The 115,343-nt window shown below is 60.8% G+C and carries 80 protein-coding genes and 1 pseudogene (1 of these 81 running past the window's edge); 48 read left to right on the top strand and 33 right to left on the bottom strand.

Features of this window, described 5'->3' with window-relative positions:
- Positions 1–996 carry the 3' portion of a HEAT repeat domain-containing protein gene (locus P5205_07960; protein HSA10293.1) on the top strand. It extends 828 nt beyond the left edge of the window, so only the last 996 of its 1,824 coding nucleotides appear in the window; its start codon lies off the left edge, out of view; its stop codon occupies positions 994–996.
- A gap of 6 nt (positions 997–1,002) precedes the next feature.
- On the opposite strand, the gene hisG is transcribed toward P5205_07960, so the two are convergent.
- Complete coding sequence (hisG, locus tag P5205_07955; GenBank protein HSA10292.1) at positions 1,003–1,884, bottom strand: ATP phosphoribosyltransferase; 882 nt, start codon at positions 1,882–1,884, stop codon at positions 1,003–1,005.
- Between the two features lie 129 nt (positions 1,885–2,013).
- Complete coding sequence (gene purN / locus P5205_07950; GenBank protein ID HSA10291.1) at positions 2,014–2,640, bottom strand: phosphoribosylglycinamide formyltransferase; 627 nt, start codon at positions 2,638–2,640, stop codon at positions 2,014–2,016.
- A gap of 936 nt (positions 2,641–3,576) precedes the next feature.
- Here purN and P5205_07945 point away from each other — a divergent pair.
- On the top strand, positions 3,577–5,430 hold the full coding sequence (locus P5205_07945; GenBank protein ID HSA10290.1) for a glutamine--tRNA ligase/YqeY domain fusion protein: 1,854 nt from the start codon (positions 3,577–3,579) through the stop codon (positions 5,428–5,430).
- A gap of 173 nt (positions 5,431–5,603) precedes the next feature.
- Here the strand turns inward: P5205_07945 and P5205_07940 are convergent, their stop codons facing one another.
- Positions 5,604–6,506 carry a sugar phosphate isomerase/epimerase gene (locus P5205_07940; GenBank protein HSA10289.1) on the bottom strand — a complete coding sequence of 301 codons (903 nt, stop codon included), beginning with the start codon at positions 6,504–6,506 and terminating at the stop codon, positions 5,604–5,606.
- A gap of 244 nt (positions 6,507–6,750) precedes the next feature.
- On the opposite strand from P5205_07940, the gene P5205_07935 reads away from it, so the two are divergent.
- From P5205_07935 to hisS, 7 genes are all read left to right on the top strand, one after another.
- Positions 6,751–7,662 carry a sugar phosphate isomerase/epimerase gene (locus P5205_07935; GenBank protein ID HSA10288.1) on the top strand — a complete coding sequence of 304 codons (912 nt, stop codon included), beginning with the start codon at positions 6,751–6,753 and terminating at the stop codon, positions 7,660–7,662.
- 212 nt (positions 7,663–7,874) lie between these two features.
- On the top strand, positions 7,875–10,838 hold the full coding sequence (locus tag P5205_07930; protein HSA10287.1) for a DUF5107 domain-containing protein: 2,964 nt from the start codon (positions 7,875–7,877) through the stop codon (positions 10,836–10,838).
- Positions 10,839–11,019: 181 nt separating this feature from the next.
- A complete protein-coding gene (gene shc / locus P5205_07925) occupies positions 11,020–13,137 on the top strand; it encodes a squalene--hopene cyclase (GenBank protein ID HSA10286.1) in 2,118 nt (705 codons plus the stop codon).
- A gap of 81 nt (positions 13,138–13,218) precedes the next feature.
- Positions 13,219–14,004 (top strand): dihydroorotate dehydrogenase electron transfer subunit, encoded by a 786-nt coding sequence (locus P5205_07920; protein HSA10285.1) that lies wholly within the window; start codon positions 13,219–13,221, stop codon positions 14,002–14,004.
- Positions 14,001–14,915, top strand: coding sequence for a dihydroorotate dehydrogenase (locus P5205_07915; GenBank protein ID HSA10284.1), 915 nt, complete (start codon positions 14,001–14,003; stop codon positions 14,913–14,915). The genes P5205_07920 and P5205_07915 overlap by 4 nt, the downstream gene beginning before the upstream one ends.
- Positions 14,916–15,074: 159 nt before the next feature.
- A complete protein-coding gene (locus P5205_07910; GenBank protein HSA10283.1) occupies positions 15,075–15,407 on the top strand; it encodes an HU family DNA-binding protein in 333 nt (110 codons plus the stop codon).
- A 98-nt stretch (positions 15,408–15,505) separates the two neighbouring features.
- Positions 15,506–16,771, top strand: coding sequence for a histidine--tRNA ligase (hisS, locus tag P5205_07905; protein ID HSA10282.1), 1,266 nt, complete (start codon positions 15,506–15,508; stop codon positions 16,769–16,771).
- 112 nt (positions 16,772–16,883) lie between these two features.
- Here the strand turns inward: hisS and rplS are convergent, their stop codons facing one another.
- The 4 genes from rplS to rpsP form a co-directional block, all read right to left on the bottom strand.
- A complete protein-coding gene (gene rplS, locus P5205_07900; protein ID HSA10281.1) occupies positions 16,884–17,276 on the bottom strand; it encodes a 50S ribosomal protein L19 in 393 nt (130 codons plus the stop codon).
- On the bottom strand, positions 17,273–17,956 hold the full coding sequence (trmD, locus tag P5205_07895; protein ID HSA10280.1) for a tRNA (guanosine(37)-N1)-methyltransferase TrmD: 684 nt from the start codon (positions 17,954–17,956) through the stop codon (positions 17,273–17,275). The genes rplS and trmD overlap by 4 nt, the downstream gene beginning before the upstream one ends.
- Positions 17,957–18,044: 88 nt before the next feature.
- Positions 18,045–18,290, bottom strand: a complete 246-nt coding sequence (locus tag P5205_07890) for a KH domain-containing protein (protein ID HSA10279.1) — start codon at positions 18,288–18,290, stop codon at positions 18,045–18,047.
- A 16-nt stretch (positions 18,291–18,306) separates the two neighbouring features.
- Positions 18,307–18,567 carry a 30S ribosomal protein S16 gene (rpsP, locus tag P5205_07885; protein HSA10278.1) on the bottom strand — a complete coding sequence of 87 codons (261 nt, stop codon included), beginning with the start codon at positions 18,565–18,567 and terminating at the stop codon, positions 18,307–18,309.
- Between the two features lie 208 nt (positions 18,568–18,775).
- Here rpsP and P5205_07880 point away from each other — a divergent pair, with 208 nt between their 5' ends.
- The 3 genes from P5205_07880 to P5205_07870 all read left to right on the top strand — a co-directional run bounded on the left by P5205_07880 (position 18,776) and on the right by P5205_07870 (position 21,666).
- A complete protein-coding gene (locus P5205_07880) occupies positions 18,776–20,095 on the top strand; it encodes a DNA methyltransferase (protein HSA10277.1) in 1,320 nt (439 codons plus the stop codon).
- 277 nt (positions 20,096–20,372) lie between these two features.
- Positions 20,373–20,750: a hypothetical protein gene (locus P5205_07875; protein HSA10276.1), complete on the top strand. Its 378-nt coding sequence runs from the start codon at positions 20,373–20,375 to the stop codon at positions 20,748–20,750.
- 259 nt (positions 20,751–21,009) lie between these two features.
- Entirely contained in the window at positions 21,010–21,666 is a 657-nt protein-coding gene (locus tag P5205_07870) for a hypothetical protein (GenBank protein HSA10275.1), read from the top strand.
- A 35-nt stretch (positions 21,667–21,701) separates the two neighbouring features.
- Here P5205_07870 and P5205_07865 read toward each other — a convergent pair whose 3' ends face one another.
- From P5205_07865 to P5205_07855, 3 genes are read right to left on the bottom strand one after another with little or no spacing between them, the layout of a single operon-like run.
- A complete protein-coding gene (locus P5205_07865; GenBank protein ID HSA10274.1) occupies positions 21,702–23,984 on the bottom strand; it encodes a hypothetical protein in 2,283 nt (760 codons plus the stop codon).
- A 13-nt stretch (positions 23,985–23,997) separates the two neighbouring features.
- On the bottom strand, positions 23,998–24,645 hold the full coding sequence (locus P5205_07860) for a response regulator (GenBank protein HSA10273.1): 648 nt from the start codon (positions 24,643–24,645) through the stop codon (positions 23,998–24,000).
- 33 nt (positions 24,646–24,678) lie between these two features.
- Positions 24,679–27,795: an ATP-binding protein gene (locus P5205_07855; protein HSA10272.1), complete on the bottom strand. Its 3,117-nt coding sequence runs from the start codon at positions 27,793–27,795 to the stop codon at positions 24,679–24,681.
- A gap of 224 nt (positions 27,796–28,019) precedes the next feature.
- Between P5205_07855 and P5205_07850 the strand changes: the two genes are divergently transcribed.
- Positions 28,020–28,754, top strand: a complete 735-nt coding sequence (locus P5205_07850; protein ID HSA10271.1) for a prepilin-type N-terminal cleavage/methylation domain-containing protein — start codon at positions 28,020–28,022, stop codon at positions 28,752–28,754.
- Positions 28,755–28,770: 16 nt separating this feature from the next.
- Positions 28,771–28,980, top strand: coding sequence for a hypothetical protein (locus P5205_07845; protein HSA10270.1), 210 nt, complete (start codon positions 28,771–28,773; stop codon positions 28,978–28,980).
- Between the two features lie 25 nt (positions 28,981–29,005).
- On the opposite strand, the gene P5205_07840 is transcribed toward P5205_07845, so the two are convergent.
- Positions 29,006–30,340 (bottom strand): Gfo/Idh/MocA family oxidoreductase, encoded by a 1,335-nt coding sequence (locus tag P5205_07840; GenBank protein ID HSA10269.1) that lies wholly within the window; start codon positions 30,338–30,340, stop codon positions 29,006–29,008.
- 241 nt (positions 30,341–30,581) lie between these two features.
- Here P5205_07840 and P5205_07835 point away from each other — a divergent pair, with 241 nt between their 5' ends.
- Positions 30,582–31,601: a BMP family ABC transporter substrate-binding protein gene (locus P5205_07835; protein ID HSA10268.1), complete on the top strand. Its 1,020-nt coding sequence runs from the start codon at positions 30,582–30,584 to the stop codon at positions 31,599–31,601.
- A gap of 120 nt (positions 31,602–31,721) precedes the next feature.
- Here the strand turns inward: P5205_07835 and def are convergent, their stop codons facing one another.
- From def to P5205_07820, 3 genes are read right to left on the bottom strand one after another with little or no spacing between them, the layout of a single operon-like run.
- Entirely contained in the window at positions 31,722–32,288 is a 567-nt protein-coding gene (gene def, locus P5205_07830; GenBank protein HSA10267.1) for a peptide deformylase, read from the bottom strand.
- A gap of 2 nt (positions 32,289–32,290) precedes the next feature.
- Positions 32,291–33,418 (bottom strand): hypothetical protein, encoded by a 1,128-nt coding sequence (locus tag P5205_07825; GenBank protein HSA10266.1) that lies wholly within the window; start codon positions 33,416–33,418, stop codon positions 32,291–32,293.
- Between the two features lie 46 nt (positions 33,419–33,464).
- Entirely contained in the window at positions 33,465–34,283 is an 819-nt protein-coding gene (locus P5205_07820) for a ParB/RepB/Spo0J family partition protein (GenBank protein ID HSA10265.1), read from the bottom strand.
- 1,140 nt (positions 34,284–35,423) lie between these two features.
- On the opposite strand from P5205_07820, the gene P5205_07815 reads away from it, so the two are divergent.
- The 5 genes from P5205_07815 (at position 35,424) to pgl (ending at position 43,605) form a co-directional block, all read left to right on the top strand.
- On the top strand, positions 35,424–38,309 hold the full coding sequence (locus tag P5205_07815) for a glycosyl hydrolase family 2 (GenBank protein ID HSA10264.1): 2,886 nt from the start codon (positions 35,424–35,426) through the stop codon (positions 38,307–38,309).
- A complete protein-coding gene (pgm, locus tag P5205_07810) occupies positions 38,306–39,973 on the top strand; it encodes a phosphoglucomutase (alpha-D-glucose-1,6-bisphosphate-dependent) (GenBank protein HSA10263.1) in 1,668 nt (555 codons plus the stop codon). The genes P5205_07815 and pgm overlap by 4 nt, the downstream gene beginning before the upstream one ends.
- A 186-nt stretch (positions 39,974–40,159) precedes the next feature.
- The gene (tal, locus tag P5205_07805) at positions 40,160–41,245 is read left to right on the top strand and encodes a transaldolase (protein HSA10262.1); all 1,086 of its coding nucleotides are present in this window, start codon (positions 40,160–40,162) and stop codon (positions 41,243–41,245) included.
- An 8-nt stretch (positions 41,246–41,253) separates the two neighbouring features.
- The gene (gene pgi / locus P5205_07800) at positions 41,254–42,894 is read left to right on the top strand and encodes a glucose-6-phosphate isomerase (protein ID HSA10261.1); all 1,641 of its coding nucleotides are present in this window, start codon (positions 41,254–41,256) and stop codon (positions 42,892–42,894) included.
- A 21-nt stretch (positions 42,895–42,915) separates the two neighbouring features.
- Positions 42,916–43,605, top strand: coding sequence for a 6-phosphogluconolactonase (gene pgl / locus P5205_07795; GenBank protein HSA10260.1), 690 nt, complete (start codon positions 42,916–42,918; stop codon positions 43,603–43,605).
- Between the two features lie 23 nt (positions 43,606–43,628).
- Here pgl and P5205_07790 read toward each other — a convergent pair whose 3' ends face one another.
- Complete coding sequence (locus tag P5205_07790; protein HSA10259.1) at positions 43,629–45,911, bottom strand: adenylyltransferase/cytidyltransferase family protein; 2,283 nt, start codon at positions 45,909–45,911, stop codon at positions 43,629–43,631.
- Between the two features lie 313 nt (positions 45,912–46,224).
- Here P5205_07790 and P5205_07785 point away from each other — a divergent pair, with 313 nt between their 5' ends.
- Complete coding sequence (locus P5205_07785) at positions 46,225–46,821, top strand: hypothetical protein (protein HSA10258.1); 597 nt, start codon at positions 46,225–46,227, stop codon at positions 46,819–46,821.
- 82 nt (positions 46,822–46,903) lie between these two features.
- Here P5205_07785 and P5205_07780 read toward each other — a convergent pair whose 3' ends face one another.
- Genes P5205_07780 through P5205_07765 form a run of 4 tightly spaced genes read right to left on the bottom strand, consistent with a single transcriptional unit; the run spans position 46,904 to position 53,126 of the window.
- A complete protein-coding gene (locus P5205_07780; GenBank protein ID HSA10257.1) occupies positions 46,904–47,830 on the bottom strand; it encodes a sugar phosphate isomerase/epimerase family protein in 927 nt (308 codons plus the stop codon).
- Between the two features lie 32 nt (positions 47,831–47,862).
- Positions 47,863–49,902, bottom strand: coding sequence for a DUF2961 domain-containing protein (locus P5205_07775; GenBank protein HSA10256.1), 2,040 nt, complete (start codon positions 49,900–49,902; stop codon positions 47,863–47,865).
- A 10-nt stretch (positions 49,903–49,912) separates the two neighbouring features.
- Complete coding sequence (locus P5205_07770) at positions 49,913–51,937, bottom strand: MFS transporter (GenBank protein HSA10255.1); 2,025 nt, start codon at positions 51,935–51,937, stop codon at positions 49,913–49,915.
- Position 51,938: 1 nt separating this feature from the next.
- Complete coding sequence (locus P5205_07765) at positions 51,939–53,126, bottom strand: hypothetical protein (GenBank protein HSA10254.1); 1,188 nt, start codon at positions 53,124–53,126, stop codon at positions 51,939–51,941.
- Between the two features lie 245 nt (positions 53,127–53,371).
- Between P5205_07765 and P5205_07760 the strand changes: the two genes are divergently transcribed.
- The gene (locus P5205_07760) at positions 53,372–55,141 is read left to right on the top strand and encodes a hypothetical protein (protein HSA10253.1); all 1,770 of its coding nucleotides are present in this window, start codon (positions 53,372–53,374) and stop codon (positions 55,139–55,141) included.
- A 75-nt stretch (positions 55,142–55,216) separates the two neighbouring features.
- Here P5205_07760 and P5205_07755 read toward each other — a convergent pair whose 3' ends face one another.
- A complete protein-coding gene (locus P5205_07755; protein ID HSA10252.1) occupies positions 55,217–56,080 on the bottom strand; it encodes a prepilin-type N-terminal cleavage/methylation domain-containing protein in 864 nt (287 codons plus the stop codon).
- Positions 56,081–56,222: 142 nt separating this feature from the next.
- Between P5205_07755 and P5205_07750 the strand changes: the two genes are divergently transcribed.
- The 4 genes from P5205_07750 to P5205_07735 all read left to right on the top strand — a co-directional run bounded on the left by P5205_07750 (position 56,223) and on the right by P5205_07735 (position 59,484).
- Positions 56,223–56,519 (top strand): hypothetical protein, encoded by a 297-nt coding sequence (locus tag P5205_07750; protein ID HSA10251.1) that lies wholly within the window; start codon positions 56,223–56,225, stop codon positions 56,517–56,519.
- Positions 56,520–56,944: 425 nt separating this feature from the next.
- Positions 56,945–57,991, top strand: coding sequence for an ABC transporter permease (locus P5205_07745; GenBank protein HSA10250.1), 1,047 nt, complete (start codon positions 56,945–56,947; stop codon positions 57,989–57,991).
- A 42-nt stretch (positions 57,992–58,033) separates the two neighbouring features.
- Positions 58,034–58,906, top strand: a complete 873-nt coding sequence (locus P5205_07740) for an ABC transporter permease (GenBank protein ID HSA10249.1) — start codon at positions 58,034–58,036, stop codon at positions 58,904–58,906.
- A gap of 59 nt (positions 58,907–58,965) precedes the next feature.
- Positions 58,966–59,484 (top strand): DUF6125 family protein, encoded by a 519-nt coding sequence (locus P5205_07735; protein ID HSA10248.1) that lies wholly within the window; start codon positions 58,966–58,968, stop codon positions 59,482–59,484.
- Positions 59,485–59,662: 178 nt separating this feature from the next.
- Here P5205_07735 and P5205_07730 read toward each other — a convergent pair whose 3' ends face one another.
- Both P5205_07730 and P5205_07725 read right to left on the bottom strand, forming a co-directional pair.
- Positions 59,663–60,994, bottom strand: coding sequence for a LysM domain-containing protein (locus P5205_07730; GenBank protein HSA10247.1), 1,332 nt, complete (start codon positions 60,992–60,994; stop codon positions 59,663–59,665).
- 85 nt (positions 60,995–61,079) lie between these two features.
- Entirely contained in the window at positions 61,080–61,226 is a 147-nt protein-coding gene (locus P5205_07725) for a hypothetical protein (protein HSA10246.1), read from the bottom strand.
- Between the two features lie 433 nt (positions 61,227–61,659).
- On the opposite strand from P5205_07725, the gene P5205_07720 reads away from it, so the two are divergent.
- Together P5205_07720 and purM are read left to right on the top strand one after the other, a co-directional pair.
- Positions 61,660–62,934: an MFS transporter gene (locus P5205_07720; GenBank protein ID HSA10245.1), complete on the top strand. Its 1,275-nt coding sequence runs from the start codon at positions 61,660–61,662 to the stop codon at positions 62,932–62,934.
- A gap of 155 nt (positions 62,935–63,089) precedes the next feature.
- Positions 63,090–64,133, top strand: coding sequence for a phosphoribosylformylglycinamidine cyclo-ligase (purM, locus tag P5205_07715; protein HSA10244.1), 1,044 nt, complete (start codon positions 63,090–63,092; stop codon positions 64,131–64,133).
- A gap of 5 nt (positions 64,134–64,138) precedes the next feature.
- Here the strand turns inward: purM and P5205_07710 are convergent, their stop codons facing one another.
- Positions 64,139–65,062, bottom strand: a complete 924-nt coding sequence (locus P5205_07710; GenBank protein ID HSA10243.1) for an FKBP-type peptidyl-prolyl cis-trans isomerase — start codon at positions 65,060–65,062, stop codon at positions 64,139–64,141.
- A 121-nt stretch (positions 65,063–65,183) separates the two neighbouring features.
- Between P5205_07710 and purD the strand changes: the two genes are divergently transcribed.
- The 3 genes from purD (at position 65,184) to P5205_07695 (ending at position 71,985) form a co-directional block, all read left to right on the top strand.
- Positions 65,184–66,476 carry a phosphoribosylamine--glycine ligase gene (purD, locus tag P5205_07705; protein ID HSA10242.1) on the top strand — a complete coding sequence of 431 codons (1,293 nt, stop codon included), beginning with the start codon at positions 65,184–65,186 and terminating at the stop codon, positions 66,474–66,476.
- A gap of 445 nt (positions 66,477–66,921) precedes the next feature.
- Entirely contained in the window at positions 66,922–68,259 is a 1,338-nt protein-coding gene (locus tag P5205_07700) for an Ig-like domain-containing protein (protein HSA10241.1), read from the top strand.
- A 69-nt stretch (positions 68,260–68,328) separates the two neighbouring features.
- Positions 68,329–71,985: a LamG domain-containing protein gene (locus P5205_07695; GenBank protein ID HSA10240.1), complete on the top strand. Its 3,657-nt coding sequence runs from the start codon at positions 68,329–68,331 to the stop codon at positions 71,983–71,985.
- A 197-nt stretch (positions 71,986–72,182) separates the two neighbouring features.
- On the opposite strand, the gene P5205_07690 is transcribed toward P5205_07695, so the two are convergent.
- Positions 72,183–72,491, bottom strand: coding sequence for a hypothetical protein (locus P5205_07690; GenBank protein HSA10239.1), 309 nt, complete (start codon positions 72,489–72,491; stop codon positions 72,183–72,185).
- Here P5205_07690 and P5205_07685 point away from each other — a divergent pair.
- From P5205_07685 to P5205_07655, 7 genes are all read left to right on the top strand, one after another.
- Positions 72,480–75,050, top strand: a complete 2,571-nt coding sequence (locus tag P5205_07685; protein HSA10238.1) for an autotransporter-associated beta strand repeat-containing protein — start codon at positions 72,480–72,482, stop codon at positions 75,048–75,050. The two genes, P5205_07690 and P5205_07685, sit on opposite strands and share 12 nt — an antisense overlap.
- 26 nt (positions 75,051–75,076) lie before the next feature.
- Positions 75,077–75,760 (top strand): hypothetical protein, encoded by a 684-nt coding sequence (locus P5205_07680; protein HSA10237.1) that lies wholly within the window; start codon positions 75,077–75,079, stop codon positions 75,758–75,760.
- 2,492 nt (positions 75,761–78,252) lie between these two features.
- Positions 78,253–81,240 (top strand): autotransporter-associated beta strand repeat-containing protein, encoded by a 2,988-nt coding sequence (locus P5205_07675; protein ID HSA10236.1) that lies wholly within the window; start codon positions 78,253–78,255, stop codon positions 81,238–81,240.
- Between the two features lie 1,962 nt (positions 81,241–83,202).
- Positions 83,203–84,414 carry a hypothetical protein gene (locus tag P5205_07670; GenBank protein ID HSA10235.1) on the top strand — a complete coding sequence of 404 codons (1,212 nt, stop codon included), beginning with the start codon at positions 83,203–83,205 and terminating at the stop codon, positions 84,412–84,414.
- Positions 84,415–84,449: 35 nt separating this feature from the next.
- Positions 84,450–88,082, top strand: coding sequence for an autotransporter-associated beta strand repeat-containing protein (locus tag P5205_07665; GenBank protein HSA10234.1), 3,633 nt, complete (start codon positions 84,450–84,452; stop codon positions 88,080–88,082).
- Between the two features lie 353 nt (positions 88,083–88,435).
- Complete coding sequence (locus P5205_07660; protein HSA10233.1) at positions 88,436–89,686, top strand: glycosyltransferase family 9 protein; 1,251 nt, start codon at positions 88,436–88,438, stop codon at positions 89,684–89,686.
- A gap of 392 nt (positions 89,687–90,078) precedes the next feature.
- Positions 90,079–93,573 (top strand): autotransporter-associated beta strand repeat-containing protein, encoded by a 3,495-nt coding sequence (locus P5205_07655; GenBank protein HSA10232.1) that lies wholly within the window; start codon positions 90,079–90,081, stop codon positions 93,571–93,573.
- Positions 93,574–93,628: 55 nt separating this feature from the next.
- On the opposite strand, the gene P5205_07650 is transcribed toward P5205_07655, so the two are convergent.
- Complete coding sequence (locus P5205_07650) at positions 93,629–94,984, bottom strand: hypothetical protein (GenBank protein HSA10231.1); 1,356 nt, start codon at positions 94,982–94,984, stop codon at positions 93,629–93,631.
- A gap of 856 nt (positions 94,985–95,840) precedes the next feature.
- Between P5205_07650 and P5205_07645 the strand changes: the two genes are divergently transcribed.
- Complete coding sequence (locus P5205_07645) at positions 95,841–96,734, top strand: UTP--glucose-1-phosphate uridylyltransferase (GenBank protein ID HSA10230.1); 894 nt, start codon at positions 95,841–95,843, stop codon at positions 96,732–96,734.
- Positions 96,718–97,728 carry a GHMP kinase gene (locus P5205_07640; GenBank protein HSA10229.1) on the top strand — a complete coding sequence of 337 codons (1,011 nt, stop codon included), beginning with the start codon at positions 96,718–96,720 and terminating at the stop codon, positions 97,726–97,728. The genes P5205_07645 and P5205_07640 overlap by 17 nt, the downstream gene beginning before the upstream one ends.
- 64 nt (positions 97,729–97,792) lie before the next feature.
- Here P5205_07640 and P5205_07635 read toward each other — a convergent pair.
- From P5205_07635 to P5205_07615, 5 genes and pseudogenes are all read right to left on the bottom strand, one after another.
- Positions 97,793–97,933: pseudogene (locus tag P5205_07635) on the bottom strand (L-seryl-tRNA(Sec) selenium transferase).
- A gap of 252 nt (positions 97,934–98,185) precedes the next feature.
- A complete protein-coding gene (locus P5205_07630; GenBank protein ID HSA10228.1) occupies positions 98,186–99,226 on the bottom strand; it encodes a DUF4922 domain-containing protein in 1,041 nt (346 codons plus the stop codon).
- A gap of 27 nt (positions 99,227–99,253) precedes the next feature.
- On the bottom strand, positions 99,254–100,774 hold the full coding sequence (locus P5205_07625) for a glycosyltransferase family A protein (GenBank protein HSA10227.1): 1,521 nt from the start codon (positions 100,772–100,774) through the stop codon (positions 99,254–99,256).
- A 641-nt stretch (positions 100,775–101,415) separates the two neighbouring features.
- Positions 101,416–102,198 (bottom strand): SPFH domain-containing protein, encoded by a 783-nt coding sequence (locus P5205_07620; GenBank protein ID HSA10226.1) that lies wholly within the window; start codon positions 102,196–102,198, stop codon positions 101,416–101,418.
- A 25-nt stretch (positions 102,199–102,223) separates the two neighbouring features.
- Entirely contained in the window at positions 102,224–103,489 is a 1,266-nt protein-coding gene (locus P5205_07615; protein HSA10225.1) for a nodulation protein NfeD, read from the bottom strand.
- Between the two features lie 205 nt (positions 103,490–103,694).
- Between P5205_07615 and P5205_07610 the strand changes: the two genes are divergently transcribed.
- Positions 103,695–104,456 carry a glycosyltransferase family 2 protein gene (locus tag P5205_07610; protein HSA10224.1) on the top strand — a complete coding sequence of 254 codons (762 nt, stop codon included), beginning with the start codon at positions 103,695–103,697 and terminating at the stop codon, positions 104,454–104,456.
- Between the two features lie 101 nt (positions 104,457–104,557).
- Here the strand turns inward: P5205_07610 and rpsT are convergent, their stop codons facing one another.
- Entirely contained in the window at positions 104,558–104,821 is a 264-nt protein-coding gene (gene rpsT, locus P5205_07605) for a 30S ribosomal protein S20 (protein HSA10223.1), read from the bottom strand.
- Positions 104,822–105,203: 382 nt separating this feature from the next.
- Between rpsT and P5205_07600 the strand changes: the two genes are divergently transcribed.
- The 6 genes from P5205_07600 to P5205_07575 all read left to right on the top strand — a co-directional run bounded on the left by P5205_07600 (position 105,204) and on the right by P5205_07575 (position 113,546).
- Positions 105,204–105,542: a P-II family nitrogen regulator gene (locus P5205_07600; protein HSA10222.1), complete on the top strand. Its 339-nt coding sequence runs from the start codon at positions 105,204–105,206 to the stop codon at positions 105,540–105,542.
- Positions 105,543–105,577: 35 nt separating this feature from the next.
- Entirely contained in the window at positions 105,578–107,119 is a 1,542-nt protein-coding gene (locus P5205_07595) for an ammonium transporter (GenBank protein ID HSA10221.1), read from the top strand.
- A gap of 88 nt (positions 107,120–107,207) precedes the next feature.
- Positions 107,208–108,620 (top strand): type I glutamate--ammonia ligase, encoded by a 1,413-nt coding sequence (glnA, locus tag P5205_07590; protein HSA10220.1) that lies wholly within the window; start codon positions 107,208–107,210, stop codon positions 108,618–108,620.
- Between the two features lie 463 nt (positions 108,621–109,083).
- Positions 109,084–110,052, top strand: coding sequence for a dienelactone hydrolase family protein (locus tag P5205_07585; protein ID HSA10219.1), 969 nt, complete (start codon positions 109,084–109,086; stop codon positions 110,050–110,052).
- Between the two features lie 135 nt (positions 110,053–110,187).
- A complete protein-coding gene (gene metG, locus P5205_07580) occupies positions 110,188–111,744 on the top strand; it encodes a methionine--tRNA ligase (protein ID HSA10218.1) in 1,557 nt (518 codons plus the stop codon).
- A 155-nt stretch (positions 111,745–111,899) separates the two neighbouring features.
- On the top strand, positions 111,900–113,546 hold the full coding sequence (locus P5205_07575) for a hypothetical protein (GenBank protein HSA10217.1): 1,647 nt from the start codon (positions 111,900–111,902) through the stop codon (positions 113,544–113,546).
- Between the two features lie 344 nt (positions 113,547–113,890).
- Here the strand turns inward: P5205_07575 and P5205_07570 are convergent, their stop codons facing one another.
- Together P5205_07570 and P5205_07565 are read right to left on the bottom strand one after the other, a co-directional pair.
- A complete protein-coding gene (locus P5205_07570) occupies positions 113,891–114,091 on the bottom strand; it encodes a hypothetical protein (protein ID HSA10216.1) in 201 nt (66 codons plus the stop codon).
- Positions 114,092–114,139: 48 nt separating this feature from the next.
- Positions 114,140–114,856 (bottom strand): hypothetical protein, encoded by a 717-nt coding sequence (locus tag P5205_07565; GenBank protein ID HSA10215.1) that lies wholly within the window; start codon positions 114,854–114,856, stop codon positions 114,140–114,142.
- Between the two features lie 131 nt (positions 114,857–114,987).
- On the opposite strand from P5205_07565, the gene P5205_07560 reads away from it, so the two are divergent.
- Positions 114,988–115,194 carry a hypothetical protein gene (locus P5205_07560; protein ID HSA10214.1) on the top strand — a complete coding sequence of 69 codons (207 nt, stop codon included), beginning with the start codon at positions 114,988–114,990 and terminating at the stop codon, positions 115,192–115,194.
- Positions 115,195–115,343: the final 149 nt, after the last annotated feature.

The raw sequence follows: 115,343 nt of genomic DNA, 5'->3' as shown, positions 1-115,343 counted from the left end.
GATTCACGGGTTCGTGCCGCCGCCATTCGCGCACTTTGTGATTCCTGTGATCCTGAGCTGTTGCCTGACGCCCTCAGGGTCGCTTGCGAGGCGCCAGAAGAGAATCTCCGCACCTTGGCTATTCGCACCTGTGTGCGCCTTACCACCCAGGAGGAATCGATCAAGCTGCCGGCGAGGGAGCAGATAGAGCCCCTCAGGACTATCCTCGCCACGGACTTGAGCGCGGACCAGAAGCGCGTCGTGCTGGCTGGCCTCGCCGAGATTCCCGACCCTCAAGCGCTTGCACTTGCCGAACCGATGTTGAGAGAATCGTCCATTCAGCTCGAGGCCGGCCAGACCATTACCAGGATCGCCACTGCTCTGCCTTATGCGCAGGCGGAGGCGGCGACCAATGCCTTGGCGAGGGTGCTGGTGGCCATCTCGGACTCCGGCGCGCGGAAGGCCACCGAGGAGGCCTTGAAGGTTATCCAGGACGGCGCTGACCACATCATGACATGGCAAATTGCCGGGCCCTATCATCAGAACGGGAAGGAGTACAACGAACTGTTCGACATCGCTTTCCCGCCCGAAAACCCCGCTGCCCAAGACGTCGAGTGGAAGGCGATGCCGCCTGGCCCCGACGCGAAGCGCCCGTGGATCATGGATTTGCTACAAGCCTTGGGGGGCAATCAGCGCGTTGCTTACGCGCGCCATTGGGTTTATTCCAACCGGCAACAGCCCGCGCTGCTTGAGTTGGGCACCGACGACGGAGTGAAAGTCTGGTTGAACGACCAGGTTGTCCACACCAACAACACCTTCCGCGGCTTGCAGCCCGCGTCGGACAAAGCGCAGGTCAGTCTGACCGAGGGTTGGAACCGAGTTCTGCTGAAAGTGACACAGCTTAACCAGGGTTGGGCCTTCTGCGCGCGCCTGCGCACGCCCAACGGCTCGCATATGGACGGCCTGCGGTTCAGCGCCGAACCGCCCAAAACCGCATCGGCCGGCGCGCAACCCTGACCAGCCTCAGTAAACCACCTTGTTGAGGGGATACTCGATTATCCCCTCCGCCCCGGCGGCCTTCAGCGCGGGAATCATCTCGCGCACGATATGCTCGTCAATGATCGTCTCTACCGCCACCCAGCCTTCCTGGCTGAGACTGGAAATGGTCGGATTGCGCAGCGCGGGCAGAGCCTTCAGGAGTTTTGGGAGACTCTTTTGCGCCACGTTCATCTTCAGGCCAACCTTGGTTTCTGCTTCGAGCGCGCCCTGAAGTAACAGCGCCAGCCTCTGGATCTTCTGCCGCTTCCAGGTGTCCTGCCAGGAGGAGTGGTTCGCTATCAGCCGTGGGGTTGAAGTCAACAGTGTGTCCACGATGCGCAGCTTGTTTGCCCGCAGAGACGAGCCGGTCTCCGTGATATCCACGATTGCGTCCACAAGCTCGTGCGCCTTCATTTCGGTTGCGCCCCAGGAAAACTCCACCTCGGCTTTGACCTTGTGCCGGCGCAGATATTTCTTTGTCAGGTTGACAACCTCAGTTGCGATGCGCTTGCCCCGCAGGTCTTTCACGGACTGAATTGGCGAGTGCTCCGGCACCGCCAGCACCCAGCGGGCGGCTTGGCGCGTCGCCTTGCTAAACTGGAATTCACCCACCTCGTGCACTTTCGAGCCGTTCTCCTGAATCCAGTCGTGGCCGGTGATGCCGCAATCCAGGTAACCGTGCTCAACATAGCGGCTTATCTCCTGCGCCCGAATCAGCCGGATTTCCAGCTCCTCGTCATCCACATAGGGAATATACGAGCGGCTGCCGACTGAAATGTTAAATCCGGCCTTGCCCATCTTCTCAATGGTGGCCTCCTGCAAGCTGCCCTTGGGCAGCCCAAACCGCAGTGCGTGCTTCTTCTTCATGCTGTTAATTGGCTCTCTGGCACGAGGACGCGAAGAGCACTTCGCTGATTCGCCCGCTCGTGTGAACGGTCCTATTTGCCACAACCCCCCCGCCAAAGCGACCTTTTTCTTGGCGCCGCCTCAAGCCGGTCAGGCCGTGCGCCACAGCACGCGCCTGCCTCGGACGGTGATGTCGTCGCGCGCAATTGCTGCGACGCATCGCGGATACAAGACGTGTTCCGCCGCATGAATGCGCTGGTGCAGCGTCTCGGGCGTATCTTCATCCAAAACCGGCACGGTCTGCTGGCCGATGATGGGGCCGGAATCAACCCCCGCATCCACGAAATGCACCGTGCATCCTGTCACCTTCACCCCATGCGCCAAAGCCTGCTTCCAGGCTTCCAGCCCGGGAAAAGCAGGCAGCAGGGACGGGTGAATATTGATGATGCGCCTCGCGTAGGCGCCCAGCAGCGCTTCCTTGAGCACCCGCATGAACCCAGCCAGCACAACCAAATCCACCTCGGCGGCGCGCAGCGCCTCGATGTACGCTCGTTCCGTCTCCTCTTCCAGCCTGGTGCGATACTTGCCGGGTGGAATGTATCGCGCTGGAATTCCTCGATCGTTCGCGTGCTCAAGGATGCCCGCCTCTGCCACGTCGCTCAACACCAGTGCCACTTCCGCCGCCACTGTGCCCATCCGGCAGGCGTCGGCAATAGCCACGAAGTTCGAGCCCTTGCCCGAGCCCAGCACCCCGATGCGGAATTTGCGTTCAACCATCACGCCGCTTTCTTACAGCCACACCGGCAGACTCCACAAGCCCCAAGTCGTGTCAAACCACCAATTCCTTTCTCGCATCCTGAGCGGCACGCCATTACGCGGGACGTTCACGGCAGCGGCCGGAGAGCAGGAGTATGAGCGGAATATCAGCGGAATACGAGCTAAGCACGAGCGGATATCACGCCATACGAACGCCAATGGCAGGTGGTGCGCCCACTGAGCGCACGTAAGCGCATCCGGTGGGGCGTGGATAGTGAACACTCCCTTAGATACCGCAATCCATTCATACAATTCCCCATTCCTGAACCGAACAGGCGCCCGGGTGGAAATCGGCGCCGTGTCCATTTTTGAGACAGTGAGGCCTCCCGAGCACATCCGCCCTCACAGCCTCCCACAGCCAGAAGTGACCGGGCGACCACGTCGTGAAGCCTGTTACATCCCGGTGTGTATCCCATGTGGGTCGACCCTCATGGGATACACACCGTAGTCCCACTGGATGGTCGCCGTCGCAGCGCCGTAGCTGGCTTTGGGGTTGGCGTGCCTCGCGCCCAGGAGGAGGACGGGTGGATCCAGTGGTTGGGGCGGCGCTCGGCGGGCGTGGCCAGAATCACCCGGCTTGCGGCGCAGGTCTTGAGCTTCTTACCCGCTCGGTGAGACAATTCCAACAGATGCCGGCCAAGCTGGGATTCTGCGCAATGGGTAGGCAATAAGTTAGTGGATTCGCGAAATCACGCACTTAGGCTCAATCCTGCGAGGTTTGGAAGGGCGTCGAAGCAGTGGAAAAAGCCATGGGCGACCATGTGGCGGACAATGACGGATGCAAGAGACATGACAACGCCCGGACCGAGCGCGACAACACCCGAGGGCTTTGCGGAAGGAAAGCAAATTGGACATTGCCCGAACCTCCTGTTACCCTCCGCCCCACATTCAATGACTATGGCTAATAAAGCTTCTGAACCTGCCACCGCGGCCGGCGCCGCTGCGGCTCCCTCGGACTTCATCCGCGACATCGTCGCCGCCCACGTGGCCGAGAAGAAATACCCGCAAATCCACACCCGCTTCCCTCCGGAACCGAACGGCTACCTGCACATCGGGCACGCCAAATCCATCTGCCTCAACTTCGGCATCGCCCGCGAGTTCGGCGGCATCTGCAACCTGCGCATGGACGACACCAACCCAACCAAGGAAGACGTCGAGTATGTGGACTCCATCACCGAAGATGTGAAATGGCTCATCAGCGCCTGGGCGGATGACCGGCTCGGGTTCAAGCCCAAGGGCAAACTGGCCGAAGCCCAGACCGTCAGCGGCAAAACTGATTTCTACCTGGCGCCGATAACAGGAACGTCCAACATCCCGCTGGAGCCCTTCTACGCCAGCGACTATTTCGACCAAACCTACGAATACGCCTTGCAGCTTATCAAGAAGGGTGTCGCCTACGTGGACGACCTTTCCGCCGAAGACACTGACAAGTATCGCGGTTCGCCGGAGCGCCCCGGCAAGGAGAGCCCTTTCCGAACCCGTTCCGTCGAGGAAAACATGGACCTCTTCATCCGGATGAAGGATGGCGAGTTCCCGGATGGCACGCGCACGCTGCGCGCGAAGATTGACATGGCGTCGCCGAATATCTGGATGCGCGACCCGGTCCTGTACCGCATTCGCCACACCGAGCATCACCATACGGGCGCCAAATGGTGCATTTACCCGATGTACGATTTTGCCCACTGCCTTAGCGATTACATCGAGGGTATCACCCACTCGATTTGCACGCTGGAGTTCGAGGTGCACCGCCCGCTCTACGATTGGATACTCGAACAGCTAGACTTGCCTCGGCCCCTGCCGCACCAGTATGAATTCGCCCGCCTGAGCCTGGGTTACACCGTGATGAGCAAGCGCAAGCTGATGCAGCTCGTCAACGAGAACCTCGTTTCCGGCTGGGACGATCCCCGCATGCCGACCATCAGCGGTCTGCGGCGGCGCGGCGTCACTCCGGAGGCGCTGCGCGACTTCGCCTACAATATCGGCATCACCAAGTACAACGGCATCACCGACGTGTCCGTCCTGGAGTTTTGCATGCGAGAGGACCTCAACCGCCGCGCCCTCCGCCGCCTCGCCGTGCTCCGCCCGATCAAGGTCGTCATCACCAATTGCCCCGCCGGCCAGGTCGAAGAAGTGGAAGCCGTCAACAACCCCGAGGACCTGGGCGCCGGCAAGCGCAAGGTCCCCTTCGGCCGCGAGTTGTACATTGAGCGCGACGACTTTATGGAGACACCGCCGCCTAAATACTTCCGCCTGCGTCCGGGCGGCGAAGTGCGCCTCAAGTACGCCTACATCATCAAGTGCGACGAAGTGGTCAAGGACGCTGCCGGGCAGGTGGTGGAACTCCGCTGCACCGCCGACCTCGGCAGCAAGACCGGCGGTCCCACCGCCGCCCGCAAAGTCAAAGGCACAGTCCACTGGGTTAGCGCCGCGCATGCCATCGACGCTGAGGTGCGGCTCTATGACCGTCTATTCACCGTCGCCGAGCCTGATGCCAGCGGCGACTTCAAGCAGCATCTCAACCCGCACTCTTTGGAGGTTGTGACTGCCAAATGCGAGCCGAGCCTCAAGGATGCCAAACCAGAGCTTCGCTACCAGTTTGAGCGTCTGGGTTACTTCACGCTTGATAAGGACAGCACGGCAGGGTCATCTAGCCGGGAGGACCGGCCGAGTGGTCCGACCGTCCCCACCTTGGTGTTTAACCGGACCATACCCTTGAAGGACACTTGGGCCAAGGAAGCCAAGAAAGCGTAATCCAGCTTCCGCGTGGCTGAGCCTGCCGATCGCAGCCGGTCCTGCAACGCAGCCCTGCGAGTCTGCGGTATCGCCGACTATTAAGCGGGTCAGGACGTCGGTTTGCCCCCCCGGGGTCGCAGGCTTGGAAGCCTGCGCCAGAGGACGGGGGTGAAATCCGCGCGTTAAAACGGTTATCGCCGCTTGGCCAGCTCGGCGCAAGTGGCGTTGAAGAACTGCACGCACTTCGCGATCTCGGGCATCGAGTTGTCCCAGTTGTATTCGTACTCCACGCAGTAGGCACCTCGGAAGCCTTGACGCTTCAGTTCGGCCATTTGCGCCTTCACGTTGCCCACGCCGGTGCCCCAGGGTACGTCGTGCATCGCTTTGGATTCGCTCTTCTTCTTTTTCTTGGCTGGGGTTTGCGCGTTGGGGTCTTCCGACACCAAGTCTTTGAAGTGGAGGCAGATGACGCGCCCTTCGAGCTTCTTCAAGCACTCCACCGGGTCGAGCCCGGAGCGAAGCCAATGGCCCGTGTCGGCGCAGGCGCCCATGAGGGGGCTGCGACCTTTGACGGCTTCGAGGACGGTGTCGGGGTTCCAATACCGCGATGGCTTGGGATGGTTGTGGATGGCCACCTTGATGTTGTACTCCTTGCACAGCTTCTCGACGAGGTCGAGTGCCGCCGGTTCGGGCTCTGGCACCAGTGTATCAATGCCCATCTTCCTGGCGAACTCGAAGACCTTCCGGCTCTCGGCCTCGTCGGGCGGCAGCTTCACCACGCCGATGTTGACCAGCTTGATCCCCTTGTCTGCCGCCGCCTTCTTGATCGCCTCGGCGTCCTTGTCGGAGAGGGTTACTGTGGGAACGCTGTTCTTGCCATCGAGGCTGACGCTGCCGGACAGGCTCATACACTTCAAACCGAGCGCGGCAGTCTTGTCTATGCACTCGAAGATGGAGAACTTGCGGAACGTGTAGGCATGAATAGCCATCTGCCAGCCCAGCTTGTCAGCCGCGCTGGAAGCCTTGGCGGCGTCCTGGCCCAGCAGAGACGTACAAGTGAGGATGGTTAAGCTCAATAATGCTAGTTTTCTCATAATAGTAGTTCGCTACCATTGGACTATGGACTCTGGACTCTATTCAAACCCCCGGCAGCAGAGTGGGTGCGTTGCAGGAAATTCCGCTGGTGAATCGAGTCATGCATAGACGTTCCACGTAGTGATGCCGGTTGCCCGGCGCCTTTCAAGCTGAAAATGCGCTCCGCATCCCGGCATTTTTGCATGGCACTCCGATTGATGATTCGGCACATTCACCGAAAATCAACCATCAAACTATCGCCATATGAAACTCGGATTCGTCACCGCCATCCTTCCTGAACTCAACCTGAACCAGGTTCTCGAATTTGCCGCCGCCGAACGATTTGCTTGCGTCGAGGTCATGTGCTGGCCTGTCGGCAAGGCCGAACGGAGATTCGCTGGCGTAACACACATTGACGTTAGCGGCTTCACTCGCGTGCGGGCGGATGACGTCAACGCCCTGTGCGCGAAGCACGGCGTCAGCATTTCCGCCCTGGGATATTATCCCAACCCGCTGGACCCGGACCCCGTGGTTTCCCGGACTGCGGTGAGCCATTTCAGAAAGGTCATTCTCGCCGCCGAGGCGCTCGGTCTCAAATGCGCCAACACCTTCGTGGGCCGTGACTGTAACAGGACGGTGGACGAGAACTGGCCCCGGTTCCTTAAGGTTTGGAAGCCGATCATCGCCTTCGCCGAGGACCATGGCGTCAAGGTCGGCATCGAGAACTGCCCGATGTCCTTCTCCCGCGACGAGTGGCCCGGCGGCAAGAACCTCGCGATCAGCCCCTTCATTTGGCGGCGCATGTTTAGCGATATTCCCTCCCGGAACTTCGGTCTCAACTACGACCCGTCGCATCTGGTGTTGCAGCACATGGACCCGCTTAGCCCGCTGCGCGAGTTTAAGTCCAGGTTCTTCCACCTGCACGCCAAGGACATGATCGTACATCCTGAGCGCCTAAACGAGGTGGGCGTCTTCGCGTTTCCCAAAGAATGGCATACGCCGCGCATTCCGGGGCTGGGCGACATCAACTGGGCCAAGTACATGGCCGCACTCTATGAGATCGGCTACGACGGCCCCGTGTGTATTGAGGTCGAAGATGACACCTTCGGCAAGACGCTTGCCGGGCGGAAGCAGGCGCTCCGGGTCGCCAGGAATGTACTGGAGCCTTACTTTTGAACAACTAAGACAGGAAGGCGCGGACGATGGAACGGAATTCTAGCTTATGCGCTGGGCTCCTCCGTAAGCTTCGCTCGGGGTTTCCCGTCTTCGTGGCTTCGCTGTTGATTCTATGTGTGCCTTTCGTGGCAGCGGGTGCCAAAGCGACAATCAGAGAATACGATTGTGTCTTCACGACCTACCCTTATTCCGACCCGGACCCCGTTCCGTCTATGTCCCGGTACTACCCCTACTTCCGTTACGATGGCTTCACCGACAAGCCGATCCAGAAGAAGTGGAAGGTTGTGGAACTTTCCAATCAATACCTGCAAATCCTTATCCTGCCCGAGGTTGGTGGGAAGGTCTGGACCGCGATTGACAAGACAACCGGCAAGCCCTTCATCTACTTCAACCACGTTGTAAAATTCCGCGACATCTCAATGCGCGGACCTTGGACCAGCGGCGGTATCGAAGCCAATTACGGCATCATCGGCCACACCCCCAACTGCTTCTCGCCGGTGGATTACCTCGCCCGCCGTAACCCCGACGGCAGCGCCAGTTGTATTATCGGTGTGCTGGATCTGCTTACGCGCACGACGTGGCGATTGGAAATCAACCTGCCGCCGGGTCAAGCCTGCTTTTCCACACGCTCGTTGTGGCACAACTCCTCGGGCGCCGAGCAGCCGTATTACACCTGGATGAACGTCGGCATCAGAGCGGCCGGCAAACTCGAATTCATCCATCCCGGCACGCACTACATTGGTCACGACGGTAGCGTACATGAATGGCCCATTGAACCAAAGCGCCAACGCAACCTCTCTTGGTATGAGCGGAATGACTTCGGCAGCTACAAATCCTACCATGTCCTGGGCCGGCTTGCCGACTTCTTTGGCGGTTACTGGCACGACGAGGACTTCGGTATGGCACATTGCGCGGCTTACGGTGACAAGCCAGGCCGCAAGATTTGGATTTGGGGCCTGTCCCGCGAGGGGATGATCTGGGAGGACCTCCTGACCGATACCAGCGGCCAATATGTCGAAGTCCAGTCTGGCCGCCTGTTCAACCAAGCCGATAGCTCCAGCACGCTGACCCCCTTCAAGCATGCCGAATTCCCGCCTTACGCCACGGATACCTGGACCGAGCACTGGCTGCCGGTGAAAGGCACCAAGGGCTTCGTCACCGCCAGTAGCTGGGGTGCGCTAAATGTTACTGCCCAGGACGACCACCTCACTATCCGCATCTCGCCTGCCCGGCCGCTGCGCGACAAACTCGAAGTGTTCGATGGCGAGCGCCTGCTCGCGGCGCGAGAACTGTCCCTCAAGCCCATGCGGCCGGTGGAGGAAATTGTACCGCTTGCCGCGCCGCCCAGGGCGCTGCGAGTGCGCGTGGGCGGCGATAGGCTGCAATACACCGCAGGTGATGGGGACGTTCTCCACCGACCTATCGCCACGCCGCCCGGCTTCGACTGGAACTCCGTCTACGGCCTTTATCTCAAGGGCAAGGAAGAGGTGCGTCAGCGCGGCTATGCCAAGGCCGCCGAGTCATTTCAGGCCTGCTTGAAGCAAGATGCCAATTATGCGCCCGCACTCGTGGAAATGGCCGCCCTGGCCAATCGCCGTGCCGACTCGGCTGCGGCGCTCGGTTTCGCACGGCATGCGCTGAGCATTGATACCTATGATCCCTGTGCGAATTACCAGATCGGCCTTGCCAGCGCCGCTCTGGGATGCTGCGCTGATGCTAAAGCAGCTTTCAGCCTTGCCGCGCTCTCGCCCGCCTGGCGCAGCGCCGCCAACTCTGAGCTGGCCAGGGAATACCTTCGTGAGCGCCTCTATGACCGCGCGCTCGCGAGTGCCAGGGAGAGTCTATATAGCAACGTCCGCAACCTCGAAGCTCTGCAACTATGCGCCTGCGTCCAGCGATTGCGAGGCGACCACGCCGGGGCGGATGCCGCATTGGCCGCCCTGCTTGGATTCGACCCCATCAACCACTGCGCGCGTTTCGAGCAATACCTGCGCGGCAAGAAGACCGCCAGCGATTTCACCGCGCTCATCCTCAACGAACTGCCGCACGAAACCTTCCTCGAACTGGCCGTTTGGTATCATGGCGTGGGACTCGATAACGACGCCGCCAACGTTCTCGACCTCGCGCCACGGACGCCTGAGGTGCTTTACTGGCTGGCGTACTTGCGGCGCGACACCAACCTGCTCGTCCGCGCCGGGGTGGCATCCTTCGAACTGGCCTTCCCGTTCCGGCCCGAGTCCATTCCTGTTTTCGAGTGGGCCGCGCAGCAGCGCCCCTCCTGGCAGGCCAACTATTTCCTTGCTCTGATCAGGTGGCACCTGGGCCAACAGCCTCAGGCCCGCAAACTACTTGCGGCCTGCGGCGACGAACCGCGTTTTGCCCCTTTCTATGCCGCCCGCGCGCAACTCATCGCGGAAAGTGCTGTGTCGGATTTTGAGCGGGCCGCCCAGCTCGACCCGGCTCAATGGCGCTATGGTGCAATGCTGGCGCGCAACTACCTCAGACATAGTGACCCGGCTGCCGCCTTAAGTGTCGCCTCCGATTACGCCCGGCGCTTCCCAACGAACGACTCACTGGCCCTGCTGCGCGCCAAGGGCCTGCTTCGTACCGGCCAATATCAAGCCGCAGCGGAGTTCCTTAAATCGCTTCATCTCCTGCCTGCTGAAGGCACTACTGAGGCCCGAGCCCTCTTTCACGAAGCCCACTTGATGCTTGCCGTCGAACGCCTCCAGGCAGGTGCGATCGAAGATGCGCTCCGCCTAGTCAACACTGCCCGCCAGTGGCCGGAGTCGCTCGGCGCGGGCAAGCCGTACCCCGAGGACCTTGACGAGCGGCTCGAGGATTGGTTTGACGCACAGTGTCAAGTTGCGCTGAAGAATCCAGCCGCCGCTCGTCAGGTCCTTGACAGGATCCTGGCTATCCCGGCGCGCAAGGAAGGGCAGGGGACTGGTGACTTGATCCGCGCCTTGGCCCTTAAACTATCCGGCCGTATCGCCGATGCCGAACAGGTTATTGAGAATTGGCAGGCGCAAGACTCCGGCTCCGAGTTGGCCGGATTTGGCGCTGAACTCTTCGCTGGCCGCCTGGCCAATTTGCCGCCGCGCCTCGATGCCCTGGCTTGTCGAGTTCTTGCGGGCATCGCGCGCGCCGGTTTTCATCCTGAACCTCTGCCGTGACAAGCCGCTAGCAAGGAAGCACCCTTGGCACAATAGAGCTGCAGGCAGTCCCCTGCCCGACGATCCGACCCGCGCGTTGGGCTGCGGTGTGCAGAGGACTGCCCGGCCTGCCTTTGCCAGGGATCCAGGCAGGACTTAGTAATCGCTTTACAGCACGGGCTTAACTGCACAGGATATAGGCGTGGATGTAGCATCGTTCCGCGAAAGCAGTGCTGAGGGAATCCCGAGGCAGCAAGATTTCGGGTTTCAGCCTCAGATCGAATTGGATGCCGCGATCGAGCGGTCGCAGGAGCATTTGCTGGGCTTGCAGAAACCTGAGGGCTACTGGCACGGGGAGTTGATTGTGGATGCGACGCTGCCTGCGGACATGGTCGCCTATCACCATTGGAACGGCAAGGTGGACCCCCAATGGCAACGCAAAGCGGTCAATCATATTCTGTCCATGCAGTTGCCTGACGGCGGGTGGAACATCTACTACGGCGGTCCGGCGGAGGTTAATGCGACCATCAAAGCCTACCTGGCATTGAAGCTGGCCGGGGTGCCCGTTACCGACCCGCGCATGCTGCGGGCGCGCGAGGTCGCGCTTAACCTCGGCGGCGTCCCGCGCATGAACACTTTTTCGAAGCTCTACTTGGCGCTACTGGGGTTGTTCCCGTGGGATTACGTGCCAACGATTCCCTGCGAGGTAATCCTCATCGGGAAGTGGTTCTACGTGAACATCAATGAAATGAGTTCGTGGAGCCGCTCAATGCTGGTGCCGCTGGCGATTATCAATCATTTCAAACCGACCCGCGACCTCAAGAAGAAGATCAACTTGAATGAGCTTTACCCGGAGGGCATCCATGAGCGCGACTTGGCGCTTGCGCCCGATCCTGAGCGAATTACGTGGCGCAATTTTTTCCTCTGGCTGGATCGGGTGCACAAGTTCGCCGAGTGGTTCGCAGAACACAACATCCATCCCTTCCGCAAACGCGCGCTGCGCAAGGCCGAGCAATGGATGCTTGAGCGGTTTGAAGGGTCGGATGGTTTAGCGGCCATCTTCCCCGCAATCCTGAACTCGCTCATCGCCCTGAAAGCGCTGGGTTACCCGGATGACCACCCCAAAGTCCAGCAAGCTGAGCATGAGTTGAAGAAGCTGGAGCATGAGACGGAGCAGACCATCCGAATCGAGCCCTGCTTATCGCCGGTTTGGGACACGGCCATCGTCAGTATGTGTTTGAGTGAATCCGGTGTGCCCGCCAGCCATCCGGCGCTCAAGAGGGCGGCGGAGTGGTTGATGGATAAGGAAATCCGGTTCCGCGGTGACTGGCAATACAAGAACCCCGCCAAAGTCGAGCCGAGTGGTTGGGTATTTGAGTTCGCGAACAAGTGGAACCCGGATGTGGATGACACCGCGATGGTGCTCCTGGCGCTGCGCAAAGTTCCGACGGACGACCGACAAAGGCGCGATGAGTGTTTCCAGCGCGGCCTGAAATGGATGCTGACCTTCCAATGCAAGGATGGCGGTTGGGCTGCCTTCGACAAAGACTGTACAAAAGGTGTGCTGGAGAAGGTTCCCTTTGCCGACCATAATGCGATGCTGGACCCCGAGTGCGCCGACATCACGGCGCGGATACTGGAGTTGCTCGGTTACGAAGGCTGGAACGTGGAACATCCCCAAGTGCAGAAGGCGCTGCGGTTTATCCGCGAGCACCAGGAAGAAGACGGCTCGTGGTACGGTCGCTGGGGGGTGAATTACATCTATGGCACATGGCAGGTCCTGCGCGGTCTGCGCGCCCTCAATCTCGAAATGGCTGAGCCGTGGCTAGTCAAAGCTCGGGATTGGCTCGAAAGCGTTCAGCACGAGGACGGCGGGTGGGGCGAGCGTTGTAATACTTACGACGATCCGGTCTTCAAGGGTCAGGGCCCCAGCACGGCTACCCAGACAGCCTGGGCGACCATGGGTCTATGCGCATTTGATGACCCGACCCGCCCCAGTCTCCAGCGCGGGATCGAGTATCTTTTGCGCCACCAGAATCCAGATGGCTCCTGGACGGAGCACGAAACCACCGGCACGGGCTTTCCGAAGGTGTACTATCTTAAGTACGACATGTACCGGAATGCGTGGCCACTGTTGGCGCTCACCACATACCGCAACCTGTTGTCCCGGGCTGGGTCAAATGGCAGCGCGAAGCTGGCAGTTGAATCCGCTCGCGCGTCAATCCAGCCGACGGACACGAGTTTAGATCGCGTGACGCAGGCCGAAATGGAATCCGCGCGGCCTGCCAGCAAGAAAGGGCTGCAAAGAATCGGGACGTGACCAGTTGAAGGGTAACGCGATCCGTAACCCGGCTGTTCGCAACGTTGACACGTCCTGCTGGCCCGCCCATGCTCCTTGCGAATGGTTGAAGAAACGGCGCAAATAGTCTCTAACGAGCGCGACAGCGACCTGTACCTCAGGATGGTCCTGTGCGCCCCGCAGATTGCGCCGCTGGTCCAGCCCGGGCAGTTCGTGCACGTCCGCATCCTGCCGTTGAAGGACGCACTGTTGCGCCGGCCGTTTAGTGTCTTCCAAGTATCCACCGGCAACCTGTCAATTCTCTACAAAACTATCGGCCGTGGGACCGAGGTTCTGTCGCGGATGCGCCCCGGCGAGGAACTTAGCCTGATCGGGCCCCTTGGCCGCGGGTTCACCGTGCCATTGCCAGCCGGCGAGATTCCGCTGCTCATCGCCGGTGGGTACGGCATGGCCGCGCTGTACTTGCTGGCCCAGCGTTCCCCGCAACGGGGGATTGTATTCGTCGGCGGCCGTCGGCGGGTGGACATTCTATGCGAGGCGGAATTTCGCGCGCTTGGATGGGAGGTGCGTGTCACCACCGAGGACGGCAGCCAGGGAGAAACAGGCCTTGTGACTCAAGCATTGCTGAAGGAGTTGAGGCGCGGCATGCCGGGCCGAAAATTATTCGCCTGCGGCCCAACCCCAATGCTGAAGGCAGTCGGTCGGCTCGCGGCAGAGTTCAACTTACCGGCAGAGCTTTCGCTCGACGAGCACATGGGCTGCGGCATCGGTGTATGCCTGACTTGCGTGGTTCCAATCAAGACTGCCGAGGGTTGGGAATACCAGCGCACCTGTACCGAGGGACCAGTCTTTGATTGCCGGCAAATCGCCTGGGAGGAGGGCCTATGAACTTGGCGGTCAAGATCGGCCCGCTGACGCTGCAAAATCCGGTGACCGTGGCCTCGGGCACCTTTGGATACGGCATTGAATACTCCCGGCTCATTGATCTGAACCAACTCGGCGCGGTGGTCGTCAAGGGCATCCGTCTTCATGCCGTTCGAGGTAACCCGACACCTCGCACAGCCGAGGTTGCCAGCGGTCTGATCAATGCCATCGGCCTGCAGGGACCGGGCGTGGAAGGCTTCAGCCAGAAGTACTGGCCATTCCTGAAGGGGCTTAAGGTCCCCACCATCATCAACATCTGGGGCACGACGGTCGACGAATACGCGGAAGTAGCCCGCTACTTTGGCGCCCTCGGTGGCGTTGGCGCTCTCGAGCTGAATGTCTCCTGTCCTAATATCAAGGAAGGAGGCGCGCAATTCGGGACGGACTTGAAACTGCTCAGCCAAGTGGTGGCCGCGTGCCGAAAGGCGACGAAACTCCCCTTGATCACCAAGATGAGTCCTAATGTGGTTAGTATCGTTCCTTACGCCCGTGCGGCGGAGGCTGCTGGGAGCGACGCCCTTTCCATCATGAACAGCTTTCCAGCCATGGCGATTGACATCGAGACACGTCGGCCCAGGCTGGCCAATGTTACCGGTGGCTTGACCGGACCTTGCATCAAGCCCATCGCCATCAAGTTGGTCTGGGAGGCGGCGAATGCTGTGAAGATCCCAATCATCGGTATGGGCGGCATCCAAACCGCCGCCGACGCCATCGAATTCATCCTTGCCGGCGCAACCGCAGTAGCAGTCGGCACGGCAAACTTCTATGAACCCCAGACGGCGTTGCAGGTTATCGCCGGGCTTCGCCAGTTCATGGACGACAACCGGATTGGAGACGTCCACCAGCTCATAGGCGGGGTCAAGACGCACACATGAGGTGTCGCGGTGATTGGGGGTTGTCCAAGGAGCCAGATTCCGCTTCCGATTTGGACGTGTCCGCACCCCTTGTTTTCCTGCTTTCTTGGCTTGACCCCGGTCCACGCCGGAGCTATAAACACAACAATTGACGGGACTTAACAACGAACTTCATTTCTTATGACTCTGACGAAGCGTGACTTGGTTCTTCGTATTTGCGAGGACACGGGGCAGGCGCAGCAGCATGTGTTTGATATGGTGCAGCGGACGTTTGATCACATCATCAAAGCACTAGCCAAGGGGGAGAAGGTGGAGTTGCGCAACTTCGGCATATTCGATGTTCGGGTGCGCAAGGCGCGACTCGGGCGCAATCCGGCCGCGCCGGAGACCAAAGTACCGATACCCGAACGTTGCGCGGTCAAGTTCAAGGCCGGCAGAGAAATGCGCCTGGCGGTCCGCAAGCTCGCCCCCAAGTTCGCAGCCAAACCCCCGACGCAGCCGCACAAAACCTGATCCGGGGCGGAGGTTGGTTTCTACGCGCTGGGCCGTGCCTGTAACCTGCGCGCGGTGTTGCTCTCGGACGGGCACACGTCAACGTCCGCCTCATTTTTATGGAACGACTACCCGGATTTCGCGACTTCTATCCCGAGCCATTGCCACAGCCTGACGTGTGGAGTGCCGATGCGCGCCAATACATCTTCGACAAGTGGCGGAGCATGGCGCGGCGCTACAGTTTCCGCGAATACGATGGCCCACCGCTCGAACCGCTGGAGCTCTTTACGACCAAGAGCGGCGAAGAAATCGTCGGCCAGCTCTACAGCTTTAGCGATAAAGGCGAACGGCTGGTGTCCCTGCGCCCTGAAATGACTCCCACGCTCGCGCGGATGGTTGCAGCGTCGGAGCGGGCTTACAAGAAGCCATTGAAGTGGTTTGCACTGCCCCAGCTCTTCCGCTATGAACGCCAGCAGAAGGGCCGTTTGCGCGAGCACTTCCAGTTCAATGCCGACATCATCGGCGAAAACGACCCAGCCGGCGATGCCGAGTTAATTGCGCTCTTGATCGATACTCTCCGCTCATTCGGCCTGACCGAGCGGGATTTCGTGATCCGCCTGAGCAGCCGAAACGCGTGGCAGGACTTCTTCCGGCGGCACCACGGAGACGCGGCACAGGAGTATGCATTCTATCAGATTATTGACAAGCTGGAGCGCGAGGCGCCGGAGCGTAGCGATGAGAAGCTCAGGAGCGCGGGCCTTAGCCTGAGCGAGGTGTCGTCCTTCATCGAGCGGGGCGAAGCGGTCGGCGAACTGGATGCCATTCTAGAGAACCTCGCTGCGCGCGGCCTTAAGGACTACGTGAAAGTTGATTACCATGTCATACGCGGATTGGCCTACTACACGGGGGTAGTGTTCGAGGCGTTTGACCGCACCGGGGAATTTCGCGCCATCGCCGGCGGTGGCCGCTACGACAAGCTGGTTAAGCTTATCAGCGGGGGCAAAGTGGACCTCCCCGCCCTGGGCTTTGGAATGGGCGACGTAGTGCTGTTGGAATTCCTTAAGGCCCGCGGCTTGCTGCCGAAGTTTGACGCGTCTATTGCCGCATTCTGCCTGATTGAAGATGAAACCTTGCGCGCCGTTTCTCTGAAGTTCATTCACGATCTGCGTGCGGCTGGATTAACGGTGGACTACTCGCTGACGTCAGCGAAGCCAGACAAGCAGTTCAAGCGCGCGCAGGAACTCAAGGCCGCGCACACCGTGAGGGTCGAACGGAATCAGGCCGGTGAACCAGTGGCAAGAATCAAGAACCTGGCGACGCGCCAGGAAGCCATCGTTCCGCTGGCGGAGGCTGCAGCGCTCATGCAGCGGGCAAGCAAAATATGATCCTGGGGGGCTGAGGGGTAGAGCCAATCGCGCTGTGCCCACCAGAACTACCCTGCGGCAATGATGGGGCGAGGCTGCAGCCTCCCGCGGGCAGATGTGATTTTTCCGCAGGCTATGCCTGGGCGGATTTGGGCGCGGCGTCAGCCGCTGCGCGGCCTTCCTTTTCTTTGACGAGCGTTGCGCCCTTGCCGAGGCGCTTGCGCAGGTAGGTGAGCTTGGCGCGCCGGACTGAGCCTTTGCGCTCAACTTCTACTTTCTCGACCCGGGGAGAATGCAGGGGGAAGACGCGTTCCACGCCCTCGCCGTAGCTGATGCGCCGAACAGAGAAGGTCGCATTTAGTCCATGACCGCGGCGACCAATCACCACACCGGAGAAGATCTGGATCCGCTCCTTGTCGCCTTCGACCACCTTCGTATGCACGCGCACCGAATCGCCGACCGCGAAATCTGCGGCGTCTTTGCGAAACTGTTCCGATTCTATTTTGTCAAGTAATGCCTGGTTCATAAATTGTCTGCCTCTGATAGCAGGTCTGGCCGGCGCTCTCTTGTTCGCAGCCGCGCCTGCTCGGCTCGCCACCGGGCGATTTCCGCATGGTTGCCCGAAAGCAACACTTCCGGGACCTTCATCCCGCGAAACTCGGCCGGCCGCGTAAATTGCGGGTGCTCGAGCAGGCCCTGGCTGAACGAGTCTTCCCGGGCACTGCCTTCGTCGCCCAGCACGCCGGGCAACAACCGGGTGACCGCGTCAATGATCACCATTACCGGCAACGCGCCGTTCGTCAAAACGTAATCGCCAATGGACAACTCATCGTCCGCCAAATGCTCGCGCACTCGCTCATCAAACCCTTCATAGTGGCCGCAAACCATCAGCAAATGGTCGAGTGCCGCCAGTTCGCGCGCAATGACCTGATTAAACCGCCGGCCCGCGGGCGAGAGCAAGATGACGCGCGTGTTCTCGCGCGCCAGACCTTCCACTGCTTCAAAGATCGGTTCGGGCTTCAACAGCATGCCCGGTCCACCGCCAAAAGGCCGGTCATCCACGGTCCTATGGCGGTCATGCGCATAATCGCGCAAATTGTAAATCGTCAAATCCAGCCGGCCCGCTTCTCGCGCGCGCTTGATGATGCTTTCGTCCAGCGGCCCCGCGAACATCGCGGGGAACAGCGTCAGCACGTCAATTCTCATCTTCCGGTTAGGGTCTGGGTTTGCGCCATTATTGCCGCCGGATCGCGTCGCGCGGAACAACGCGCCGAACCCCCAGATCCGGTCCCGCTCAGTTGGCCGGTTTGTCCTCGACGATTTCCAGCGTGCAGCGCAGCCCCTTCTTGGCGCTGCCGGCCAGCAACAAGGACCGGATCGCGTTAATCGTCATGCCCTGCCGGCCAATGATCTTTCCCACATCCTGCGGGTGCAATCGCAACTCATAAACCGTCGTGCCCTCGCGCTCCACCGGAGTGATCGTCACCGTGTCCGGATTCTGCACCAACCCTTTGACGACGTATTCGAGGAACGCTTGCATGGTCCAGACGTTGTCCCTACGCCTTGGCGGCTGCGGCAGTTTTGGTTGCTTTCTTAATGAAACTGGCGACAGTATCGCTCGGCTGCGCGCCTTTGCTGAGCCAGTATTTGGCCCGTTCCAGGTCCAGCGTGAAGTTATCACCCTTCTTCCGGGGTAAATACGTGCCCAGCTCCTCGATGAACTTCCCATCTCGAGGGCTGCGGCTATCCGCCACGACAATGCGGAACGCAGGCGTGTTCTTAGCCCCGATCCGCTTCAAACGAAGTTTAACTGCCATAAGTAATCAATTTCTCTGGCGTCGGCCACATTCAGGCCGCCCGCCTTTTAGGGTTTTCCCAAAAAGAGGGGAAAGCCTAGACTTGGTGCGGAGACTTAGCAAGCCCTGAATTTGAGCTTTTTTCTTTAATTCCGCCCTCCGAACCACCCCAACTCGCAAACTCCGCTTGCCGAACACCGCCGCTGATGGTCTCATGTTACTCAAGCAAATGCAGCCTCTGGCTCACAAGACCTGCTCCGCGGTCGGCGCCGATACTCCCGAGCTGCCCTTGGATTACGCTCCCGTCCGCAAGCGGGGCCCGGGCCGACCACTTGCGGACGAACTGGCTGACTTCCGCGAATTCGGCCAAGAGACCCGCACGCTGGTTAGCAGGATCCCCGGTGCCGCCGGCGGCCTCCTGGAGGTCCCCGTCTTCATCAACGAATTCTGGACCGCCAAGCAGCGCCAGGCCAGTTCACTTCACGAGATTTCCTATCGCGCCTGTTTCAAGCCGCAATTACCGCGCTTCTTTATCGAGCGCCTCACGCAACCGGGTGAGACTGTGTATGACCCGTTCATGGGGCGTGGCACCACGGTTCTGGAAGCAGCGTTGCTGGGGCGCTTGCCGTGCGGTTGCGACATTAATCCTCTTAGCCTCGTCCTAACCCGCCCGCGCTTGTGCCCACCGAGCCTTGTGGATGTCGCACAGCGCCTACGGCAGATTGACTTTGCCTCGGCCGACGAATTTCCGGAAGAACTTCTCGTTTTCTTCCATCCCGATACCCTCCTCGCCATTGCCTCGCTCAAGCAATACCTGCTCGCGCGGCGGGCCGCGAACGCGCTCGATGCCGTGGATGACTGGATTTGCCTGATCGCGCTGAACCGACTCACCGGTCATTCGCCGGGATTCTTCTCCGTCTATACCCTGCCGCCCAACCAGGCCGTCTCGGTCAAATCGCAGCGCAAAATCAACGCCGACCGCAAGCAAACCCCGCCTCTTCGCGACGTTCCCGGCCTCATTCTCAAAAAGACCCGCAAGCTGCTGCGCGACTGCGACGCGGCGACCCGCAGCGTGCTCGCGGAGTTGGCCCCCCACGCAGTCCTGCTCTCCCAAACTGCGGCGCAAACGCCTCAAATCGCCGCTCAATCCGTCTCACTGGTAGTTACCTCGCCCCCTTTCCTCAACGTCGTGGACTACGCTACCGACAATTGGTTGCGCTGCTGGTTCCTCGGCCTTGACGCCCGTTCCGTGAGACTCACCGTCCTCAGCAAACTCGAACTATGGCAGGCCGCCATGACCGAGGTTTTCCAGGAGTTGCATCGTGTTCTGAAGCCCGGCGGTCACGTCGCTTTCGAAGTGGGCGAGGTCCATGCCGGCAAGACCCGGCTCGAAGAAGCCGTACTGCCATGCGGTGTTGCTGTCGGCCTGGACCCGGTGCTGGTGCTCATTAACGACCAGCAATTCACCAAGACCGCCAACTGCTGGGGCGTGGACAACATGACAAAGGGCACCAACAGCAACCGGATCGTCCTGTTCCGCCGCTCGTAGACTTGGAGGGAGGGGGGGCGACAATTTCCCTTCCTCACCGCGGGAGCAGGGGAGTTCTAAAGCAGACAGATAAACAAGGCTCTTCGCAAGTTTGCGGGAGACAACGATGGCGATTCGTCTTCCCGGACTCCCCTTTTAATATCCAGCATCCCCGTCAGACGGACGGCGATGCCGTGCCGGTGGTCGCACGCTGGCATTGGCCTGCAAATGGCTGGGAGATCCCTTGTAAGTGCGGTCGGGTTGCGGTGTGTATCCCATGGGGAGCGCTCCCCATGGGATGCACACCGTAGCACCGCCGTGCCGCCACTGTATCGCCGAGCCAAGGGCGCGGGGGGGCGTGCTGGAGAGGGCAGTCAGCCAGCATCACTGTCCCAATATTGAGAGCCCCGCCGATTGTCCCCAACGCGATGAGCGCATGGGTTGGACCGGCGACGCCCAAGTCTATGTCCCCGCCTCCACTTTGAACGCGGATATCCAGAGGTTCTTCGAAATGCCGAACGAGATCATCTACACCGCTAAGGCTGCACCGCCCCTGTCCTTGCCGGGCGTCTGCATCCGGGCACGGCGCTTGAGGCGGCAGATGTCGGGCAGTGTCTTCCGTAGTTTTCCGGATGGCCTATCCGTAATAGTTCGGGTTGCTGCCTCCACAATCTAATTGGAAGGTCTTGTCAGAGGCTGCAATCGGGCAGCGTGCAGCCTCTGAGGTTAAAGGCATGAAACGGATGACGTTAGGCAGGACATTGTTTCTTTTGCGGCTGTTGGCGTTGGGATTCTCAGTTGCATGGACTCCAGTCTATTCGCGTGCCGACACAGATTTGCGGGGAAGTTCGGGCACTGGCGGTCCGCAAGTCGCAGTGTCAACCCGGGCACTGGATTTCGGTGCGGTAAGGGTGCAGGGCTCCAAGGATCTCACTGTGAGGATTTGGAATGTGGGAGGAGGTGTGCTCAATGGAACGGCCAGTGTGACTGGTCCGTTTGCCATCAAGGATGCCACATACTCGCTAAAGAGCGGCCAAGGCAAAACCTTGAGTGTGCGTTACCAACCCGCGGCACCAGGCACAAACACCAGCGCAATTGTCCTGAGTGGGGCTGACAAGGCGCAAGTATTGTTGACGGGCAGGGCTGGAGTGCCTCCGCAGCCTCCGCAGAGCTTTCGCGTCATTACCCCGGAGGAAGTTAGCCGGGCCGATTTCATCGTTCGTTACAGCGACGACCGCACGAGTTACGTGGTGAAGCCGGCCGAAAAGGAAGTATTGCCCAGGCATGCATTTTATACACCTCTCACGAGCGCGGAAGTGCTCAACGCGGCGGCAAAGCAGCCTCGGCGAGAGCTGATGATTATAGTGCTCCCCAGGTTTCACTATCACAGCACCGATGCCAGCGCTGGGTCCGCGCTCGATGAGACGAAAAGACTCAATTGGTTGAAGAACCTTGGAGACCTGATAAAGGGCCTCCGCTTGGCGGGCTACCAGAGCTTAATCTTCTGCGAGGGGCGCGGCTCGGTCAACAAGATAGCAGGTTTGAGAGTTGTGGAAGGCCCCGAGAAGGCGTTGGCGACTTCGGGTGGGTGACAACCGGCCCAAGCCGCATTGAAGAGCCGGCTCGCCTATTCAAGCTCGTACACACGTACAGCAAAGGCGCTGAAAACGTCTGCAAGCGAATCGGCTTGAACGGCGGCCGGATGAGTCTCGTAAAGGACCGTTGCCTGCCGCGACGCCAGAACATCACCGCGGAATTGCACCTTATGCACGCGGCTGGCTTTGTTGGCAGCGATGAGATAGAGCTTGCCGTTGGACTCACGAAGGGCGAACTCCACCGGCGCATCGGCGGGTGAAATGGTCAATTTGTATTTGGACGCGGGAGACATAACGATGGGGCTGACCTCGCGCAGTTCGCGGACCAGCTTCTGAACGTAATCCCAATGGGCTTCATTCGGCTTGTTCAGCAGTCCTGCGGGTTTTCCATAGTAATCTCGCTGGCCGGAGCCGGTGTAGAACCACAGACCCTTGACGCCGTTAATGATGCTCAGGTAGGCCATGCAGCGGTATTCGGCAGGGGTCGGGAAGCGGGCGTCGAGACGCGGGTGCTGGTAGGATTGAATGGCGATCCAAAGCGGCTTTTTGGAGTGCGTGGTGGTGAGCCAGGAAGGCGGCTGCAGCACTCCCGCCGGTTTGTTGCGCTCTTCGAGGCCGTTGCCGTCAGGCCCCTTCAGCGGGATTGGATACCACCACCAAATACCAATGTCCATGCAGGCATCGGGAAAGAAGTCGCGACGGTCCTCCTGCAGTTTCTGGATCGCGTCCCGCGTATCGCCCAGGACCAACGGATGGTTGGGGTCTAACTTATGAACCAGGCGGTAGAGGGCGGCGATGTGGGAGAGCGGCGCCACGCCGCGCGCTACGCGTTCTTCGGAGCCCCAACAGAGCAGGCCGGGGTGATGCCGAAACGTCTCAATGCGGCGACGGATCTGCTGCCACTCGCCTATCTCGATGGCCTTGCGTGGCAGTTCGACCATCATCCGCATGCCGTTGGACCACGATCGGTCGAGGAGTTGCTTGACCTGAGATTCATTGGGGTTGATTGGGTCCGTGGCTTCACCGGTGGTGATGCCGTAGTTGTGAGTCGCGGTGAACCCAGCCTGGCCGAGCTCTTCATAGCGGCCGCTACTATAGAGGCCGATCGGGAAGTGCGGTTTGCCTTCGATGCGGAGAAACCCGTCTGAGCCAATGGTGACAACGGATGCAGCCCGCGGGCTGACATGGACATCGGTGGATGCCCGGGCGATTTCCTTTCCTGCGCCGTCTCGCAGACGCGCGACAATCTCGAACACGCCGGATGCCTGGATGGGCAGCTGAACATTCAGTCCCACGTCATCGCCTTGGGAAGCATCCGCGGTTGCCGTTTGGATCTGCTTGCCACCGGCGTCCGTGACCTCAACGACCAGAAATAGGCCGGACCGTTTGGCGGGATTCAGATTAACGCGGGCTTCGACGCGCGTGTCGCCCTTACCGTTGCCCACCGTGTGATAACATGGGCAAGCTGGATAGAGCGCGAGGGGCGCCTTGGTTTGGAACTTGCCCTTCAGCTCGCGCAGGGGGGTGCCGGTCGAGTCGAGCAGACACAAGGCATAATTGTGGGCGCCAACACCATTGAGTGTGACAGGCACTGTAACCTGTCGGCTTGTTTCTGGCTCCAATGTCACCGGCAAGTTCTGATGCTGCTTTCCCACCACAACATGAATGCTGCCCTCAAAGCGGCTGGTCTGCCGATTGGCTGCCAGCACAGTAATGTCCTGCTGTCCCGCCCACGGCTCAGGGCCTTTGGCAAGTGAAAATGATACGGGGCTGGTGATGGTCGCCACGATGTCATCGAACCACAACATGCCTGGGGAGTTGGTGTAACCCAAATGCACTTCGGCGGCGGATACACCATGTGGGGACTGCGCAGTCCCGGTAATCTTCGACCAGGCGTTACCGACAGCTTCCACCGCAAAGTAGTCACGTTTGAAGACCCCGCCTTCGCGGTTACGAAATGCGATTCCGGCGAATGCCCGGTTCGAACTGGGCTGGGTGCACTCAGCACGTACCCACGTTTCGAATCGGAGTTCATCACCCGGGGCAACCGGGAAGGGCGCGCTCACCAACACAGATTTAGCGCGAGCGTGGGCCTGGAGGGCAACCGAGTATTTGCCTTTGCGTGGACCGGCCTGGTCCGACTTGACCTGCGTGTCGGCTTGTGCCGAATACAGCCACCAGCCGCCGGAAGGCAAGCCATCCGGATTAGCGGGTTGCTCGAAACCCGGGTTTGCGACGAGGTTTGTCTCCGGCACCGCAGCGTCCGCGCTGCTGCAACGAAGAACAGTTAGAACGGCAAGAACAACTCCATACATACTGGCTGCGAATCTATTCCTCCGCGGAAGGGTTCTCCCAGTCCGGGTACACTTCGGGTTTGATCTGTCCGCGGCGAATCAACTCCTGAAGATCGCGAATGATCGTGCGCCGGGCAACGCCGAATTCGCGGGCAAGGGCCGATATGTTGGGCCGCTGACGGGATTTGCCTACCAGTTCGAGCATGCGGTGCTGGCGGCTGAGCCGGTCGGTCGAGCGGCTGAACAGATCGAGAGCGTCAACGCGGTGCGAGCGTTCCAGGGCTTCGAGTTGGCGCACCGCTTCATACTCGCCACATTCCTTTAGGGCGGTTTCGACCGTGCGCTTGAGCGTGTGGATGTCCACAGGCTTGGTCAGGCAGTAATGGGCGCGACGTGGCCCTTGCAGCGCCTGCAGTTGCTGGTGCACTTCCAACGCGCCCGAGACGATGATGACGGGCACGAATGGCAGCAGTTCTTTTAGAGCTGGCAGGAATTCCAATCCCAGCTCGCCCTCGGAGAGGACATGGTCAAGAATCAGGAGGTCAGGCCGATTGCCCGGGATTTGGGCCAGGGCTTCGCTGCCGTTCCTGACCCGGGTCAGTTCGTACTTGCTGAGCGCCTCCTCGTATATCTCGTATTGAAGGTCGTCGTCTTCAACAATCAGGATTGTTGGTGTTTGCATAGGCGGTAGCCTGGCCAGCAGAGTCTATGATCGTCAGGGCTTAGCTGTGGCTTTATTCCTCACCGGCAGGATCAACGTAAAGGTGCTGCCTTGGCCCACGGTTGACTCTACCGCGAGGCCGGCTTCCATCTTCCTGGCCAGTTCATAGACCATCGAGAGGCCGAGCCCCGTCCCGCGCCGCGCAGAAAAGGCCTTTGTGGTAAAGAAAGGCTCGAAGATGCGCGGCAGGTTCTCGGGAGTAATGCCAGAGCCAGCGTCCTGGACCGACACCGCAACATACTCTGCTGCGGGCGCGGGTGCCAAAACCGGATTCGCTGCCGGCTTTTCCATCCGCCGCGTGGCCAGGCGGATTTGCTTGCGTTGGGTCATGGATTCCGCGGCGTTGAAGATGAAGTTCAGTAACACTTGCTGGACCAGGTCCCTGGAGCAAGTTACCTCGGGCAGGGCGGAAGCGTGTTCGAGAGTAATCTGCACCTCGCGCAAGAACCGGTCGCCCAACAGCTTGACGGAGTCCTCCAGGACCGCATTCAAGTCGCACGGGGCTGGCTGTTCGGCGGCTTGGCGGCTGAAGCCGAGCATGGCTTTGACAATACCGGCTCCCTGCTCGACGACCGTCTTGATGCGGTCCACGCGGGTGCTCACCTTCTGCGGATCGCCCGGATTGTCTTCAATGATTTGGGCGGACCCTTTGATAATGGACAGGATGTTGTTGAAGTCGTGAGCAATACCCGCGGCGAGGGTGCCCAGTGCGTTCATTTTCTGGCTGTGCAGCAATTGGCGGTTGGCGAGCTCGAGTTCCCGTGTGCGTTGCGCCACCTCCCGTTCCACTTCCGCGTAACTCCGGAGCAGTTGGCGATGGCTGTTGAAGGCCAAGCTGGCGAAGAAGAGCGCCACTACCAATCCGAGAATGGCAAAAATCACCGCACGGGACTCCTTGTACCACGGCAGGATGACCAGAAAGTCCAGCCGGGCGGGAGTTGGATCCACGTTACAGTTGCGGTCCATGGCGCGCACTTGGAAGTAGTGCTTGCCGCCCGCCAAATCCACAAAGGAAACGTTCCTCTCCTCCTGAAATGTCGACCATTCGTGTTCGTCCAGACGGTAAGAGTAGAGCAGACGTTGGCGGGATGTATGATTCCATTTGTCCTTTCCGCTGAACGACAGCGTGATACTGCCCCCCTCGGGAATTCTCTGCGCGTTGCCCGTTACTACTTGTACCTCAGTGTCAGGCGGAGCGGGGTCTGCCTCCGGATAGTACAAGCTCAATCCACGCGTGGTGGCGGCCCAGATTCGGCCGCGCGGATCTTCGAGGATGTCCCGTACCGCGGCGCTGGGCAAACCGTCCTCAATCCCATTCTCAACCCATGCGCCTCGGAAGTTGCGAGACAACCCGCTTTCGGTGGCCACCCACAAGCATCCGTCGCGTGCACTGACAAATGCGTTGATACGGTCGAATCCTACTCGCACGGCGGACCACGTCCGGCCATCAAACACCCACACTTTGTCGGATGTGGCACACCAGATCTTCCCGTCTGCCAGTTCGGCGAAACCAACGACCGATTCTGGACTGCTTTGGTCGGTGGAGACGATTGTTCGCCATTTCTGCTCGTGAAACCACGCCGTGCCGCGGTCGCCGCCCAACCAAAGGTCGCCGTTCTGCGCGGTGAAGAAACTCGACAGATTGCTGCCCGGCAACAGCTCGTGCAATGGCACGGCCATCGCTTCAAACCGGGCCCCATCGTACGCCTCCAACCGGTGACTCTGCACAGGCGCGCCAGCGGTGAGGGTTTGGACGCATAATCTTCCGTCTCTCAGCAACCCCAGCGGCTTGAGTGACGTTGCGGGAGGTTCATGGACGACGGTATCAAACGTGCGGGTGTCAGGTGGAAATTGAAGGCACTGTTCCCCCGCTTGCAGGAGCAGACTACCATTCTTCAACGGGTACAGGGCGCGGAGGTTTGGAAGATTGGTCAGAGCCTCAGCCGGCAAAGGAAACTCCTGATGATGACCATTTTGCACGAGGTGTAGCCCGGTGCCCACGACAAACCAAAACCTGTCGGCTTCGCCCCCCGTCAGGTGGTGGACGGGAGAATCGAGCCGCTCAGCGAAAGCAGGGGTTCTCCATGTATGCGGAGCATAGCGGAACAGTCCATCAGAGGTTGCCAGCCAAAACGCGCCGCCAGGCTCGATTGCAAGGTCGTAGTATCGGCGACCGGGCGCTCTTTCGGCCGGAATCGCTTCCCGAGTGCCTGCTTCCCATTTGAACAGTGAATCAGTCGTTACGGCCCAACAGGTCTTGTTCGCGCTGCACCAGGCGTGCCGCGCGCCTTCAACCGGGATGGCCTGCGCACTCCAATGCTGGCCGTCCCACTGGACCAGGCGCTTCAGCTGGCTTGCCGAGGACTCGGCCAGCATGGTCACACCCCCCGCTTCATTCTCGTGCGGTTCCTGCAGATTCATGCCCTGCAATGCCTCAGGCAGCAGGTATTGGTGCCACGCGGTTCCCGCTTTCAAATTCCTAACTGGGCCCGGCATTTTGAGCAGCCCGCGCGTTCCGGTGATCCACAGGCCACCATCGCGCGCCAGTGTCATTGTCGAGAATTCCCCGAGCTGCGTTTGCGCCGCTGCGAGCAGGACTTGGGTCCGGGGATGCTCTGGGTCCTCGGTGTTGAATTCGAGCAGGTGGTCCGGAAGGAGAATCAGCACGAAACCTTGGCGGGCTGGGCACAGCGGTATCGGATTATTGACTCGCAGGATGCGTTCACGGAACGCGGCGGCGATTTCCGACGTGGGATGCAGCACCCACTTACCACTTCGGAACTCTTGCAGGCCGTGGGAGGCGACCGTCCAGAGTTGGCCGCCGGGGCTCTGGTAAACGCGGCTGCTACCCTGCCCAGGGGAGGGGATGATATGGGTTGCATAGCCATCGAGTTCACTTACAGATCCGGACCTGGGGTGGCGGGCCAGGATTCTCCCTTGCGGTGAAAGAGCAACTGAAATGCAGGCGGATTCAGGCAAACCATCGGTCATCCTGCAAACACGCCATTGAGTTGCCCAGCTCGAGGGTTCCTGGGCCAAGTTCGCTTCCGGCAGCGTCACCAGTGCCGTGCCGAGGAGGAGAATCAACCCTCTGGGCGTCATTGATGCCATGACAATCTTAATCGCGTCCGGATTATCTATTGCCGGGCCTGATGGTGCAATGAAAACGACGTGCGCGTGGTAGAAGCGACGGGGTGTGCTCCCAGACGCACACTTCCCAATGAATACCAGCCGGAGGTAGGTTATGACCGAAGCAGTTTATGGCGTTATTTGCACGAGCAGATGGTGTGGGAACAGCGATTCGGCGGGATTGGTGCAGCAGCGAAGGATATTGCATGCGACGGGCGTTTACTTTGGCCGAACTGCTGCTGGTCATCGCTATCATTGCAATCCTGGCGGCATTACTCCTTCCGGCGCTCGCTGCGGTGCAGTCGAAGAGCCGGCGAACCGTTTGCCTGGACAATCTCAAGCAAGCTTCGCTCTCATTCCAAATGTACACCGCCGACAACGACGGCAAGCTGGCCCAGAATCAACCCTTGGGCGAGGTTGGCAGCAATTCCTGGGTGCTCGGGGACATGAAGGTCACGAGCGATTCGACGAACAAGCTGATCATCCGCCAAGGGAAGTTGTTTCCCTACGCCAGTCAGGTGCCCCTTTACCGGTGTCCCGGCGATCCATCTCGCACAGGCGATGCGCCCCGCGTCCGCAGCTACTCCATGAACGGATGGATCGGCAGTCGTTACATGGAAAGTTATCGCCGCACCAACGGCTTCCGCACGTATGTCCGGGAAGGGGAGCTTGCTGCCGCGGCGCCAGCCAGAATATGGGTGATGACTGACGAACACGAAGCCAGCATTGACGATGCCTGGTTCCTGGTGACGATGGATGACACCCGGCCATTCGCCAGTTTTCCCGCGACAAGGCACGAGCGCAGCTATGGGCTGAACTTTGCCGATGGCCATGCCGAGTTCTTCAGGCTGCAGGAACCCGAGTCGCGGGTTGCTGGGCGGGGTGTAAATGCAAGCAATCCCGACTGGCAGAGACTGAAGCAAGTCACAACTGTTCGGTAGAAGTAACTTCCCCTTGATGAAAAAGAAGACCATCACCGCAGTTTGTGCGGTTCTCGGGGCAATCGGATTGATTGCGCTGGCGTGGATTCCGGCAATTCCCGCCGGTGCATCCAAGGGCACCGTGCGAGCGTCGCGCATTACGGCCATTAACACTGTGCGCAGTGTCTCGTTCGCCCTCACGAACAGCAGCGGGCTCCCTGGTGCGCGGCCCGGGGGTGGCAATTAGACGGCCGTCTTGGCAATCGCGCGCGTTACGCCCGCTGGGCGTAAGGCAGACTCCATGGCCGGCGGTACTTCACGCCGACCAACTTGTCTGCTTGCGAGTCGCCGACGACCTTCTCGCGCGCAGCGTCCCACACAACCTTGCGGCCGGTGCGGTAGGAGATATTGCCGAGGTGCGCCACGGTGGAGACATGGTGGCCAATGTTCAGGTTCAGCACGGGCTGCTGGCGTGACTTCACGCAATCCAGGAAGTTGCGGACATGGGCAGGACGGGGATCGGGGCTGCCAGGCTTGCGTTGGTTGTCGAGGTTGGCCTGCTTCTTCTCGGTGCGGATTTCCCAACCCTCGTCATTCAGGATGATGTTACCTTCGGTGCCGCTCCATTCGACGCCCCACGAGCGGTTATACAGGCCGTTGTTCAAGCCGGCCTTGTGCTCCCAAATCAGCGTGTAGCTCGGGAACTCATACACGGTCACCTGCGAGTCCGGGGTTTCGGAGTTGTCGTCCAGCACGAATTTGCCGCCGCAGGAATATGCGCTTTTGGGCGAGTCGGGGCCCATTCCCATGAGCATCATGTTGATAAGGTGTACTCCCCAGTCGGTCATGAGCCCGCCAGCGTAATCCCAGAACCACCGGAAGTTGAAATGGAAGCGGTTAGGGTTAAAGGGTCGCTTGGGCGCGGGACCAAGCCACAAATCGTAATCCACTCCGGGAGGCGGCGGACAGTCGGCGGGTTTACCGATGCTGGGCAGCCAGTCCAGATAGGCCCAACCGCGCACAATGCTGACTTTGCCTAGCTTGCCAGAGCGAATGAACTCGCCCGCTTCCACAATGTGCTTGCAACTCCGCCACTGCGAGCCCATCTGCACGACGCGCTGGTGTCGCTTCACCGCTTCTAACATGGCGCGGCCTTCGTCAATAGTCGTGGCTAGCGGCTTTTCCACGTAGACGTCCTTCCCTGCCTGGCAAGCGAGGACTGTCGGCAACGCGTGCCAATGGTCAGGTGTGGCGACGAGTACTACGTCCACGTCCTTGCGGTCGAGCATCTGGCGGAAGTCCTTTACCGTAGCGGGCTTGCTGCCGCGCTGCTTCTCGCATAGTGCTACGCCCTTGGCGATCTTCGCATCGTCCACGTCGCAGACCACTGGGCAATCCACCTCCGGATTGAGGAAGAAACATTGCAGGTCGCCCAGCCCCATGCCGCCGCAGCCAATCAGGCCGATGCGGACCTTGTCGCTTGGCCCTGGCTCGGCGGCGCGGACAGAGCGCACAAATGGTAAAGTTAGAGTATCAATGGCCAGTGGGGCGAGTCCGGCGGCCAGGGCGGATTTGCCCAGGAATTGGCGGCGAGAGAGCGGTGTCATAATTCGAGCTTTCAATAGGATTCTGTGCTAAACGATGGTGTCAAAACGGGCCTGAGTTTGCCATGTTGGCTTGCCCGCGTCCAGTCCTGACCACCGATTTCCAAGTCGGTTTGAAGCATCGGGACACGGCTTCGGGTGTTCGGAGATGGTCTTGGTTAAACCCGGGGAGGATTGCAGCGCCCTGAATTGCGGTTCGTCGGGAAGGTTGACCGGGCCGAGGTTTGTGCCTAGAAAGATGGAAATGAAGCACTGTTTTTTTCGGGAACACAATAGGGCATTCTGCGGGCCGGAATGGATGCTGTCTGCCGCGCTTGCGATTTCACTCTTGTCGGCACAGGCAGAATTCAAGGTCGCACTGGTGTTGGACCGGGGTGGCAAGGACGATAAGTCCTTCAACTCATCGGCCTATGCTGGAGCCACCCGCGCCAAAGACAAGTTAAGCATCCTGCTAAAGTATGTCGAGGTGCCCGATGACAATGCGTTCGAGCCGATGCTGCGGGCATTTGCGTCACGCGACTTCGACCTTATTCTTGGGATTGGCTTCGCCCAGAGGGAAGCGATTCAGAAGGTCGCCGCGCAGTTTCCCAAGCGTCATTTCGCGATTGTGGACGCGCAGGTCGAAGCGCGGAACGTCCGGTCGCTCATGTTTCAGGAGCACGAAGGGGCGTATGTGGTCGGCGCCATTGCGGCGATGACCAGCAAGACCGGCAAGATCGGCTTTGTCGGGGGAATGGATATTCCCCTAATCCGCCGGTTCGAGCTGGGTTACCAGGCGGGCGCGAAGAAGATCAATCCGCGGATCGGGGTGCTGGCGAACTTTGTCGGGATGACGAGCGAGGCATGGAATAATCCTCCCAAAGGCAAGGAACTAGCCATCTCGCAGTATGACGCAGGGGCCGATGTGATTTTCGCAGCGGCGGGAGCTTCGGGGCTGGGGGTGTTCGACGCGGCGGAGGAGAAGCAACGGTTTGCCATCGGCGTGGACGCCAACCAGAACTGGACCAAGCCGGGCTGGATTCTGACGAGCATGTTGAAGCGGGTGGACGAAGCGGTGTTCACCACCATTGCCGAGGCCAAAGCGGGCAAGTTCACCGGCGAGGTAAAGTGGTTTGGACTGGCCAACCAAGGCGTGGACTATGCCTTTGACCAATACAACGCGAAGGTCCTGACGGAGCCGGTTCGCAGTCGGGCCGACGAGTTGAAAGCCGCAATCATCGCCGGGAAGATCGTGGTGCCGGATTACTACAAGAGAGAACCATAAAGCCGTGGAGGTAGGCAAAGCGCCCGCGCGAGCCAGAACAACCCGGGGACAACATAGAAGTCAGGGTTCGCGCGAAGGCTGGCCCTCTACAGTCGGGTTCTTGAGACAGACCGGGGGAATCTATCTCCTCAGCGCCGCTTTGGTTTCGGCCATGAGCTGATCCAGTTCGGGTTGGAGCTTCGCTTTCGTCGCCTTGTTCATGCGGTCAATGAAGAGTATGCCGTGAAGATGGTCAACTTCGTGCTGGACGACGCGGGCCAGCAGCCCACCGCAGCGGAACTCAATTGGCTGACCTTCCAGGTTCAGCGCCTGCACGTCCACAACGTCAGGACGGGTGATGTCAGCGTAGATCTCGGGGAAGCTGAGGCAGCCTTCCGGCCCGGTCACCGGCTCGCCCACGGGTTTGACCTCCGGGTTTATCAGGACCAGCGGCATGAACCCCTTCACATCGGCAGGCTTGCCTCGCAACTCCAGCGTGGATGGCCGGTCTGTCACCTCGCGCACATCAATAACGGTCAGTTGCACCGCGAAGCCAACCTGCTGCGCGGCCAGGCCGACACCCTTGTAGCTGTACATGGTTTCAAGCATGTCAGCGGCGAGCTGCCTGATGGCGGGTGTGATGCTCTCGATGCGCACGCCTTTCTGGCGGAGCACCGGCATGCCGTATTGTACGACGACGAGCGGCATGGTCAGGCAGGCCAGCTCCGCAGCAGTTTCGCCAGGTCGGGCATGGCGGGGCTTTGGCCTGTGCGCACGTAGAAGCCGCTGGTGGTAACGCCGGTTAGCAGACAACGGTCGGTAGGGAAGCCGAGCAACTTGCCGAGGCAGAAGCCGGAGTTAAAGTGATCGCCCGCGCCGGTCGTGATCTTGGGCTTGGGAGTGAAGGGCCCCTGGACGAGAGCGGAGCCATCCGGCCCGGAGGCGAGCGCGTAGGCGGTCGGGTGAATAATGATGGTGTCCACTCGGACGCGCTGGTGGATTTCCTGACAGAGCTTTTGCAGCCCTGTGGGCGAGTGGTCCGTGGTGTTCAAGCCGAGGTTCCCTCCAATCTCGATGCTCTCCTTCTCGTTGAGGCCGAGGACCACGTCGAAGTATTGCTGGAATGCAGCGAGCAGCTCCAGTGCGCGTGAGATGTCAGCCCTGGTGCGTTTCTCCGGATCAGCGAGGTCAAGGAACAGCTTTCGGCGCGGGCCCTTCATGCCGGGGCAGATTTCTTTGAGCACAGCCGCCCAGATGTCGCTCATGTGGGTGAGCATGGTCCAGTTGACGAACCCGACCAGGTCCGCATGGCCGAACTTGGCGGTGAACTTGTCCAAGCCGAAGCGGACCTTGATGTTCTCCCAGTTCATCTGCTTTAGGGACTGGTGCTTGCCAAGCATGATCTTGCCGTCGTCGAACTCCAGCGCGTCGGTGTAGCCGGGCTCGGCGATGGAATGCACCTCGGCGCGTTTGGCGAAGTCCGCAAACACCGGATGCAGGTTTGGGTAGCCGAGGATGCCAAGGTAGCTGACCTTGAGGCCGAAACTGGCGAGGGCGTTGGCCATGATAGGACCGTTGCCGCCGAGTTTGTTCAGCTGACTGACCAGCTCGACATTGGTGCTGCGGCCGGCTGCGGCCGCCAGCCGTTCGGCCAGTTGGGCAATCGTTGGCAGGCGCACATACTTGTCCGCGCTTTCGCGCTTGTCCACGACATGGAGGATGTCATCCACAAAGCCATCCAGGCCGACAAAGGCGGTCATCTGCCCAGCGCGGTTCACGGCAGCCAGAAGTTGGGTGGCGGTTTGTTCGCGTTGGTCGCGTTGTTCGGGTGTAGTCATACGGTTCACTAAAGGTGATGCGGCAAATTGATGTGAGGAGACCGGGTCAATCCGGGCCTACGCCAAGAACTTGCAGAATGCGTTCGAGTTCGGCGTCGCTAAAGAACGTGATTTCCAGGGCGCCCTTGCCTTGGGCGTAACGCAAGTTAATCTTGGTCCCAAGCCGCTCGCGCAACTTGCTTTCGAGGCTGGCGATGTGGGCATCCCGGGTCAGCGGCGTCACAGGGACGGTCCTGCCGGAGGATCCGGATTCACGAGCCTGAAGACGCGCGACCAAGGCCTCGGTCTGACGAACGTTGAGGCTCTCCTTGAGAATGCGCTCGGTGGCCAGCTTCTGGTGCTTCTCCGTGGCCAGCCCCAGGATGACTTTGGCGTGGCCGACGGAAAGGCGGCCTTCGCGGAGGCTGGCCTGGATCTGGGCCGGAAGTCTCAAGAGGCGCAAGGCGTTGGCCACGACGGCGCGGCTCTTGCCAACCTTGGTCGCCACCTCGTCCTGCTTGAGCTGAAATTGCTCGATGAGCTGCGCATAGCCGTGGGCTTCCTCAATCGGGTTGAGGTTCTCACGCTGCAGGTTCTCGATGAGCGCCAATTCGAGCATGGCACGGTCATCGGCTTGTCGCAGGATTACCGGGACCTCCGCCAGGCCAAGCAATTGGGCGGCGCGCCAGCGGCGCTCGCCGGCAATGAGTTCAAGAGCTCCATCGCGCTCGCGGACAATGAGCGGTTGGACGATGCCTTGTTCCTTGATGGAATCGGCCAGCTCGCGCAGGCCCTCGGGCGAAAAGTCCTTCCGCGGCTGGAGCGGGCAGGGGCGGATACGGTCCAGCGGGACGCGCCGCACGCGTTCGCGGTCGTCGGCTGTCACTGCAGCACCCGGAGTTGTATCTAGAGCTGGCGCCGCAACTGGTGGTTTGGCGATCGGGGTGTTGCCCAACAACGCCCCCAAGCCGCGGCCCAAAGCTGGCTTTGCCATGAGCCGAGAGTGTCGCAGGGCAGGGAAGTTGTCAATTCTGCTGCGCGAGTCGGAAGAAGCGCACGGTGTTGGTGGCGTGGAGTATGAAGATGTAATTAGCCAAGTCCACAGCCCTGCTACGGAACCCTGAAAATGCGGTACACCATAGATTTACGTGGCTGGCCAAAGGTGACTATCATCCGTACCATCCGGATGGCTCAGGCATAGGGACGGCAAGGGTAACACTGCTCCCGAGCCAAGACGGGATAGGCACTATGACTTCCAAATCCGCGCACTGTCCATTTGTTGGACAGTGATGCTACCCACCTGCCTGTTCCAGTCCCCGCCGACCCCGGCACCTCTGGCTTGGGGTTACTGTGGCGGCACGGTGGTGCTATGGTGTGTATCCCATGGGGAGCGCTCCCCATGGGATACACACCGTCGCCGGACCGCATTGGCATGCCATCCGCAAGCCAACGCCTGCGCACGACCACCATAACGACGCCATCGCCCGTCGGGCGAGGGCGCTGGAGATAGGAAGAGGGGTGCGAGACGGTGAATTGCCAGCGGGGTTCCCGGGAATTCCAATGAGGACCGTATTTGTGGAAGTGGGCGCACGATTTCACACGGGTCTTTACGATCCTGTGTGCGGGGTGGTGGCTGAAACCAATCGTGATGAAGTTGCTCGACCGCAATGAGACAGTTTGTGGCGTCATTCACAGGTTGGCTCGGCCAGAACAGGCGTTTCCCCAAGGATTTTGATGAATTGTGTAACAGCACGGCGCCAGCGACGAACCGCTCAATGCCAGCGCAGGGGGTCCTGACATAATCGCCTCGGAACCTGACTTCGAGCCGACAAGCGAGATTCCTTCGGGACCACCCTTTTTGACGGGGGACGGCAGCCGTTACCGGCGCTACGCCGCCGCTGGTATTTGGCGACCCGGCCAGGTTGTGCCGTGGCTGACTTTCTGGCAATCACTGCCGCGCAGGCTGGCGAAAGCCAATCGAAGCGCGTAACCTGTCCGGATGGCACAAATGAATGATGCTCCATTTATGCAACGAAACGGATGGCTTGTGCGTTTGCTGGCGTTGACCGCCGCGGTGCTGGCCTGTCGCGGTGCCCGGGCGCTGGAGTTTGAGAAGTTGCTGGCCATCACCACGGCGGACAGCGTGCGGATCGAGGTCGCTCCGAAGCATGGGGCGGCTTCGGGCGGTTTGGAATTTCGGGCGGCCATTACGCAAGCCGGCAACGGCCGGCTTCTCTGGGAGGGGCCGCTAGGGCAAATCGCTCCAGGCGCCGCAGAGGGGGCCTCATTCACCAAGACGATCGCCGACCTCAAGCCCGTGCTGTGGAGTCCTGAGTCGCCGGTGCTCTATAATCTTGAGGTGAGCGCGACCAAAGGCAGCAATACGGTGGCCTCCAGGACGGTGCGCATCGGCTTCCGTTCCTTCGAAATTCGGGATGGCCAATTCCATTTAAACGGCCGTCCGGTGTTCCTGCGCGGCATCGCGATCAACCCGCCCGGCCGCACCATCCCGCCGGAGGTCGGCGAGTCGCGGGCGTTCGCCGAGGCCTACGTGCGGTACCTGAAGTCTCAGAATGTGAACATCTTCCGTCTGACAATTGATGAGTCGCAGGTTTGGTTCGATGTCGGCGACGAACTGGGCATGATGATGTATGCCGGGCGCTATGGCTCACCGCCGGAGACTGGCGAGGGCAAGCGCGTTGCGCCGAAGGAGTTTGACCGGTGCATTGCTGGATATCGGAAGCTCTTCGAGGGCTGCGCCTCGCACCCGTGCATCGTAATGTATCTGCTGGCGAACGAGCTGCCGGTCTCCGGCGAGCGGGGGAAGGCGTTCAGCGATCTGCTGGTCCGCGCGCATGCGGCGTTGAAGGAGTGGGACCCGACCCGCCCGTATATCGGCAACGCGGGCTACGGCGAGGGCCGGGAGGGCGATGTGTGCGACGTGCACCGGTACTGGGGCTGGTATTACAACTCGTTTCTCACCTATTACAACTTGCGGGACAAGCTCTACCCCCGGCCACTCTTTGGCGATCCGGCGAAGAACCAGCCGCTGACATTCACCGAGTGCGTGGGGTCGTTCACCGGCTGGAGAGGCGAGTTTAACATTGTGCGCAGCAAGCAGCTCGCGCCGCAATTGGGGTGGGTCGGCCACTCGGCGAACCTGCGCGAAGACTCGCTGGAGTATCAAGCGTTCATGGTCAAACAGGCAACCGAGTCCTTCCGCCGGATGCGCCCGTTGAATCCGCGCCTGGCGGGGCTCATGCCGTTCACGATCCTCTTCCACAACTGGTCGGGCATTTCGGCCTTCGAGCAGATGAAGCCCAAGCCGGCGATGGAGCAGCTTGGCGTTTCCTATCAGCCCGTGCTGCTGAGCTGGGAGGTGTGGACGCCGCAGGTGTATGCCGGCACGAGGCTCCGGGCATTCGCGCACGTGATCAACGACGCCGAGGATGGCGCCGCGCTGACAAATGCCAAACTGGTATATCGTTTGCAGGCGAAGGGCGGCGGCGAATTCTGCCGGGGGAGTGTGAACTTGGGTGCGCTTCCCTACTTCGGGACCTGGAGGGGGGAAGTGACGCTCGAATTGCCTGCCAGTCTGGCGACGGGGGAATACGCTATTTCGGGCGTTGTTCTCGAGGGAGAGCGCATGGTCTCTACCAACTGGGTGGGGGCGTTTGTCGCAGGGAGCGATTGGAAAAGGTCTGTCCCGGCGCCGGAGCCGGCGGTGTGCCTGTATGATCCTCCTGGCCGGACGGCGGCGTCGCTAAAGCGGCTCGGCCTGGGGTTCAAGGATGTCTCCGGCGCTGCGGCCTTGCCGCCGGGGATGACCGCCCTGGTCATCGGTGAAGGGGCTTGGGACAAGGCGCTTGGCGGGCAGAAAGAGACCCTGCGGCGTTTCGTCCAGGAAGGCGGGCGCGTGTTGTGCCTGGGGCCGATGGACGGAGAGTTCGAGCGTGACTGGTTGCCGGAAGCGGTAACGCCTCTGAGCGGCTCGGCCAACGACACGCCCTACCCGCCCGCGACTCGGCCGTTCCGCGAGCAGATGAACGTCAATCCGGAACGTCCCAACCATCCGGTGTTCCAGGGCCTCAATCGTCGCCGGCTTAGCCTCTGGTCAGATTACACGGACTGGGATGAGACCAAGGCGGGGTTCCCGCGCGTATATCCCGTCACCGCGGGGTTCAAGCTCCAAAACCCGGAAGCGCTCGCACGCACGGCGATCCTGGCCGACTATGACCGGGGCCTGGAGGGCGTTGCGTTGTGCGAGATGTTTGACGGGGCGGGTTCGGTGGTTCTGTCGGGATTTGATCTAGTGAATCGGGCCGGGCTGGACCCTGCGGCCGACCGGCTACTGGCCAACCTCGTGGCGTACACGGCAACGAAAGCGGGCCATGCCGCGCATCCGCTGATCGAATCGCCGATACTATGGGGAGACTACATCACCGAGCGCGGGGTGATATGTGGGTCGCTTAACGGCTTGGTTGTCAATGCCGAGTGGCGCGCGCCGCCCACGAATCCGAACGCGATTCCCCTGGAGCCGAACACAGGCTCGTGGAACATGGACCCCGGCTCGCAGTTTGTCCCGCGCGGCCGCAACCCGTTCGGCCCTTACAGTTACAGCACCGCCGCGAGTCTCAGGGACCTCAATCGGGGTTCCACGACTGGCTCTGGCATATTCTGGGCGAGGCTCCCGCCGGGCCGGAAGACCGTCCTAACCAAAGTCAAAAACCCTGCCGCAAGCCCTGCGCATCTCACCGTCGCCGTGAACGGAACGAGTGCCGGGAGTTCGATCGCCGTCGCCCCAGGTCAAACGGTGGATATGCGCTCGCCATTACCGCCCGACGCAGGTGAGGTCTCCGTTCGGTACACGGGGACCAAGGCGCTCATCTTGCTGGAGACCCGGTTCGAATGAAGCCCCCCCTTCAACCTGTGGGGACTTCCCCGCTCGCAGGCAGGCCGCTGCCAAAGGAAATGCTGGTGGATTTGTCTCGGCTCGAACGAGACTATTACGAGCGTCGGCCGGACGTGGGCAACCGCAACCAGTGGGTGAACTTCGGCACGTCTGGACACCGTGGCACGTCCTTGCGCGGCACATTCACCGAGGCGCATATCCTGGCAATCACCCAGGCGATCTGCGATTACCGGCGCCGCCAGGGCATCGACGGCCCGGTGCATGTGGGAAGGGACAGCCACGCGCTGTCTGGGCCGGCGCAGCACACGGCCCTGGAAGTGCTGGCGGCTAATAACGTCGAGACCATCCTACAGCGTGATGACGGAGTGACGCCGACGCCGGTGATCTCGCGGGCCATCCTGGTCTATAACCAGGGCCGGAAGGAGCATTTGGCCGATGGCATTGTCATCACGCCTTCGCACAACCCGCCGGAGGATGGAGGCTTCAAGTATAACCCGCCCCACGGCGGCCCGGCAGAAACGACCGTGACAAATTGGGTTCAGCAACGCGCCAATGAAATGCTGTGCGAGGGCAATGTGGACGTGAAGCGCGTGCCGTTCGACACGGCCATTAATGCGGGAACCACGCACGAGGAGGATTTCATCCTGCCTTACGTGAAGGATCTGCACAGTGTGGTTGACATGGAGGCCATACGGGCGGCGAGTCTCAGGCTGGGCGCGGACCCGCTGGGCGGGGCTGCCTTGCCCTGCTGGGAACCAATCAATTCCATCTATGGGTTGGACATCACGGTGGTCAACCCGAAGCTCGACCCAACGTTTGCCTTCATGACCGTGGATCACGATGGCAAGGTCCGCATGGACTGCTCCAGCCCATGCGCGATGGCGGGATTGGTCGGGCTGAAGAACCAGTACCAGGTGGCGTTTGGCAATGACCCGGACTCCGACCGGCATGGCATTGTGACGCCGTCAGCGGGACTGATGAATCCAAATCATTACCTGGCCGTGGCGATCCGCTACCTGCTCATGCACCGGTCCGGGTGGAAGGCTGAAGCGGCGGTGGGCAAGACGCTGGTCAGCAGCGGCATGATTGACCGGGTGGTTAACCAATTGAATCGGCATTTGGCCGAGGTGCCGGTGGGCTTTAAGTATTTCGCGCCGCACCTGCTGGATGGCTCCTGGTGCTTCGGGGGGGAGGAGAGCGCGGGGGCGAGTTTCCTTCGGCAGGACGGGTCGGTTTGGACGACGGACAAAGACGGCATTCTGTTGGACCTGCTGGCGGCGGAGATAACTGCGCGCACCGGCAAGGACCCGGGGGAACACTTCAGGTCGCTGGTCGCGGAATTCGGGATGCCGTATTACACGCGTATAGACGCAGCGGCCACCCCCGAGCAGAAAGCGCGGCTGGAAAGATTGTCGCCTGAGGCGGTGCAGGCGTCGAGCCTGGCGGGGGAAGCGATCACCGCCAAGCTGACTCGCGCGCCGGGCAACAACGAGCCAATCGGCGGATTAAAGGTGGTGACGGCCAACGGTTGGTTTGCGGCGCGGCCTTCCGGAACCGAAAATCTGTACAAGATCTACGCGGAGAGCTTCCGCGACGAGACGCACCTGCAGGCCATCGTAAGCGAGGCACAGAGCATTGTGCGTCAGGCCCTGGCCAGCATGTAAGGGGCGGATTGAAGGACAAGCCTGGCCGCTGTTTGGTGGGGACACCTCGCCAAGGCAGCCGGGCATTCCCGAGCACGTGCGTCCTGGTGAAACGTCTCAACCTGGAGGTCATTATGGGAAAGCTCCTTTTGACATTCAGTCCAGGCTCCCCCTAAATTGGAAGCAGGAAAGGCAAGCAATTCGCCTATGAAACCTACACAAGTGCTTCACGACCTGGGACAGAGTCTCTGGCTCGATAACATTACGCGCGATCTCCTTTCCAGCGGCACTTTGCGGCGTTACATCGAGGAGTTCTCGGTGACCGGACTTACATCCAACCCGACTATCTTCAATCAGGCCATCACGAGCAGCACCGCTTACGATGCGGCTATCCGCGATGAGGCGCGGGAGGGGAAGACAGGAGAGGCTTTGTTCTTTGATCTCGCGCTGGAGGATCTCACCCGGGCTGCCGACCTGTTTTGGATTGTCCATCACCGCACGAACAGCCTGGATGGCTGGGTATCGCTGGAAGTGTCGCCCTTGCTGGCCTACGACGCCGCGAGCACCCTCGCGGAGGCCAAGGCGTTGCACGCGCGGGCGGGGCGGGCAAACCTGTTCATCAAAATCCCCGGGACGCGGGAAGGATTGCCGGCCATTGAAGAGGCCGTTTTCGCCGGGGTTCCGATCAACGTGACGTTGTTGTTCTCGCGCGAGCAATATGTGGCTGCGGCGGAAGCCTACCTGCGCGGCATCGAACGGCGCATTGAAGCCGGCCTTCCGCCCGACGTTGCTTCGGTCGCGTCGCTTTTCATCAGCCGCTGGGATGTTGCGGTGGCGGGCAGGGTGCCCGCCGGGCTGACCAATCAGCTTGGGGTGGCCATCGCCCGGCGCACCTACAAGGCTTATCGCGAGCTGCTGAACGCGCCCCGCTGGCAGCGCGCATTCAACTGCGGCGCCCGGCCCCAGCGCCTCCTGTGGGCCAGCACGGGAACGAAAGATCCTCACGCATCTGATGTGCTCTACGTAGAGGCCCTCACCGCGCCCTTCACGGTCAACACCATGCCCGAGGGAACTCTGAAGGCCTTCGCCAGCCACGGTCACGTCGGCCCAATCATGCCGGCGGACGGCGGTGACTGCGAGAAGGTCTTGGCGCAGTTCGCCGAGGCGGGGATTGGCGTGGATGCGTTAGCCGCGCGGCTCCAGGCCGAAGGCGCCGACGCCTTCTCCAAATCCTGGAACAAGCTGATGACCGTCATCGCCGCGAAGGCCGAGGCGCTTGGAGTTGCCACCTGACAACATTTATGCCAGAACCAATTACCTCACTTACAGCACTCAACTCCTGGAAAGCCCTGGCCACGCACTACCGGGCCGCCCGCAAATGGCATTTGCGCGAGCTCTTCGCCAGGGACCCCAAGCGCGCAGACCGCATGACGGCTGAGGCTGTGGGCCTGTTCCTGGATTACTCCAAGAACCGCATCTCCGCCCGGACGATTAAGTGGCTGTTGCGGCTAGCCGAGGAATCCGGCCTGCGCGGGCGCATTGACGCCATGTTCCGCGGAGACGCGATCAACCTTACCGAGAACCGCGCCGTCCTGCACGTGGCCCTGCGCGCGCCGAAAGAAGTGTCCATTTCCGTGAACGGAATGAACGTGGTGCCCGAGGTGCACGCCGTGCTGGACAAGATGGCGTGCTTCGCCCAAGACATCCGGAGCGGAGCATGGACTGGTCACACCGGCAAGCGCATTCGGAACGTGGTTAACATCGGCATCGGTGGCTCGGACCTCGGGCCGGTTATGGCCTACGAGGCGCTGAGGCATTACAGCGATCGGACTATGACGTTCCGGTTCGTCTCCAACATAGACGGGGTTGACCTCGTGGAGGCGACCTGCGACCTCGATCCGGCGGAGACGCTGTTCATTGTGTCATCCAAGACCTTCACCACGCTGGAGACCATGACCAACGCGGAGAGCGCGCGTGAGTGGCTGGTAAACGGCCTGGGGGGCGACCGGGCGGCGGTCGCGAGACACTTTGTCGCGGTCTCGACCAGGGCCGAGAAGGTGGCCGAGTTTGGCATAGACACCGCAAACATGTTTCCATTCTGGGATTGGGTGGGGGGGCGCTACTCCCTGTGCTCGGCGATCGGATTGTCCACGATGATCGCAATCGGCCCGGAGAACTTCCGCGCGATGCTCAGCGGCTTTCACCAGATGGACGAGCACTTCCGCACCGCGCCGTTCGAACGGAACCTGCCGGTGCTGATGGCCCTGCTGGCGATCTGGTACAACGACTTCTTCGGCGCAGAGACTGTTGCCGTGCTGCCCTATGAGCAGTACCTGAAGCGGTTTCCTGCTTACTTGCAGCAGTTGACCATGGAGAGCAACGGCAAGCGTGTCACACTGGCGGGAACTGCGGTGGACTACGATACCAGTCCCGTTTATTGGGGCGAACCCGGCACCAACGGCCAGCATTCGTTCTACCAGTTGATCCACCAGGGCACGCGGCTTATCCCGTGCGACTTCATTGCGTTCGCCCAAGCGCTCACGCCGTTGGGTTGTCACCATGACCTGCTGCTGGCAAATGTCTTTGCGCAGAGCAAAGCGCTGGCGTTTGGCATGACCCCAGAACAGGTCAAGGCCGAGGGCGTGCCCGATTGGCTTGTGCCGCACCGGATCTTCGAGGGGAATCGCCCGTCTAACACCATCCTCATCGAACGGCTGACGCCGGAAGCGCTCGGCAAGCTCGTGGCGCTGTATGAGCATAACGTATTCACCCAGGGCGCCCTCTGGAATGTCGGCTCGTTCGACCAGTGGGGCGTGCAACTTGGCAAGGACCTGGCTCAGCGGATTATTCCTCAGCTTGAGAACAAGGCCGAGCCTGAGCTGAGTCATGACAGCTCTACGAACAACCTCATTCGTCGGTATCGCGCGCTGAAAGTGTGGTAGCGCGGCTGTCTGATGCGGACCATGAAGATTCGAGTGCTGGCGGACGCGGCGGCGGTGGCGGTTGAGGCAGCCGAATGCATTGCCCGGGAGGGCAGGGGAGCGGTAGCGGCGCGGGGTCGATTCACCTTTGCCGTGAGCGGTGGTCAGACACCCTGGCAGATGCTGCGCGCACTGGTGCGAGAGGATATCCCCTGGCGAAATGTCTATGTGGCCCAGGTGGACGAGCGTGTGGCCCCTGCCGGTGACCCGGACCGAAACCTCACCCGCTTGCGCGACGCGCTTTTGGAACAAGTTCCGCTATGCCCCGAGCAGGTTTTGGCCATGCCTGTCGATTTGCCTGACCTGGAGGATGCCGTCAATCGTTACGCACAGATGCTCCAGCAAGCCGCCGGCACCCCGCCGGTACTCGACCTCGTCCAGCTGGGGCTCGGTTCGGATGGCCACACGGCCTCCTTAGTGCCGGGGGACCCGGTGCTCAATGTCGCCAAAGCAGACGTGGTGGTTACCGCGGCTTACCAGGGAAGGCGGCGGATGACGTTGACCTACCCTATGCTCAATCGAGCGCGGCGCATCCTGTGGGTGGTAACGGGTGTGGAGAAGGCCGGCATGCTGCTGCGGCTGCGCGATGGGGATATGACGATCCCAGCCGCCCACGTTCGCCGCAACGAGGCCATGGTTCTGGCCGACCAGGCGGCAGCGGCAAAGCTCTGACCCCTTGATGACCCCTATGCGAGCTACTCGTGGGCCGGATGATCGGTCAGCCCGGTGCCTGTCTTGGCTGGATTGTAGAGCCCCTGGCCTCTGATGATGTCAGCCACAGTCGCTGGAACCAGCGATTCAATCGAGCGACCCTCGCAAAGCGCGCGGCGCACTTCAGAGGATGATAGCGAACACCGGAACGCCTCTTCGATGTAGTCGATGCGCTGCCGGTTAGCGTCGAGGTGGGGATTCCGGCGCAGGATTTCTTCAAAGCTCCGGCCGCCCGTATCCCGATACAGGACGAGCACGCGCAATCCGGGGATGGCAAAGAGCCGATGATGCGTCCTGGGCAGCGCATCCAGCCCGCGCAGCAGCACCAGGTCATCCTCCGGATACTCCGCACGCAGTTCCTCGGTGGTCTTGACGACCCGCAAGGGTTCTTTGCTGTAGACCTCTACATCCACAATATCGTAAGCGGCCTCACCCGCGATCGCGGCTTGGACCATCGCCAGTCGTGCCACAGCGGGCGCCAGATCTGGCTTGCGGTAGTTGTCGCCGTTAGGAATGAAGAGGACGCGGTCAAATCCGAGCTGTTCCCGGACGAACTTGGCCAGCGCGAGGTGCCCATTGTGGACCGGGTTGAATGATCCGCCGAACATCAAAGTGCGCCGGGGAGGGTGGCGAACCTGGAGGACCTTGTTACTTTGCCAGAACGATTCCACGGTTCCGGGCTGCCACCATCCCTTCAACTCGGGCTGTGTGATCAACTCCGGCTGGTGAAAGGGCACGACCCCGGGACTCAGCGCAGACCCTTCGGACTGCCTCCCCCGGATCTGAACCAGTCGGTCGCCTTCAAACTTGCGCCCCAGCCTCGACACGGCGATGCGCACCGCAATGTCCTGCAAATGGACGGCTGAGCCGGTCTGGATGTTGTAGTCTGTGTTCGATTGAACATCCTCCGGCGAAATGTCGTAAATGTCCGATGCGGTTCGCACCAGCCAATCGAGGAGGTCCGAGTTGTTCTGCAGCCAGATCTCATAGGCGCGGGTGTAATGCTCGAGCGCTTGCTCCCGCGTGATTATCTCTGCCTGCCAGTCGTAGGCGATCCGCCATCGCCCAACCCCGTAGCGCCGGTCCAGCTCGGCCGCGGTCGACTGCCTGCGCTGGCCGATGTATCCCGGTCGGCCGACGATTCTCCACCCGCCGACGGGCGGAGCAGTCGAAGGCAGCGCCGTTGCAGACGCAACGTTCTCGTATCCCCGGCAAACGGCGCACAGCTTGCGCATCAGGTCCGTAACCGGGTGCGGCTCCGGCGCGCGGAGCGGACCATTTGCCCGCAGGTCCAAGGGATATAGTCGGCCCGTTAGTCGTTGGACAAAGTCAGACAGGACGCTTGCTGACTGAAACATGCTCCCGCGCGCCCCCTGGAACTGGCAATTCCAGGCCGCGGCTGCCTGACCCGCCCGGAGCGCGGCCTCAATCTCAGCGTTGGTACAGGCCGCAAGCGTGCCTGGCTGTGAACACCCCGACAGGTTAAGCACATGAATCGCGATAGCAGTTGTCCAATCCCCGGCGCCCGCGGTATCGCCCGATACGACCGCCGGGAGGGCCCGGAGCGTGACCCAGTCGGAGGACCTGGCTCCCGCGATCGCTCGCCGATAACGCAGTCCAGCCTCCCCCAGTGTTTCAATCTCTAACAGCGGGGAGCGGGAACCCGGCGCATCCGAGAATCCAGGCAGACGGCTGTTCGAGTATTTGAGGACGTGGGCCAGGGCGATCGCCTCGCGGAAGTGTCTCTCGGCCGGGCCTTTTCCGATGCCGGTCGGTTCGAAAACTACCAGTGCGCCACCCGCGGCGGCTTCCTTCGCGAGCAGCAGGTTGCCAGGGGAGGGTCGGTCCAGGAAGAACACGTCGCGTGGCGGCAGGGCAACAAGCTGTTGTTGGGCAGTGTCAAGGCGCACCGGTTGGAAGCCCGGGAGGTACCTGCGACATCGCGGGCAACGGAAAGAGAACGAATGCCGCGATCCCCCATCGGGGTTCGCACGGTTCCGTTGCACGATGACTGGCACTGCCGCCGGCGGGGCCAAGTGGAGAAACTCCGTGCGCAGCCCCCAGAGAGCCAGTTCGGCATTGAACAGGGAGCAGGCTGGGTGATTGAGGTCCAGCCGTCCAATGGGATAGCTCCGCCAGCCCAGGGCGCTCAGGATCGTGAGGACATTGCCGCAAGTGCCACCCAAAAAGCACCAGGCAGAAGAGCCGGGCCCGGAAGGGATGACCACGTCCAGCGCGATCAGACCGGTGCCCAACACCGTGGGCATGCGAGCCCCGGACCTTTGTGCTTCTCTCGTCCTGTCAGTATCGCCACGCGTCATCACACTTCGAATAGTATAGCATTCCTGGCAGTTGGCCATGCCTCCAGACCTCCCCCAAATCGTGCTTCCAGCCGGAGCACGGTTCCCCTTGCCGATGCAGCATTTGCGGCCATTCCAGATTGCCTGGGCGGGTGAACCTCCCCGGAACTTCCTCGGATGCCGGTGCAGCGCCCCTGACTTTCAACAGCAGCCAATTCTTTTACAATTGTTTTACGCGGCTTTGACATCTCCTGCTCGGTTGGGTAGCAAGGTTGAAGGCATGAAGTTGCGTTTCAGGCAAGCGGCGGGAGCGGTCGCGGTCGCTTTCGTCGGCGTCGTTCCCACCGTGGCTTCCGGCTTGCCGGGGTCAATTGTGCCCGACCCCGGCTTCGCCATCTACACACTGGCGGGGCCAGTGGACCCGCGCATTCTAGCGCGGGGAACGGACGATTGGTCTCACGTCACGCTGTCGCCGGCACCCGTGATTTCCGACGCAGACATTCTAAACTACGACTTCAGCACACACACGCTGCGGCTGACACAAGAGGCGCGAGCCCGCTTGCCGCGCCCGCCGGTGTCAGGCACCCCATTCGTGGTGACCGCCGAAGGCGAGCCAATCTACCTGGGGGTGTTCGTGACGAGTGTTTCCTCGAAATCCTTTGCCGTGCCCAGCGTAATGGTGGATGCACACTTTCGCACGAACCAAAGCCCAAATGCAGTCGTGATTGACCGCGCCTACCCGACGGCAGATTTCGGCGCCGGGGATGTGGGCCTGGCATGGTCCTATGGGGGAACGAGCCAGGGCTGTTTATACTTCTACCCGTCGCGCGAGCGGGTGCGGATTCTCGGTGCGGAGGCGTTTGAGCGGATGCCGTGAATGACGCCCAACATCTTTCACCTCACCCGGGCAGAGCTCATGCGGGCGAGCAATGGGCAAACTCTCGTCTATGGTATTCCGCTTAAGCCTCTGCGAGCCAGCCTCGCAACACCCGCGCGCTGTCGCGCAGCGCCTTGATCAGCGCGCTGCGCGTCCTGGACTTCCCGCCGCCGCTCCAGTCGAACTCGATGTGCAGTGAGATGGGGGCGCGGCAGCCTGTTTGCCTGAGCAGCTTGAAGTAGCCCAACCCGCCGATGTCGCCCTGGCCAAACGGCACCCAGCGTCCGGCCCTGGTCACGTCCTTCACGTAGGCGACCTTGATGTGCGATTTGAGCTTGTCGAAGTGTCCGCGCCATTCGTTACCATGAACCACCAGCGCATGGCCGATGTCGAACGCCACCCCGACCTGCGCCGGGTCGAATTCCTTGACGATCTCATACATGTCCGCCAGGTCGCCTCCGACATAATTGCGGCCCGTCGGTGAGTGATTTTGGAGAATGGCCCCGAGGCCGACCGCCTTGTTCAGCGCCGCCAGGTCCTTGAGTTGGGCCTGGACCTCGCGCACCTGCTGGTCGGCGGGCACCTCCGGTTTCCGCAGCACAAATCCTAATCGGTAGAAGCGTACGCCGTGCTGCTTCGCCGTGCGCAGGATCTCTTCGGCATTGGGTGAGGACACCCCGGTAATCCCCGTCGTGAGCAAGGGCACCTGCAGGCTGTGCTTATTCAAGGCGGCCGCGTATTCCGGCAGGCGTGTCGCCGCCTGTTCCGGCAGAATCTCGCCGCCGGGCCGCACCGGGCAGTCTATGCCGTCTATCCCCGCCTCCGCCGTCAGCGCCGCCGCGTCATCGAAGTTCAGCTTGAGCGCCTGATAGATCTTGCTGAACACCACGATCGGCGGCGGCCAGGGCTCGGCGGTGAAACCTCGCTGAATCCAGGCGCCACAGAAGGCGGTGGTGGTTGCGGCCAGGGACGTTTGGGCGATGAATTCACGGCGTGAGATTGTGATCATGGGGCAGGTGGTTTGGTGCAGACGCCGTTTGGCTACATCGGGTCAAGCTTCACGTAGTCCAGGCCGAACATGTGGCTCTTAATGGCCTTGTCATTGGCGCCAACGATCTCGACTGTCAGCTTATGGTCTCCGGCCGCGAGTTCGAGCTCGCCCATTGCCAGTTCCCCGGTAGACCTGACCGCCTTGCGGTAAAGGTCAATCGGGCTGCCCAGCTTCTGGCCGTCGAGATGAAGCTGCACAATGCCGTAGTCCGGCGCCCGGGTGAGTTGCATGAGCATCCGGTACTTCCCCGTCTGCTGGAGCGGCAGGGCCAGCTCCAGCTTGTCCCCGGGTTTAGCTTGGATCCACCAGAGGTGAGCGTCGTTGCTCCAGGCTCCCTCGAATGCGGTCATGTCCTGTTCCTGGGTCTCACCGCCGCTCTTCGCGATAATCTTGAGCTTCTCCCCCTCGATTGCACCTTTGACCTTGTAGGTCTGCACCGGCCCCCAGTAGCCGAGGCGCTCGCGCAGCGGGAGCGGGCGGTAGGGATCATTGCCATCCGGGCCGAGATACCAGTAGGTCGTGCCCGCATACAGCGTGGGCCGGTCGTTCCGGTAGTACTTCTCGATGCAGCCCTCAAAGGACTTGTGGAAGGGGATGGCATCGGCGATCTGCCAGCGGTTAACGGAGATGTGACCGCGGTTGTTGCCATCGTTGCGGGTCTGGTTATGGTAGGCATTCTGGAACAACTGCGGGCAGCACCAGGCATAGCCAAAATAGTCTTCCGACCCGGTGCCGATGGTGGACGGGAACTTCTCCCCGTCCACGAAGAACTTCTCGTCTCCCTCGCCCCACCAGCTCCCGCGCGGGTTCCAGACGTGGAGCATGAGGCCGGCGAAGCGCCCCGCCCCTTCGGTCTTGAGGAAAGGCCAGTCAATCCAGCGCTCGGCCTCGCGCGGCAGGAAGGCATCCCGGTGCCACTTGGCGTGGAAGCGGCCGAGTTGAGCGATGGGTCGGGAGAGTTCGGCGTGTTGGAGCTCGACCTGCAGGGTGCGGGCGGTGGAACCATCGTTGACCAGTTCCACCCGGGCCTCCTTTTTGAAAGGCATGTACCAATTGCAATATAGCCAGCCGTCCTCCCCGGCCCCGAGCGGCAGGGAGCGATAGGCATTGAGGCCGGGCGCCGTGCCAAAGAAGTCGCCGAGCGGCGACCACACGCTGGGAGCGGACTCGCCGTCCCATTTGATCTGCAGGGCCAGTTCTCGCAGGGTGTCGAGATCCTCGGGCGCGGGGGCCGGGACCAGCCTGACCCGTAACCCCGTGATGGCGCGCGGGCCTTTGAGCTTCGCCACGGTGCTGGTGGTGACGGGGCCGGCCTTGATTCCCTTCGCAATCAGCTTCGCCCCGGGGTGCTCGCGACCGGCGCCAAACCGGCACTCACCCAGGATCGAGTTGGCTTGATCGAGCGCCGCCCGCTCCGCCGCCGACAGGTCCCGCCTGAACGCCGGCACCTGTGTGCCTTTGGGGAAGACGGTGTAAACGAACTGGTAATAGGCGCCCCAGCCGGGATCAGCCGTGATCTTGCAGGACTTCTGGAACGGGATGGGCGTGTAATTGTTCCAGCCCATGGCGACCGTGTGCACGAGGGCGGGGCAGGTAAAGGGCTCGTTCTTGCGATCAAAGTAGCCGACGAACGGCAGGTCCACCGCGGGTTCGGCCGCGCCGTCGAGATAAATCCGCACGTGCCCCTCTTTGGGTGTGGCGGACCAGATACGCCAGATGCAGCCTGGCCCTTCCATCTCGGCGAAGACGAGTTTGCCATCTTCCTTGCGGATGATGCCGTCCCCGTCGGCGTTGGCATCCCAGGCCACATATTTCCCGGTAGCCGCATCGTAGCGGCTGGCGCGGTCGTAGCTAGACCATTGGACGCACTTCTCACCTGGCATGGGCACCGTGGCCAGTTGCTCCAGGTCCGTGAGTCGCTTGACCAGGTCAACGTAAGTCAGCTGCTGTTGTGCAGCCCAGAGCGGCGCGCAGGTCAAGACCAGGCCGACCGTGAGGGCAAAGAGGGGATCATGGTTCCGGTTTCGCATATTGTCTGGATTAGCGCCCCCCGGATGTCCCGACGCCGTGGAGGGCCTCGACGCGGCTGAGCTTGGGCCAGCCGTAGCCGTAGAAGGCAATGAACACGAAGCAGATTAGGGGCACGATGAAGCCCCGGGACATGTTATAGTGGTCGGCTACCGCGCCCATGAGCTTGGGCAGGAGGGCACCGCCGACGATGCCCATGACGATGTAGGCCGAGGCGGCCTTGGCCCGCGCCCCCAGGCCAAAGATACCGAGGGCGAAGATAGTGGGGAAGGTGATGGACATGAAGAAGTAGCAGAGGAAGACGCACACTACCGACAGCCAGCCCAGCTTCAAGTAGATCAGGAAACAAAGCACGGCATTGATCACGCTGTAGAGACCGAGCATCTTGTGGGCGGAGATTTTGCGCAGCATGGCCGCGCCGGTGACCCGGCCCAGGAGGAAACAAAAGAAGCCAACCGACGCCAGTGTGGCGGCGAACTGGTTGCTCACGCCGAAGATGCCGTCCTGGAAGGCCAGTTCCTGCGGATACGCGTCGGCGAGCAGCAGCCGGTTGAGCCGCGGCAGGCTACGCGGCGGGGCATCGGGCCCGAGCAGGTGTCTGGTCTTGTCCTGCAAGGCGATGCCCTGGAATCGCTCCGGCGCATAGATGTTGGTCTTGAGGATGAGGCTGTTGAGATCCTGCATCATCGCCACGCGCGCCGCCGTGGTGCTGGCCGCACCTTCCTTGTAGCGGGCCAGTGTTTGAACCGTGGCATCGGAAAGCTGTGTGGCGAGAAAGACTGACATAGAATCAGCTTTGACGGTCAGTTTTGTCGCCAGGGAGGACACGTCTTTGAAGTCCGAACCCGCAAAGGCCGTTCGCACCTCGATCCATTTGCTGGTGCTCTCCTTGAACCAGGAGGAGGGCAGGGACGGCGGCTCCGAGGTCAGGTAATTGATCAGGAAGCTGAAGATGCCGCACTGGGCCGCGACATACAGGAACTGCGCCAGCGTGGCCCCGGAAAAGTGTTCGTGCGCCCAGACGCTGTGGTGGGAGAGGCGTTTGGTGACGCCGATCAGCCAGATAGCCGCGGCCAACAGGACCAGCCCGGCGGCGACCGTCAGCACGATCAGCACCGAGTTTTGCGCGCTCACGACCACGCTGGATGGGCGCGGAATGGCGGAGGCCAACCCCACCAGGCGCGGGCCAAGCTGCAGGCCATCGAACGTGAGCCAGAAGATGAAGATGAAGACGCCGATCAGCGCGGCCACATTCCCCAGCAGCAACGCATACGACAGCTTGCGGTTCACCTCCCGGGTCGCCGGGGCCGGGGCCGTGCCGGGACCTTTGTCGTCCAAATGATAATCGTCCTCAGCCTTCACATCGGGGACTGGGGCAAAGAAGAAGATGACCGCCAGGATGAGCACCCCCACCGCAACGCCCGCATATGGGATCCAAAGCGTCTGCGAACCGGTGCTTCGCCCGGCCGCATCCGTGCCATAAAAGAACATGCTGCCGGCGATCGGACCGAAGATCCAGCCGACGCCGTTGCAGGACTGAGCCGTATTGATGCGGGCGGCGGCGTAGCGCGAGGGGCCCAGCACCGTCGTGTAGGGGTTGGCCACCGTTTCCAGGAAGGTCAAGCCAGAGGCCACGACGCATACGCCGAGCAGGAAGGCCCAGAACGCCGCGATCTTGGATGCTGGAATGAACCAGAACCCGCCGACCGAGACCAACAACAGCCCGGCGATAATGCCGCCTTTGTAGCCCAGCCGCGTCGCGAGCCAGCCCGCGGGGATGGACATGAGGAAGTAGCCCATCCAGTGCGCAAACTGGACCCAGGCCGACTGCGACAAGCTGAGGTGCAGTTCCTCCTGGAAGTGCTTGTCCATCACGTCAATCATCCCGTTGCAGAATCCCCAGAGGAGGAACAGCGAGCTGACCAGACAGAAGGTGAATAGCACGTTCCTGCCATCTGGCAGGACGAACATGCCTTGTTTGACCGACTGCGTCATGGTCTTGCCGGCGGCGGCTGTGGTTTGATTACTGGTGTTCATCTTACCGATTCTTGAGTCCGGCTTTGATGTCGGCGATGGAGACGCCCAGCGTGGCGCGGGCGACGCCATCCAGCGCGGATTCCGGCCCGGTCAGGTGGATTGTCCGGTGGACGTGGGCGAGGCTCTTGCCGGGCGCCAGCGCGGCGGCTGGTGAAGAGGATTCCAGCTCGAAGAACGGGCCCATCGGCTTCTCGCCGGGCGCGGGCGGGCCGTCGTTGTAGCAGTTTGCGGCATCGCCGCTGTAGGGGTCATCCTGGATCTTCCAGAGCGAGTTGACGTAGTCGGTTACGCCTGCGGGCACTTTGTACTGCGCAATGGTCAGCACTTTGTTGTCCGCGTCGTAGCTGCCCAATACGCCCTTGCTACGCTTGGGGTTGATGCCGATCTTGCTGCGGTACTTGCCGTCGGCGGAGAAGTAGATCACGTCGTCCTTGACTACCAGGCGATCCGGCGGGATCTGGCCAAAGTAGTCCGACGTTACCTTTACGCCAAGCTTGGATTCAGGTCCGGCCTCGATAGGTACGACGATGGTGGCGGAAGGAGAAGGAGTAAACATGCCGAGAATCCAAATCGAGAGCAATCCTGTGTCCTTTTTCCACGCTTCCTCGCCGGCGTTGGTAATCCTGTTGTCGGATTCAAAGGCGACCAGGCTCACGCCGACGGAAGGCTTAACGCCCAGCTTCCGCCAGGCTGTTTTGGAGTTAAGCAGGCGGACTTCCCGGTTCACCGCCACCTTAAAGCGCGTGCCCGAGTAATTGGTCAGGTTGAATTGTGAGGCGAACACGGCCTTGTCCCTGGATTGGCGCAGGACTTTGAACGGCAGCGTATCAAAGGCGGCAGGCGTAAACCAGTCCGCAAATTCAAACTTCGTTCCCTGGGCGAAGAAGATCGAAAACTGCCCGGCCTCCGGCCCCATCCAGAAACGGTCTTCGCCGCCGAAAGCATTCATGTGGGGCAGCAGCTTGCCGGAGGCGATGAGCTCGCGGTTGATCCAGCCAAAGCTGAGGCCGGCGTCGGCCCCGGCGGTGCTGGTCATGACCCGGCCCTGCCAGGCGGGCACGATGGCCACTTTGGCAAGGCCCTTCGCATCGCTCAAGACGATGAGTTCCGTGTGGCGCTTCAGGAAGGTGGCGTCGTCCGCAAAAGTGGCGGCGCGAGCGCATTGGGTGAGGGGTGTGCCTAAGCTCATAACAACAATCGCGGCAGGGAGAAGATTGCGTAACATGAGCCGGAGCCTACGGATTCAAGCGGGATGGTGTCAAGGGCTGGGCGCGATTGATGGCCGGGCTGCTTCATACACGTGTCACGTGAACTTTTCCGCCTTGGCATCGGGGTGGCATCATAACGCGTGCTTTGCCAGGCGGGCGTGCTATACCGGGCAGAGACCATATGGCGAGCGGACTGCTAAAATGCGGCGTGTGCCTGCTGTTACTTGTGCCAACAGCGATTTCCCGGGAGGCTGTGCGGCGCGAACTCCAGGCAGGCGTGGCCGGCCACGCGTTCGATCACCTGGGGGCCATCGGCGACCAGGCTGAAGCGGCAGCGGCGAGCGGTGCGAGTGTTATTTACGTGACCGGATTGGGGGGCTTGGGCTACCTGGGGTTGCCACCGGCCGAGGAACTGGCGGTGCAGCGCAGGGCGACCGCTTCCTACCTCGACAACGCCCGGCGCCGGGGTATTCGTCTGGCGATCGGCTACGTCTGTGCCACCTCGATCGTTAAGTTGGAGGCTTTCGCCAGGAATTGGCCGCCGGAATTGCGCGCCCAGTTCGGCCAGCCGCCTGCAGAATGGAGGCAACAGGACCACGCCGGCAGTCCTTTGCCCTCGTGGTATGGAGGTGAATACCAGCCCGCCTGCATGAACAATCCCGACTGGCGGACTTACGAGAGATTCATGGTGCGCCAGCAATTGGAGGCGGGCTGCGATGGTGTCTTCTTTGATAATCCCACCGTTCATCCGCAAGGCTGCTATTGCTCTCATTGCCTGGAGAAATTTGCCCGGTTTCTCCGACGCGAGGGTGTGCTGCCTCGCATGGCGTCGCTTCCCAAGACCAATTCGCAAGTCGCCCTGCGCCAGCTGGCCCGGCGGCATTCCAACGCTTTTCTGCGCTTCCGCTGCACAATTGCCCGCGATTTTCTGGCCGACATGCGTGATTACGCTCGCTCCCTCAAGCGCAACGCGCTGATTACCGCAAACAACAGCCTTAACTCACCGGATGTCCTCTACTCCCAGTGCCGCAACTATGCTTACAACATCCACGAACTAAGCCGGGCGGAGGATTTCGTTGTCGTGGAGGATATGTCCAGCCAGCCGCGCACGCTGTCGGACGGCCGTGTAATGGAATACGGCCCAACCTACCGGCAGCTTCATGCCATTAGTCGTGGCAAACCAGTGGTAGCGGTCACCCTGGCCGAGGCGGATTATCATACTCCGCCCCATCTGGTGCGGCTTGCCATGGCCGAAGCGGCGGCCCATAACGCGTCCTATCTTTCCTGGCCGACATGGCCGGATAGAGAACGGGAGCGGATGATCTCGCTCATCCGGCCCCAGGCGGATTTTCTCCGGCGGAATGCCAGCCTGCTCAACGACACCCGCGCGCGGAGGGACTTGGTCCTCTTCTTGCCGTTCCGGAACTGGCTTGCCTCCGACCAGTGCCGTGCCTCCCGGTTGGCCGCTGCACTGACCGCCGCCAATCTGCAATTCGAGGTGGTGTGCGAAGACGACTTATGGAAGGCATTGCGTGGCACGAAGCTGCTGCTCGCACCTTCCATGGCTGATTTTACGACGAACGAATTAAGGCGGCTCAAAGGGTTCATCCGCGCGGGCGGCTCGATTGTGACGGCGGAGAAAGTGAATTGGCTCAAGGAAGTGCAGGCGGCGATTGGCGAGCCGGCGGTGGCTGTAAGCGCGCACAGCACGGTCCGCGCCGTGGTACGCGATCAGCCGCATCGCACCATCGTCCACCTGCTGAACCTCGATGTGCGCCGCCTATCCTCGTTCGAAGACACGGTGACACCCGTGGCTGATCTTCGGGTGGCGGTGCGTGTGCCGTTGAAGCAAGTGCGTTCAGTGGCTGCATTGACGGCCGATCCTGCCGCAACATCCGGTCCCTTGGAGTTTGCGCAGTCAGCGAAAGGCCGCTACAAGCTCGTGAACTTAACTATCCCGCGGCTCGAAATCGCAACCCTCCTTTTGATTGATTAGAATCCGGGTGGCGCCGTCCGCCCCCTGGGTCGCCGCATGCGCCGAACGCTGACTAACCGGCGCGGGTGACTCCGTTCAACGCACGATCTGCTCGTGCCACTCGTCGGTTCCGCGGAACCACTTGAGGAGATAGACTTTTTGAGGGACCCACTCGGCGTGGCCGTCGCAGAAGACCACGTTGCCGCCGTCGGCTCCATGATTGTCGCCGGGATCCGGGTAGTCCTCATTTTTGCGGCTCGGGTCGGTATAAGTGTAGTCTTTGTCGTCCGCGTCGTAGATGATCCAGATGTCCGACGGGCCGGCATGCTGTGCGAGGAAGTTGTATTGCGGGAAGCCGCCGGCGGAGTTGTTGAGGCGATAAGTGTAGCCGGCTATGAGCGACTGGGTCTTGCGGAGCATGGCACCAGCGACGCCGGAGGACTGCCGGGCATTTATCCAGCCGGCCACTTCGTAGCTGTGACCGTTAGTCCCGCTCTTGCCGGAGGCGTTGTTGATGAGGTCGTACAAGTACCTGGAGTTGCCGTGCAGGCGCTCCTGGTAGGGAGTCACGCCCGAATCGTTGGGAGTGTAGGGATCACTTGTGGTGGAGGTGACCCCGGCCGAGTAGGTGGTGCGCACGGAATTTCTGGTAGTAGGGCAGATGAAGGACTTCACGTTGGACACATACTGGGGGAAGAGCCAGTTCATGTCGTCATCAGTCCAATTGGCGGTGCCGCTCAGGGCGAGCTTCCGGTCTTCATCGGCGTACATCTGGCCGCCCAGGCCGATCTGCTTGCTGTTGTTGAGGCACGCGGCGCGTTGGGCACGAACCTTGGCTTTAGCGAGTGCCGGCAAGAGCAGCGCCGCCAGAATCGCAATGATGGCAATCACGACCAGCAGTTCAATGAGCGTAAAACCAGGAACCACCAGGCGGGATCCTCTTGCGTTGCGCGAATTCATGCCATCAAAACAGCAAGACCAGGGAGATTGCTGCATGGTGTATAGCACACGATTGAAGCAGGCGCAAGCAATGCCCCGGATCGCGCAAGGGATGTCCTTGCTGCGGAACCTAAACTAGGCTAGAAGAATGACTGCGGGCGCAATGCACGAGAATCAATACTTAGTGGGCCAACTCTCATTCAGCGGCGAGACAGTGGCGTTGTGGGTCGCCGTGGCGATTGCGGTTCTCTTCCTGGCAGTGCTGGTTCTCGACCGGGCAACGCGCCGCCGGCAGAGACGGAGACGACGCTATCGGCGGGAACCAGAGACCATCGGGGGGAAGCTGCGCAAGCCCTTCGGCAGCGCGCGGGCCATCTATGACGAACTGAGAAAGATGTTCCGCGACCGTTCCCGCCGGAGGCGGGGGCGTGGGCGACGGCCGCCGGCGGCATTGCGGTAGTCACTCAAGAACTTTCTCATAGTCATCCCGCGGAAGATTGGAAAAGCGGTTCAACACAGTTTTCCATTGATTGCCAACGATCACTTTCACCCCCACAGCCAGGTTGGCCAACCCAACTTCCCATTCGCGCACTGTCCAAAGTTTGGACAGTGGTGCAGGCTGCCTGCTTTCTCCAGTCCCCGCTGAACCCGGCACCTGCGGCTGGGCGATACGGTGGCGGCACGGTGGTGCTACGGTGTGTATCCCATGGGGAGCGCTCCCCATGGGATACACACCGTAGTCTGACCGCACTAGCAGGCCATTCTCCAGCCAGACGCAGGCCGACGCCAGCGTGCGACCACCTGAACGGCGCTGTCGCCCGTCTGGCTGGGGTAGGGACTTTTTCATCTTCCGCAGCAACGTCTGGTCAGCTAGAACATGGCGCCATGATACGCAAGCTTCTGCAACCCATCTTGTCGGTCGCACTGGGGCTTGCCGTAGGTCTGGTGGTGACGTGGACGGCGGGGGAAGATCCGTGGCGCGTCTTTAGAATTATAGCCGACGGAGCATTTGGGTCCGGCTACGACCTGGGCATGACCTTGTTTTACGCGACGCCACTCATCTTTACCGGCCTCTCGGTCGCGTTCGCGTTTAAGGCCGGGCTATTTAACATCGGCGCGGAAGGGCAACTCACTCTGGGGGCTTTAGCTGCCGCGGCGGTGGGCGCTATCTGGCCGGGGTTGTGGTCGCCACTGGCGCCGGTAGTGGCCGCCTTGGCGGCGATGCTCGCGGGGGCGCTGTGGGGCGCGATCCCCGGTTGGCTCCGTGCCCGGCGTGGCAGCCATGAGGTTATCAACACGATCATGCTCAATTTCATTGCGGCAGGTCTCGCGAGCTATGTCACGCTCTACCTGCTCAAGAACCCCGGCTCGCAAAACCCGGAGACGCGTCCTATCGGCGAAGGCTACTGGATTCACCAATTCGGCGTGTTTGGCGGCGCGCCGGTGAGCCTGGCACTCCCGCTGGCATTGGTGGCGGCATTCGTCGTATGGGTGTTGCTGTGGCGCACGGTGTTGGGGTTCGAGATGCGCGCCGTGGGCCAGAGTGAATCGGCGGCACGGGCGGCGGGGATTGACGCGGGAAAAGTCAGGATTATTGCGCTGTCGCTGGCGGGCGGACTGGCAGGGTTGGTGGGGGTGGGGGAAGTGCTGGGGAATGCGGGCAGGTTCCGGGTTGGGTTTTCGCCAGAGTTTGGGTTCATCGGTATTGCCGTGGCGTTGCTTGGGCGAAACCACCCGCTGGGGGTAGTCGCGGCGGCGCTGCTGTTTGGCGCGCTGCACAGAGGCGCGGCGGCGCTGGACCTTGAGACTGAGCGGGTTACGCAGGAGTTGTCGCTGGTTCTTCAGGCGTTGATTATTCTGTGCGTATCGGCAGAAGGCCTGTGGGACTGGATGAGAAGGCGGGAGCTGAACGTCGAGGGATCGAGGGGTTAATGAGTGAATCGGGCAGCCAGGTTACATGAGTTGTAAGGAACGATGACCCGGCAACTACTGGAATCTACGATGCGTGTTTCGACGCCGCTGATCTTCGCGGCGCTGGGCGGCATGTTCAGCGAGCGTTCAGGCGTTATAAACATCGCCTTGGAAGGGATGATGCTGATCGGGGCCTTCGGGGCGGCGGTGATAACCTATGTCACGCATTCACCCTGGCTGGGCTTGGGGGGTGGAATGGCGGCTGGGGCGCTGCTGGCTGCCGTTTTCGCGTTGTGTGTGATTTGGCTGCGCGCCAATCAGATCGTGGCGGGCACGGCGATCAACATGCTGGCGCTCGGCCTGACGCCGTTCGCCTGCAAAATTCTCTACGATGTGACCGGCCAGACACCGGCCATCCCCTTGGCCGAACGCTTTCAGTCCGCGCCGCTATTCCTGAGTTGGATCATGGTGGGGCTGTGCTGGCTCTGGCTGAAGTACATGCCCAGCGGGCTTTGGGTGAGCTTTGCCGGGGAGCATCCCGAGGCGTTGGACGCGGCGGGCATATGCGTCAACCGGGTGCGGTGGGCGGCGGTGTTGATGAGCGGCGCGCTGGCTGGGTTGGGCGGTGCTTCGCTCTCCGTGTACTTGTCCTCTTCCTTCTCGCGGGACATGACCGCTGGGCGCGGCTTCATGGCGCTGGCGGCGCTCATCTTTGGCAAATGGAGGCCGGTGCCGACGGCTTTGGCGTGCCTGCTCTTCGGCTTTGCCGAAGCGGTGCAGTTCCGGCTCCAGGGCGTGAGCCTCTGGGGCGGCAAACCTCTCCCCGTCCAATTCATCCAAATTCTCCCATACGTTATCACGATCCTTGTCCTGGCCGGCTTCGTAGGCCGCTCGCGTCCACCTAAAGCCGCGGGCACGGTGTTCCGCAGAGCCTAGCGCCGAAAGGCATTTCAGCGCCTGACATCGCCGCAGGGGCCGGGTAGAATGGCGGCTGCATGAATCTGGAACTGTTTGAACGGATGGAGGCAGCGGAGTTGCGGAGCTATATCGAGTTCTTTCTTAAGCACTACCGGGTGATGGACGCGTTCTGGTTCATCTTCCTGACGGAACGGTTCGGCCAACCGGCGGCGGAGGAAATCAACGAGCAGGTATGGGGCAAGGTCGGGGGCATGGCGGCGAAGGATTTGGTGGCGCGCTTTGGCATCCAGGAGAAGGGCTTGCGGGGATTCGTGCGAGTGTTGCGGTATTACCCGTGGAGCATTCTGATCGGCTACCAGATCGAAGAACGGCCGGAAGAGGTGGTCCTGTCGGTGCCGGTTTGCCCGGTTCAGGAAGCGCGGCTGAAGCGGGGTTTGAAGGAGTATGCGTGCCGGGCGATGCACGAGGCGGAATTCGTGAGCCTGGCCCAGGCGGTGGACCCGCGCCTGCGGGTGGAGTGCCGGTTCGCCCCGCCTGGGCCGCATCCGCCTGACATGCACTGCCAATGGCGCTTTTACTGCCAGGAACAAATCTGAGAGCCACTGGCTTCCTGCTCATCAGCGCCAGCACGGCCTTTGCCGAGACATAGGAAAGCCTATCAGCCAGCAGTTCACCATCCGAACTGGAGGCAAGGTTATGGTGGACGTAGATTCTCCGGACAGGTCGAGCTCGGGTATTTCCAACCGGTCGAACTAAAACGCGTCCCGCCCGGCCTCAAGGAGAAGCGGGAGACGCGAATGGCGATGAGGGGATGGTGATCTCGACGCCCGGCCTGAGCTTGGTGAAATCCACTTTCGGGTTGGCGGCCTTGATCGCCTCAATTGGCAGTCCGTACATGAGCGCAATTGTGCTCGCGCTATCGCCCGGACCAAGCACATAGACCTTTAACGGCGGGGGCGATGTCGGAGTGGGCGGCTGTTCCGGCGGCAACAGAGTGTCCGCTTTGAGGCGGTCGAGGGACTCCTGTTGCTCGGCGGTCAGGGTGTTTGTGCCAGCGGCACGGAAGGCCGCCAGGTCAATGGCGTATTGGGCGCGCGCCAGTTCCGGGTCGCCTTCCGATGCTTCGAGGGCCTCCTGATAAACCGGGTCATGAAGCAGCCGGAATTCCTCGTATCGCTTGGCCCCTAGCGCGAGTTTGATGGCATTCTCCCGCTGGCTGAGCAGCGCCTTGAGCGCCTGGACGCTCCCCGGGTCGCTGGCGGTCGAGAAAAGCTGGATCCGGTGGTCCAGAGCATCAATAGCTCGAAACACGGCGCGGAACTCATCGCGCGTCGGCTCAAAATAGCGGAGTTGGCCGAAAGAGGCGCGCAGATCATTGGCGGTCTGCGAATAGCGCAGCAGATATTCCTCCAGTTCGGGCGGACTGAGCAGCCGGGCCAACTCATTTCTGGTCTGCTGCCGAAGTTTGGCAAGCTCGGCGGCGTCGGGTTCTTTGCCCGCGAGGCTCTGGGCCTCCATGTACGCTTGCAGGCGGTCCTGAGAGCGCGCATTCACTTCCTGAATGGCCTTCTTCGTTTCGGCGGAAAGTGCGCCCAGCACCGGGCCATCCAGCGCGATGCCGGCGCGCGAAGGCCTCGGGATGCTGACCAGGTCGCCGGTTTCCCAGTTGGCGCCCAGCAAGCTGGTCAGCAAGGCGTGACGCTCTTCCTCCAGTTCCTGCGCTTTGAGCGCGGCGGCCCGGACAATATTGGTGTCCGGCTCGATGCGCCACCACTGTTGCTCCGCGGTGACCATTTCCAGCGCCCGTTTGCGCGCGTACAAGGCGTTTACATCGGCGATGATGATGTCGCGGATGGTCTGCTCCGGACAGCCGATGTCGCGCAGGTTGGAGGCGTAGGCGGCGTAGTCAGGGGATTCAATGTCCCGCCAGGAGAACGGCTGGCGGCGCACGATCAGGTTAGTGGTGCTCTGCACGGTGGGAGCCTGCCTCGAAGCACTAACTGCCGCAGCCACTCGGGCATCCTGCTGGCGCGACATGGACCACCACGCAGCAACCAACGCGAGATTGAGGACCAGCGAAATGAGAGCAACTACCCGCCAGTGCATAATGGTATTTATTCGCAAATTGCAGCTACTGCAATTAAAAAGTGAGACGGGAAAAGTTGCCCGCGCGCCTCCGGCAGCTTCCTGCCTACGCGCTGCCACCCAGCGGCTCGACCATCCCGTGCCGTTGCCGGGCCAGCTCCCGCAGGTGCAGCCGTCCTTCTCCCGCCCCGAACAGCAGCCGGAACACTTCCGCCTTCACCTTTGACCCGAGCAATTCCGCCAGCGCGCTCATGACGCGCGCCTTTACCACACAATCGTGCGGTGATACCAAACAATTCAACCGCCCTTTTGCGCCGTTTCTGCGGAAGTCACCGCTTCCCGTGACCTCCCGGCCATCTAGTGGCCGTCTCGTGGCCATCCAGTAGCCGTCCCGCCACCATCCACCCCCCACCATTGCCACTTTTGGCAGGTCTGCCTGCTGAAGCGTCGTGCCGCGCATGCCTCACGAAGCTCTCCCGCAGGGCGTATGCATGAAGGAGCGCGGACATTCCTGTCCGCCCGTCTTGCCCACAATCCGGCAGGCGGACAGGACTGCCCGCGCTCCGTCCGGGGTTTCATGCATACGCCCTGAAGAGTTGCGGGGGTCCGCGATTGAGCATTGCTGTGGCGGTCCGGTTGTGTTACCCGTTCGCCCCATCGCCGGGTAAGACCCGCACACATAAGCTATGATCGCTTCCGCAACCAGTGCAGCGGCCCCGGGCGGGGGCGGCACCACCCGCGCCCAATGGCTCGTGCTGGCTGCGGCATTCCTGGGCTGGATGTTTGACGGTGTGGAGATGGGTATCTTTCCGCTCGTGGCGCGGCCGGCGTTGCAAAGCATGCTCCCGGTCTCGGAATTGGGCCAGGACCAATTCGTGGGCGTATGGATGGGGCGCATCACCGCCCTGTTCCTCGTGGGCGCGGCAGCTGGCGGGCTTGGGTTCGGCTGGCTGGGGGACCGCCTGGGTCGGGTCCGCGCCATGACCTTGAGCATCCTCACTTACTCTATCTTCACGGGCTTGTGCTACTTCGCGCAGCAACCCTGGCACTTGGGCGTCTTGCGTTTCATCGCCGCATTTGGCATGGGCGGGGAGTGGTCGCTGGGTGTGGCGCTCGTGATGGAGGCTTGGCCGCCAGGCAAACGCGCGCTGCTGGCAGGGGTCATCGGCATGGCGTCCAACGCGGGGTACTTGCTGATTGCCTTGCTGGGTCTGTGCTTTGACGTCACCCGGGAATCGTGGCGCTGGATCATGATCGCCGGCGCGGCACCGGCCTTTCTGGCGTTGGCCGTACAGTTGTTCGTGCCCGAATCCGAACGCTGGCGCGCCGCCGTTCGGCGGGCTGCGGCGCGTCCAGTCCGGGAAATCGTATCCTCCGGGTTGCTGGCCAAAACGCTGCTGGGAATCGCCTTGGCTTCGATAGCCTTGATCGGGACCTGGGGTTCGGTGCAGTGGCTGCCGCTGTGGGCTGACCAAATGACCGGAGGCAATGTGCCCACGGCCAAGGCCATGGCGCAGATTCTAGTCAGCGCCGGCGCCATTGTTGGCTCGTTGTTTGGTGCGCTGGCTGCCGGGCGCATTGGGCGCCGGCCGGCGTATTTTGCCTTGTGCCTGCTGTCATTGCTGCTGTGCGGATGGCTTTTCCGCAGCGTGAACCACTATGGCGCGGCCTTTCTGGTGATGGTCACATTGGTCGGAGCGACCACGGCGGCCTTCTATGGCTGGCTGCCGCTTTATCTCCCGGAGCTCTTCCCCACTCGCGTGCGCGCGACTGGCCAGGGGTTATGCTACAACGCCGGCCGCATCCTCGCGGCTGCGGGGGCATTGACGCAAGGGCAACTGGTCGCCGCCTATGGAGGCAGCTATGCCAGGGCCGGTGCGACCGTGACGCTCATCTACCTGCTGGGGTTGGCGCTCATTTGGCTGGCGCCCGAGACCAAGGACCAGCCTTTGCCCGAATAGCCCTTAGCCTCGCGTCCATCTGTTGGCATTTGTTGGCGCCGACGCCGCGTGGTCCTCAAATCAGGGGTTCTTCTCATGCGGCAAATGGGGCAGGAGTTTCGGATGGGTACTCCTTGAGCTTGGAATGCGGGCCCGCACCCGCTACCTTCCCGCCGATGAAACAGAAGGCATACGCCCGCGCGGGTGTGGATATTGACCTGGGCAACCGAGTAAAGGCCGCCTTGCCCCGAATGCTCCGGGCAACTCATCGGCCCGAGGTGCTCGGCAAGGTGGGCGGCTTCGGAGGTCTCTTTGCGCTGGATGTGCGCAAATACCGCCAGCCGGTGCTGGTCTCCAGCGTAGATGGCGTCGGCACCAAGCTTAAGCTGGCTTTTGCATTGGACTGCCACCACACCATCGGCCAGGACCTGGTCAACCACTGCGTCAATGACATCGCGGTTCTCGGGGCGGAGCCGCTCTTCTTCCTGGATTACCTGGGCACTGGCAAGCTGGAGCCACGCGTGTTCCGGGATATCCTCAAAGGCTTTGCCAAGGCGTGCGCGGAGAATCACTGTGCGCTCATCGGAGGGGAGACGGCGCAGATGCCCGGGTTTTACGCAGCGGGCGAATATGACGTGAGCGGCACCATCGTCGGTGTGGTTGAGAAGTCCCGGATGCTCGATGGCCAAGCCATCCGACCGGGCGATGCGGTCATCGGCCTGGCCTCCAGCGGCTTGCACACGAACGGCTATTCCCTGGCCCGCAAAATCTTCTTCGAGCGGATGCGGCTCAAGCCCGATACCTACCTGCCCGAGTTGCGCAACACCATCGGCCGCGAACTGCTCAAAGTGCATGTCAGCTACGGCCCGCTCATTCAAGTGCTGCTGCGGAAGTTCAAGGCCGGGGCGGCCATCAAAGGGCTTGCGCATATCACCGGCGGCGGTTTCGTGGACAACATTCCCCGTGTCTTACCCGCTGGATGTGACGTAATCATCCGCAAAGGAACCTGGGAAATGCTGCCGATCTACAAGCTGATACAGGCCAAGGGCGGTGTGCCGGAGGCCGAGCTATATCAAGTATTCAACATGGGCGTCGGCATGGTCCTGCTGGTTGCGGCAGGCAAGGCCGATCAAATCATGAAGGCCATCCGTGCGCGCGGACGGAAAGCCTGGCTGATTGGCCAGGTGGTGAAGGGCAGGGGAGTTGTGCGGGTCGTCTGACCGCGCTACTTCTTCTTCTCGGCCTTCTGAGCGGCGGCGTTCGTGTACTTCTCGAGGTCCTCGGGTTTGATGACCTCGATCTTGGCGCCCTTCTTGAGCTCCTCCTGTGAAGGCACGCGGATGATGTCGCTGGTGAGCGGGGCGGGAGGCGGCGGCGGGGCTGGGGTTTCGGTTCCGACCAACTCCATCTCGAAGATCAGGGTTGACCCCGGTTCGATGCCCGGTCCATGGCCTTGATCGCCATAAGCCAGGCTCGACGGCAAGTACAGCTCCCATTTCGCCCCGGTCTTCATCATTTGCAGCGCCTCGGTCCAGCCGCGCACGACGCGGTTGACGGGGAATTTGGCGGGCTGGTTTCCATGCTTGGCCGAACTGTCAAACTCCTTGCCGTTGATGAAGGTGCCTCGGTAATTCACGGAGACGGTATCGTTGGTCCTGGGAATGGCGCCCGTGCCCTCGGTGATGACCTTGTATTGCATCTCGGCCTTCGTCCCGTCCGGCAGCGTTACGGTGTGAGTCTTGACGCCTGGCTTCTTCTTGTTCTCGCCCAGGAAAGCTTCCCCTTCCTTCTTGTTTTTCTCTCCTTGCTGCTTCCGCACTTCCTCCTGCTTGGTGCGGGATTCCATCTGGTACGAACGCCAGGCTTCCTGCGCCTCCTGGTCCGTCATCTTCAGGTTGCGGCCGGCCAGCACGTCTTTGATCGCAGCGGCCATCGTGTCCACGTCCAGGTCAACCGCGCCGCGCTTCATGCTGGTGCCAATGTTCATGCCGATGGCGTAGCTCCACTTCTCCTTCTGCTCCTGGGGGGAAAGCTTCGGCGCGTTGGTATTGGTGCCTGTCGCGGCCGGCTTGTCCTGGGCCGCCATGGAAACCTGCAGCAGCGCGAGTCCGCACCCGATACCCAAAACCAGTTTCAATCCAGTCTTCATAATTGTTCGATGAGGTAGTTCGTTCAGCGGGATTTCGTTTACACTAACGCCGCCAAATGTCCAGCAGTAATATTAGCAAAATGCTTTTGCGCCCGGGCCAGTTCCTGCTTCAATCGCCCCCATGAAACTGCTCGTCATCGGCTCCGGCGGTCGCGAACATGCGCTGGTCTGGAAACTGGCCCAGTCGCCCCACGTCACGCAGCTTTGGTGCGCCCCTGGCAATGCCGGCATTGCCCAGGAACGGCTCGCCAATGGCGGCGGCGCCGCACAGTGCGTGAAATTGGCGGCTGAAGATTTGGCCGGCTTGCGGGCTTTCGCGCAGGAGCATCGGCCCGATCTTACGGTTGTTGGGCCGGACAACCCCCTCGCCCTGGGCATCGTGGACCTCTGGCAGAAGGACGGCCGCCGCATCTGGGGGCCGAACCAGAACGCCGCCCGCTTCGAGTCCTCCAAAGTCTTCTCGCAGCAGTTCATGGATAAATATGGTATCCCCACCGCCCGCGCCGGCTGCTTCGAGGATGCCGCCGCCGCCTCTCGCTTTGCTGCTTCTCTCGGCGGACGCTGCGCTGTCAAAGCCGATGGCCTCGCCCTTGGGAAAGGCGTTCTTATTTGCCGCGACATGGCTCAAGCTGACCGTGCAATCGAAGATGTTCTCGTCAAGCGGGCCTTCGGCAGTGCTGGCGCGAACCTGGTCATCCAGGAACTCCTCGACGGCATGGAAATCTCCCTGCACGCCCTCTGTGACGGCAAGACCGCGAAACTCTTCCCCACCGCTCAGGACCACAAGCGCGCCCTTGACGGTGACCGCGGCCTCAACACCGGCGGCATGGGCGCCTATTCCCCCGTGCCGTTCCTAACCCAGCCCGAGCTGGCCGCCGTCGGCCGCAGCATCCTCGATCCCTGGCTCCGCGGATGCGCCGCCGAGGGCATTGATTTTCATGGCATCCTATATCCCGGCCTCATGCTTACCCAGGCCGGGCCGAAAGTGCTGGAGTTCAACGCGCGTTTCGGCGATCCCGAGACCCAGGTTTATTTGACCCGAATGCAGGACGACCTCGTGGAACTTCTCACGGCGAGCATAGATGGCACCCTCGGGCAATCGGAACTTAAATGGAGCCCGATGCCCTCGGTCTGCGTCGTGATGGCCTCCGGCGGTTACCCCGGCAGCTACGAGAAGGCCAAACCCATCCGCGGCCTCGACCAGGCGGCCCGGCTGCCAAACACAAAAGTCTTCCACGCCGGCACGGCCGGGGCAGGGGACCACATCGTTACCAACGGCGGCCGCGTTCTCGGCGTCACCGCCTGGGCAAAAGACCTGAAGAGCGCACGCGATGCCGCCTACGCGGCTGTGGACATGATTCGCTTCGATGGCGCCCATTACCGCCGCGACATAGGCGCCAAGGCCCTGGTCTGAGCCCCTGGGCAATACAGGTTTGACGCAGGTGGCCCGTGGTTTGGGATAAGGAGAGGTTTCAAGCAAGCTCACAGGCGCTTGAAGGTGAATAGCTCCAGGCGCGCATGTGGATTTGAACACGCGTTCCCTGCTTCCCACAAACCGCGCTCCACTTTGGTTGGATGTCCCTGAGTCCGACGGGCCTTGGCAGCTCAGGTTTTTCTTGACGATGGGCTAGGCTTTGGCACACCCTGCAGGCGTGCTGGCGACGGAAAACAGAACGCTCCTGACTTGGCAGATCTTGAGCGACTCGATGATGTGCGCGGGGCAGATTTGCGACAGAACGCAGCAGCCTGTGAAACTCGCAACAAAAGTCAAGTGTATGAAACACCCGATTACAGGCTTGAGAAATGGCGCGTGTTCCAAAGGTCAATCAGCAGCCTGCGCCCGGGGTACCGGCCGATCTGTGGCCTTGGCAATGTTGGGAGCATGGGCAGTGCTGTTCGCGGCGACCGTTCAGGCTCAACAGGATGGCTTCTCGGTCGTGTCCACCTCGCCGGCAGACGGAGCGGCAGTTGTGCCAGTAGAGGAGAATATCATCGTCAAGTTCAGCAGCCCGGTGGACCGCTCCTCGATTAATACGCAGTCGGTTCAGGTTAACGGTCATCCGCTGGGCGAGATGGAGAATGGGGGAGTGGCCTTCCCAGAGGAGGATTCGGCGGTCGTGCTGTTCCGAATGAAGGCGAACACGGTGTATCAGATTAATCTGGCTGCGAGCATCAGGGACACCAAGGGCAATGCGCTGGGGGACACTTTCAGTTGGCGGTTTGCCACGGTGTCCCGAATCGGCCAGCCGGGGACACCGGTGAAGGTCTTTGCCCGCTACCCGCGGCACAATGATGAGCGGGTACCTATCAACGCGCCGATCACCATGGCCTTCACCACCGAAGTGGACCCTGCGTCACTCTCCGCGGAGAGCGTTTGGGTTGTGCCCGCGTCCGGCGGCAGCCCGCTCCCGGGGAAGATCAGCATCCAGGGCCGGCGCGTGGTGTTCCGGCCGGATGTGCCGTTGAACCCGCACCGGACGTACGAGGTCCGGGTGGAGGCGGGAGTGAGGGCAATGTCGGGCCTCGCGAGCGAGCGCGAGGCTTCATGGCAGTTCACGACGGGTAAGGGCCAGAGCGAGGGCCCGGCCATTATGGACTGTTGGCATGAGGGCTATACGGATCGGGAAGGCGTGCGGATGGTCTTCCATGTGGCGGCCGAGAACCTGGTCAAGCCCGGCCAGACGGTCGGCAAGGCCGAGAGGACAACCCAATTGCCAGGGACAAATGGCGTTCTGAAGGCAGCGGTGGTATCGCTGAACGGCTTGGTGCCGCAGCAGCCGCTCAGCACGCCATCTCCGGTCTCGGCAAACAATATGCCTGTGACCAACGGAGCGCCGAACACAGTGATCTACGCCGCTTACACTCATGGCGGCGGCAACGGCCAAGGGAACAGCGTGGCCGGCAATAGCCGGAAGGACCCGGCGATGGAGCCGGTAGCGGCGGCCGTCGAGGCGGCGCTGAGTGGCGAGCGGGCCGTGACGCTCTACGACGTTGGCGACGTCGTCGAGCATGGAGACGAAGCCGGGGGTGACGGCGTTTACTCGGGGCGATTGGCCGTGGGCAAGGAGTTTCCCGTCGGGCAGGCGCTGGTTGCCTTCTCGATCCTGCTGCCGGATGGAAAACGCACCGAGCCGGTCACAATGCCTTTTTATGTTCTGCCGCCGGCGGCGGCCGAATCCGCACCGCCAGCAAAATGAGGAAGGAGTCAGAGTATGTCACGACAAGTCTATTGTAGTGTTCTAAGCTCCGGATGGAGGACCAAGAGTATGAGCCAGTTTGAACAAACGGTAATAGGAGTTCTGGTCGCAGCGGGATTCCTGGCTAATTCCACGCCGCTCGCCTATGCGGGCTGGCCGTACGATTCATGCAGTCGTTCCGGGAGTGCCGGAGCATGGAGCTACTACGCCGGCCAGGCTTATTGCGGAAATTTCCACCTTGGGTGGGGAAATAGTGGGACCGACCGCATTCGTTGGTATACCGGAGGATGCATTTCCGGCCGTGACATGTACCTCACCTACAGGCACGGCTTTACCAGACGAGCCAATGGCGATACCAGCGCAGATCACTGGGCCAATTATGAGGGTAGCTACTCTGGTAACGCCGCCGTGAATCAGGCTGGGTCCGGCAATGCCGAACACACGGTCGGTACCTTTCCAAGCTACAACTGGGACGACTGGCTGGAAATCGGGTCGGACGGCGGCGGCGGCATGGATACCATCGCCAACATGGGCAGGTTTTTCCCGGAACTGGACGCCGTTTATGCGGGCAAGTCCACGGAGAGCTACATGTACCTCGGGAATGTGTACCAATGGCGCTACCTAATGAGCAATCCGTCGCAGGCGTACTGGACTTGGAGCGGCAACGATCGGTTTGCGCACACGGGGGGCGTTACTTCGGGCCCCGGCTGGTACAGCAGTAACCGTGTCAACAATTCGCCCGGCACGGGCCCAGGGGGCACGATGGACCTTTACTTCAACATGCGCCCCACGGTGACAGGCGATTACAACGAGGACTTTCAGATGGTCCGCGAAAACGTCTCCTGGTTTGGTGACAAGCCCACCAGTAACGGCAACATGCGGACCTGGACACGTAACAGCCGAAAGGCCCCGGGGGCGACGGACGGCTGGGACAACGGAGGCAAGAAGAAGGGCGAAACGGTTCGTTTCTCCGTTGCCGGCACTGACAGTTGGGGCACCGGCAGCTCCTACTCCTGGGACTGGGACGGCGCCACCGCTCAGGGATGGTATGGCGGCAACGCGTGCAGCGTTGCGCAGGAGGATGCAAACGACCGGATGGCGATAAGCGTTACCGGCGCCGATCCTTACTGCTACAGTTCGGGCGGCCTGGCCATCAACGCCAGCACTTGCCGCTACCTGACCATCCGAATGTGGGCGAATGGAGGATCTGACGCGCAGTTGTTCTGGTCCAGCAGCGTTGGAGGGTGGAGCGGGGACCGGCACGTTGATTGGAACATCGTCCCGGATGGGCAATGGCATGTGTACCGGGTGGCGCTGCCGGCTTCCTGGAGCGGGACTGTCTACCAGGTCCGTCTTGACCCGGTGGGCACGGGCGCCGCCAATGGCCAGACGGTGTATGTGGACTGGCTCCGCATCCACCACGTTAGTGACGGCCTGTCGGGAAGAATCTGGCTTGGCACAGTCCACGGCACCTGGGACCTCTACAGCGCCAGCGCCATGAGCTGGGATGCGGGCAATTTGTGCTGGTATCAGGATTACACCGTAGCCCACAATTACCCGCAGACATATTACGCCTGTGCCCGCGTGGTCAATGATAACGCACAAGAAAGCGACAACCATGACCGCCGCTTCGGCGGCTCTGGCGGCGGGACCGGGTACCGCTCATACAAGGTCCTAAACACCGACCCGACGGCGTCAAACAGCAGCTTCTCGGGAAACGAATGGAGTTCCGACAACACCCCGGATCTCCAATGGACCTACTCCGACACCGACTCGAACCCCCAAAGCAACTACCGCGTCCAAGTGGCCCCCACCTCGGACTTCGCTTCACCGCAGCTTGACAGCCAGTTCGTGGCCGGATCGGGGACATCCTGCGCGCCGGATTCGGCGCTCGGCGACGGCCAGTGGTATTACCGCGTCGGGGTGCTCGATGGCCTCTCGCAGTCCTCCCGGAATGGGACCTATACCGGCGGCGTGACGCTGGGGCAGGCGGGCGGCGTGACGGGCGACACCTGTGCAAGCTTCGATGGCACTGACGATCACGGGGTCATCCCCTCCTTTAGCGACAGCTTCGGCAGCGGAATGACCGTTGAGTTCTGGGCGTATCCGACGTCCACCGCCGCCTGGCAGCGGTTCATAGACTTCGGCAACGGCCCGGCGAGCGAGAACATCCTCATAGCTCGCTCCGGCACAAGTAGCGACTTGCAGTTCGAGGTGTATAACGGCACCGCCACCGGCGGCTCGGCTCGCGCTGCCGGAGCCATCATCAACAACGCATGGCATCATTACGTCTGCGTGCTGAACAGCGACGGCACCGTGGCGATGTATCGCGATGGAACGGCTCTCGCGGTCGTTGGGAAGACCGTCATGCCCAACGTCGTAAGCCGCACCGTCAACTACATCGGCCGGAGCAACTGGTCGGGCGACTCGTATTATGCCGGCCACATGGACGAGTTCGCCATCTATGACCGGCCGCTCACCCAGGCCGAGATTCAGGCCCACTACAGCGCCAGGACCACGGGGACGGCCTACAGGGACCACATCCTCGCTCACAGCCCCTGGGCGTACTACCGCCTGGGCGAATCCAGCGGGACCACCGCATACAACATCAACGGTGGCCTCGGCTGGTCAACGGGTACACCATTCCGCGTGGACGCGGCCGCGCCGACGCCTGTCAGCATGACCATCAACGCGGTCACAACCGACAGCATCACAGTGACTGGTGCCGGGTCGGACGCCCATTCGGGGGTGAATGCTTCCACGGGCTACAACTACAGTTGTGCCGGCCAGAGCGACAGCGGCGGGAAAGGTACGACGCATGCTTGGAACGGCCTCACGGCGAACACCGAATACACCGGCCTGAAGGTCAGCGTCAGCGACCAGGCGGTGCCGACGCCCAACACGGCAGCATCTGCGCCGCAGAGCCGGTGGACTTTGTCCGTGCCGCCGGGGGTGGGCAGCGTGGCCCCCGACAATTCCTCGGCTTGCGTGGACAGTGGTGTGAATTGGACGGCTGTAGGAGGCTTTGGCGCTGGCAAGTTACAGAAGTACAAATACGCTTGGGATCAAAGCGCGACGCACACCTGGGACGAGTCCGAGACCGAATGGTCCAGCGGGACGATCCAGACCACGCCGACCGCAGCGGGCACGTGGTATCTGCACGTCAAGGGCTATAACGGGGCCAATGTGGCCAACGGCACTTACGATTACTCGGTTACTGCCAACGCGCTGCCCGAAGTGTCCAGTGCCAACCGCCAGCGCTTCCAGGGGAGCAGCCTCAAGATCAGGATCTCCGACCTGACCCCGGCCCCGAACACAATCCAGAGCGTAGGTAACGCCACGGGCGGGACAATCAGCATGAATACCACCTACGTTTTCTTCCTGCCCACGGACCTGAACGCGCTCACCTCGGGCAGTTTCAGCTACACCGCGGCCAATACCTACTCCTGCACAAAGCAGGCCACTGTCAATGTTCCCGTCGTTTCGGCGACAGGGCAGGCACAGACGATTCAGATTGTGGGCGGCAAGGCGACAGTGCGCTTAGCGGGCATTCCTGGATGCAGTTACACTGTTCAGCGAGGCACTACTGTCAATTTCCCCGATCCCGTGACCGATCTGCTGACAACGAACTTGCCGACGACTGGCCCCGGCGCGGATGGGTTGTTCCTGTTTGAAGAGACACTCGGAGGCAAGGAAGCCTATTACCGTCTGAAGTACAATCCATAGCGCCCACTGCAACCACCACTTGTTGCCAGTGTCTTAGTTCGAGCCCGCTTGCCGATGCCTCGACCGCCGCCGCTGTGTGCCAGTTCAACTCCGCGCGCGCACGCCGTGCGGGCCTTTCGATCGGCATCGGGTCCTGGAACATATTGAAATAACAAGATTTACGATTTGCCCCGTTTCACCACCTTCCCCTTTCCCGTTCAAACTTGCGGCAACTCTTCGCGGGCCCGGCGGCAGCTTTCTTGATTGTGAATAACTTCCACCCGCCGTGTGAACGCCTCGGTTGCTTCTGCCAGCCGGCTTTGTGTATAAGATGGGCTTTCCGAGTAGCGCGATAGGCCAGCAACAACCTTTGAATACAGATTGGTCACCAGTTGCAGGAATGCTCGCGCCAGTCGGCCAGGACCATGAAACGGCATGTAGTGCAATCTCTGTTTAATATGGATCACGCTAACAAACCAGTGCGCTGGGGACTTGCGGCGCTTGCCATCTTGCTTTTGTCTGCTCACCAGAACTTGTGGGGTTACGCCAGGTATTGGGACCCGGACGCAAGTGTCACCGGCAACACGACCGCCGGCGCGAACTTGGGCGGCACCGGCACGTGGAATACGAGCGCCGTCAACTGGTGGAATGGAGCTGCGCCCGGGGCGGAAGTCGCCTGGGACAACACGACCCGCACCCCGCGGGACGATGCGATGATTTGGAATGCCGGCACCATCACCATGGGTGCGGGCATCACCGCGCGGTCGGTTAGACTCCTTGGGGGCGGGAATGTTACGCTCGCAGGCGCGCAGACATTGACCATGGCCTCGGGCAACACGAGTCACGTTGATATCAGCGCTGCGTCCGGTCGCACCCTCACTATAAACCCAACAGTCACGATTGCCGGCACCGAGCGGCTTTACATTTGCGAGTACACTCAAGGCGGCAAAGTAGTTTACACCGGGCCCGGCACCTACAGCGGCGGCCTCTACATCTGGAACGGAACGTTTGAGATCAACGGCGATGTGCCTTCCGGCGGTGGCAGTCCTTGCGGGGCTTATCCAGCCAGCTTCGACGCCGATAACATCATGATGACCGTCAACGCCGTGCTGCGGACTACGCAGACCGCTTCAGGCAACTCGCTCGTCCGAGCGAATCGCGGCATTACGATTACCGGCTGGAGCACCATAGACATCGCGACTGCCGGCGTCCTTTCGGTCTACGAGGGAGTCATCACCATGGGCGCGAATGACCTCGTCAAAGCCGGTCCTGGCATCCTGGCCTTGAGCGGGACGACCACCGGGACCAAGACGATTGAAATCCACGAGGGCACCTTGAGGCTCAGGACCAGCTCCGAGCGCATCTCGGATGACCAGCGTGTCTACTTGACGACCAGCGGCACGCTTTTCGACGTGGCCGGCTACACCGAGACCATCGGATCGTTGGCGGGCGAGATCGGCAGCGTGGTGGATATGCGCGGGGCCGGGACGGGGGGTGCCGGTACTTTGAGAGTGAATCGGGACAACACCGGCACCATCATGGCGGGCGTCATCCAGGGGGCCGGCTCAACTCTTATCAAGCAAGGCACGGGCTTCTTGCGGTTGGCGGGCCCGCTGCCCAACACCTATTCCGGGGCCGCGACGATTATCGAGGCGGGAGAGCTCATGCTGGATAAGACCAACGGAGTGACCGCAATCCCGATGAACGTAACCCTGGGCGATGGCGTTGGCACGGATCAGCTTTCACTCTGGAGCCACAATCAGATCGCCGACTCCTCGGTTGTGTCCATCGCCGGCCCTTCCAGCGGCAACAGCGGCAAGTTCAACCTGGGCGGCTACAACGAGACCATCGAGGGAGTTAGCGCGTCGGAAAGTTTCGCGGTCATTCAAAACGCCGAGGCCCCGGCCACCGCCCTCGGCACCTCGACGCTGACGGTGCACAATGCGGGAGACCACACCTTCGCGGGTATTATCCGCGACCATGCCAGCGGCGCCGCCTCGCCGCTTGCGCTGGCCAAGGAGGACACCGGTACCTTTACGCTTACTGGCCCCAACAACACTTATAGCGGCATCACGGCGGTCAAGGCGGGCACACTGACGCTGGATAACGGCTCGATCGGCACCGGCGATGCCACGGTGGAGGCCGGAGCCATACTGCGCGGGAAGGGCACCATGGGCGGCAACCTGATCGTCAAGAGCGGCGGCCTTCTGGCCCCGGGCCTGCTCGCTACAGGTCAGGAATACGGCTCCCTCACTGACCTCAACAACGGCAACGTAACCTTGGAGGCCGGCAGCATGACCGGCGTGGACATAGACCGGGCCTACGCTCACGACCAGGTCCGCGGCATCGGCACGATGACCCAGGGCGGCACGCTGTATGTCACCAACCGGGGCGCAACCCTCCAGGCCAACGACCAGTGGCCCCTCTTCGTCGCTTCGAGTTACAGTGGCGCGCCGTTCGCCGCGATTGTCCCAGCCATGCCCGTGGCCGGGGACCCGGACCTGGTCTGGGACACAGAGCTGCTGCGAACCAACGGCATCCTCCGGGTCCACCACGTGCCCTTCGCTACCAACATTGTCGTGCTTCGCTCCACCAACACCACCTGGAAGATCCCCGTCTCCAAGCTGTTCCCGAATCCTGATCCGCTCGACGGCGAGACGGTGGTGATGAAGAGCTTCGATCACACCTCGGCCAACGGCGGCAGAATCGCCAGCTACCCGTCGCATCCGGGTTACCTCTTCTACTATCCCGCCAACAACAATAACGACGTGTTCAACTACACCGTTGTTGACTCTCGCGGCGCCGAGCGCAGCAAGAGCATCTCGGTCATCATCACTGATTGGTACGGCCAGTCACAGACACCCGCGGTGCCGCCTTCCGGCCCGGTCACGGTCCAGTTCCAGGGCGTGCCGGGCGCCGCCTACGAAGTCCAGCGAGCCACCGCGGCCGACTTCTCAGGCGCGATCCGAAGCTGGTTTATCACTCCCGCCATGAATCCGGGCGGCAAGTTCCACATCGAGGATGATTTCAGCGACCTCGGCAGCCGTCCGTCCGCAGCTTTTTACCGCCTTAAGTACAGCCAGTAGCGCATTGCCCGGAGGAGAATCTTACAATGAAACAACTGATAGCTTTGAGCGCAGCCGTGATAAGCCTGCTCGGCGCCTCGCAGGCCCAGGAGCTGACCGATACCTGGACCCAAACGCCTAGCCCGGGGGCGATCATCCCGGACGATAACCCCACCGGGGTCACCTTCACGCAGTTCATTGACTGGGAGGGCGAGCACGGCATCGGCTGGACCTTCACCGACGTCAACGTCATCTTCACCGTTACCGGCGGTTGGAACGGCGACCTCTACGCCCATCTGTCCTACGACTATGCGCCCACACCCGTCCCTTTGCTGAATCGCGTGGGCTCGGGCAACCCTCCGGACGCCGGTGAGCCGCAATACACATTCGGGTTCGACACAGCGGGCTTCCCCAACGTCAAACTCGATGACCAGGCCGCCAACGGCCCCGTTCACCTGGTCCAGATTCCCCAGGCCGGCCTGGCTTATCAACCGGATCATGGCACCGTCACTCTGAACGGAGGGTTCCTCGACGCCCTTAACGAGCATCCCAACGGAGAGTGGACCATCTTCTTCTCCGACCTGTCCGGCAACTTCGAGAGCACGCTGGCGAGCTGGACGGTGGAGATCACGGCGGTCATCCCGGAGCCAGGCAGCCTGGCATTAGGCCTGGTGGGCGGAGCCATGGTGCTCCTGGCCCGTGCCCGGAACAACAGGCTGCGCCGCCGATGATCCCCCAAGTTCTGCGCACGGGCAGCTCTCGAGGGAGAATCATCAGAAACCTGATCACACTGATCCAGGACCGGATCAGGCACTGGCACAAAGCCGTTGTCGCCTGGATTGACGCCGTCTAACGGCCCATTTGGAGTGCGGCGGGAAGCGAAGCGCCACGCCGCTTCTCGCAGGCCGACAGGGGTTCACAAGCGGCGCCGCCGCTGCGCTTTGCCGCCGCAGTCCATAGGCGTGGAATTGCCTCCGTCCAGTGACTATCCAGTGGCTGTTCCGTAAACAACTACCTGGCAGCGTGGCGGTGCGCTTTACGGCTTGGGCATGGTGCCTGTTGGGGGAGTCCCCTGTGTGTATCCCATGGGGAGCGCTCCCCATGGGATACACACAGGGGTCCCTCCATGGAGACACCGGAAAGGCGCGGGGACAGCCTTTGGCGGGGGCGCAATGCGCTGCGGGCAGGCGACAGCCAGTGCATATGCCAAATCCCCCGCTTGGCTGGGCCTCGGTAGCGCCCTCGACGGTGAAGACCTAATTGGGAATCCAACCCAGGTCGAATGCAACCACCACATGGCGGCGGTATCAGCCGTCCCGGGCAACCGGCGCGCTCGCACACCCCTCCTTTGGAGTGCGGCGGGAAGCGAAGCGCCACGCCGCTTTTCGCAGGCCGATAGGGGTTCACAAGCGGCGTCGCCGCTGCGCTTTGCCGCCGCAGTTCATAGGCGTGGGGCTGCCCTGGCTCCGCGGCGGATTCAGGCGGTGAAACAGGCCCATCAAAATACTTGACGGCAAGCCCGATTTTGGCATAATCCGGGGCGTGTAAATCGGAAGGCTCTCTTAGCTCATCAGGATCAGGTATTGAGCTGGGAAGTCTGCCCAGAAGGACAGATTCGTGCGAACGTCTGGTGCCATCAAGACAACGCCATGAAAGGTTCAAGTGCGGGAATGTGCTGCAATATTCCGTCGCGGCCACTACACCATCGCCGATGGTCGCACTACAGCATTCACCCGATACCCGGAAAAGTGGTCTTTGGCGAGACTTGCGCGCAAGAAGCCCAAACACTGTCGGAACCTGCTTCTACACGTCGGATTCTCAGTGCGCCGATTTAGTTCATTGGATTTGTTGAATAGACGGATCATTAGACAAAACCAAGAGTGCGGAAGATTGAGCGTATGAAAGATTCAAGTGCGGGAAAGAGGAGCTTCATGCGTGTTTTCCGTAGCCGCGCGCTGCATAGATGGCGTACTTGGGTAAAGGCTGCGTCAGAAGGATTGATGACGATACCGCTTAGGCCGCTCGATGGGCAGGTCCTTTCGAACCGGGTTGGTTCTTCGGTCGTTCGCGCTGGAGGCCAAGGGCTGTTGGCCTCGGGCTGCCTTTGCCTTTCAGCCTCGGTTCTCACCCGTAAATGATTGATGATACTATGAAACAACTCATCTCGCGATTCGGACTCGTGGCCACGGTGATCCTTTACGGCTCCCTCTGTTTCGCTGACACAGTAATCGTTGAAAGCCGTACTGGTGGACAGAATTTCGCCTCGTACTCGGAGCCCTTACCATTTGTGGGGAATTCCACCGAGAAGAGCACGGCGGATGGCGTGTCGGCTCCCTCAATTGGGTCACGATACGCCTCGTCCACGGGCAGCGGCAGATCATTTAAGGTCAGCCCGACCGTTGCTGTTTCCGGGGGTTCGTACTACGTGTATGTAACCACGGGGGACAGTTCCACCTCCTCAGATATCCTTGTCACCGTCACCGAGGCCAATGGCACGGGTCTGGACTCCACCACAACCGGCTTTCAGTCTGGGACAGCAAATACATGGGTGAAGGTGGGTGGCACCTTTAGGCTGAATGAAGGGAGCGCGAATCCGCAGGTGACGTTTGCCTATTCATCCGGGACTTGGGGCCGTTTTTACGCAGACGCCGTTAAATTCGTCAATGTGCCCCAGGCCAGATATTGGAACCAGAACGGGACTACAACCGGAGGACATGAAAGCAGCGGCAGCTGGACTGGTGGCAGCTATTGGTCCACCACGTCTGGAGACACTGCCGCCGTGCGTGCATGGGCGAATGATGGTACTGGCGTTGCCACTTTTAACGGCGCGCCAGCGTCTTCCTTTTATGTTGCGACACCGTCCGCAGTTACCGTTCATAGCGTAAACGTGGCACTGACCACGGCCGGCTATGTCCAGCTTGGCACAACGGCCAACAAACAAGCAATCAGCCTTGCTTCTGGCGGCATAAACGTCGGCGGCTCAGGTTACGTACATTTCGTGGCGCCCATCGGCGGCACCACCGTCACTAAGACTGGGGCAAACGAATGCCGGGTTTTCGGGGCGAACACTTTTTCCAAGCTTGTGGTGAGTGAAGGCCTCTTCCGAATTGGGAATACTGGGGTCGAAACAGGCCTTGGGGCTGTGCCTGGGAGTCTGACCGATGACGCAGTAACTCTCAACGGGTCAACCGCTAAATTGGGCTCGTCGACAACGCTTGTGGACATGGATGCTAACCGCGGCCTCACGATCGGGTCGAGCGGCGGCACAATATGGAGCGGTGACTGGAATATCAAACGCCTTTGCGGGAGTGGTCCCTTCACCGTTGACACCGACAATTTGGCGATAATTACTCTTGCCGGCGGAGCGATAGCGAATACCTACTCGGGCGCCATGACCATCAATATGGGCACGGTCCTTCTTTCCAAGAACGCCGGGGTGAACGCCATCGCCGGGGGCACCATTACCGTTGGGAACAGCGCCGGCACGGATCAGCTTACATTGGCAGCGAACAATCAGATTGCCGATACGGTGGTGCTGACCATCAACGGCGCGACGAGCGGGAACAGCGGCAAATTCAACCTGGCTGGCTATGACGAAACGGTTGCGGGCATCAGTTCCGCTGACGCCTTCTCCGTCATCCAGAACACCGAGGCTCCCGCTTCAACGGTTGGCACTTCCACCCTGACGGTGAACAACTCGTCGGCATATTCATTCGCAGGCATCATCCGAGACCATGCGAGCGGTTCGGCCTCCCCCCTGGCCCTGACCAAGAGTGGCGTGGGCACTCTGACGTTGAGTGGCACCGCCAACACGTTCAGCGGGGCGGTTAACGTCAGCGGGGGAGTGTTGAGCATCAATGCCCAGACGGCGATTGGCGACTCCGCAAACTTGATTACGATCAGCTCAGGGGCAACCCTGCGCAACACGGGCGGAAACGGCGATTTCATACCGGCTAACCGCCCGCTGGCGATCGGCAGCGGCGGAGGGACGATTGAAGTATCGGCTTCAGCAGGCACCGTGCAGTGGACGGACAACCTGATTTCTGGCACGGGCAACACGCTGACGAAGGCCGGGGTAGGCGAATTCCGCACGCTGGATCAACACAACACTTTCGGGAAGTTGATTGTGAGCGGGGGCATGTACACGCTGGGCAGCGGCGGCTACGTGGGTTATCCGGACAGCGTTGGGACCGGCACGGGGGCTGATGCAATCACCTTGGCGGGCGGCACATCACTCCGGCTTGCGGGCGAAGCGGACGTGGCGTTCACCTCGAGCCAGGGGATCACCTTGAGCGGCGCGGCGACGATCAGAGCGGTTGCTGGCCGAGTGCTGACTATCCCCGGGGTCATCACGGGGGGCTACGGCCTTACCATTGGGACAACAGATACAGGAACCGTCGTCCTGAGCGGTGACAACAACTACAGCGGCGCAACCACTGTGAGTACTGGCACATTGTCCATCGGCGCAGGCGGCACGTCGGGCAGCGTGGCCAGCGCTTCGATTGTTGACAACGCGGCCCTGATCTTCAATCGCTCCGACGATCTGACGTACCCAGGCGTGATCAGCGGGGGAGGATCGGCGACTAAACAAGGCGCCGGCACGCTCTATTTGACTGGTGCCAACACCTTTACGGGCGGCCTGACGATCAGCGGCGGAACTGTGTCGGTGGGCGACGGCGGCACCACGGGTGAGTTGACGGTTTCCTTGGGAACCATGTCCACGGTCAACAACGGCGCTTTGATCTTCAACAAGAACGCCAATTTCGTGACTTATGCGGGCGTGATCAGCGGCAGCGGCACGCTGACGAAGCTGGGCACGGGCGTGCTCAAGCTCAACGCCGCGAACACGTATAGCGGCAACACCACCATTGGTGGGGGCACGTTACAGTGCAACGAGGGCACCGGATCTACCCTTCCCTACGGCAGCGGCAAGGGGGAGGTGATCGTCAATGCGCCCGGCACGCTGGCTTTGCATGGGTATGGCTTGCACATCAACGGGTTATCCGGCGACGGCACAGTGGACATCAGCAATGGTAGCGCCCAGGAATTGTCGGTCGGTAACGACAACGACACGACCACATTTGGCGGTGCCATTAAGAACACTGTGGCAACGCTTTCACTCACCAAGGTTGGCACCGGCACGCTGACGCTCAGCGGCGCGAATACTTATAGCGGCGCGACAACCGTCACCGCCGGCGGGCTGCTGGTCAACGGGTCCACCGGCAGCGGCACCGTCACCGTGCAGAACACCGCCACCCTGGGCGGCAACGGGACGATTGGCGGGGCGGCCAGCGTAGCGTCCGGCGGCACGCTTGCCCCCGGGGCTGCCCTTGGCTCCATCGGCACGCTGACGCTGGGTGCGGTGCCGAGCCTGGGTGGCACGGTGGCGATGCAGATCAACAAGGCGGCCGGGCCTGTTTATACCGCCGACAAAGTCAATCTGACCTCGGGAGTACTGAACTACGGCGGCACGCTGACCGTGACCGAACTTTCGGGGAGCCAGACGCTCAGCGGCGGAGAGGTTTTTGACCTGTTTGATTCCAGCGACGGTTTTAACACCGGCAGCAGCTTTGGCACGCTGAACCTCCCGACGCTTCCAACGCAAGAACCCGCGCTGAACTGGTTCACGGACAACCTGACGGGGGATGGCACGATCATCGTTAACCGCGCGCCGATCGGCGTCGCGGACCACACCTTGACCCGGGCCAAGGGTGTCTCGATGAAGATCAAGATGGCTGATTTGATTGACGACTTGATGAACGGCGTGTCCGAGCTAGACAGCGGGGACTCGGCCAGCTTTGACGGATTCGTAAGCATGACGAGCAACCAGGGTGTGACGGTGACGAATAACGGAATCTACTACTTCTACTACCCGATCAACGACAATGCCGACTTCCTCCAATACAAGGTGAAGGACAACCGCGGCGGCTTGGTCACGAAGAAGCTCAACATCAAGGTCGAGCCATATTATGGTTCCGTGAACATTCGGCATGACGGTGGCGGGGAGGTGACACTATCTTTCTGGGGCATTCCCGGTTACAGTTATTATGTGCAACGGTCGTGTGGGGACCTCTTCAACTTCTCTGACCTGGAGCACGACAACCCGGTCATTTGTTCGGACTCGGGCCTGGTCACCTTCAAGGACACGCCGCCCGTGTCGGGCTGCAACTCGGCTTTCTACCGGCTGCGAAGCCCCGCCGGAGCGCCTTAACGGCGTTGAGCGGAATGATGCCGTCGGGTCGTTTGCTTCTGCCAGAAATGGTCCCCAACGCTGGGGCCTAAGCTCTGGTGTGTAGCGGGGGGGGGTGGGGGCGCGAAGGAGAAGTAAGCGGCAAGGTTGGTCGGGAATAGATTAGGTTAAGCGCCCTATTTGATCAGGGAACGGGCTGGGAGCGGCCCCGGGACGGCCACTAGACGGCCACTAGACGGCCACCCCATGGCCACTAGACGGCCGGGACCAATTTTGGCGCCCCGGCCATCGGCGGGTTTAGGGCGGATTGTCCGGGCTGCTTCTGAGGGGCAGGCGGCTGACAAATTGGTGCTTTTGATCACGCAACTGGACGCTGGCACCGGTGTGGGAGCACGTTTGAACATACCAATTGCGGCTACCTTTTAAGGCCAGGGTAGGGGGATGTAAGGCCTCAGCCTTGGGTGGGGCCGCCTCGCCGAGGCGGCCAAACGGTGGCGTTTTCGGGGAAAGCGCATTACCAAACTGAGGGTTTACGGGAGGATGGTGGCTTGCCTGGCCAACTTACCGCCGGCCCTGTGTCCTGCCTTGTTCCCTTGGAACTCCTGGCGAGGTGTTGGAGCGGCTTTCAATTCCAGGACGTGCAAAGTAACCCACTCATTGGGAGTGCGGCGGGGCGCTGCGCCGCTTTGGGAGGGCCGATGGGTGTTGAGAGCGGCGTCGCCGCTTTGCTCTGCCGCCGCAGTCCATATGCGTAGTGTTGCCTGCCTGGAATTCGTTTAGTTGTTCCTGACCCGGGGAGCTTCAAGCCTCAGGGAGCTGAGGAGTCAATTCACTGAAGCGTGGTACGGGAGACTTTTCGGGCTGCCTTTGCCGAGGGTGCAGGCGCTAGAAGAAAGTTTGTAATAATGGTTGACCTCAATCCCTCTTTTGGCATTATCCGACGCGTGTAGAGCCGCAAGTCGCAGGGCTCCTTTGGCTCAGTGGTTACTGGGCGGGAAGATCTGCTCCTCAGGACAGATTTAAACGGGCGCGTCGTGCAATAGTAGTTACGCTCCGAATAGTTGCAGCAATCCCGGTTGAAGAGCGGGAATGAACCGCAATATTCCGGCACGGCTCCTACACCAGCGCCGATGGTCGAACTTCAGAATTCACCCTCTGCCCGGAAGCGTGGTTCAGGCGAAACGCCCACGCAAACAGCACAAACAGTGTCTAGATCTGGCTCAACGCCGGATTCTCAGCGGGCCGATTCACTGGATCGGATTTGCTGAAGTGACGGATAATATCATGAAACCAACAGTGCGAAAGATTGAGAAAATGAGAGATTCAAGTGCGGAAGTGAGAAGCAACGCGCGTCGGAAGGGCAGGACATGCGCTTCCCCAAGGCGCACGGGTGTGCCTGCGGCGGCAGTCGTGCTGGTATGCTGTCTGGCTGTCCTTTGGTCCGCCCCGACATGGGCGAATGACTGGACGGACGGGTTCAACGGCAGTGTGGGCAACTGGTCGCTCCGAACGGGAACGGCGATGACCTATTCGACTGCGCAGAGCCACAACACCTATACTGGAGCCGGATGCATGGCCCACCCTACCGCCAGTAGCGAGATGTACCGCTCCACCGGCTCGCGCCCGTATCACGCCGGGATAGCGACTGCTTGTCATTACGACTCCGTACGATGGCGGGCAGGTTACTGCGGGAACACATACCGGCAATTACTAGGAATCGCGGGTCCCACATACGGCACGTACCAACTTGCGGTTGGACATTATTCTTCCGGGAGCACGGGAGATTTCTTCAGAAGAGACAGTGGCGGCAACTATACCAGCATTGGAGCGAAAGGCGCACGGAGCAACTGCGCCGGTGGCTGGATATACTTCGAGATCGAGTGTCAAGCGAATGGTGATGTTTACCGCAGAGCCGACGATGGTGTGGTCAATCGGACACACACTCGTGCGCGCAGCTCGACTGAGATCAATGCAGGCATCGGAATGGTGACGATCGGTTTGGGCGCGAGCTCTGCGAACGTAGGCTATTGGGACGACATCAGATGGGACGGCTACGACCCCGGAATGCCGACGGGAATTGCTGCGACGGCAAACAGCACCAGCCAGATTACGTGGACGGCGAGCGCCGCCAGCGACAACAACCAGTTTGGATTTGCCCTGATGGATGGGACGACCGAGAAGGTGGTGTCCTCCACAACTGCGCGGCAGAGCAGCGCGAGCCTTGCCGAAACCGGGCTCAGCGCCAACACGTCATATACCCGCGCGATCCGTGCTTGGAATGGGAATAACAACAGCGCCAATTCCTCGACGCTCAGCAAGTATACCCTCATCGAGACGCCTGCGACCCCGACGTTCGGCACCGTCACGGATAACTCCATAGTGCTGAATACGTCTGGCCTCTCGGGTGTCACGCGAGGCACTTCGGGTGTGTATTTCGATGAGACAACGGAGACAGGGGACGGCGGGATCAATGCCTGGGTGCAGGCCACCACCGACACGGCCACCGGTCTCGCCGCCAATACGCAGTACACCTTCCAGGCCAGGGCCCGAAACGGCGATTCGGTGGTGACAGCGTACTCCGGCACCGCGAGCAAGTACACCCTGCAATACGCGGCCACGACGCCCACCTTCAGCAGCGTAACGACGACGGGCTTCCGGGTGAACACCACCGGGCCAGCCAACCTGACCTCGGGCAGCTCGGGCGTGGTTTTCCACGACGGCACCGCCGATCGGGCGAAAGTGACCGAACTTTACGATGACGTCACCGACCTGTCGCCGAATACGCAGTACACCTTCAAGGCCAAGGGCGTCAATGGCGACAGCGTGGCGACCGCCTACTCCGGCACGGCGAGCACATGGACACTTTCCGTTGCGCCGACCTCCGGTAGTGTGACGCCTGACGTCTCAAATGTCTGTGCGGGCAGCCCGGTGACGTGGACTGCTCAGAACGGAGGGTTCGTCGCGGGCAACGTCCACCATTACAGGTATGTCTTCAACACCTCGGACAGCCACACTTTCGATGGCGACGAAACGGCGTGGTCCAGCGGGACCCTGGCCACCGTGCCGACTACGCCCGGGACCTGGTATCTGCACGTCAAAGGCTACAATGGTGCGGATGTCGGAAATGGTCAATTCTACTACCAAGTGACGGTGAATCCGGCCTCGGTCGGAGGCCGGGCCTCGTCTGCGCCGTAACCATCAAGTAAACCCGTGAGCTTTAGGACAAGAATATGAAAGATATCCACAGAAACCTGACAGGCGGTGCGTCCCGTGGCCTCGCCCGGCGCACTAGTGTGCGTCTGGCCACGGTGGCGCTGGCATGCTGCATGGTGTTCTCCCGTTACTCACCGGCATCCGCGGCGACCTGGGGGCCGTATAATCTGAGTGTGAGCCGGTGCCTGGTTGATCCCGACGCCCAGACCTATAACCTGAGGACGGGTTGGTCCTCGAGTGGCGCTGCCCGGGACGTACTCATGGCATGGGATGGATACATGCTAACCATGCCGGCGGCATCGTTGTGCGGTAGTTCCACCTTCACTGTTGCCTTTACGCAGACCGCCACATACAGCACAACCCTCGATAATCCCCTCAACATCTTCAGAATCAGCCAGGCGTGGGACCCGGCCACCGTGGCCTGGAACTCCCCGTGGGCTGCGGGCGGGGCTTACACCAGCGTAGGGACGGCTTCTCAGTCGGTTGTCTATCCGGCCGAGGGCACCGTTTACACCTTTTCACCGGGGGCAGGCTATAACTTCCCTTACGGTGTCTTTATGAAGGGCGACATCGAGACCAGCATCAGCTACCGGAAGGCCTGGCGGGAAAGCGGGCCTTATCCCACGCTTGCGGTCAACTACACCCCGCCGGCGGGCACCGCGAACGGTAACATCCGCAGTTGGGCGTATCTCGGGCACTACGCGCAGGGCGCGACCGCGGACCACGTGACGCGCATCAATACCGACTCGGTCACGGGCACCTACGGTGGCGTCCCCGTGGACGAGACCCAGTTGGCGCCCAACGCAGCCGACGGTTCCGCCGGATACGCCTTTGGCAATTCCTACGGCACGTACAAATGGAAGACTGGCACCGGGAGTGCCGATGTCGTCAACCTTTTGGAGTCCGGCTTTTATAATGCGGCGGCACAGGACAACGGCACGACGTACGCGGCTGTGTACATGAAGTACACCGGCACGACGACCAGTGCGGCGTACATTGGCTGGGGATCAGATGATGACTGTAAAATCTGGGTGAATGAGGTTAACCGGGCAAACTTCCTGGGGGATGGCCGCGGCGCTGCGGCTGACACGGAATTCGACGGACCGTTAACCCTCACCCAGAACAACTGGTACCGGGTGGTGATGAAGGTGGAGAACGGGGGTGGCGGCTACGGGTTGCATCTGCGCTTTGCCAAGCCCGACCGCACCGCGCTGAGCGGTTGCACCTTCTACACCACCGACTCGACGGCGCCCAGCACCCCCACGGACCTGGCGGCAGCGGGAGTGACAAGCGGCGCTTGGCAGAAGACGGTTTCCGCGCCTACGTTCACCTGGACCTCGGGGACGGATTCCGAGGTGAGCGGCCAAGGCGTGTCGGGCGTGCGCGGGCAAAAGTACTACTTCGGCACCAGCAGCAGCGGCAGTCCCGGTACGTTTACGACAGATACCAGCTACGGTCCGGGAGCACAGGCCAGCGGAACCTATTACTTCAACGTGAATACGATTGACTACGCGTTAAACGAGTCCAGCACGTCAACCTTCGAGTTCAAATACGACAACACACCGCCCACCGGCATCAGCATGGGTTTTGGCACGATCACGTCGAGCAGCATCGAAGTGACCGGCGGCGGCACGGACGCCCATTCAGGGATCAATGCCTCCACCGGTTACAACTACAGCCGCACCGGCGCCAGCGACAGCGGGCCTAAGGGGGCGAGCCACACATGGACCGACCTCCAACCGAACACCCAGTACGGGGGTCTTGTTGTCACCGTCAGCGACCAGCTCGGCAACACGGCCGACCCTTCCACGGCGCAAAGCAAATGGACCTTGTCCGCTCCGCCGGGGGCGGGGAGCGTCACCGCCAGCAGCGCCACCCCGGCTCAGGACGGCCCGGTGACGTGGACTGCGGTCGGAGGCTTTGGGGCGGGCACGATCGAGTATTACAGGTATGTCTTCGACACGTCGCCCACGCACACCTGGACGGATACGGAGACCCAATGGTCAGGCGGCACGATTCAAACCCCGCCGAGCTCCGGCGGTGGCACTTGGTATCTGCATCTCAAAGGTTATAACGCTGAGAATATTGGAAATGGCACTTACGACTACCCCGTGCTGGTGCCGACCCACATCTGCCCTGGCATCGACAGCGGTACAACCATCACGGTCTCGGGCCACACCGGCACGATCCAATGGGAGGTTTCCGAGGACAACGTGAACTTCACCGACATCTCTGGAAAGACTGGCACGACGTTGGATACGAGCGGTCTTAATCTTCATGAGAAAACGAAGTATTTTAGGGCGCGTGTTGCCAGTGGCGCTTGTTCCGCGGCCTATTCCACTCCGGTGATGATCGCGGTGGATGAGGATCCACTTAACTGGACCGGTGGCAACGGCGATTGGGACTTCAGCACGGCTGGCCTGTGGAAGGATGGGGGGGCAAAGTCCACCAGGTACTGTGACAGTTTCAATGCACTCCTGGATGACAGTGTCACCAACGATCCAGCCATCATCACCCTGGAAACTACGGTTAGCCCGTTGAGTGTGTCGAATAATTCAACAGCGAGTTACACAATCTCCGGCACCGGCAAGATCAGCGGCAGCGGCGGGTTGACCAAACTGAGCAGCAGCACGCTGACGCTGAACACGGCGAACGATTACAGCGGGAGCACGACGGTGAGCGGTGGCAGGTTGCTGGTGAACGGCGCAATTGGCAGCGGGGCGGTCACGGTGGGCGACACGGCCACCCTGGGCGGCGGCGGCACCATCGGCGGCGACATCATTGTGGAGGAAGGTGGCACGCTCGCTCCGGGCGAGCTCGACACCGCTACCGATACGTTGACGATCAGCGGCTCGAAGAGTGTGACGCTCAACGCGGGCAGCACAACGGTGGTGCAGATTGACCGCAACGATGGGAGCGAGCTTTCAGACCTGATCAGCGGCATTGGCAATTTCACGGCCGGTGGCTCGCTGCAGGTGGCTAACTTAGGCGCGGATTTTGAAGCCGGCGATGAGTTCCAGCTTTTCAACGCCGGCAGCTATGCCGGTGAGTTTATTACCATTAGCCCGGCCAATCCGAACGGCAGCCTCGACCTGGCCTGGGATACAGTTGCACTCAAGACGAGTGGCCTCTTGCGGGTGCATAGCAGCCCCACTGCGAACTCCCCAACCATCAGACGCGGCTGGGATACGTCGCTAAAGATCAAGCTCAGCGACCTGTTCAACACCTCGGACGGAGATGGGGACCCAGTGGTGCTGAAGGAGTGCAAGGCCAGCCCGAAGGGCGCGACCATCACGCACAGCGACAAATACATCTTCTACACCCTGGCTGCCAACGTGAATGACGAATTCGATTACGTGGTCACGGACAACCGGGGGGGCACGCGCACCGCGAAGATCAACATTGACGTTGTTTACAGGTACGGACAGGCACAGGGGATCACCGTGTCGGGCGGAGCGGCGACGGCGCGATTTGCGGGCGTACCGGGGTTCACCTACATTGTCCAGCGGGCCACCGATGTCGACTTTACGCAAAACCTGAAAGACCTGTGGACCACCAACGCCCCGGGGGACGGGCTGTTCATCTACGTGGACAATGATCCACCGTCCGAAAAAGCCTTCTATCGCCTGAAGTACCCCGGGATTCCTTGAGCGCCAGGGCGTAGCCAAGCAGCGCGATGAAGAGACTGATCGTCTTGGTTCGGACCCGCATTCTTCGGTGGCGGTAGGCGGTCGTGGCGTGGATTGATGCCGTGTAGGGGCGCTTCGCGCGCGCAGCCGCCGACGTCAGGGCGTGTTGCCCTGGTCGCGTGCACGGCTTGTTGGGAGGGCGAGCGTCCTCGCGAGCCCTGATTTCCTCAGCCTTCCAAAAAAGTCTGGGCTCGCGGGGACGCTCGCCCTCCCGGAAATGTGCTTTGGGCAACACGCCCTGATGTCGGCGTGCTTTCTGAAAGCGTGATCCTGCTCGACGGTTCGGCTGCTGCGTGGTATCCCCAGCACCCAACATGATCGTTACCACGCTGCAGAAGGCTGACCGCTGGCTGGGAATTCCCCTTTGCTGTACGCTCACGTGCCTGCGTAGCCTGTTCGGGCGCTCGATTCCCCCCGCGTCGGCGCCGCTGCGCAACCTGCTGCTGGTGAAGCTGGCCGAGCAAGGCTCGACGGTGCTGGCCTACGGGGCGCTGCAGCGCGCCGCGCAGCTCGTCGGGCGGGAGAATGTCTATTTCATCACGCTCCAGGAGAACCGGTTCATCCTGGATGTGTTGGATGTCCTCCCGCAAGCGAACGTGATTACCATCGCCTCCGATTCGTTAGCCGCGATACTGCGCGGCACGCTGGGAGTAATCCGGCGGTTGCGGCGGATGAAGTTCGACGCGGCGATTGACATGGAGTTCTTCTCGCGGGGTTCGGCGGCGCTGACATTCCTGAGCGGGGCCAGGCGGCGCGTCGGGTTCCATGCCTTCTTCGGCGGCGGGCCCTACCGTGGGAACCTGATGACGCACCGGCTGCTTTACAATCCGCACCTGCATACCAGCCAGACGTTCTGGACGCTCGTCGAGGCCTTGCGCTGCGACCCGGTGGCGCTGCCCACTTGCGGCCTGATTCTGCCGCCGGCAAATCATGCGCCGGCGCAATTCGCGCCGCGTCCGGAGGAACTGGCCCAGGTCAAGGAGATCGTGCGCGGCGTCACGGGCGGCCAGCCGCCGCTGATCCTGCTCAACCCCAATGCCAGCGACCTGCTGCCGTTGCGCCGCTGGCCGACGGAACGCTACGTGGAGCTGGCCAAGCGCCTGCTGGCGAAGTTTCCCGACGCCTGGATTGGATTCACCGGTGCGCCCAACGAAGCCCGGGCAACGACTGAACTGGCTCGCCAGGTTGGCTCAGCGCGCTGCGTGACATTCGCGGGCAAGACGACGCTCCGCCAGTTATTGGTGCTCTACACGCTGGCCGAGGTGCTGGTGACTAATGACAGCGGCCCGGCCCATTTCGCGACGCTCACGCCGATTCGCGTGGTAACACTCTTCGGGCCGGAGACGCCGCACCTCTACGCGGCGCGCTCCCCGCGCAATACGGCGTTGTGGGCGGGGATCGCATGCAGCCCATGCGTGAACGCTTACAACAACCGCCAGTCTCCCTGCCGCAACAACCTCTGCCTCCAGGCGATCAGTGTGGACCAGGTGTTCGCCGAGGCCTGTCGTGCCTACGAACAACAAGCGCAGCGCGACCCAGGCGACAGGCCGGTGTGTCACCCATGAGGCCTGCTCCACGCAAGAGACGCGCGGTGGCCCGCCAAGCATGACAGCGTGGCCTCGCCGCATCCTGCCCTGGCGCGGTGCCCCAGCCTTGGGGGCGCTAATGGGCATGAATGGGGTGAACGGCTCCAAGCTCGAGCGGTGGACTGGCCGATTCATCTGGTGGCGCGAGCAGCGACGCGCTGGGAAACCTCCAAATCGCGCAAATTGTGATTGACCGACAGCCGGAAATGCCCTAGCAAATGGCGCGGGCCTGGTAATTCGGAAAGCAGTGTGAGCCGAGGCCAAGAGCCTTGACCGGGCCCGGGTGCTGTCCGTGGGGTGTCGTTTACGCGGATGGGACCGCAGCGCAGGTTGCTGCCCGCGCTGGGCTTTGATTAACAGCCTTTACTCGGATGAAGACAACGCAACACATGGTCGCATTACTCCCCGCTACGTGGTTCACCCAACGCCCCGGCAGGCTGGCCCGGCTTTCCGCTCGCACGGCAAGGCACGCGATGGGATCGCTGCTCGGGCCCTGGGCTACGGCCCTGGGGCTGGTGCTCGGCGCCGCGGTTGGCCCCGTTCGCGCGGACATCAACTGGGATGGGGACGGTTCACGGGGCAATTTTACCTGGTGCGAAAATTGGTACGGCAATTCGTGCCCAGCCCAGCCGTGGCCGTTCTCGAACGGGAACCTGGTGTTCAACTACCGCAACAACGGCAGCCAAACGAGCCTGTACTACGACGCCGCTTCCGGTTGGGGCAATAACATCAGCAACATCATCTGGGAAACGACTTTTGGAGCGGCGTTGACTTTGAACGGGGCAGGGAGCGGCATCAACTTCAACCAGCGACTGGAAAACCGCAGTTCGCATGCTCAGATCGTCAACATCCCCCTGTCCGGCAACAAGAACGGCGCCGGGCACATTGAGCTGAACCCGGTGAATGGAGACCTGACATTGCAACAGCCGGTCTATAACGACAACGCATCGCCGTATCAGGTCTGGGGAAACAACTCGAAAATGCTGACGGTCAGCGCGGATTTGGCCGGGGGCGCAGCGGGCCGGTCGGGTGTAAGCCTGACGATCCAGCAGGGCAGCAAGGTCAGGTTCACGGCAGCCCAGACCTGGGGCGGGAACTCCTGGATCTACGTGGTGGGGGATACCGCCAAGGCGGGCGAATTGTGGATTGATGCGGGGGGCAGCCTGCCGAGCGGTTTGCGGGTCCAGTTGGGCGCCAATCCGGCGGATGCGAAGCTGGCGAAGTTTTGGCAGGCCGCCGACAGTGGCGGCACGACCGTTGGGCAAGCTATCACCGTCTATAATTCTGGCGGCACAAAGGTTGTGGGTGGCCTAAACTCCAGCGGCGTCAATACCTTTACCGGCAACATCACTCTTAACGGCGCGGTCAACCTGGTTGCCGACCAGTCCGGGGGCACTGTGGAATTCAAGACGGGTGTGATCAGCGGCACCGGCAACGTGAACATCAACAATACCGCAACCAGCGCCGGCAAAGTGGTCCTTAGCGGCGCGAACACTTACAGCGGCGGGACGACCATCAGTGCCGGAACGCTACAACTGGGGGACGGCTCAACCAGCAACGGCAGCGTGGCGAACAACATTGTCAATAACGCCAGCCTGGTGTTTGCCAATCCCAACGTCCAAGCTTACTCGGGCGTCATTAGCGGGACAGGTACTCTTAGAAAGGAGTCTGGCGGCATCCTGACATTGAGCGGGAACAACACTTTCTCTGGCGGCACGACAATCAGTGCGGGCACGATTGTCTGGGGCCACAACTCCGCACTAGGCACTGGCACGGTGACCCTAAACGACGCTGGCACGGGCAGCAGTCCAACCTCCCTCTTCCGGACCGGCTATATTACGCTTAGCATTCCGATTGTGGTGGCCAATCAAGGCACCGGCACCACCACGATTGGATCGGACAGTGGAACAACGGGGCCAACTATTTATGCGGGAGGTCTCACGCTTAACAAGAGCGTGACGCTGAAGGCGGGCAGCACCAGCGAGACGCGTTTCACCGGTGTGATCAGCGGTCCCGGCGGGGTGACGGTGATGGGCGCGGGCACCTTGTCCCTTACTGCCGTTAATACTTATGGCGGCGATACAACCATTAATGCGGGCACCCTCGCCTTGAATGGCTCGGGTTCGATCGGCAGTTCGGCGAACATTAGCCTCGCCGGCGGCGCGGCGTTCAGCGTCGCAAGTTTAACCACCCCGCTGACGCTGGGCAGCAGCCAGGTCCTGAAAGCGACCGGCAACGGTTCCTCCGGGACGATTCAAACTGCCACAGGCAAGGGCCTGACTTTTGCGGCTACCAGCCCGTTGCAGTTCACTGCTTATGATAAGACAACCGCTCCGCTGACGGTCACTGGAGCGGGTTCCGTGACCCTGGCGGGCAACCCGGTCACCGTGACAACCGCCAGCGGGACCATAGGGGCCGGCACGTACAGGCTTATTGCGAAGGGCATCAACAACATCACGCCGGTAGCTGGACCTCTGCCCGCGACGGTCTCGGTGCCAAACGGCTTTACTGCCCCGGCCAACGCGGCGCGGTTGGCCCTGAACGCCAACAGCGAGCTTGTCCTTGTGGTCGGCACGCCCCCCGCGTTCGCCACCACGGCGAACAACCCGACCTGCAACTCGCCCGGCGACGATGGAAGCATACTCGTCGCAGTGACCGGAGGAACTGCGCCTTATACGTTCTCGAAGGACGGCGGGGCGACCTGGACATCGGCAACTTCCAGCCCTTACACCTTTTCCGCGTTGAGTGGCGGACTTTACGAGATCAAAGTGCAAAGCAGCGATGGTTTCGTCAGCGCCACCACATCAGTAGTTTTGACTGCACCTGCGGCGGTCGCCCTGACAGAAGACACAGATTCCCGCGTCAACGCTACCTGCAACGGTGGTAACAATGGTCAGATCGTTTTGAACTCTGCCACCGGCGGCAGCGACGCCGGCTACCAGTACTCCAAGGACGCTGGTGCCACCTGGCAGAGCGGTATGGTCTTCAGCGGCCTGTCAGCGGCCACCTACCAGATGATAGCGAGAGACGGCAATGGTTGCCTGAGTCCGAACCTGCCGGTCACTATCACGCAGCCCGATCCGGTGGAAACCTCCGCCATCAGTGGCAGTTCCTCGGTCGCTATAGGCCAGGCGGGCAAGACCTATTCGGTCACCCTGACCAGCGGGTCCAGCTATGCCTGGACCGTGCCGGCCGAGGCCACGATCATCACCGGCGCGACGGGGCCCAATAACAACCAGATCACCGTCAACTTTGGTAGCGCCAGCGGCAGCATCATGGTCACCGAAACTACCGCCGCGGATTGCGTGGGCGAACCGGTGTCGTTAGGCGTTACCGTCGGGCCAAACCATGCCCCTGTCGCCCAGAACAAGACCCAGGGCACCGGCCAGAACACCACCGCCACGTATGCCAAATCCAAGCTCCTCTACGGCGCCACCGACGCCGACCCGACCGACACGCTCAGCGTGAGCGACGCCGCATCGGTCAGCGCCCAGGGTGGCGTGGTCGCATTGCAGAGCAGTGCCATCAGCTATACGCCGCCAGCCGACTTTAGCGGTCTGGACAGCTACACCTTCACCGTAAGCGACGGCCAGGGCGGCACCTCCGTCGGCACCGTAAGTGTTACTGTAGGCGGTGGCGGCGTCTCCCCGAACATCGTTGTCCCGCCCGCTTATGCTAACGGGACCTTCCGTGTTACCTTCATCGGCATACCCAACTACACTTACACGGTGGAGTGGGCACCCGAACCAAGTGGTCCATGGTCATTCCTCAAGACGGCCAAAGCCGGTGACAACGGCCTGTTTGAGGTTACCGATAACTCAGACCCGCCCCCGACGACTCGCTACTACCGGACGGTTTACCCCTGAGCCTGGAGCCTTAAGGGCAAATGGGTCGTTGCAGCACTGCTCGTCAGCCGGGGGCTCAAGTTCTTTTCCTGGACCCGGCATCCATTAACTGAAGCTCCCGCCGCGCGGCCAGGGCTTGCGGGGTCTGGGGAAACTCGAGAACAAGGCGCTCCAGGACTTCGCGCCCTGACTGAGGATCATGCCGATATTTGATATGCCATGCGGCGATGAGCCCCAGCCATTCGGCCCGCCGGTTTTCCGGTTGATCCGGCATGTCCAGTAACAGGGCGGCTTGTTCAATTCCCCGGTCAGGTTTGCCCAAGCGTTCAGCGAACAGTCGGGCCAGTCGCTCCCGGGCAGGTGTGTTGTTGGGGTCATGTTTGAGAAGTTCGACGCACGCATTGGCGGCTTCGGCGGCCTTGCGCTGGTCCATTTCCGACAGGGCTGGAGCCGGTTGGCCGGCAAGCGAATCACCTAGCGCGGGCAGCGGAATGCGCGTCCCGCTCTGCTGCTCGCGAAGTGCTGTCGCGGTCGCCGGCAGTTGGTTAATGCGGAGCCGCGCCATCCGGGCGAGGTGTGTGCCGGGGAGGCGGTCGCAAATCAGCTGCAGCGCGCGCCGGGCTGCCGCAGGGTCGCCTGACCGGCCCAGATGCCAATCGGCCAGCCGATGCAGCGCGACGGAAATCTGGGAGGGCGTCGTCCTGGGCAAGTCGCAGATCTCGAGCACGGTCCGCTCGGCTTCGGGCAGGTCCTTGAACTGGTTCGCGTACAGGTCCGCCAGCATCATCCATCCTTCAAAGTCGTCTTCGCAGTTCTCGAGTTCGTGGATAATCTCCCACTCGGCTTCAGAGTACTTGCCGAACTTCAACCTGGCGATGGCGCGTGCATACATCGGCGGGGGCTTCCTGACGCGCAAGACCGCGGCTCCATAGCCCGCCATGGGAGCAAGAAGGGCGATCCCCGCCAGGCCGATCATGGCCCAGCCGCCGAAGAACAAAATGACCAGCGCAGGCACCGCCATCGCGATAAGGCAGGTCAGGCACAAGGCTTTGAATTGTGCCCGGTTTCCCCCCTCCGCCTTGCGTCCCGCCTGTATAATGGCCCACGCGAGCGTCACGAATGACCAGAAGGATCCGATGACGAAGAGGCCAACCGCCAGGACGCGCAGATAGGCTGGAAGCCAGTTGCCGCTGTTCTGCGCCGCCTGCACCTGTGGCATGAACGGCTGGAGCTTCCAGGAAAGGCCCAGGTTCATCAGAGTCCAGATGGCGAGGGGGAGAAGCAGTCCTTTGGCGGACCACACAAGGAGTTCACGGAGTCGCTGCGGCCGCTGGCCCTCGGGGGCTAACTGGTAGGACAGCCCCCAGCCGGCGGCAATGGCAGCGACGGTCACGACCAAAAGTGCCAGGGTTAGTTCTGGCGTGGGCTTCATGGGTCAAGGCTTTGCTGCCGACCGGAAAGAAAGCGAGCGGCCCAAGGCTGGGCCGCTCAGCGTAGTGCCACATAACTCGCCTCCTTCGCGAGTCGAATCACAATTGCAGTGCCAAGGTATCATTCTCTCGCCATCACGCTATGGGGTAAAGACCCCAGGGACCGGTTGATAGCCGAGGGAACACGGTGGATGGCCACAACCCGAGAAATGGCTGGCGCCTCAGCGACAGGAAAGCCAGCGGCCGTACCGACCTTCACGCATGTAGGGTCGCTCCGAACCATCCGCCAGAACCTCGCAAAGTTTGGTGCCGCGTAAGCGGTAGCGGCGGTGGCAGCCGAGGCATTCGTATTCAATGAGAGGCGGTTCGCCCGCTTTAGGCTCGGCTGGTTTGACGGTAAGCCAGTCTTCTCCGGCACGGCCTGGCCACTTACCAGAATGCGAATGACCGCACCGGCAAGCAGGCAGGAGGCGGGTTTGGATTTCCCGGGTTGCAGGGAGGGGGGCGTCTGGAGATGTCATAAACAGGATGTCTTCTTCCGTTCCGCATTAACACTGCGCCGACAGGTCGGAATTTCAAGCGCAATCTGTTGAATCCTTGGGACGAACAGGGCTGCCTCAAGTTTGACAGTTCGGGGGGGGTGCGACCCGAGTGAAACGATTCTCCGGCTTCCTCAGCGTGGGACTGGCGCCGCTGCGCTAATGGCTACCCAGCAACTCTGGAGATTCCTGGCAAACGGTGTCGCGCCTCCGGCATGGATGCTGCCGCGGGCTGACTCCCGCGACACTACAGGCAGCGCCGGCGCTCGGATTCACACCTTGACTTCGCTGGGCATCAGGTTATGCTCGCTGCCATCGCATGAATGAAGTCAACATCGCAGTAGTGCCGGTGGCAGGACTGGGCACGCGCCTCTTGCCCGCCACGAAATCGCAACCCAAGGAAATGCTCCCGGTCGGGCGCAAGCCGGGGGTGCAGTATATAGCGGAAGAGCTGACTCGTGCCGGAATGAAGCGGATGTTGTTTGTTACCGGTCCGGGCAAGACGTCGATCGAGAACCATTTCGACCTCAATGACGAACTGATTGAGAATCTGCGCGAGACGGGCAAGGAGGATTTGCTGGAGGAACTGGAATTCGAGCGGGCGCCGGTGCAGTATTTCTACACGCGCCAGCGCCAGTTGCTGGGCTTGGGGCACGCCGTGTTGTGCGCGCAACCTTTCGTGGGCGATCTGCCTTTTGTCGTGGCGCTGGGGGATTCCATCATCGGCCTGCAGGCGCAAAGCGACATCGTCCGCCGCATGGTGCGCTGCTTTGCGGAGCAGAAGGCGGAAGGGGTGGTGGCATTTGAGGCGGTTCCCAGAAGTGAGGTGCATAACTACGGCGTGGCCCGTGCCAGGGGAGACGGGGAGGTGTTTGAGTTGGCGGACGTTATTGAGAAGCCAAGTGTTGCGGAAGCGCCGAGCAACCTGGCGATCGCTGCCCGCTACGTTTTCGCGCCGTCGATCTTTGACGCGCTGCAGCGCACTCCGGCCGGCAAGGGCGGGGAGATTCAATTGACCGACGCCATCCGCCTGATCATCCAGGGCGGAGGCAAGGTTCTGGGAATGCGGCTGCGCACGAACGAGCGCCGCTTCGACATCGGAAACTACGATGCTTACTTCCGCGCTTTTGTCGAGTTTGCGCTGGCCGACCGGAAATACGGGGCAGCGCTTCGCAAGTTCCTGGTCCAATTGCTGCATGAACCTAATCCGTAAACGCGCTTACTCCCGGGCGGGGTTGATTGGGAACCCGTCGGACGGATACCACGGGAAGACGATCTCGATGATTGTCCGTAACTTTTGTGCCGAGGTGGTGCTTTACGAGTGGGATACGCTCGACATCGTGCTGGCGGAGAATGACCGGGCGCGGTTCGCTTCGATCCAGGACCTGGCCCGGGACGTCAAGCTGCACGGCTATTACGGCGGCATCCGGCTGGTCAAGGCCACCATCAAGCGTTTTGTGGACTACTGCCAGGCTCGGAACATCAAGCTGCACGACCGCAACTTCTCGGTGCGCTACCAGACCAATGTCCCGCGGCAGGTTGGCATGGCGGGTTCCAGCGCGATCATCATCGCCACGCTGCGGTGCCTGATGGAGTTCTATGAGGTGGTGATTCCCCAGGAAGCCCAGCCAAGCTTCGCCCTGCCGATTGAACGCGAGGAATTGGGCATCATGGCCGGCCTTCAGGATCGAGTCGCCCAGGTTTACGAAGGGGTGGTTTACATGGACTTTGACCGGGCACAGGAACGCAGTGTGCAGGGTTTCTCCAGCTACCTCTACGAGCCGTTGGATCCGGGACTGCTCCCGCCCCTTTACCTGTCGTACCACACCGATTTCAGCGAGCCAACCGAGGTGTTCCACAATGACATTCGCGGGCGCTACAACCGCGGTGAGGAGAAGGTGGTTAATGCGATGAAGCACTGTGCCGATCTGGCCGCTCGGGGGCGGGAGGCGCTGCTGCGGCGCGACTACGAGGAATTGGGCCGGTTAATGGACGAGAATTTCGACACGCGGCGCAGCATCTACAACTTGCCTCCCTGGCAAATTGAGATGATCGAAACAGCCCGCCGTTGCGGCGCCAGCGCGCAATTCTCCGGTTCCGGGGGCGCCATCGTGGGAATTTGCCAGGACGAGGCGATGTTCAAGCGACTTGGCGAACGCCTGGCAGCCCTGCATAGCTGCACCATCAGGCCCCAGGTTCTCCCGTAAGATGTGCAGCGGCTGGCCGGGTGCGGCCCGGGGTATCCTTGGCTATTTCGATTGATTCGTGGGGCCTGACTCGGGCGCCGCTCTGGGTCATTACCTCTGGCGGCCTGAAGGAGTTGCCGATCTCGATAAGCTGGCCACGGGGAACAACGACTTCCTTGAGTGCGGGCAGTGCTGTTACGACCAGCAGCGTCCCGGCGGCGCTATTGTAGGCAAATCTCTCATGAGCTTTCTTGCTCGTCCCGGCCCTTCGTCTTGTCGTTCGCCCACTCGTATTCAGAACAGGCGCCCGGTGACAGACGCCAAGGAGGTAGGGGTGGGGAACCCCGTGGGAAGAAACGTTCTGTCACCGGACACTACGCCATATAGCCGAAGTTGCTTTGAGTTCCAACCCGTCCCTTGGCATTCGCTGACCCTATTTTGCCAGCTGCTGGATTTCGGCGTGGCGGCGGGCCGATGGTCAGATGGCGGCGTTCGCCACTGCCGGAAGGTGAGCGGCCAGCTGCGCCTTAATGGCAGCGAACTTCTCGGGCGAGATGGAGACTTCGTGATACATCTCCACCAGGTGCTCGCGGGTGACTTTCTCGAAGTCCTGTTCGCGTGGAGTCGTGCAAATGCCGCCGAGTTCGACGGCGGCAGGACTGATTAGCAGCTTGTCGTCGCCTTCCTTAAAGTAGAAAGCAGGGCGGTGTTTGGCGCGGGGGAAGAAGTGGAGTCTCCATTCGCCGTTTCCGTAGAAGCCGAGAATGTTCATCATTGGCTCTTCCTCCGGCGAGCCACTGGTCTGAAAGGACTTGTACAGCGCGCCAAAGGCTCGATGGAGCATGGCCGCATCCGCCGACTCGAAGGTAATGAAGTGACGGAGGCAATTCTCAACGCTCCAGGCACGGAAAGGGCTAGAGGCGAACAGTTGGCTTGCATGCGTCGCCTTCATTTCGTCAAACTCGGCATTCAAGGGAACCGGAGCCCGGGTTCCCGCCTGGAAGTGTAGATGATCGGGTGCCGAGGCGCCACACTTGGGCCCGTTGTACAGCACCATGTAACGCGCTCCCAAATCTCGAGTGATCCTGAGGAACGCATCAAATGAGCCGCGGATAAGCTGGGGCTCGTGCCGCAGGCAGGAGATGGTGAAATGCTCCGGGAAGATGGGAAACGGATTGCAGAGCACCAGGTAATCGCCGTCACTCGGGATGCCGCGCTGGGTGGGCGGCAGATTCTCGGTGCAAAGGAAGCACTTTCGTTCCTTAATGGAGGTCGCATCCACCTTTGCCACCGTCGAGATCATGCGGCCGGGGTTGAACTGCACCTTGATGTGGAATCCGTTGAATTCGAACACCCGGGTCTTGACTGTGCGGAGGGTGTCATAGCCGTTTCGCAGCAAATCCCACACTCCCTTCTGCTGCTCCAGCAGCGCATGGGCTTTGCTCGATGGGTCGTTGTCGGAGACGAACGGGGCCAACTCGCGTTCCGAGATGGCGATTTGCTCAATGGGCCTGGCCACGATTGGTTCGAGGGGTTATCGGCGAGCTTAGGCGGACTTGCGCTTGCCGGTCGTGATCTTCTTCGTGGTGGCCGCGGCAGGTTTTCCCCCTTTGTTCATCCTCTGCCGGGCGAGTATCTCGAAGGTGCGCAGTTTATCCTTGTAGAAATTAAAGGCGTTCTGCCTGGTGACATCAATGCCAGCGTCGGAGTTTCCTTCCCAGCGGCGGCAAAGATAAATCGGCTCATAGATGCGGGCGATCTGGTACTGGCGGGAGACGGCCAGCACGGCGGCGTAATCCTCGCCGTAGCTGACGTTCGGGAACCGAATGCCTCGGATAACTGGCGTGTAATAAGCGCGCGGGGCGCCCAGCCCGTGGATGCGGAGCGCGTTGTTCCGGCCATTGTCGGGCGTCCACTCCTTGTGGTCAATCACCCCCGGCGGGATTTCCTCCAATTTGAAATTTGTCATCCGGTAGGAGCCGATTACGGCAGCGCATTTCTCGCGGTGGAACGCATCTACAATCTTCTGGAGAGTGGTCTCGTCCTTGTAGATGTCGTCACTGTCGAGTTGGACCGCGAACCGGCCGCAAGCCGGATGCATAATCGCTTCGTTCCAGCATCCGCCGATGAGCAAGTCCTGCCGCTCCGGGATTACATGGAGCAACCGGCGGTCCTTCTGGGCGAAGGAGCGAAGCAGGTCGGTTGTTCCGTCGGTGGAATGGTTGTCCACGACAATGAGATTAAACGGGAAGGTGGTCTGCTGCTTCAGGACTGAGGTGACCGCATCGCCAACGGTCTTCACCCGGTTTCTGACAGGGATGATCACTGAGGCCTCAATTTTGAACGCCGTGTCCGCCAGGTTAGGCATCTTAAAGCGCGGTTTGAGCCACGCGCCGATTCGCTTCAGGTGTTCGGTGGCAGCGGCTTCCATCTCGATTTGCACGGCACGGTTTTTCGGGTCAACGTAATCAAACTGCTTCTGGTCAGACTTGCGGACGTCCAGTTCGACTTTGCCGTAGAGGTGCTCGACCACGCGGGTGAGGGTGTGTTGGCGCGAGACGGCCATTCGCAGCGCGTACAACCCGGCATACTGGAAGTCCTGTCGCAGGCTGGCGGCAGCTGCTTTGAGGGCCTTGGTGCTGAGGAAGAGCACCGAACCGAAGTTGAAGTCATCACGCACGCTGCCTAACTGATACTCGATAACCGGGTGGGAAATCCTCTGCTGAGCTTGAATGTCATGGTAGTCCGAGTAGACCATGCCTGAGCCGGTCAAACCGGCCACTGAGAGCAGCCGGTCAAGGGCGAACTGACCAAATTCGATGGTTGTGTCATGGATGACCAGGAGCGTGTAGGGGGTGGCGCTTTTCTGCGCTATCATCCGCATGGTACGGGTGCCATACAGTGTTTTCACGGCCACGCGCTCACAGCCTTCCGGGAGGCTTCCGACACCTCCGGTTGCCAATAGACAGATTCGCTCAACCAAGGGCGACTGCTGCAACTGGTCAATCGTTCGGCGGGTGTGTTCCTGGCCGCTGTAGGGAAGAAAAACAGTAATGGGTTTAGGCATAATTCTCTGGCTCGATGGTAGGCAGCGCCCGGCTGGATACTCTGCCGCCAGGGCGCGGCTGTTGGTTACGCGTGTGCACTGGCCGGAGTGTATCGAGACAGTGCGAAGCGGCAAGCGAAAGATGCGGCAATCCGGCCTAAAATCAACGTATTACCTGCGCAAAGCGCAGAATCCAATCTGAGTAAGATCGGTTGTAATAGTCTCACCGGGCAGGTGGGCCCAAGGCCTGCGCCGCAAGCCGGGTGTATTCGCCTGCGCCCACCGCCAACGAATGGGTCCCGCGGTCTCCAACCTGGACGTTGCGGGGCCCGTCCAGTCCCCGCTGACCCGGGCAGCTTTGGCTTGGCGATACGGTGACGGCAGGGTGGTGCTACGGTGTGGTTCCCATGGGGAGCGCTCCCCATGGGATACACACCGGGATCTCATGGGTATCACAGCGTTGTCACACCGATATCTCCGGCATTGGAGAACCGTGCGGGCGGATGTGTTCGGGAACCACTGCTATCTCAAATAGCCTGAGACTGTATCAGCAGATTGCGGCACCAACTTCTTGCGATCTACATCGGCACGTTGAGGGTGCTCACCTGGGCCCCGCATGTGCGCGAGTGGCGGCAAGGCATCTCAACTTGGGTTACCGCGTCTCAGGCCTTTGGCAGGCCCTTCATGAACGGCGTGAATAAGTCAATTGGGATCGGCACAAAGGTGGTGGTGTTGTGCTCACTGGAGATTTCGCGCATCGTCTGGAGGAAGCGCAATTGCAGAGCGATTGGCTCTTTGCTGATCATCGAGGCGGCCTGAACCATCTTCTCGGCCGCTTGGTACTCGCCTTCGGCGTTGACGATCTTGGCGCGGCGCTCACGTTCGGCCTCGGCTTGCTTGGCCATCGCGCGTTTCATGCTGTCGGGCAGCGCGACATCTTTCACCTCAACGGCGGTGACTTTTACTCCCCAAGGCTCGGTTTGACGGTCAATAATCTCCTGCAGCTTCTGGTTGATTGACTCGCGTTGCGAGAGCAAGTCGTCCAGCGGGGCCTGGCCGAGGACGCTGCGGAGGGTGGTCTGCGCAATGAGCGAAGTGGCTTTATAGAAGTTCTCGACCTTGATCACCGCGTCAACCGGTTCCACAATGCGGAAATAGACGACCGCATCAACGGTGGCGGGCACATTGTCTCGGGTCATGATTTCCTGTCTGGCGACATCAATGGTGACGACGCGCAGGTCCATTTTGACCATGCGGTCCACGACCGGAATGAGAAAAATCAGCCCCGGTCCTTTTGCGGACAGCAGTTTACCGAGCCGAAAGATCACGCCGCGCTCATACTCGCGCAGGATCCGAATGGCTTGTGGCAATACGATCGCTCCCAGGATGATGATAGGGACGATCCAGGAGGTGACGTTGAACAATCTGGCAATGATTTCTTCCATGCTGTTTTCCGGTTGTTAGCGTTGTTTATGCTATGGGTGGTTGTTTAGGTTTCACTTTCAGAATCAGACCATTGACAGCGACAATCTCGACGGGGTGACCGGCTTCGATCGGCGTTTCGCTTGCCGCGTTCCAGTATTCGCCCTCAACAAAAACCTTGCCGCCGCTGGCATCAATACGGGCCAGGGCCGGAACCGTTTTGCCGGCAAGCGCCTCGCGACCCACACGCACCGGGAAGAACTGCGCCCTGAGGCCCGCGCCTACGACAAAGACAAAGAATGCGGCTGTCACAAGCGTCGCGGGGATGATGTACGCCAGCGAGATCCGGAAGGCGGGGTCGGCGCGATTGAAAAGCATCAGTGCCCCCAAGAAGAACGCGACGATCCCGCCGAACGTGAGCACACCATGTGTGGGTGCGAAGATGTCTAGGATGAACAAGACCACCGCCAGGCCGATCAGCGCCATGCCGGCGATATTCACCGGCAGCACAGTGGCCATATAAAGCACAAGGATCAGCGCAATCGCACCTACCACCCCCGGCAATATCGCACCCGGATTGCTCAGCTCCCCAATTATACCGTAGATCGCGACCAGCATCAGGATCATCATCAGTTCGGGGTGCGAGAGCAGCTGAAGAACCCGTTCCTGCGTGGTCATCGGAATATCCACAACATTCGCGCCGGCGGTCTTTAGGGCCTTGCCGTTCACCTCACGGTCATCGAGCTGGCTGAGCAAATCGGGCAAGTCCTTGGCGATGAGGTCAATGACCTTCAACTCCAGCGCTTCGTCGGCATCGATCGCCTTGCTTTCGACCACAGAAGATTTGGCCCACTCGGCGTTGCGCCCGCGCCTCTTGGCAATTCCTTCAATGAAGCTGCCAGTGATCTGCTCCAGCTTCTCCTTCATCACGTCGCTGGTTTTTTCCTCGCCGCCGGGCCCGATAGAAACCGGGTGCGCCGCGCCAATACTGGTGGCAGGCGCCATGGCGGCCACATCGGCCGCCAGCGTGATGAAGCAGCCCGCGCTGCCGGCCCACGCCCCTTCGGGGGCGACATAGACCACCGTCGGGATCCTTGAAGTGTAGAACTGTTGGACGATCTCCTTGGTAGAATCGAGTGAGCCGCCCGGGGTATCTAACTGAATGACAAGGCAACTGTCTTCGCGCTCGGTGGCCACGTCAATGCAGCGGGCGATGTAGCTGGCCGTAGCCGGCCCAATGGCACCCTTGATTTTAATCAGGCCGACATCCGCCGCCCGTGAGCCGAGCGCGGCTGCGCTGGTCAGTCCTGCCACAAAGATTAGCACCAAATGCCGCATCGCATCCTCAATATGCCTGACAATATCATAATCGCCTAATCCGGCAATCCCCTAATCATCATCGGTCCATTGGAGGGCCTGAAACCCAATCTGCTTCCCATTCGGACGGAACCGTCCCGAGTGAATTCATTTTGTACTTCTCATGCCATAGCGGAGTCATGCATTTTGCTGACAAATCAGTATGTACCGGGACAAGAAAGTCGTGGTGGTGATGCCGGCCTACAATGCCGCGAAGACGCTCCGCCAGACGCACGAGGAGGTGCTTGAGCAGCAAGTAGTGGACACCATCATCCTGGTGGACGATGGAAGCCGGGACGAAACGGTGGCGATTGCGCGCGGCTTGGAGGGGGTGCAAGTCCACGTCCACGAAGTGAACAAAGGTTACGGGGGGAATCAGAAGACTTGCTACCGTCTGGCTTTGGATGCAGGGGCAGACATCGTGATTATGATTCACCCCGACTATCAGTACACCCCAAAACTGATACCGGCGATGGTTTCGATCATTGGCAACGGGCTGCATGCGTGTGTTTTGGGCAGCCGCATTCTGGGAGGGTACGCGTTGCGCGGGGGAATGCCCGTTTGGAAGTACGTTTCGAACCGAGGCCTGACGCTGATCGAGAATATTCTACTGGGGGCCAAGCTGTCGGAATATCACACGGGCTATCGTGCGTTTTCCCGGGCGATCCTGGAGAGATTAGACCTGGTAGGCAATTCGGATGACTTCGTCTTCGACAACCAGATGCTGGCGCAAATCCTGTGGCACGGATTCACGATCGGCGAAGTGAGTTGTCCGACAAAGTACTTCCCGGAGGCTTCGTCCATCAACTTGCGGCGGAGCATCAAGTACGGGTGCGGGTGCCTGGCAACGGCGTTGAAATACCGCCTGGCGAAGCTCGGCCTGGCAGGTTGCAGGTTATTTCCCAAAGCTCCATCGAGCGCGTAGCCACGAGCACAGAAAGACGGCTCCAAGAGCGACGGCTTCGGAATCCTTGTGCCTCGGCAGCCCGAGCCACCGTCGGCTCGATTCGCCGACCACCCGGCGACTTACTTCGCTCGCGCTAGACGCAAGGCGAGCCGTGACTTCTTGCGGCCAGCGGTGCCACGGTGCAGGACGCCCGACTTAGCAGCCTTGTCCAAGGTGGAGTTGAGCTTCCGCAGTTCTTTGGCGGCTTCGTCCTTCTTGCCGGAGGAAAGGAGTTCCAGGTAGCTCTTCTCGGCGGTGTGGAGGCGCGCCTTGACGCTGCGATTCTTCAGGTTCTTGCGGGCGCTATTGCGCATGCGGCGTTCGGCTGACTTCGTGTTCGGCATAAATCAAGGTTTGGTCAGTTACTTAGAGCGTGCAACGGTAGTCGAACGGCTGTGATTGTCAACGCCGACGATGAGTCTCACGACATATTCGCGCCGGAAGGCGAGGTCCGGTTCGCTGGCTAAAAGCGTACCAGCTGGCTATTTCGCTGCAGGTTGATGGACTTTCCAGCAACGCCCCCTGTCTGAAATATCCAATGATTTCAACCGTTTCCGCCTTCCGCATTGAATGTCGCAGCTGGTTGGCATCATCGGTGCTAAACCGGGCGCGACTGCGAGAACTGTTGAGGCAGTCTTTGGCTGGCATTGCTCGAGGCACTGTAGCCCGGTTCTCGCTGGTGGGCTTAGTTGGTTTCCCTTTGCCGGGAAAGGTGCGTTTGCTGATATGAAGAAAATTGAAGCCATAATTAAACCGTTCAAACTTGAGGAAGTTAAAGACGCCTTGGGGGAGGTGGGGATCGAGGGAATGACCGTCAGTGAAGTCAAAGGTTTCGGCCGACAGAAAGGGCACACGGAGATTTACCGTGGCAGCGAGTACACCGTGGACTTTCTGCCTAAGATAAAGATCGAAGTGGTGACGAGTGACGGGCAGTCGGATGCCGCGGTTGGCGCTATTCTCAGGTCGGCCAAGACCGGCAAGATCGGTGACGGCAAGATCTTCGTCTCACGTATCGAGGAGGCTGTTCGCATCCGCACTGACGAAAAGGGAGAACAGGCTGTTTAACTTGGAAACCGGCAAATTCTAACGTGGCGGCTGAGATGAAAAAGGTATTAACGGGGTTCAGTCTGTGGGTGGCATTTATGGCGCTGCCGTTGGCGGTGCCAGCTGCCGATACAGGACCTACGACTACTCCCACAACTGAGAAGTTAAGCACACCCAGTTTGGAGGAACGCGTAGCTGATTTGGAGGCCTACTTGAACAATGGCGCTCGAGGTAACGCAGCCAATCCGAGCCTGACCACGAAAGTCGGCGGGCCGGGCCCCGGCCACAACGCGTTCCAGATGATCTGTGCGGCACTGGTGCTGTTCATGACACTGCCCGGGCTGGCGCTCTTTTATGGCGGTTTGGTGCGCCGAAAGAATGTGTTGTCGGTGCTGGCACAATGCCTGGGTATCGCCGGACTAGTCAGCATTCTTTGGTGGATGTGCGGCTACAGTCTGGCGTTCTCGAAAGACGGATTCATCCATGGTCTCGTTGGCAATCTCGATTGGAAGTTCATGGCGGGGGTGGGTTCGGAGCCAAATACGGATTATAGCGCCTGGGTCTCGCATAACGTGTATTCCATGTTTCAGCTTATGTTCGCGATTATCACGCCCGCGTTGATGGTGGGCGCTATTGCGGAGCGCATGAGGTACTCGGCCATTCTCCTGTTTGTGGCGCTCTGGATGTTCGTAGTGTATTTCCCGTTGGCACACATGGTATGGGGCGCAGACGGCCTGATGAATGGGGTGTGGAATCCTGTCGCCAAGATCCGCGCCATTGACTTTGCCGGCGGCACGGTGGTGCACATGTCCTCTGGGTGGTCAGCCCTCGTCCTTTGCCTCGTCCTGGGTAAGCGGCTCGGATTTGGCAAGGAACCAATGCCGCCGCATAGCATGGTTCTTTGCATGGTGGGCACCGGTATGTTGTGGGTTGGCTGGTATGGGTTCAACGCCGGCAGCGCCGTCGCCGCTGACGGTATTGCTGCCAACGCGTTTACGACCACAACGCTGGCCACCGCAGTCGCTTCGTTCACCTGGGCGATGGCCGAGTACGTTTTCCGCGGTAAGCCGAGCATCCTCGGTTTTTGCTCTGGTGCGGTGGCGGGGTTGGTCGTAGTCACTCCGGCATGTGGCTACGTGACGACCACTGGGGCGGTCGTCATCGGTTTGGTGGCGGGTTTGGTTCCATACCTGGCTTGCTGGAAATTGAAGTCCGCTGCAGGTTACGACGACGCGCTTGACACGTTCGGGGTCCACGCTGTAGGAGGCACTTTGGGGGCATTCCTGACCGGCTTGCTCGCCAGCGCCAAGGCTAACCCTAATCTCGTCAACAACCTCGCGAAGGTCGGCAACAAGCTGGACGCTGCAAATCCCGCCACCCGGAACGGCTTGGCCAGACTGGTTGCTGAAGGCGGCCTTTGGATCGAACAACTCAAGGCGATCGGTATCACTCTCTGTTTGGCGATCGTGGGCACAATCATAATCACCTTCGTTGTCCGGGCAATTCTGGGACTGCGGGTGGCGCCGGAAATAGAGGTTTCGGGCCTCGACCTGTCCGAACACGGGGAGGAGGGCTATCATACAGCCGGCCAATTATGATTTCGTGGCGCCGTGCTGGTTGCTCGCGAGGTGGGGCGATCGGCGACGCCTCGATTTCAAGCGGAGCACAAACCAAACATACTAAGATATGAGTACACCCAAGAGCGTAATCGAATTAGCGACCAAGAACGGGGCCAAGATGGTAGACATCAAGTTCGTTGACACCTTTGGCACCTGGCAACACTTCAGTTGTCCCATCAGGGAGTTGACGGAGGACATCTTCACCGAAGGACTGGGTTTCGACGGATCGAGCATACGCGGTTGGAAGAGCATTGAAGCCTCCGACATGCTGGCGATGCCCGACCCGGCAACGGCGTTCATGGATACGTTCTGCGCTGTGCCAACCCTGAGCCTTACCTGCACCATTGCAGAGACGGGCACCAAGGAAGCCTACACGCGCGACCCACGGGGTATTGCCCAGCGCGCCGAGAGATACCTGAACAGCACCGGCGTGGCTGACTCGGCCTATATGGGGCCGGAAGCCGAGTTCTTCGTATTCGACAACGTCCAATTCGACAGCAAGAGCAGCGGGGCCTTTTACAGCGTTGATTCCGAAGAAGCTGTATGGAATACCGGCCGGGAGGAAATGCCCAACACCGGTTACAAGATTCGGCACAAGGAAGGTTATTTTCCCGTTGCTCCGGCCGACACCCAGCAGGACATTCGTACGGAAATGTGCCTGGTAATGGAGGAGTTGGGGGTGCGAATCGAGCGGCAACACCATGAAGTAGCTACGGCCGGACAAGCGGAAATAGATTACCGGTTTGATACACTGGTCCGGGCAGCCGATGCCATGATGGTTTACAAATACGTGGTGAAGAACGTGGCGCGGAAGCACGGCAAGACAGCCTGCTTCATGCCCAAGCCACTCTTCGGCGACAATGGCTCGGGAATGCACACCCACCAGTCGCTGTGGAAGAAAGGTAAACCGCTATTCGCAGGCAACGAATACGCGGGCCTCTCGAAGACAGCCCTCTATTATGCTGGAGGACTCTTGAAGCATGCGCGAGGGCTGTGCGCGCTCTGCAACCCAACGACCAATAGCTACAAGAGACTTGTTCCAGGTTATGAGGCCCCGGTGAACCTGGCTTACAGTTCACGGAACCGTTCGGCGGCGATTCGTATCCCCACCTATAGCGACGATCCCAAGGCCAAGCGACTGGAATACAGGCCGCCAGATCCTGCCGCCAATCCTTACCTGGCGTTTGCCGCATTGCTGATGGCAGGCTTGGATGGGATCCTCAACAGGATTGACCCGGGGGAGCCCTTGGACAAGAACATCTACGAACTGCCACCGGAGGAGCTGAGGAAGGTTCCCAATGTAGCTGGCAGTCTCGGCGAGGCGTTGGATTGCCTGCAAAAGGACTACGAGTTCCTGCTTAAAGGCGATGTGTTCACCATGGACTTCCTCGACATGTGGATTGCGACCAAGCGCAAGGAGCACGATGCCTTGCGGTTGCGGCCGCATCCCTATGAGTTCTTCCTCTACTACGACGTGTGAAGGGTGGGGGAACGCGACTACATCATCCTTGTAGGCGGCTTCACTGACTGTCCCGTTGCTTGACAAGTCGCGGCGCTAAATAGCAGGTGGAGCGCAAAAACGGGGCGTTACGTCTGACTTGCCGACTCTGTCTGGCGGGGTGAAGCTATTCTCGCTGCCGTGGGGCGGGTGGCGTTTGCCACCAACCAGCGCTCTGCGGTGGCGGATTCTGAATCAGGCGTACAATGCCCCACTAGAAGCGCAGAATCGATCGCCGCACAGCTCCGCTTGGAATTCACTGCGTTATTGCATAACGCCAAGATCAGGACGTCCTGATACCGGTTGTCACGTCTCCTTGAACTTATTCTGCTTCTGGATGCACAATGGGAGGATGATTCGAGTGATAGCTGGAGCGTTCGTGCTGGGCTTTGCGAGCTTAGAAGTCCTGGCAGCCGGGCTGCAGTTGCATACTCCGCCTCCGCGCATGCCGACGAATGCCCCACAGTTACCTAGTCTGCTGGTGGGCGCTGCGGGACAGGGGATAGCTTCGAAGCAAGCTTGGCTCAACCAGCGCGCGCGTTTGAAGGAACAGTGGCAGGGCGTCTTGGGTCAGTTCCCGAATCATAAGGCACCGCTTAACACTGAGGTGCTCAGTACAGAAGATCTGAGTGGGATTGCCCGGCAGCTTGTCAGGTATCAGGTTGAGGAAGGGTTGTTCACAGACGGTTACTTGCTGACACCTGGGGAGGCAAAAGGGAAGTTGCCAGCTATCGTTGTCTTCCATCCGACAACTCCGTTGCATGCTAAGGGTGTGGCGGGCTTAGCTCCGGAGTATTCCCGAGAGAAGTGGCACGGCCTGCAATTCGTCAAGCGCGGCTATATCGTATGGTGCCCGCGCAACTACATCGAGACGGAAGGAGCGGGCTGGACCGGCAACGCGGCGCGCGTCCTCGCCCGGCACCCCAATTGGACCGGCATGACCCGGATGGTCTGGGATGCAATACGCGCAGTGGACTTCCTGGAGTCGCTGCCGAGCGTGGATGGCAAACGGATCGGCTGCCTCGGTCATTCGCTTGGCGGCAAGCAAGTGCTGTATGCGATGGCTTTTGACGACCGCTACCGTACGGGGGTCTCAAGCGAGGGGGGCATAGGGTTGGAATTCAGCAATTGGGAGGCACCGTGGTACCTCGGCTCCAAGATCAAGCACCCAAGATTCGGTCGGGAGAACCACGAGGTGCTCGCTCTGATTGCGCCCCGGGCCTTTCTCCTGCTCGCCGGAGATTCTGCGGACAATGACCGGAGTTGGACATTCATCCAAGCTGTGCAGCCTGTTTATGAACTGTTGGGGGCGCCAGGAAGCATTGGCTGGCTAAACCACCGCCAGGGACATTTCTACGCACCCGAGGGCCGCGCTGCTGCAGAAGAATTCCTGGATCGGCACCTAAAGCAATGACGGCCGCAAAAGCGCGTAATCCCACGCCCCTCCAGCCAGTAATGGCCCACCGCGCGCAGGATTCGAATCACTGTCTCAAGCCTTAACGCTTGAAGCAGTTGCCAAGGAAGCTCCTCTCCTTCAAAGTAGAAGCGGATGAGCAAATGCTTTTACATCACGACCGCCATTGACTACGTCAACGGGCACCCGCATCTCGGCCATGCTTACGAAAAGGTGGTCGCGGATGTCATTGCGCGGGCGCATCGGAGCTTGGGGCAGGAGACGTTTTTCCTGACCGGCCTGGATGAGCACGGCCAAAAGGTCCAACAGGCGGCAGTAACAGAAGGCAAGACCCCGCAAGCTTACTGCGATGGGCTGGCGGAGGTCTGGAAGGCCTTTGCCGCGAAGCTGGATTTGACCAACGACGACTTCGTCCGCACCACCGAATTGCGCCATAAGGAGGTCGTACAGGCGATTCTGGCCAAGCTTCATGCCGAGGGGCACTTCTACAAGGAGGTCTATCGCGGCTTTTACTCGACCCGCCAAGAGACTTTCCTGACCCACAAAGACCGCCTGCCGGACGGCACGTTCGATCCGTCCTGGGGGGAAGTCATTGAGCTTGAGGAGGAGAATTACTATTTCAGGCTCAAAGACCATCAACAGTGGCTGATCGAGCATATCGAGCGGAATCCGTCTTTCATAGCTCCGGCCCAGCGCCGGAACGAGGTGCTGGGCTTCCTCAAGAACAACGTGCTGGAGGACCTCTGCATCAGCCGCCCGGCCTCTCGCTTGAACTGGGGTATCCCGTTGCCATTTGATCCGGACTACGTCACCTACGTGTGGTTTGACGCCCTCTCCAACTACATCACCATCCCCGCTGCCCAGGGCGACCCCGGCGTACCCGCATCACTGCGTCGTCAAGCCTCAGCCCAAAACCTTCAATGGAGGGTATGGCCTGCCGACATCCACCTCATCGGCAAGGACATCGTCAAGTTCCACAGCGTCTATTGGCCGATCATGCTCAAGGCGATGGGCGCGCCGTTGCCGAAACAGGTGCTCGCGCATGGTTGGTGGCAGAAAGACGGGCAGCGTATGAGCAAGAGCACCGGCAATGTCGTTGATCCGGTTGCCGTCATTGACGAGTGGGGCGTCGATGCGTTCCGGTTCTATGTGCTCCGAGAGCTGGACATCGGCCCAGACGGGAATTGGACGGAAGCTGGCTTCAAGGCGCGCTACTCGTCGGAATTGGCCAACGGGCTGGGCAACCTGGTGAATCGCTCCCTTTCGATGCTCAAACGATACCGCAGTGGTGTGGTGCCCAAGGTTTCGAACGAACTGGCCTTGGAAGCAGAGCAGGCGATTGCAGAAACGCGCCGCCTGTTGGCGCAGAACCAACTCCAGGGCGCGCTACAGGCGATCTGGTCGCTGGTGACGAGGGCCAATCAGTATGTGGACCACACCGCGCCGTTCAAGCTGGCCAAAGACCAGTCCAAAGCTGCTCGCCTCGATGAGGTATTGTATAACTTGGCGGAAATTTGTCGGATACTAGCAGTGCTGCTTTGGCCGTTCCTGCCGGGGACAGCGTCCAAGATCTACGCGCAGCTTGGCCTGGCCGGCTCACCCGACAAGGACTCGGAAGCTCGCTGGGGCGGATTGGCGGGCGGTCACGCGATCGGCACCCCCGCCCCTCTGTTTCCGCGCAAGGAGTCCTGAGGCATTCTGTGCGCTGTGTCACCATGAGCAACGAGTTTGGATTGGGAGTTGTTCTGCTTTGCAGCTCCCTTTATGCGCAGACTCTGAGCCTCCCTCCGCGCCCTGCGAAAGCCCCGACCGGCACCGAATTCGCCAGGCGCATTACCCCACTCAACTTGGCTGAACGTGAAGAGGAAGTCTTTGCGCAGATTACTGCCGGGAATGTTCCCGCTTTCTTGCGCAAGCTGTGTCCCGTGGCGGCTACTAGCGTCACCGACGGCAAGACAAACAGCGGGACGTTTTACGCCACGCCGGATTACCTCGCCATTGGATCTGACAAGGACTACTTCCTCATGCCGATCTCGCCAAACACAGCCCAGCGAATCGCCGATGTGGTGCACTGTTCTCTCCCAACACCGAAGATGGTGAACCAGATTTACGTTGCCGCCGAGGTGAAGCTGGCACCATCGCCGATCCCGCCCAGTCCGGCGATGACTACCGTCGCGGTGTTCGGCAAACACAATGAAATCGTTCAGGCCCAGCGGGCGGAGAAGTTGCCCGCGCACCCGCTTGGCGCGCTGGTCGCCGGGCACCAAAAAGACGTGGTGCTCACCCCGAAGCTGGCGTCCTCCCCAGGCAAGGTGGCTATCTACGGCTGGCACCAGACTAACGGTGTACCCATCCAGCCCCTCTACCTGAAACATATCGCCTCGTGGGTTGATTACAGCCAATGCATCCGCTTCGTACAACAGGGGATGATGGTCAATGGTGCCACCAAGACCGTCGCCGAAGTGCTTGCCGACTCTGCTTTGGCTGGCCTGTTGAGCGACGAAGGTCCAATTCCTAGTCCTCGCTATCCCACCAATGCCTTGCCTCCACTCCAAGCCACCGTCAGCGCTGCCAGCGTGAGTAAGCTCATCGAGAATCCGGAATTCAATGAGCGCATCACGTCGTTTACTTTCGCCCCGGAAGTCAAAGTCCGCGTAAATACGCCTGGGCAGTCGGCTTTCTCGCCGGGCAAGCAGATGTTGTTGGTCTTTTACGCCCTACCCAACGGCAACACTACCGAGCAGACCGCCGGCAGAATCATGAAGCCCGGGGATGATTGGCATTACGACATTCAACACATCGCAGCCCAAACCCGCTTCCTGCGCGACCTTATCAAGGACCAGGTCGTCGTCGTCGCGTATCTGGAAGCCGAGTCGAAGAGTTGGCCTGCGTGGCGAAAGAAACACGGCGACAAGCTGATCCCGGACATCATCGCCACAGTGAGGAAACTCTTTCCCACCCGCGAAGTGCAGACCGTCCTGAGCGCTCACAGCGGCGGCGGCAGCTTCATCTTCGGTTATCTCAATGCGGTAGACACAATTCCCGACGATGTAGTTCGCATTGCCTTCCTTGACAGCAACTACGCCTATGACCGCGCCATGGGCCATAGTGATAAGCTCGTGAAGTGGTTGGCTTCCGCGGGCCAGCGCTACCTTTGTGTCCTCGCTTACAACGACGCGGTCGCGCTCCTCAACGGGAAGTCATTCGTGAGCGCGACGGGCGGCACTTGGGGCAAGAGCCACGCAATGCGGGACGATCTAGCTGAGCATTTCAAGTTCACTACCCAAACCAATGCCGAGTTCCAGAGATTCACCGCTCTCGATGGGCGCATCCGGTTTCTCCTGAAGGAGAATCCGGAGAAGAGGATCTTTCACACGGTGCAGGTGGAACGAAACGGGTTCATTCACAGCATGGTTAGCGGTACGACTAACGAGGGCAAGGGTTACCAGTATTTCGGGCCGCGCGCCTATTCACCGTGGATCCGGGCTGAGTGAATGGCAGGAGGCAGGGTGCGGTGGCCGAGCGCTCATTCAGCTTGCTGAAGCCTGCTCCGCAACTCGGCCCGGAGGATTTCCGCGATGAGGTCATCAGCACTTTGCTCAAGTTGCTGCCACACCTCCGCAGTATTGCACGATTCGGGCAGGTTGAGACGGGCTCGCGCCGTGAAGAGGGTTTCGCCAGTCATGGTGGCACTGGCACCCTGGGTTTCAAATCTCGACGTTGATGCCGAAGCTGGCGAGCACTTGCGAAATCACCCGGACCAGGTTCGGTCGGTCCTGCTCTACGATTTCAAGCAGGCTCTGGTGGGAATGCCCCGGCTACAATCTTGCTTGGTCGACTACTCAGGCTTGGCTTCATAGACGCGGACGTAATCCACCTCAAAATAATCCGGCAATTTGGCCTTGCGAATATCTCCCCCCCAGGCGCCAATTTCCTCCGTCAGCTTGATGAATTCTGGCACCTGGGAGACGCCGCCCGCTGAAGTGCGCCAGATCTCCTGGCCATCCACGTAGAAGACGTATTCGGCAGGCAGCCACACCAAACTAATAATATTTACTTTATCGCCAAACGCTTAAAACCCCTGTATTTATTGGGTTTCCTCAGGTGCCCCATATAAAACCCAGTCCAAAACTTCGTGTTTGTCGGTTTCCCAGACGCCGGCCGAGCGTCTGCCCTTCCGATATTCAAGAGCGGCTTCCAAGAGCTTGCGCTCGTGAAATGTCAGGGAATCTCTCCACCGATAGAACTTGCGACGGTACCATTGCAGTCTGGTGCATAGCATCGCCACTGTGATGCGACCTTGCGGCTTGTAGACAAACACCGTCCCGGCCTTTTTGCGAGCCGCGAACTCAGCCCTCTTCTCCCTGGTCATCTTCTGCGGATTAACCCAAAGGTGCTCCCGGCGCTTTCGCCGCCACTTCTTTTGCTTGGCCTGTTCATCATGCCAGGTGCGGACGACCTCGCCGTCATTGGCTTTCGCATAAGCGATCCAGTCGAGCAGCTTTACCAGCGTGGGGTTTAGGTTGAGAGCGTGCTCCGTAGATTTGTGACGCACCAGCGGACGAGGTGTTCCCTGCCAGCGGTCTAGAACGAACACGAAGGCTTCTAAACTTCCGGGCTTCAGCTTCCGCCGATAAACCGTCTTGCGGTTCACCCTGGCCAGCTCGGCAATGCCTCCGATGGATTGCAGCCCCCGCACTACCTTTGCGAACGGGATACGCCAAGCCAATCGTGGGTCATCGGGGGGGAGTTTATAGAACCACTGGAATATCTCCCCGAACTCAGCCACTTCGCGCTTGGCCATGCCGGCGCCCACACTCCCCGCCTTTGGGGGCCTGCCTACTGAGCCATGCCGAGTTTGGGACATATCTGTCACAGATTACCATAGGACGTAAGCACATGCAAGCCACAGACAAAAAAAGACAGAAACAGTTTATGAGCACCCTGGTAGACACTGCCGGATTGATTCACGATTTATGGCAGGACGCTGAGACGGCTCCATCGGAGCGGTTCATTACGAGACTGAGGGAGGAAGGCAAAATACCCTATGTCAAGTTGGGGCATCTTATTTACTTCGACCCTGAGGCCGTTAGGAAGGTCATCATGGAGTCTTTCAAAGGCCAGCCGAAACGGAGCAAGTAATGAGGGCGGCTAACTCAGTCACCAAGCGGAGTTACGCGGTCGAGCTGACGCTGGCCGAATGGCTCCAGGTCAAGGGCGAGTTTTTGCCGAATGCGGCCAGCTCCACCAAGAAAACAAAATCGGCAGCCCGCCGCGAAGCTGGAGCTGCC

This window comes from Candidatus Paceibacterota bacterium (assembly GCA_035452965.1).
In the GTDB taxonomy this organism is placed as follows: Bacteria; Verrucomicrobiota; Verrucomicrobiia; order Limisphaerales; family UBA8199; genus UBA8199.
The sequence above is the reverse complement of the archived record's forward strand: the minus strand, read 5'-3'. Positions and strand labels throughout refer to the sequence as shown.

Coding starts and splice junctions, on each gene's coding strand:
- hisG (HSA10292.1), bottom strand. CDS start 1,884: ATGAAGAAGAAGCACGCACTGCGGTTTGGGCTGCCCAAGGGCAGCTTG.
- purN (HSA10291.1), bottom strand. CDS start 2,640: ATGGTTGAACGCAAATTCCGCATCGGGGTGCTGGGCTCGGGCAAGGGC.
- P5205_07945 (HSA10290.1), top strand. CDS start 3,577: ATGGCTAATAAAGCTTCTGAACCTGCCACCGCGGCCGGCGCCGCTGCG.
- P5205_07940 (HSA10289.1), bottom strand. CDS start 6,506: ATGAGAAAACTAGCATTATTGAGCTTAACCATCCTCACTTGTACGTCT.
- P5205_07935 (HSA10288.1), top strand. CDS start 6,751: ATGAAACTCGGATTCGTCACCGCCATCCTTCCTGAACTCAACCTGAAC.
- P5205_07930 (HSA10287.1), top strand. CDS start 7,875: ATGTCCCGGTACTACCCCTACTTCCGTTACGATGGCTTCACCGACAAG.
- P5205_07920 (HSA10285.1), top strand. CDS start 13,219: ATGGTTGAAGAAACGGCGCAAATAGTCTCTAACGAGCGCGACAGCGAC.
- P5205_07915 (HSA10284.1), top strand. CDS start 14,001: ATGAACTTGGCGGTCAAGATCGGCCCGCTGACGCTGCAAAATCCGGTG.
- P5205_07910 (HSA10283.1), top strand. CDS start 15,075: ATGACTCTGACGAAGCGTGACTTGGTTCTTCGTATTTGCGAGGACACG.
- hisS (HSA10282.1), top strand. CDS start 15,506: ATGGAACGACTACCCGGATTTCGCGACTTCTATCCCGAGCCATTGCCA.
- rplS (HSA10281.1), bottom strand. CDS start 17,276: ATGAACCAGGCATTACTTGACAAAATAGAATCGGAACAGTTTCGCAAA.
- trmD (HSA10280.1), bottom strand. CDS start 17,956: ATGAGAATTGACGTGCTGACGCTGTTCCCCGCGATGTTCGCGGGGCCG.
- P5205_07890 (HSA10279.1), bottom strand. CDS start 18,290: ATGCAAGCGTTCCTCGAATACGTCGTCAAAGGGTTGGTGCAGAATCCG.
- rpsP (HSA10278.1), bottom strand. CDS start 18,567: ATGGCAGTTAAACTTCGTTTGAAGCGGATCGGGGCTAAGAACACGCCT.
- P5205_07880 (HSA10277.1), top strand. CDS start 18,776: ATGCAGCCTCTGGCTCACAAGACCTGCTCCGCGGTCGGCGCCGATACT.
- P5205_07875 (HSA10276.1), top strand. CDS start 20,373: ATGCACACCGTAGCACCGCCGTGCCGCCACTGTATCGCCGAGCCAAGG.
- P5205_07865 (HSA10274.1), bottom strand. CDS start 23,984: ATGTATGGAGTTGTTCTTGCCGTTCTAACTGTTCTTCGTTGCAGCAGC.
- P5205_07860 (HSA10273.1), bottom strand. CDS start 24,645: ATGCAAACACCAACAATCCTGATTGTTGAAGACGACGACCTTCAATAC.
- P5205_07855 (HSA10272.1), bottom strand. CDS start 27,795: ATGGCATCAATGACGCCCAGAGGGTTGATTCTCCTCCTCGGCACGGCA.
- P5205_07850 (HSA10271.1), top strand. CDS start 28,020: ATGCGACGGGCGTTTACTTTGGCCGAACTGCTGCTGGTCATCGCTATC.
- P5205_07845 (HSA10270.1), top strand. CDS start 28,771: ATGAAAAAGAAGACCATCACCGCAGTTTGTGCGGTTCTCGGGGCAATC.
- P5205_07840 (HSA10269.1), bottom strand. CDS start 30,340: ATGACACCGCTCTCTCGCCGCCAATTCCTGGGCAAATCCGCCCTGGCC.
- P5205_07835 (HSA10268.1), top strand. CDS start 30,582: ATGAAGCACTGTTTTTTTCGGGAACACAATAGGGCATTCTGCGGGCCG.
- def (HSA10267.1), bottom strand. CDS start 32,288: ATGCCGCTCGTCGTCGTACAATACGGCATGCCGGTGCTCCGCCAGAAA.
- P5205_07825 (HSA10266.1), bottom strand. CDS start 33,418: ATGACTACACCCGAACAACGCGACCAACGCGAACAAACCGCCACCCAA.
- P5205_07815 (HSA10264.1), top strand. CDS start 35,424: ATGCAACGAAACGGATGGCTTGTGCGTTTGCTGGCGTTGACCGCCGCG.
- pgm (HSA10263.1), top strand. CDS start 38,306: ATGAAGCCCCCCCTTCAACCTGTGGGGACTTCCCCGCTCGCAGGCAGG.
- tal (HSA10262.1), top strand. CDS start 40,160: ATGAAACCTACACAAGTGCTTCACGACCTGGGACAGAGTCTCTGGCTC.
- pgi (HSA10261.1), top strand. CDS start 41,254: ATGCCAGAACCAATTACCTCACTTACAGCACTCAACTCCTGGAAAGCC.
- pgl (HSA10260.1), top strand. CDS start 42,916: ATGAAGATTCGAGTGCTGGCGGACGCGGCGGCGGTGGCGGTTGAGGCA.
- P5205_07790 (HSA10259.1), bottom strand. CDS start 45,911: ATGCCCACGGTGTTGGGCACCGGTCTGATCGCGCTGGACGTGGTCATC.
- P5205_07785 (HSA10258.1), top strand. CDS start 46,225: ATGAAGTTGCGTTTCAGGCAAGCGGCGGGAGCGGTCGCGGTCGCTTTC.
- P5205_07780 (HSA10257.1), bottom strand. CDS start 47,830: ATGATCACAATCTCACGCCGTGAATTCATCGCCCAAACGTCCCTGGCC.
- P5205_07775 (HSA10256.1), bottom strand. CDS start 49,902: ATGCGAAACCGGAACCATGATCCCCTCTTTGCCCTCACGGTCGGCCTG.
- P5205_07770 (HSA10255.1), bottom strand. CDS start 51,937: ATGAACACCAGTAATCAAACCACAGCCGCCGCCGGCAAGACCATGACG.
- P5205_07765 (HSA10254.1), bottom strand. CDS start 53,126: ATGAGCTTAGGCACACCCCTCACCCAATGCGCTCGCGCCGCCACTTTT.
- P5205_07755 (HSA10252.1), bottom strand. CDS start 56,080: ATGAATTCGCGCAACGCAAGAGGATCCCGCCTGGTGGTTCCTGGTTTT.
- P5205_07750 (HSA10251.1), top strand. CDS start 56,223: ATGCACGAGAATCAATACTTAGTGGGCCAACTCTCATTCAGCGGCGAG.
- P5205_07745 (HSA10250.1), top strand. CDS start 56,945: ATGATACGCAAGCTTCTGCAACCCATCTTGTCGGTCGCACTGGGGCTT.
- P5205_07740 (HSA10249.1), top strand. CDS start 58,034: ATGACCCGGCAACTACTGGAATCTACGATGCGTGTTTCGACGCCGCTG.
- P5205_07735 (HSA10248.1), top strand. CDS start 58,966: ATGAATCTGGAACTGTTTGAACGGATGGAGGCAGCGGAGTTGCGGAGC.
- P5205_07730 (HSA10247.1), bottom strand. CDS start 60,994: ATGCACTGGCGGGTAGTTGCTCTCATTTCGCTGGTCCTCAATCTCGCG.
- P5205_07725 (HSA10246.1), bottom strand. CDS start 61,226: ATGAGCGCGCTGGCGGAATTGCTCGGGTCAAAGGTGAAGGCGGAAGTG.
- P5205_07720 (HSA10245.1), top strand. CDS start 61,660: ATGATCGCTTCCGCAACCAGTGCAGCGGCCCCGGGCGGGGGCGGCACC.
- purM (HSA10244.1), top strand. CDS start 63,090: ATGAAACAGAAGGCATACGCCCGCGCGGGTGTGGATATTGACCTGGGC.
- P5205_07710 (HSA10243.1), bottom strand. CDS start 65,062: ATGAAGACTGGATTGAAACTGGTTTTGGGTATCGGGTGCGGACTCGCG.
- purD (HSA10242.1), top strand. CDS start 65,184: ATGAAACTGCTCGTCATCGGCTCCGGCGGTCGCGAACATGCGCTGGTC.
- P5205_07695 (HSA10240.1), top strand. CDS start 68,329: ATGAGCCAGTTTGAACAAACGGTAATAGGAGTTCTGGTCGCAGCGGGA.
- P5205_07680 (HSA10237.1), top strand. CDS start 75,077: ATGAAACAACTGATAGCTTTGAGCGCAGCCGTGATAAGCCTGCTCGGC.
- P5205_07675 (HSA10236.1), top strand. CDS start 78,253: ATGGATGCTAACCGCGGCCTCACGATCGGGTCGAGCGGCGGCACAATA.
- P5205_07670 (HSA10235.1), top strand. CDS start 83,203: ATGGTGACGATCGGTTTGGGCGCGAGCTCTGCGAACGTAGGCTATTGG.
- P5205_07665 (HSA10234.1), top strand. CDS start 84,450: ATGAAAGATATCCACAGAAACCTGACAGGCGGTGCGTCCCGTGGCCTC.
- P5205_07660 (HSA10233.1), top strand. CDS start 88,436: ATGATCGTTACCACGCTGCAGAAGGCTGACCGCTGGCTGGGAATTCCC.
- P5205_07655 (HSA10232.1), top strand. CDS start 90,079: ATGAAGACAACGCAACACATGGTCGCATTACTCCCCGCTACGTGGTTC.
- P5205_07650 (HSA10231.1), bottom strand. CDS start 94,984: ATGAAGCCCACGCCAGAACTAACCCTGGCACTTTTGGTCGTGACCGTC.
- P5205_07645 (HSA10230.1), top strand. CDS start 95,841: ATGAATGAAGTCAACATCGCAGTAGTGCCGGTGGCAGGACTGGGCACG.
- P5205_07640 (HSA10229.1), top strand. CDS start 96,718: ATGAACCTAATCCGTAAACGCGCTTACTCCCGGGCGGGGTTGATTGGG.
- P5205_07625 (HSA10227.1), bottom strand. CDS start 100,774: ATGCCTAAACCCATTACTGTTTTTCTTCCCTACAGCGGCCAGGAACAC.
- P5205_07620 (HSA10226.1), bottom strand. CDS start 102,198: ATGGAAGAAATCATTGCCAGATTGTTCAACGTCACCTCCTGGATCGTC.
- P5205_07610 (HSA10224.1), top strand. CDS start 103,695: ATGTACCGGGACAAGAAAGTCGTGGTGGTGATGCCGGCCTACAATGCC.
- rpsT (HSA10223.1), bottom strand. CDS start 104,821: ATGCCGAACACGAAGTCAGCCGAACGCCGCATGCGCAATAGCGCCCGC.
- P5205_07600 (HSA10222.1), top strand. CDS start 105,204: ATGAAGAAAATTGAAGCCATAATTAAACCGTTCAAACTTGAGGAAGTT.
- P5205_07595 (HSA10221.1), top strand. CDS start 105,578: ATGAAAAAGGTATTAACGGGGTTCAGTCTGTGGGTGGCATTTATGGCG.
- glnA (HSA10220.1), top strand. CDS start 107,208: ATGAGTACACCCAAGAGCGTAATCGAATTAGCGACCAAGAACGGGGCC.
- P5205_07585 (HSA10219.1), top strand. CDS start 109,084: ATGCCGACGAATGCCCCACAGTTACCTAGTCTGCTGGTGGGCGCTGCG.
- metG (HSA10218.1), top strand. CDS start 110,188: ATGAGCAAATGCTTTTACATCACGACCGCCATTGACTACGTCAACGGG.
- P5205_07565 (HSA10215.1), bottom strand. CDS start 114,856: ATGGCCAAGCGCGAAGTGGCTGAGTTCGGGGAGATATTCCAGTGGTTC.
- P5205_07560 (HSA10214.1), top strand. CDS start 114,988: ATGAGCACCCTGGTAGACACTGCCGGATTGATTCACGATTTATGGCAG.